This is a genomic window from Yeosuana marina (genome assembly GCF_011762485.1).
Classification (GTDB): domain Bacteria; phylum Bacteroidota; class Bacteroidia; order Flavobacteriales; family Flavobacteriaceae; genus Yeosuana; species Yeosuana marina.
On record NZ_JAAKGI010000037.1, the window covers coordinates 124418 to 239760 of the forward strand.

Genomic DNA, 115343 nt, shown 5'->3' on the forward strand with positions numbered 1-115343 from the left:
CATCGGCAGATACGAGCATCGGATCTTCGCCACCAAATGTGAGCCAGAAATAGGACGCTGCGGCTGCGTTTACAAATCGAAGTCTCACACGTTCGCCAGGCTGAAAATCTGGGTAATCCTGTGAAGCACTACCATTGATAAAAAACTTGTCAAAATAATTATCTGAAATTGCCATATCAGGCATACGCTGCCAAGCCATCTTTAACTTGGCACCTACCGCACCTTGTGCAATTAATTTATCAAGACTTTGAACCTGTCCTTTTTTAATCAAGTACCATTCGTTACCACGTTTTAGATTTTTAAGTTGGGATTTAGGGCTTTCATCTATCCAATCTGATAGTACAAACACTAAATCCTTATCATATTCTAAATCAGTTTCTTTTGGGTTGATTTGGATGGAACCATATACACCACGTTGCTCTTGCAGACCAGTATGCGAGTGATACCAATACGTTCCAGATTGTTTTAATGCAAATTTGTACTGTTGGGTTTCGCCGGGATTAATAGGTGGCGTCGTTAGGTATGGAACACCATCATAGAAATTTGGTAGAATTAAACCGTGCCAATGGACTGATGTTTCCACATCCATATTATTAGTCACATTTATAATGGCAAACTCGCCTTCATTGAACTCAAGATTGGGTCCAGGTATGCCGCCATTAATGGTCATCGCCTTAACATCCTTACCCGTAAAGTTTACGGTTTTATAATCTATGGTTAGGTCATAAACACGTTCTGGCCAGTTGTCAACATTTTCTTCAGTCTCGTTCGCTACCAATTGAGCTTTTGCACCAAAAGCGATGAGCATCGTTAGAAGTAATGTGATTTTATATTTCATAGTATTTAATTTTATTATGATAAAATTACCGCTGTAAATCAACAGCTTGTGTCATAATTATGGTTGTTATCTACATAATTTTGTCCAAGGAATTCCTAAAATTTTTCTGTTGGGATTTATAAGCTGTCAGGCTCATTCCCGTCTGATTTTTAAACTGACCGCTCAAATGATTGATATGGCTATAACCCAGAAGTTGTCCCATTTCAGTAAAATTGAGTTCCTTGCCTTGAATCAATTCTTTAACCTTTTCAATTTTCAATTTGATGAAATACTTTTCAATGGTAATTCCTTCAGTAAAAGAGAATACCTTACTGATTTTTGAGTATTCTTGGCCCAATGCACCTGCTAAATGCACGGATAATTTCTCATTGAGTTCTAAAGGCAATTCTTGCAATGCCTTTATCAGTTCTACCTTTACCTGCTCTGTGAGTTTTTCTTCGGTACTGCCAATAAGGGAAAAACCATTACTCTCAAGCAGTTTTTTTAATTTTTTGATTTCATCGTCGCTCTCGATATCGAGTCGCATACGGCCCAATTCGATTTGTAACAATTCGATATTTTGATTATCCAGTCCATCCTTTAAGACCTTGATACATCTATCACAAACCATATTTTTTATGTAAAAATCCTTGACCATAATTAGTTAATTAAATAGTTAATAATGGCCGATTGCACATAGTACCCTTTTACCGACTCAATTTGATTCATTTGAAATTTTAACTGCAATTCCTGAATGTCCAGCACATCATTAAAGTCGATGGTGCCTGTTTCATAATTTTTGACCAGAATTTCTTCGGCATCTTGGGCTTGTTTCAGGTTACGGGCTTGTGTGTTATAGGCGATGCGTGCTTGGTTGCGTTGCGATTGAGCTTTCGCGAAAGCAGATTCCAATACATTTAATCGCTGTTCCCGTTGGGTTTCAATTTCCTGCTGTCTCAATTCATTTTGTCTTGAAATAGATTTGTAACGGTTGTTGAAAATGGGAATGGAAACAGACACCATAGGCATCAAAACATCTTTCCCATTATCGCTGAAGTTGATGTCGCTACGTTCAGTTACAGGCAAGTAATCCACACCAAAACCAATCATAGGCAAGCTCTCACGCTGGTTGAGCAGTTCAGATTGTGCTACCGATTCGTAAAGCTTGTAGTATTTGAGCAGTTCAGGATTGAGCGTTAGCGCTTCATTGTCATAAAATGGGGCTTCTTTCGGAATTTCCATTTCTGGAATTACGTCAACAGTCATCATTGAATCACGATTTAGCAAGTTGTTGAAAGCCGTTTGTTCTGCCGTGAATTCTTCTTCCAGTACTTCCTTTTGTTGCTGTAATTCATTTTGCCGTATCTGAAGTCGCAATACATCTACGGCGCTCGCTTTGCCTACTTCTACAGATGTGAGTGCAAGTCGCTCATAGGTTTCAAGTAGCTGTATGTTTTCATCCAGTACGGCTTGTTTGGCACGTATCCCATACAATCGGTAATAGGTTTGTGCGACCGAAAGTGCGAGTTTGCGTTTTGCAATCGTGATTTCCACATATTCGGCATCTGCCATTGCTGTTGCGTAATTTTCACGAGCCGTGATAGTGCCGAACCACGGCAACATTTGTTTGACGCCCATTCGTGCACGCTGTGCGCCCACTCTGGTTTCAGGCTCGCTCACAAAATAGCCGGCACTTACTTCGGTATTGGGAATCCAGTTGGCTTCGTTTACCTTTTCTTCGGCGATGTTGTATCGCAATTTAAAAGCTTGAATTTCTGGATTGTTGGCTTCGGCTTCCTGAATGTAAGATTGTAATTGTTGCGCCTGCCCGCCGATTCCGACAAGAAGTAACACTAAAAACAAGAATGCGTTCAGGCGGGCTTTCGCACTTCGTCTTCGCTCAGTATGAACTTCAGCAGTAACAAATAAGAACACGAGTATATATTTCAATTTTTTCATCTGTTTGCTCTTTTAAGTTGGTATTCCTTTTTCCAGCTGTATAGGACTGGCAGTAGGAAATAGGACGTTACGTCGATTATCATTCCGCCAAAAATGGGAATCGCCATCGGTATCATTATATCGCTTCCCTTTCCTGTGGATGTGAGTACTGGTAGTAGTGCCAAAACTGTGGTTACGGTTGTCATCAAACACGGACGGATGCGTTTTCCAGCCGCTTCCAAAGTGGCGAGCCTTATACCTTTTTGAGAATCTGGGTCATTGCTTTTGAAGGATTGGTCTAAATAGGTGGCCATTACCACACCATCATCCGTTGCTATACCGAAAAGGGCAATAAAACCAACCCAAACGGCCACACTTAAATTGATGGTTTTCATATTGAATAAGTCCCGTAAGTTCTCGCCAAAAAAGCTGAAATTGAAAAACCAATCTTGCCCGTACAGCCATATCATTATGAAGCCACCTGCAAAGGCTACGGCGATGGCGGTAAATACCATAAGCGATGTGGAAACCGACCTGAATTGGAAATATAAAATCAAGAAAATAACCAGTAAACAGAGTGGTACGACTACCGACAAAGTTTTTTCTGCTCGCAACTGATTTTCATAAGTTCCCGTAAAACGATAGCTAATACCTTGTGGTACGACCAGCGTACCATCGTCAATATTTTCTTGGATTAAGGCTTGGGCATTTTCCACCACATCTACTTCTGCAAAGCCATCGAGTTTATCAAACAGCACATAGCCAATTAGAAAAGTATCTTCACTCTTGATGACTTGTGGTCCTTGTTCGTATCGAATTTCAACCAATTCACCCAAAGGTACAGGACTTCCTTTCTCAACGGGAACATAAATCTTACGCAAGTCGTCTGGATTTGCTCGTAATTCTCTTGGATAGCGAACCCGCACGGCATAACGCTCACGACCTTCCACAGTTTGCGTGAGTGGCATACCGCCAACCGCCACTTGAAGGATTTCCTGCACATCCATTATGGATATTCCGTAACGTGCCAATTGGTCTCGCTTAATATCGATGAGCAAGTATGGTTTGCCCACGATTCGGTCTGCAAACACGGCTTGTTCTTTAACACCTTCGGCTTGTTTTAGGATGTCTTCCAGTTGTAATCCAAAGTTTTCTATCGACTTTAAATCGGGTCCTTTTACCTTGATGCCCATAGGTGCTCGCATTCCCGTTTGTAGCATTACCAATCGGGTTTCGATGGGTTGCAACTTGGGTGCCGATGTCACGCCTGGTAATTTGGTCACTCGTACAATCTCGTTCCAAATATCATCTGGACTATTGATGTCTGGTCGCCAGTTTCGGTAGTATTCGCCATCTTCATCTTCAATCAAATCATTGCGTGTAGCAGTAGTCTTGAGCGAAGCTTTTTCATAGTTGGCATCTTCATCTATCTCATTATTTGGGTTGATGATGAATTTATTGTTCTTCAGCACAAACAATCCATCTTCATTAACCTTATAGCGTTGTCGCTTGCCAGAGCTATTCCGCATATATTCAGATTTATACTGAATGACGTTTTCGTACATCGAGAGTGGTGCTGGGTCGAGTGCACTTTCTGTCCTTCCAGCTTTTCCCACTACGGTTTCAATTTCAGGAATACTTGCCACGGCCATATCGAGCTGTTGCAACACACGCTTGTTTTCTTCAACACCTGCGTGTGGTAAGGATGTAGGCATCAACAGGAACGAGCCTTCATTGAGTGCTGGCATAAACTCTTTGCCCGTATTTCGCATTATTAGAATACCGAGCGTGAGCACCGTAGCCGGAACGATTAAGAATAGATATCGGTTTTGAAGTGCCCATTGCAAAATACGCTCGTAGTATATCCTGAAAATTGAGAATACACCGAGCAGTCCAAAACAGATAATGGAAACAAATATCAGGTTCATCACGATGCTTCGGTCAAAGCCCAACGGTCGCCAGTAGTTCGCGAGCAAGAATACGATGGCAACCGATGAAATGATAATGTCGATTAGGTTTTTACGCTTTCGCGAAAGCGTACCACGCATCTTTAATAATGATGTGATGGCAAAGGCGATAAGAATAAGTCCCAGCCAATAGCCGTAAACGATAGCGAGAATCCCCGATAAAACAAGTGCACCACTAATGGCATACTGGGTGCGTTCCCGCACGCTCGTTTTGCGAAACAGGAATGCCGCAATGGGTGGAATGATAAACAGCGCAATGATAAGGGATGCCGTGAGTGCCATTGTTTTAGTAAATGCAAGCGGGCGGAACAGTTTTCCTTCTGCACCAATCATCGTGAACACGGGCAGGAAACTGATTATTGTTGTTAAAACTGCGGTTAGGATAGCACCAGAAACTTCGGCAGTTGCGTTGTAGATGATTTCGTTTGTGGTGTACTCGGTACCGTTTTCATTGAGGCGTAACTTTTCATCTTCCAAGTGTCGTATCATATTTTCGGCGAGTATGACGCCCACGTCCACCATTGTACCGATGGCAATGGCGATACCTGAAAGGGCAACGATGTTTGCATCTACATTAAAGAGCTTCATCGTGATAAAAACCATCAAAACGGCTACGGGCAATAATCCTGAAATAAGTATGGATGCACGTAGGTTGAACACCATTATGATAATGACCAAAATGGTAATCAAGATTTCCAAAGTCAGGGCTTCGTTTAGCGTGTCCAGCGTTTCTTGAATGAGTTCGGTACGGTCGTAAAATGGAACGATGGTTACTTGTGAAGTGCGACCATCTGCCAAGGTTTTTGTGGGAAGACCAGAGCTGATTTCGGCAATTTGTGCCTTCACATTATTGATAACTTCCAACGGGTTTGCACCATAGCGAGCGACGACTACACCGCCCACAACTTCGGCACCTTCCTTATCGAGAATGCCACGTCGGGTAGCTGGTCCCAAATGAACGTTTGCCACATCTTTGATGCGGATGGAAGTGAAATTTTCAGAATCTACAACAGCACTCTCAATGTCTGTGATAGACTTTACGTAACCCAATCCGCGCACGAGATATTCGGCTTGATTGATTTCGAGCGTTTGTGCGCCTATATCTTGATTGCTTTGCTTTACGGCTTTGACCACATCGCCCATACTTACATTGTACTGGCGCATTTTTTCTGGGTCGATATCCACTTGATATTCCTGTACATAACCACCTATGGAAGCCACTTCAGAAACACCACTTGCAGAGGATAGCCCGTACTTCACATAGTAATCCTGAATACTACGCAATTCCTGTAAATCCCAACCGCCAGTCACGTTTCCGTCTTTATCACGACCTTCCAACGTGTACCAAAATATCTGTCCTAAACCTGTGGCATCTGGACCTAAAGATGGGTTGACACCATCGGGCAAAAGGTTTGCTGGTAGTGAGTTCAGTTTTTCCAGTATGCGACTGCGTGACCAGTAGAACTCGATGTCCTCTTCAAAAATGATATAGATGCTGGAAAACCCAAACATAGACGAACTACGAATGGTTTTCACGCCCGGAATACCGAGAAGGGAAGTGGTAAGCGGATATGTAATTTGGTCTTCAATATCTTGTGGCGAGCGACCTTGCCACTTGGTAAAAACAATCTGTTGGTTCTCGCCAATATCAGGTATGGCATCTACGGCAACTGGGTCTGTAGGCAAAAAGCCAGTTTCCCAATTAAAAGGCGCATTGACCACACCCCAACCCACAAATAGGGCGAGCAGTAGAACGGCAACAAGTTTGTTTTCTATGAGAAATTTAATGCTCTTATTCAGCATAGCATTTGATTATTAGATAATTGGAATTGCGTGTTGCATAAAATGGCAAACACGAGTTTTAGCCCACTACAGCGTAGCTGTTGGGCTTCATTCTGAAAATCTAACAAATCAAATTAAGAAAGTCTGGTGCAGCACTTGCACATCCCGTTTGACAAAGGGTCGCGGGTAATCTTCAAAAGGAACTTCTTTAGATTCGGTTCCTTCAAAAAGGTTTATATAAGAATAGGTAAAAGCAGCGATGAATGTTTGCTGCTCGAATGAAAGGGTGTCAAATGAAATTTTGAGGTCATCCTTGCCTTCCTTGACAATTTGCTGGTCAGAACAACACGATTTTTCAGTCATTTTAGGATTCTCACAACTTTTAACGGGTTGCGCTTTTTCCATTCCGCAACCTTCAGCTTTTGAGAATAAACTGAAATCTACCAAGTTATCCCCACAATAGTGCATATCCACGGTAAATGACATTGTAGAGAACATCACTACAAAAGCCATCGAAATGGATAATATTTTATGGAAAACTTGTTTCATTGTTGCAAAATTACAAAATTTTAACAGTTTTTATTGGGATTAACACAAATTTAATTTGTTTAAAATGTTCACAGAAGCATTTATTTCCAATGTCCAGTTGCAATTAAAAGTCTTTTCATTTTTATGAGATGACCCTCATCTTTAAAATGTTGATGGTTCAGCATCTTCTTAAGTTGACCAATGGTTTCTTTTGAAGTTAATCCTGTCTTTTCACAAAGTTGATGAAACTTTTGAAATTCTTCTAACTTGAATTTTGCCTTCTCAACAAATTGTTCGCCATTTTCAGATTCCTCATAACTTGATTGAATTTCGAAATGTTTTTCTATTGTTCCCGGTTTTCCAATTATCAGTTTTTCAGCGTTACTTTGAACAATTCCATTTGTAGTAAAAACATAGTCCCTGTCGTGAACCATTCTATTAATTCTGGTTTGACCATCAGCAATGTTGTTTGGGAAGATTTCCAAATAATATTGAGTATCCAAGGGTAAAGTTATTACAGAGTCAGGATTAAAGAGGCCCTCGAATCGCGTTGATTTTATGCCACGTATAGAAACTGGATTATCACAGGTAATCAATGGTGCATTTTTATCATTGATTCGGTGGACGTTTATTGTACAGTCATATTTGAAGTCCACAAATTCTTTCCATTTTTCCAAATGTTGCACTAAGAATTTTACCCTGTTTCGTTCTTTAAATTCGTGTCTAACTTTATCAATATCCTTTATATTGAACTCGTGCCTTTCTTCTTCAAACGTAAATTTCACATCGCCATTCTCGTCAGCGTACAAAAGCATTCTATCTAAAATTTGGTCTGTAAAGGCATTTTGATGATTAAGAAATCTTGGTGTTCTAAAATAAAGAGAAAGACAGACGTATAATACCTGTCTCTTTTGCTCAGGGGTCAATACCTTCACACTCTCATCGACAAGTAATTTGTATATTTTAGGGAATTCTGAATCTACGTGTTCGGCATAATGATGTTCTAAATCGTACTTCCTATCAACTTCAGCATTCGGTATAGTGTAAAGATTTTTTTTGAAGCAGATACTTTTGGTGCTAATTTTTTCAAGTAGCAAATCGTCTTCAAGTCTATAAGCATCTACTAAATAGTTTCCCTTTTTGGCTTCGACACCAAAATTTTTTAGGTAGGAACGTGGTATGTAGTGTTGTTTGATGGGTTCGTTTTTTGCCATATCGTAAATATCTAATTGTATAGTCCAGGAATATAAGTCTTCGGTGTGAGAAATGGAATTGACAATCTCGCCTGTACGGTTTGATTAAAACTGAAATTTTTAAAATCTGTTATTTCGTAAAAATCGTTTCGAGTTGGTTCAGAATTTAAAGCATAGACAACACCAAACGGCGGGAAAGTGATTTCGCCAAGATGATGATATCCTTTTTCTGTTCTTGCCATTCCCCAACCATTTCTTACTTGTTTTGTAACGGTGTGGTACATAAAAATTCTTAAGCCAACTGGCAAGTCCTTTGAATCTTTATCTAAAATGAAATTCGCAAGACCCTCTAAATTTAAAAGTTGGTCGCTTGTATCTATGGCCATAAACATTGCTAAAATCTGTTTAAGAATATTTAAGGGCTGTATGGCATATTCAAAGGTTATAATTTTTGATGCCCAAATTCTGTTGATCAACGCCATCATTCCTATATAAGCGAACTTCTTGTAGCTGTCCCCATAGTAACTACCCGTAAGATTATTACAAGATTTGCATAAATAATAACCGCCAGCACCTTGATTACTACGAATTTTTTTACCGTACAGATAACTTTTTTTATCGTGAAGATGAACTGACTTTTGAAACAATACAGGATTAGAATTAAAGGCACTTTGTGGCGGAACGTGCTCAAACGTTAGTTTGCCGTAATTACCGCAGATTCTGCATATTCCTTCTTTTTTCAACTAATACTTAACGATTAAGGTTTTTAATTTTTTCAGTTAATTCTTTGTTCTGAAATCTTTCTTTAGCTTCACGTTCAATTCTTAATCCCAAGCCTTTTGTTTGGTTGATATGGTTTGAAGTAAGTTGATTGACATAGGCATAGATTATTCCAACGTCCTTATTCATTTTTGTGTTCCAGTCGAAATTATAAAGTTCTTTCAATTCTTCTGTCGGTGTAGTTCTGAATACGAAATTAGGGTTTTTATAGTGTCTGCCATCGTCCAGCAATATGACCATAAGAAAGACCCGGCTAAACCCTATCTTAACGTAGCCATCTACTTGCTTTGTTCCCTTTTTCTGAACGCTTGTAATCTTGTTGATTTTTGGCGATTGATTTTCTAAAGATTCTGATTTTACTATTTTACATTCTATACCAATTGCATTGTTTTCGTCACCTTCTTTGTAAAGAAGGATGTCAATATCGCCAGGTTTCTTTTTAGGCTCTGTTATTGGTTCTTTCACGCCACTATGATGGATGACAGAGGATGTTGAAAATAGATTTTTGAAAAGCATATGTTTAAAATCGGTATTGCTCATTAACCAATTAATTACATCGTCTTCATTTTCAAAAGTTCTGGTCACACTTGCATCTGGTTCGGGGTTATTTACAAAAAATGAAATTTTTGATGCACCCGTTATAGGTTGCCTATCTGAAATAACAAATTGTGTAACCTCGTATTCAGTTGGTGGTTCTTTTTGAAAGAAGGCCTTAATTGTCTTTTTAAATCTCGCCAGTATTTTCATAGATTAAAATGGCAATATTTGGTCAGTAAATTGTTTAAAGATATCGCTGGCAATTGCTTTGTCAAAAGCCTTGGCAGTTACTAAATCATAAAGCTTGGTCTTCAATAATTGCCCGAAAGATTTCTTACTGAGTTTGGGAATATCATCTCGTAGCTCATCAAATTCATCAAAGATGATTTGCTGACCAATTCCCAATTTTTCGACTTCTGTTAGGACACCTTTTATAAGTTCTTTCAACTCTTCATCAGAACTACTAATTTTCGTGTAGTCTGTTACTCGCGCTTTTCTTGCCTGCTCTATGGTATACTTGCCTTCCAGCTTCAGCTTAGCGTTAACTTCCCGACCATTCATTGAATCAATTAAACCTTGATTTTCAAGCATCCTTCCATAGTCCCAATCTTCGCCGTGATTCAATTTTACACCATTACCTTCAAGAATCCATTTGATGGAATGGTATTTTCCATCTTTATAGAGGTCGTAAAGTTTTGAAAGGATAAGGTCGAGCACACCTTCGGTGTCCAGATTTTGACGTTCGTTTAAATTAATTTCATCTGGTCGGACAATAGCATCAGAAATGAATAGCATTTTTAGATAGTAGTCAAGACCATTAATTTCATCCTTAAGGGCTTGAATTATGTTTTTAATCCTTTGGTCAACACCTAATTTGAAGCCAGTATTATAACCTCGCTTAGCTTTGAATTCATATCTAAAGTTTGTGTGTTCAGGTTCAAAGGAAGTTTTTACGTAGTCAATTACTTCGCTTTCCCAATGTTGCTTTTCTTCCTTTAGGCTTTCAAAATCTTCTTCAGTTCTTGAAGATTTATATTTATCAATCAGAGCTTCACCTTCAACCTCGTATTCTTCAATTTTATTTTGGAAATCTATCCATTTGACCTTTAAAACCATACACCTAAAATATTAGCTCGTAAAGGTATAAGAATGAAAATCTAAAATGTTAAAATTATTAAGGAAGATGTTCACAGCGGGCCAACTTTTATCTAAAAATTGACCACGCTATCCAATGCATCATCTGCATCTTTATGGATGAAGTTGGCTTGATAGTTAATGGTAGTTTTAAGGTCTGTATGGCGATACAGCTTTTGAAGCATTAGAGGATGAATATTATCTGCGGCAATATTACCAAAAGAATGACGGGCAATATGCATCGTTACTTTTTTCTGAATACCTGCTCTTTTTGCAATTTTCTTTAAATGGTCATTAAACTTTTTATTTGCCACTTTCTTCTTTCTATAAATATCCTTAGCATCCGATAAATCGGCTTTCTTCATTTCGGGAAAAACAAAATCATCATCATTTCTTCTTTCAGAAACATATTGCAGTAAGATTTTTTCCACTTGTGCAGGTATTTTCAAAGACAGTAATTTTGAATTCTTACCCATTCTATAATGCAACCTGCCATCATAAATTTTAGACCACCTTGTAAATAGAACGTCCGATACGCGCATTCCAGCAAAATAGAAACTAAACAGCCAAACATTCATCGAATGTCTTTCCATATCGGTAAGCTCAGAAACAGAAGCAAGGGCTTGTATTTCCTTTCCTGTAAGTCCTGTTTTGGTGGTTTCAGGAAACTTGATTTTAAATTTGCCAGTCCCAAACGGGTATATTTCTTTGCTTACCACTTTATCCTTGATTGCTCGATTGAAAAGTAATCGAATCAAGACCATAACATTCATAGCTGTAGTTTCAGAAAGAGAACAAGTGCCTTTAAGGTAGATTTTAAATTTTTTAATGAAGCGTTCATCTATTTCTTGAAAAGTGAGATACCTCGCTTTGCAATATTTCTCAATATAACTGAGCCAAGCAGAATCTGTAGAATGGCGATTAATCTTTTTTTCTGCTTCAAGAGCTTCAAGATGTTCGTCCGCAAAATCAAAGAAAGTGAGTTTGGAAGTTGGCTTGTAAATTTCCTTTTTAATTTGGCGTGCGGTTGCATCCTTATTATTGGTCTGTAAAACAATCAAACCTTTTCTCGCTTCTGAAAGTCTTGAAGTCAAGAGGTTGTTTAGACTTTCAGCGTTTGGATGTGATTTCTTGACCTTGAGGTTTTTTGTGTCCCAATCTTCTAACTCAATATAGTGACCTATATGTTTGTAAGTGGAACGACGGTCTTTGGTTATCCTAACGGCAAGTGGGTATAGACCCTTTGCGTTGGGCTTTTTACGAAGTATTATTTTTGCGCTTGTTGACATAGTGAACCTGTTTAGAGTACGAAAGCCAAATCAGGTACAACATTTGTCAAAAATTCACTTTAAAGATACGACTTTATTGGAACTCTTGGGTACAACATAGGTACAACAAATGTTGAAATTAACTGATATTAAATGACTTTAAATAAAATGATAAAAGACATAAATCATTGAAAATGAGGTAATTTATGTTTTATTGGTGCAAGATATACCAGACTTAGGATCTAGTGCCGCGAGGTGTGGGAGTTCGAGTCTCCCCGCCCGCACTCATAAAGGTTAAGCTTCTTGGAAACAAGAAGCTTTTTTTATTTATGAGATATTAAAATAATATGTCTTTTTTTACCCTTCGCTAAAAAGAGATATCACAGCAGAAATAGCAATACAAAAACTAGTTTGTACTTCTTGGCTGGTAAAATAGCAAACAAATTAGAAAATACTGCTGTTTTTTAGGTTTCTACTTCATCTTACTTTTGCTTCATTCAATGATTAAATAAATAAGTATGAAAAATATAAAATTTAATGGAAATATTTGGCAAACATATCACTCACTTTGGTTAGATATGTACCAATATGATTCAAAAGGCAGATATAAATTAGACTTGGTATTAAATAACACATATGTTACCCAAATGAACGTGTCTGAAATCAATTTAAAGATAACGAAAATTACTGCTTTTGATGCTAATGAAAAAGAGCACGTCGTCGTGGACTTTAAAGAATCAAGATTAATGAAAATTAAAGGCATATTTCAAGGGTATTCTATAAAATCTCAAAGTATTCCATCTTTAGGAAATGGGTCATACAAAACGTTGCGCTTTTATATTAATGATTCGGAAAGTAGCTTTGTTTGTAATGACAAAAATACAAAGTCAATATTTGGAAATAAATTTCTTGATTTTGAAATAAAAAATGGACTAAACATTACAGGCAATGAAGCGCCTGAAGCACTATTGAGATTTGATTTAGTGCCGTTTGAAAGATTTAATTATTTGAAGTCGGTAACAGATTTATTCAAAAAATCTCAATCTTTAACGGGAAAACTAGCCAATAGGTTAGGGATATTTTAAGACGTTTAATTTTGATTGGAAGTCTTTATTTTCCAACATTAAAACAATAAAAAAAAGCCAAGGATTTATACTTGGCTTTTTTTTATTGTTAAATTTTAATTAGTCTTAAATTGGAATACTTCTGATTCAGACGTATTATTTTGTCCGTCGGTCGTTAATACTCTCCAATAATACGTGTTTCCAGAAGTGACATTTACAGACATATTTGTTGCAGTTGTTGTTCCTTGGTTATTAGTTGGCGGATTAGCTGTTCCAAAAACAACATCGTAATTTACAATATCATTATCAACATCACTTCCTTTCCATTGTAAAGTTACACTGGTTGTGGAAGCTGATAACCCTGTTCCCATTTCTGGGCTTACTAATTCAGCAGGGAACGGCGCATAAGATGAAACAGCTTCTCCTGCGTTATAAAATTTCCAAGTCGCACTCTGAGCAGTTTTTGTTCCAGAATTTTTAGAAATTACATACCATGAATAGGGTGTACTTCTTAAAAGCGTTACACTAAGTTGAGAGGTAGAACTAGTATAATTCGTGGTTGTTTGAGTGTCTAAATTTTTTAAATATAATTGATAAGATTCTGCATTGGTAGCATCATTCCAATCAAAAATAACATCACTTTCCGAGCTTGTTGCGTTAGTTCCTTCAGTACATTCTGAATTCTCGTTTGGAAAAATTAAAGTAGCAACTCCTGGTGGGTCTATAATGACTGGGTCTGGACCTGGATTTGGGTCATCACCGCCTCCGCCACTGCAATTAGTAAAGCAAGGAAGATAAATGGTGAAAACAACTAAGTATATAAATAATTTTTTCATTAGTTCTTTATGATTTTAAAACTTCTAAGATCATTATTAGTAGTTACATTTAAAATGTAGATTCCTTTTGAAAAACTAGAAGCATCAATTTTTACATTATTATCAGTAGTATTTTCGGTATAAATTTGATTACCTAACATAGAATATACGGTTATCGTAGATAATTCAGAATTTAAATTACCCAAATAAATATTTATAATATTATCAGTAATAGGATTCGGAAATAGTTTCACATCCTCACCATAAAAGATGGTTTCTTTATAAAGTCCTTGACATATTTTATCGCCTTCAACACTAATTGTATTAGTTCCTTTACTTAATTGCAACTCAATATTTGATTGAGATGTTTCGGTGGTAACCCCGTTTAATGTGACCTTATAAAGAGTGCTTCCACTCATATCAAGCGAAACAGAATTTTTGGTATTACTAACTTTTGAAAGCACGGCGATATCTTCAGGTTGAGAAATAGATACATTAAAGCATTGCTTATAGTTTGATTGTCCATCAACAGTGATGCAAACATCATAGTCACCAGCTTCTAAATTATCGGCTGTATAATTTGTTGTAAATGTGTTAGTTTGATTAATTCCATTACCAATAATCGTAGCTGTATAATTTAGGTTTTGTGCGGCGGCAATAGAAATACTACCATTGTTACTGCTACGACATGTTTCTCCAGTTACCTGCAAAGAGAAATTAGTTGTTGGCAGTGTAAATACCTCACAACCGTTCACGTCTACCGTAGCGCCTAACGGCGTATTACTACACGTATCATTAACATTTAAAACACCATCACTATCTAAATCATCAGGGTTTATATATGGATTATTTCCATAAACTTTAAATTCTCCAGGAGCTAATTCTATAACAGAGGATGTGCTTGATACGTCATACGGTGTATTTTTGTTCAGTAAATTATACCAAGTTCCAGTTTCTTGAAAAACAGGATTTATATTTTGAGTCGTTAAACCAAAATTTCCAATAATAGTAACATATTTAATCTCGTTTCCAGTAGCACTAGGCAGATTTAAGTGAATGGTTTTTAGTCCAGTTGTACTGCTAGCATCTATAGTGAAATCGGTAGTTTTAAAAGCGGGAACTTTGTGTTTTAAATCTATTAGTTTTGACCATGTATTGTATATGGCCATTCTGTTAGGATCATCAAGATATTCCCAGCGGATAGGTTTGTTACCTGTTCTTCCATTAAAATTAATATCGACTTCGTAACCTAGTTCTCCAAATTGCCAAATCATTTTTGGACCTGGAACTGTAAAGAAAAAGGCACCAGCAGTTTCCATGCGTTCTAAAGCTGTATTTAAATCTTTAACATTATAATCACCACTACTTTTACCTTCGGTTAAATTTCTATACATAACGCGTTGCTCGTCATGGCTTTCCATATACGACACCGCTGACGGACCGTCAAATCCTTTAGCGGCATAGGATACATTAGAAAAGTTGGATGCTCCATTTACATGATTTCCAATAGTTGCTTCACTATAAGGTGGATCTAATCGATTCCATAGCATAATACCTTTACCTTCATTTGCTCTGTAATCTGCCCATTGTTTTTCTTCGGTGATGCCTCCTAAATGCTCAAAAATTACATAAAAATTTGGGTCGACATCCCATTGGTAATCTGCATAAAGTTTTAAAACATCAACGCGATCTTGTTGGTAACTATCTGTACAACCTCCGTCTGAAGAGGAACAATTTTGAGTGAAACCTTTGGTTAAATCCCATCTAAAGCCATCAATTTTAAATTCACTAATCCAATACTGAGTTGTCCTTTTTACATAATCTCTTGTTGCTTGTTTACTATGGTTAAAATCATTGTAAACACTATAAGCATGTGTGGCTGTTTGATTGAAGAAAGGACTGTCTGCCGAAGCTTGCCCATTATAACCTCCATTGTCAGTATTCCATAATCTGTAATAAGGATTTTGTCCTGATGCATGATTATAAACGACATCCATTATTACGGCGATACCTTTGCTATGGCACTCATCAATTAACTGCTTAAAAGCATTTGTTGTACCGTAATATTTATCTAATGCCATATGGAAAGCTGGATTATAACCCCAACTTAAGTTTCCATCGAATTCGTTTACTGGCATTAATTCTATGGCGTTTACTCCAAGAGATTCAATGTAATCTAATCGAGCTTTAACTGCATCAAAACTATGGAGTTCATCAAAATCACGAACTAAAAGCTCATAAATAACTAAGTCGGTTTTTTCAGGCCGGGTAAAATTTGTAGTCTGCCAATTATAGTCAGGATCGCCTGTTCTTAATAGTGTGACATCATACGTGGTTTGTCCACTTGGATATGCTGGTAAATTGGGATACGTTGTACTATCTAAATATTGATCTTCTGTAGGGTCTAAAATAACTGTTGAGTACGGATCTGCAACTTTAATAGTAGAGTCTACCAAATATTGATACATATGATTGAATTGAGGTGTTAACCCGGTTAACTCAATCCAAAATCGGTCTCTGGCTGTATCATGATTCATTAAGTAATTAGCATCCTCTTGCCAATTATTAAAATCGCCTATAACATGAACCGTTTGTTTTCCTGGAGCATATAAGACTAAGGTTGCTTTTGTATTGTCATTAGGATCTAGATTTATTCCATCGAGCATTCCATCGGGTACTGGAAATTGTGAAGGAAGTCTAGCCGAAAATGTTTTACTTAATACTTGGTTGCCGTCATTGGCTTCCAATATAAATTCTGTATCTTCAGTAACTGTAAAATCGTAGCTATAGCTAGTTGTTCCTGTTGCAGAATTGACTTCGATTCCATTCGCTTTTAGCGAGAAATCTGAGGTAAATATTGTTGATGCAGAAATATTGATTTGTGTACCAGAATCTACAATAACGGGGTTTTCTGTTGGAGATGTTAGTGTAAGTTGGTTAATTTCTAAATCCGTTAAGATGTCTTGCGATTTTTTATCACCATCACCATTTTTGGCTTTTACTAAGAAACCAATTCTCCCTATACCAGTTCTTGCATAAAATGTTGAAGGCACGAATGATATACTGTAGGTGTCTGACCCACTATTATATGTCAATTTGTTGGCTTCGTTAGAACTAGTCCAACTTCCATTAGTAGGGCAATCTATTCCATTTCCAAAGCTTAAATCGTAAGACCAAGCCCAAAGATATAAGGCGTTGTCAGTTACTCCCCAAGCAGCCTCATCGATACTAGTTCCATCAAATGTAACGGTAATAGTTTCGTTTTCAGTAAACGTTGGAGGACTAATAGTATACGTGATAGTTTGCTGTTGAGCAAAGCACCAATTGGTTGTTATTAAAAGAATAAGTAATATTTTTTTCATAGCATAAAATTTCTTTAAAAAGCAAAAAGGGGTTGCATAACTTTACACGACCCCTTTTTTAAACTAAAATATTAACATAAACTATTTTATCTTTTACCTAAATAATATTTAGGGCCATCAACGTCGTTAAAATCAATTGAAATAACATAGTTTCCAGCAGTTACAGCAATATTATTGTCAGCATCTCTGTCTAAAATATTATCAAGATTTGCATCACCATAATCACCGTCCCAAGTATTGTTAGGTCTGAATTTAATTTCACCATCTATAAGTGTAACATTTTCAGCGTACCAAACTCCAGGTTGAATTTCTGTTAAGGCAGCATCTGATACTTTTACATCTGGAGTATTTGCATCACCATCATGATCCCAAGTAGCATCTCCCCAATTGTTATAACCAGATCCAACAATTCCCCAGACGGTAGCCTCTTCTATGGTATAAGAATTATCCTTTAGGTCTAAAGTGACTAAGTAGTGACCTTCTGTAACGGGAATGTTATTATCGGGATCAGTGTCTAAAATACCATCAAGATTAGCATCTCCCAAATCTCCAGACCAGGTATTTAAAGGTCTGAATTTTATGAAGCCATCAAAAAGTTTTACACTAGCTTTGAATGTATCTGTAGTGTAATCATAATAAAGTTTAGCATCTAATCCACCAGAACCCCAATTATTAAACCCAGAACCCACAATTCCCCAAGAAAATGGTTCAATGGTATACGACATATCATTTGTGTCAATCGTAATTTTATAATCTCCAGCAGTAACCGGAATATTATTATCTGGATCTGCATCTAATACGCCATCAAGATTGGCATCTCCTAAATCACCTCCCCATGCATTATTCTCACGAAATTTAATTTCTCCATCAAGTAAATTAACATATGAAACTATGACACCTGGTGTACTTGTTGTGTAAAAAGGAGCATCTTTTGGCGCAGGATTTGTACTACTGTCGGCCCAGTTGTTGTACCCAGAACCAACAACACCCCAGCTAGAGATGGCAAAGCCAGTACCACCAGTACTTTGTTCTGGTAAATACAATGTTAATGCTTGAATTGAAGAATATACTTCTAAAGCATCTGTTCCGACAGAGGCTTTTAATCTGAAAGAAACTACGCCAGTATCTGGTGCTTCTGTATTAGGGTCATTATCTAAACCTAGTTCAGTTGCATAACTTAGTAATTGACCTATGGTAACAGCTAATTCGTTGCCATTGGTTTCACCAATAGTTTCAGCATCTGTAAAATCTCCGGTAATTGATTTTTCGAGTTTATAATTTACCAAGGTTGGCACACCATAATCAGCACTAGTCCAAGTGAAACGTTCACCTAAATTGCTTGACGTCGCTGGAGTTAGTACATATGATTCAAGAAAAGAATTTGTAAAACTTATTCCTGAAGAAGGTTCTTTAGCCGTAAACTTGAAATCATCATCTTGCGTACAAGAGGAGAAAGTAATAACGGCTAGCATTAATAGTCCTAAAATTTTTATATGTTTCATTTTATTTAGTTTTTAGTTTAGTATCCTGGATTTTGTTGTAAGTTAGAGTTTGCTTCTAGAGCAGTAAGTGGAATTGGAAATAATCTATAGGTATCTGGTATTGAAGTACCATCTAATGAGTTTCCTTTCCAAGGCCATAAGTAACTTCCACCTGTGAATTTTCCAAATCTAATTAGATCGGTACGTCTTTGGCCTTCAAAATTTAATTCTCTTCCACGCTCATCAATCATAAAATCTAATGTTAAAGCAGATTGTGTAATGGTGCTCGCATGAGACCGTGTTCTAACATCATTTACATATTGCGTTGCGGTACCCATGTCTGTTCCAGCAGCGCCTCTTACAGCACATTCAGCATAAATTAAATAGGCATCTGCTAATCGGAAAAGAGGGAAGTCAGTTCCTGAAAATGATGTTGGGCTTGATGGTGAATTAAAATTAGAATTTCTGAATTTAATAGAAGGATATCCATCAGTCCATTTTTTATAATCTGTCATTTCATAACTGTGACCTTCGGTCCAGAAAAGTTTAGCTCTATCATCAGTTGATGTATCTAAATCTCCAAATAATCCGTACCATGCTTTGGTTGATCTATGTCCTCCCCAACCTTCAGCAGCTCCATAATCTGATAACGTCATGGTGTCAGCACTAAGACTACCATTTACGATGTAGGTCGTGTTTCCGTAACTTTGACTGTTAACAGCATCAGCAATTAAAGGAAATATGATTTCGGGTGAACTGTCATTATCACCAGAGAAGATAGCTACAAAATTAGGATCTAACTGATATCCACCGTCATCAATAACTTTTTTAATATAAGTTGCTGCATCGTCATATCTGGGTGTTCCTGTGTATACTTCAGCGTTTAAATAAAGTTTAGCTAATAACATTTGGGCTACAGCTTTATTAGCTTGACCGTATCCATTAGTTTGTGGTAAAAGATCAATACTTGCTAATAATTCTGATTCAACATAATTAAACAATTCTGTTCTGCTTGCTTCTGGTAATGATTCAGTGGTACCAAAATTATCTTCGGTGGCTAATACACCTTTTCCGAAAACGTCAATTAAGTAATAGTAAGCTAAGGATCTGATGAAACGAACTTCACCGATAACCTGATCTTTACCTTCTACGTCAACGTTTCCTAAAACAGATAACAAGTTGTTACATTGTGGAATGGTGTAATAAATTCTATTATATAAATATTTAAAGAACTTATTATTTTCATCCCAATCAGATGTTGTTGTTAATTGGTCTAAACCATCATCACCCCATCTGTTTTTCATTGCATCTGCCGTAAAATCTTCAAGGTTTATAATTCCTCGTAAGAATGGAGATTCTCCTGGATCATCACTAACGTCTGAACTTCCTGGGCCATTTGGTCCAGATAACGCAAACGATGCGTAAAGTCGAGAGACGATACCTGCTACAGCTTGCGGGTCTTTGGCTAAAAGTTCATCCAAAGTAAGCTCTACTTTTGGATTTGTATCTAGTTCGTTGGTGCATCCTGTAAAAGAAAGCACTGTCATAACTAGAAATATATAAACTATTTTTTTCATAATTATTTTTTTAAAAGTCTAAATTAATACCCACTGTGTAAACCGTAGGTCTTGGGTAAAAATTATTATCTATAGCATTAAAATTTTCTGGATCCTGTCCGCTGTAATTAGTAAATATAAACGGATTGTTAACAGCTCCATAAATACGTAATGTGGTATCTTTCAAAACGTTTTCAATTCGGCATCCCAAAACAATATTTTCACATCTTAGGAATGATGCATCTTCAAGAAAATAATCTGAGAAAGGCACGTTTCCTATAACATTTTGAAATACAGGGTTAGCCGCTCCAGAATAAAAATCTAATACATTACTTAGACTGTTAGAGTTAACAGGAATAGCTTTATCTATCCAGCCTGAGGTTAGTCGTCTTGAGTTATAAACCAAACCACCTACTTGACCTCTTAAGCTAGTACTTAAATCCCAGTTTTTATAATTAACAGTCATACCAAAACCGTAAGTCCAATTAGGACGCATTGTTTTATAATATCTATCGTCATTAGTTATTTGATTATCACCGTTAGTATCAACAAAACCATTGAATATTGGATCGCCATTGGTATCATATACCTGTTTGAAAACCCAAGCAGAGTAAGGTTGATAGCCTACGGCATGATAACCAATAAGTACACCAGTACCAGTTGGTATTCCAGATTCATCGGCTGTAATTCTTGACGTACCTTTTAAATCGGTAACTTCTGTTCTGTTATAGCCCACATTTGAATTAAACTCAATATTTAAGTTGTCTGTTTTTATTGGGTTTAGATTTAAGTTAACTTCAAATCCTTTGCTTTCTGTAGACCCTACATTTTTTATAAAGGTATCAGATAATCCTTGTCCTGGAGGTAAAGGAGTATTAGCTAACAAGTCATTTGTGTCCTTCATGTAAAAATCTACGGAACCGCTAATAAAGCTGTGATTAAAGAAGTCAAAATCTAAACCAATATTTGAAGTGGTTGTTTTTTCCCAAGTTAAATCTGGATTAAAGGCATTTGCTGAATATAAAGAAACTCCTGGTAAATATTGACTAGAACTAGAGCCAGCAATGAATAATGGGGCAGATGGATAATATCCTACTTGACTAGTAATATCTTGTTGACCAGTTTTACCATAACCAATACGAAGCTTTAAATCGTTTACAAAATCAACATCTTTTAAAAATGATTCTTCTTTTACTTTCCAGGCAAGGGCACCGGCAGGAAAATAACCCCATCGATTTACCTTAGTAAATAATGAAGATCCATCAGCTCTAACAGATAATGTAATTAAATATTTATCTAAGATATTAATGTTTGAACGTCCAAAAAAGGATTGTAGGTTTAAAACCGTATAATATCTGTTATTTGGATTGTCAGGGTTTGGATCAATTTCCCTAATATTAGTTTCTGTATTGTAACGATAAATAACTTTGTTTCCATCATTCTTAAAATTTTGATACGAGTAACCACCTTGAATTTCAAAACGTTTTACAATACCTTCTAGCTCCTTAGCATATACTAAATAGCCATCCATTGTTGTATTGGTCAATGTCTGGTTTTCTTTATAATTTACACCTGGATTGAAAAAGTAATTTGAGTTTTCATCAAAATTATTATTGTCGTTTTTATAGGTGCTTAAGGAATTGTCAGAGTAGGTTTCTCTAATTTTAGATTTTGAAGCTTCTAGACCTAAGTTAACAACGGCTCTTAATTCAGGTAAAAAATGCATTTTATAGTCAAATTCTATGTTACCTAGAAATTTATAAACGTTTTCTGGTCGTTGTCTTTGTTCCAATATAGCTAAAGGATTCGATTGTCCATCAATAACGTAGGTTGATGGTGTGTCGCTATTTGAACTCTCTTGAAATCTTATGGGTTGATAATAATTTCCAAATCGATTGTCTGCTGCACTATTATACACAGGTTTTGTGGGATCCATATTAACAGCACCACCTAAAGCGCCACCTTCATCAATGGCATTCTTTTCAGAATATAATCCTTTTGCATTAAAATCAATTTTTAAATGATCGTCAAGAAGCATCGGTGTTGCTTTAACAGACATGCTATAACGCTCATAATCATTAGTTTTTACGATACCCTCATTTTTGGTATAGCCTAATGACCCTCTAAACGGTATTTTACCAAAAAGGTTGGCACGAGCACTAAAATTACTATTAGATGATATGGACGTTCTGTAAATAGCATCTTGCCAATCTGTATTATAAATAGCCCTGCCATTAATTATTTGGGAAACTGGCTCATTAGTTTGAACACTATTAATAGGAACGCCTAAGTAACCTACAAAATCTGGATGGTAATCTTGAATAAAATTAACAAACTGATTACCAGTCATTAAATCTATTTTATCACTTACATTACTTACGGAAACATCTGATGAAAAATTATATTTCACATCTCCAGATGTTCCTTTTTTAGTTGTAATAATAATAACTCCATTGGAAGCTCTAGAACCATAGATGGCAGTTGCCGAAGCATCTTTTAAAACACTGAAACTTTCAATGTCATTTGGATTGATTAATGATAAAGGGTTTCCTACACCTGCTGGATTCGTGTTATCGATAGGAATTCCGTCAATAACAATTAATGGACTGTTGTTAGCATTTAAAGACGAACCACCTCTAATACGAATATTTGGAGCAGAATCTGGTTGACCTCCATTAGATGTTATTCTAACGCCAGCTAACTTTCCAGTTAGTAATTGATCGGCCGAAAGCACCGCTCCTTTATTAAAATCTTTAGAGGAAATAACATCTACAGATCCTGTTAAATCTTCTTTTTTAACACTACCATAACCAATAATAACTACCTCGTCTAGTTGGGCAGTATTTTCTACAAGTTGAATGTTTAATGTGGATTGCCCTGTATAGGTTATTTCTACAGGATTATAACCTACATAGGAGAACACAATAACATCTCCGTTGTTTACATTAATTTGATAGTTCCCATCAAAATCCGTCGCCGTTCCAGTAGCAGTTCCTTTAATAAGGATATTTACTCCTGGAAGCGGTATTGAAGTTGATTGTTCTGTTACAGTTCCTTTAAGAGTCGTTTGTCCAAAAATACAAATTGGAGCAAAGAATAAGAGAAACAGTAAGCTGTTTACAGTTGTTTTCATACAATACTTTGAATTAGTGTAATAATTAGTTTGTTATATTTTCACTTCTCGGGTTAAAACAACGTAAATTTAAAGTAAACTTTTAACAAAAAATTATCATTTCCTCAACGAAAACGTTTGCATGTTGACAACTTTTACGGAATTCGTAACGGAAACGTTTGCGTGTTGAGAACTTTGTGGTTTTTTATGTAACTAGGGAGAAAAAGTATTAAATTAGCTTTAAAATAAGATTTCAATAAATTACATTAATAGGTTTATAAATTATGAAACGAAAAGTAACCTTAAAGCAAATAGCCAAAGAACTAGATGTTTCAATATCAACAGTTTCAAGAGCGCTAAGCAACAGCAAAGAAATAGGAGAGGAAACACGACAGAAAATTCAAGCATTTGCTAAGTTCTATAATTATAAACCTAACAATATTGCGTTAAGTTTAAAAAACAGGAAAACAAAAACAATAGGTATTTTGATACCTGAAATTGTACATCACTTTTTTTCAACGGTTATTAGAGGAATTGAAATTGTTGCCAATAAAAGAGGTTATAATGTTATTATTGGGTTATCAAATGAGTCTTTTAGTAAAGAGGTTATCAATATGGAAATGCTTGCCAATGGAAGTATAGACGGCTTTATTTTGTCTATTTCTAAAGAAACCTTATTAAAACAGGATTATCATCATTTTAAAGAAACCATTAGTCAAGGTATCCCCATAGTTATGTTTGACAGGGTAGTTAATGAAGTGGATTGCGATAAAGTTATTGTTGATGATTTTAAAGGCTCTGTAAATGCGGTTAAAAAATTAATATCAACTGGCTGTAAAAACATAGCATTAATAACAACAATGGATTATGTGAGTGTTGGCAAATTAAGAACACAGGGGTATTTGCGTGCGTTACAAGAAAGTCATATGAATCCTAAGGCCAGTTTAATTTTAAAATTAGATGATAGTTTGGCACTTGAAGAACATTTAGATATTCTAGAAAATGAAATTGAACAGTTTTTTAATAGTAATACTAAAATTGATGGGGTGTTTGCGGTTAATGAATTGTATGCAGTCACAGCTATGAAAGTAGCCAGAAAATTAAATTTTAATATTCCTGAAGATATTCAAGTTATTGGTTTTACAGATGGTGTCTTATCCAAACATGCAAGACCAAGTTTAACAACTGTAAGTCAACATGGACAAAAAATGGGGGAGCAAGCTGCTCATTTATTGATTGATAGATTAGAACTTGATGATGACGATGAGTCAGATACGTATATTGATGAAAATGAGATAGATAGTGATTTTAAAACCGTGGTTATAGAAACAGGGTTAATAGAAAGGGATTCAACTAAATAAATTTTTTTAGTTGGTCGAATTAATTTATTTTATATCTTTGACCCATATCGAAACTTATATTTTCACTTCTCACCAAAAAGTTTTGATAAGTAATATGCTTATCAAATAGTAATCATTTTAACTTACTATTTATGGAAAAGCGTAGACTGAGTTTCTGGGAAATATGGAACATGAGTTTTGGTTTCTTAGGAATTCAAATGGGTTTTGCCCTACAAAATGCCAATGCTAGTCGCATATTGCAAATTTTTGGAGCCGATGTTGATGAGCTATCATGGTTTTGGATAATAGCACCCTTAATGGGACTTATCGTTCAGCCCATAATAGGTCATTATAGTGACAAAACTTGGGGACGCTTTGGACGACGTAAGCCTTACTTTTTAACAGGCGCCTTATTGGCATCTATTGGCTTAATTTTAATGCCGCAAGCAGATATTTTTATTGCATTTTTGCCAGCTCTTTGGGTTGGTGCTGGAATGCTTATGATTATGGATGCATCTTTCAATATCGCCATGGAGCCTTTTCGGGCTTTGGTAGGTGATAATCTTAGAACCGATCAACGTACTTTAGGCTTTAGTGTTCAAACGGCACTTATTGGCTTTGGAGCTGTTGTAGGGTCTTGGTTGCCATACGTTTTAACAAATTGGTTTGGAGTGTCCAATAGAACTGCAGAAGGCGAAGTTCCCTTTAATTTAATCTTATCTTTCATTATAGGGGCGGTTATTTTAATCATATCAATTTTAGTAACCGTATTATCGACTAAGGAATATTCACCAGAAGAATTAGAACATTTTGAAGTTGCTAAGTCCGATTCTGAAATTATTTCAATGGATGAAGAAGTAAAGGAATCTAGTTTATTAGACATTTTTGATGATTTTAGAAAGATGCCGGTTACTATGCGCCAGTTAAGTTGGGTGCAGTTCTTTTCATGGTTTGGGCTTTTTGGTATGTGGGTTTTTGCAACACCAGCCATTGCACAACATATCTATGGATTGTCGTATACAGACAGTAGTAGTGCAACCTATCAAGATGCAGGAGATTGGATAGGAGTTCTTTTTGGAGTTTATAATTTAATATCAGCATTTTATGCCTTTGCATTGCCATACATTGCAAAAAAAATAGGAAGAAAACGAACTCATGCACTTTCATTAATTATTGGTGGTTTAGGACTATTATCTATTTACATTATGCCAGATAAAAATTGGCTTATTGTTTCTATGATTGGAGTAGGAATTGCTTGGGCGAGTATTCTAGCCATGCCTTATGCTATTTTAGCAGGTTCTATTTCTCCAAAAAAGATGGGGGTTTACATGGGAATTTTTAATTTTTTCATTGTGATACCTCAAATTATTAATGCATTAATTGGTGGACCATTGGTTAAATATGCTTATGATAATCATGCAATTTTCGCTTTAATGTTAAGTGGTGTTAGTTTTTTAATAGCAGCAGCGTTGGTGTATAAAGTGAAAGATGTAGATGATGTAATACAATCATAAATGATGAACAAAAAAGGATTTATATTCGATTTGGACGGCGTAATTGTAGATACAGCAAAGTATCACTTTTTAGCATGGAAAAAATTGGCCAATAGTATTGGTGTAGATTTTACCGAAATCCAAAACGAACAACTTAAAGGTGTTAGTCGTATTGAATCGCTTCAGAAAATTTTAAAATGGGGCAACAAAACCCTTTCAGAGGCAGAATTTAATCGGTTAATGTCAATGAAGAATGAAGATTATCTGAGCTATATTGATAAAATGAATAGGTCAGAAATCTTGCCAGATGTTACAAAAATATTAGATTTTTTAATAGAAAATAATCAACCAATTGCCTTAGGGTCAGCAAGTAAAAATGCACCAGAAATTCTTAATAAAGTAAACTTATTTAATCAGTTTAATGCTATTGTAGACGGTAATGCTGTTACAAAAGCAAAACCTGACCCAGAAGTATTTTTAAAGGCTGCCGAAGCGATTCAAATTAAACCAGAAGATTGTATTGTTTTTGAAGATTCTGTCGCCGGAATTCAAGCAGCCAATGCGGCTAATATGATTTCTGTTGGAATTGGAGAGAAACAGGTTCTTTTTGAAGCTGATTATATTTTTAAAGATTTTACCCAGATAAGCACACATTTCATAACAAAACTTATCGAAAAATAAAAAAAATAAAAAACCAAAGAAATAAGACAATTAGAAAGTAAATCAAGCTACGAATTACACTAATGAAGCTGCTTGGTGTCTATTGTCTAAAATTGAAAGAATATGAATCAAGATTATATTAAACCAGATAATTGGTCCATCATAGAAGAAGGCTTTGATATTAATAAAGTAAAATCTTCAGAGAGTTTATTCAGTATTGGTAATGGAGCTATGGGGCAGCGTGCTAATTTCGAAGAGCATTACTCAGGACCAACATTTCAAGGAAGTTATATTGCAGGTGTTTATTACCCCGATAAGACTCGAGTTGGTTGGTGGAAAAACGGCTATCCGGAATATTTTGCAAAAGTATTGAATGCACCTAATTGGATAGGAATTAATGTAACTGTCAATGGAGAAGCATTAGACTTATTTACGTGTGTAAAAGTAGAAAACTTTCGCAGAGAACTTAATATGCAGGAAGGTTGGTTGTCGAGAAGTTTTAAAGCTACGTTGCAAAACCGTACAGAAATACAAGTAGAAACCAAACGATTTCTGAGTTTGGATGTCGATGAGGTCGGTGCTATTGAATATAACGTTACTCCTTTAAACAATGATGCAGACATAAATTTCACACCCTATTTAGATAGTGGTATTACCAATGAAGACTCTAATTGGGATGATAAATTTTGGGATGTTTTGAGTGTGTATTATGAAAATAATCATGCTTGCATATTGTCTCGTACCATGAAAACTCATTTTTATGTGTGTACATCAATGAGAACATTGGTGTCATTAAATGGTACTGTTTTAAATCAAAAAAATAAAGTAAAGGAGACTGCTAACTATATTGAATTTCAATATGAAAATAAAATAAGTAGAGGAGATACCTTAACGCTTACAAAATTTGGTGGTTACACGGTTGATAGAAATCACGATAAAAACGAATTGATATCGGTAGCCAAAGGAACACTTGACGGTATTATCAAAAAGGGGTTTAATGCGCTTCTGGACATGCAAAAAGCAGCTTGGGCTAAAATTTGGGAGATGGCAGATATTACTATTCAAGGCGATGTGAAAGCACAACAAGGAATACGTTTTAATATTTTTCAGTTAAATCAAACCTATTTGGGTAAAGACGCTCGATTAAATATTGGTCCAAAAGGATTTACCGGAGAAAAATATGGAGGAAGTACGTATTGGGATACTGAGGCCTATTGTATACCATTTTATTTAGCCACCAAAAATCAAAAGGTAGCAAGAAATTTATTGAAATACCGTTATCACCACCTTGATAAAGCTATTGAAAATGCTGAAAAATTAGGATTTACCAATGGAGCCGCTTTATATCCAATGGTGACCATGAATGGTGAAGAGTGTCACAATGAATGGGAAATTACCTTTGAAGAAATTCACCGTAATGGAGCTATAGCATATGCAATATTCAATTATCATCGTTTTACCTCAGATTATAGTTATATTCCTGAAAAAGGATTAGAGGTTTTAATAGGTATTGCTCGCTTTTGGCATCAACGCGCTACTTTTTCAGAAGCTAGAAAAAAGTATGTTATTCTTGGTGTAACAGGACCAAATGAATACGAAAATAACGTAAACAATAATTTCTATACCAATTATATAGCCAAGTGGTGTATTAACTATGCTGTTGAAAATATAGATATTGTTGAAAAAGACTATCCTTCAGATTTTACAAGAATCATGAACAAGGTGAAGCTTTCTAAAGCTGAAATAACACAATGGAAAGCGGTGGCAGACGAAATGTATTTCCCTTATTCAGAAGAGAAACAAGTGTATTTACAACAAGATGGCTTTTTGGATAAAGAATTAATTGCAGCGGAAAACCTTGATGCATCACAACGACCTATCAATCAAAAATGGTCTTGGGATCGGATTTTGCGTTCTCCATATATTAAACAAGCAGATACGCTTCAAGGGTTTTACTTTTTCGAAGATGATTTTACCACGGAAGAATTAGAGCGTCATTTTGATTTCTATGAGCCATTTACGGTTCATGAAAGCTCGTTATCTCCATGTGTTCACAGTATTCAAGCAGCTAAATTAAACCGAATGGAGCAGGCGTATACCTTTTACCTGCGCACCTCACGCCTAGATTTAGATGATTACAATCATGAAGTGCATGAAGGGTTGCATATAACAAGTATGGCAGGAACCTGGATGAGTATTGTAGAAGGTTTCGGTGGTATGCGCGTTAAAAATAATAGGCTGTCGTTTAATCCTAAAATACCAAAACAATGGGAAACTTACTCTTTTAAAATTAATTTCAGAAATCAAATTTTAAAAGTTAATGTGTGTCAAAACGAAATTCATTTTGAGTTAGAAGGAACGTCTGCTTTAGATATTATGGTTCATGATAAATTGGTTTCAATACGTCCTCATAGTTTAGTTACGGTGTAGTTTATAAAATTTAAAAAAATGAAGAATTTCTTTTATATCGTTTCAATTTTTGTCATTACCTTTTGTTGGTCTTGTAAAAATAAGTCTTTAGAAAAACCAATAGAACATATGACTTCAGAACCTATTGTTGAACACCATGATATTCAAAGATTAGAACCTTCTAATTGGTGGATTGGATTTAAGAATTCAAAACTTGAATTATTGGTACATGAAGATGATATTTCAAAGGCAACTCCTGAAATATCTTATAACGGTGTTTCTATTGAAAAGGTAAGTAAAGGAACCAGTCCAAATTATTTGTTTATAGATTTAAACATTTCAGAATCTACAAAGCCAGGAAAATTCAATATTGTTTTCAAATTTGAAAATGGCGAACAAAAAATTCAAACTTACGAGCTAAAATCAAGAACAAAGTCAGCTGAAGATTATATAGGTTTTAATAGTAGTGATGCTATTTATTTAATTACGCCAGATCGTTTTGCAAATGGTGACACGTCTAATGATGTGAATTTAAATTTAGAAGAAACAACAATTAACAAACAGGATGATTATGCAAGACATGGCGGTGACATTAAAGGAATTATTAATCATTTAGACTATATAGATGATATGGGCTTTACGGCCATTTGGCCTTGCCCATTGTTAACCAATGACATGCCTAGGACATCTTACCATGGTTATGCTATGACTGATTTTTATCAAGTTGATCCACGTTTTGGAACCCTTTCAGAATATAAGGAACTTGCCGATAAAGCCAGAGAAAAGGGTATAAAATTAATTATGGATCAGGTGGTTAATCATTGCGGAAGTGAGCATTGGTGGATGAAAGATTTACCGTTTTCTGATTGGGTAAATCAGCAAAAATCGTTTGAGAATCATACACAATTAAAAAATTCCAATCATAGACGAACAAGTAATCAAGACTTGTATGCTTCAGAAAAAGATAAGCATGAAATGAGTGATGGGTGGTTTGTACCGGCAATGCCAGATTTAAATCAAAAAAACCCACATATGGCAACCTATTTAATACAAAATAGTATTTGGTGGGTTGAAACATTGGGTCTTGGTGGTATTAGGCAAGATACTTATCCGTATTCAGATAAAACATTTTTGTCTCATTGGGCTGGCGCAATAATGACTGAATATCCCAATTTCAGTATTGTAGGCGAAGAGTGGAGCTATAATCCTTTAATTGTTGGGTATTGGCAAAAGGGTATGAATAACAAAGATGGGTATGAATCTAATTTGAGATCACCTATGGATTTCCCCATGCAACGAAATATAGTCAATGGCTTAAATGAAAACGAACAATGGGATAGAGGATTTGTAAAAATGTATGAAGGTTTGGCTAATGATTTCCATTATGCAAAACCTGAAGATTTTATGATTTTTGCTGACAATCATGATATGAGTAGAATATTTACCCAGCTGCATGAAGATGCTGTGAAGACAAAAATGGCGTTAGCTTACGTTTTCACAGTTCCAAGAATTACACAGTTTTATTATGGTACCGAAATATTAATGAGTGACTCGGCACAACCAGGCGATCACGGTTTAATCAGGTCAGATTTCCCTGGTGGATGGGAAGGAGATGCCGTTAATGCCTTTACAGGAGAAGGGTTAACAGACGCTCAAAAAGACATGCAATTGTTTGTAAAAAAACTGGTTAATTATAGAAAACACAGTAATGCGATTCACGAAGGTAAAACCATTCATTTTGCTCCTGAAAATGGGGTATATGTTTTGTTTAGAGTGTTAGATGATGAGATTGTAATAAACATTTTAAATAAAAACAAGCAAGAAACAACTCTTGATTTAAGCAGATTTGAAGAAATAGGACTCAAAGGAAAATCGGTTAAAAATATAATTACTGATGAGGTTTTTAAATGGGGAGATACTTTAGAATTAAAACAAGAAGGGGCTCTTTTATTAACTACAAAGCTTAAATAAAAGATAATAGGAATGTTGAAAGGATTGTTGTTTTTATTCTCTTTTTTAATGGTGTTAAAGTCATTGGCACAAGTGACCTTTATAGTTAATGAATTTCCCGAAAAAACATTAGAAACTAATTCGGTATATCTATCTGGTAATTTTGAAGGCTGGTCTGGAGGACAAGAAGCCTATAAACTGAAGCACGAAAAGAAAGTGTTTAGTATTACAATTCCTGAATATAAAGAAGCAATTAATTTTAAATTCACATTAGGTAATTGGGATACCGTAGAGTGTAATAAAGATGGAAGCGCTATTGAAAACAGAAATTATGTTTTCAATAAGCCCAACGACACCGTGTATGTTGCTATTTCAAATTGGACTTCGCCTAGAGATCAAAACAAATTGAAAGTTTCTACAGCTGCAAAAAATGTATATGTTTTTTCTGAAAACTTTAAAATTCCACAATTAAATAGAACCAGAAAAATATCTATTTATTTACCACCAAATTATAACGAGACAGAAGACAACTATCCTGTTTTGTACATGTTGGATGGACAAAATATGTTTGATACAGCTACCTCTTATTCTGGAGAATGGGAGGTAGATGAACAACTTAATACGTTATACAATCAAACAGGAAAAAGTTTTATTGTTGTAGCTATTAATCATGGAAATGAAAAACGAATAAATGAATATTCGGTTTGGGATAATGAAAAATATGGAATAGGTGAGGGAGAGGCGTTTCTAGACTTTCTTGTTAACACCTTAAAACCCCAAGTAGATAAACTTTGCCGGACAAAACCTGATAGTGCAAATACAGCTATTATAGGATCTTCGGTGGGTGGTTTGTTTTCACATTATGCAGCAATAAAAAGACCAGATGTGTTTGGTAAAGCCGCTGTTTTTTCTCCTTCTTTTTGGTATGCGAATGAATGTTTTTCATTCACGAAAACGCATGTTAAAAACGCCTGTAATTCTAAGCTTTACTATTTGGCTGGTGATAGTGAGAGCGAAGCAATGGTAGAAAACATAAATGAAATGATAGCTTTAATGAAGAATCAAAATTTTCCAGAAGATAATATAATGGAAAAGATTGTTCTTAACGGAAAACACAATGAATCACTTTGGAGATCAGGGTTTACAGATGCGATGTGTTGGTTGTTTTCCGAAAAAAATAAAACAAAATGAAGATTTTTAAAGTTGTAATAATATTTCTCTTTTTTGGAGGGCATTTACTGTCACAAAACACTCATAGGTTATTTAAAGAGGCGACGGAAAAAGGAAATCATTTAGAAATAAAGGTGTCTGACGGAACCTATCACATTGAATTTTACAATCCGCAAATTATTGAAACCAGTTTTATTCCTACAGGAGAAACATTCAATCCAAAATCGCATGCTGTTGTTTTAAAACCAAAAATGGTAAAAACAGAGTTAACAGATACCAATAATTATGTTGTCTATAAAACGGAAGGAATTTCACTTTCAATTCAAAAACAACCCTTTCAAATAGCTTATTCTTATAAAGGGAAGCCTATTATTTCAGAAAAGGCAGGTTATGTAAAAAATGACAGTTTAGAAACCATTCAATTCAATCTTACCAAAGACGAGGTTTTATATGGAGGAGGAGCACGAGCTTTAGGAATGAATAGGCGTGGTTACCGTTTGCAGTTGTATAATAGAGCGCATTATGGGTATGAAACCCATTCAGAACTCATGAACTTCACCTTGCCAATTGTGATGTCTTCTAAAGAATATATGATTCATTTTGATAATGCTCCTATTGGTTTTTTAGATTTAGATAGCAAGAAGGATAACACACTTAGTTACGAAACTATTTCGGGACGTAAAACCTATCAAGTTATTGTAGGAGACTCATGGTTAGACCTTATAAATAATTACACAGATTTAACAGGAAAACAACCCATGCCAGCGCGGTGGGTTTTAGGTAATTTCTCAAGTCGGTTTGGGTATCATTCACAGAAAGAGGTAGAAGCAACTATTGCTAAATTTAAAGAGGAAAATATTCCTGTTGATGCTGTTATTCTGGATTTATATTGGTTTGGAAAAGAGGTAAAAGGAACCATGGGTAATCTTCAAGTTTATAAGGATTCTTTTCCTGATTTTGAAGGTATGGTATCACGTTTAAAAAGTAAAGGGGTAAAGACAGTATTGATAACAGAGCCTTTTGTTTTAACAACATCAAAGCGCTGGCAAGAGGCTGTAGAAGAGGATGTGTTAGCAAAGGATTCTCTTGGTAACCCTGCTAGGTATGATTTCTTTTTTGGGAATACAGGCTTGATCGACATCTACAAACCAAAAGCAGAACAGTGGTTTTGGAATATTTATAAAGGATTAGCTAATAAAGGTGTAGAAGGCATTTGGGGTGACTTAGGAGAACCCGAACTACATCCGTCGTGGTTAAAACATGCTACAGGGACAGCCGATGAAGTTCATAACATTTACGGAATGGATTGGGCACGTTTGGTTTATGAAGGTTATCAGCGAGATTTTCCAAATAAGCGACCATTTATTTTAATGCGCGCCGGGTATTCCGGTTCTCAGCGATATGGACTCATTCCATGGTCTGGCGATGTGAATAGAACCTGGGGAGGCTTACAATCTCAACCCGAAATTGCGCTTCAAATGGGTATGCAAGGACTGGCTTATATGCATTCTGATTTGGGAGGATTTGCAGGTGCCAATTTAGATGACAACTTGTATACACGTTGGTTGCAGTACGGTGTTTTTCAACCTATTTATAGACCACATGCACAAGAAGATGTACCAAGCGAACCTGTTTTTAGAAGTGAAAAAGCAAAAGCGCTCGCCAAACAATCCATAGAATTACGTTACAAGTTATTGCCCTATAATTACAATCTTGTTTTTCAAAATAATCAAACAGGAGCACCATTAATGCGCCCCTTGTTTTTTGAAGAACCAAACAATGATTCTCTTAAAACTAAGGCGTCAGAATATTTATGGGGACACGATTTTTTGGTGTCACCTATTTTAAAAGATAGCGTCTACACAAAACAAGTTTACTTTCCTAAAAACAATAACTGGTTTGATTTTTACACAGATGAACTCGTTGAAGGCGGACAAACCAAGAATGTTAAAACTAACGAAAATTCTATTCCTACTTTTGTAAGGGGAGGAGCATTTGTACTTATGGCAAAACCTATGCAAAGTACCAAAGCATATAATGGTAATGATTTAGAACTGCACTATTATAATGACACTTCAATAGTTGAAAGTGAACGTCAGTTTTATAATGATGATGGAAAAACATCAAAAGCTTTTGAAAAAGGACAGTATGAGTTGTTAGAATTTGAATTTGAATCTGAAAAAAAACAGGTTGAGTTTGAATTTGAATCTGAAATAGGTGAAAATTATTCTCCTTCAATCAAACACATTGAACTCATTGTTCATAATTTTAAAAAGGAGCCAAAACGAATAAAAGTAGAGGGCAAACGTGTTGAAATTAAATGGAGTAAGGATAATAAAACACTAGTTGTACCTATAACATGGAATACAAAGAATGAGTTAGAAATTAAAATAAAAATTTAAAAATTAGTACGATGATTAAAACCTATAGAAATTTGTCACTATTAATTTTAGTACTATGTTTTGCTTGTAAAAAACCTATGAAAACGGATATTGAACCCATAAAGAAAACCAACGAAAACCTACATAAACAAGTCGTTTACCAAGTGTTTACACGTCTGTTTGGAAACACGTATTTAACCAATAAACCGTGGGGAACCATTGAAGAAAACGGTGTGGGTAAGTTTAGTGATTTTACAGATAAAGCGTTAAAGGAAATCAAGGATTTAGGCGTTACTTATATTTGGTATACAGGTATTCCTCATCATGATGTCATAACAGATTATACAAAATATGGTATTTCAAATGACGACCCAGATGTTGTAAAAGGTAGAGCAGGGTCGCCATATGCGGTAAAAGATTATTATAATGTAGACCCTGATTTGGCTGAAAATCCCGAAAACAGATTAGAAGAATTCAAGGCACTTATTGAAAGAACTCATAAAGCAGGATTAAAAGTAATCATAGACATTGTTCCTAATCATGTTGCTAGAAATTATCATAGTTTATCAAAGCCTGAAGGTGTTGAAGATTTTGGAGCAAAGGATGATACAACTGTTGTTTATAACGTGAACAATAACTTTTATTACAACCCAGGAGAAGCATTTAAAGTTCCAAATTGGCGAGATGGTTATAAACCGTTAGGGGGAGAACATAACCAATTACTGGATGGTAAGTTTAAGGAAAGTCCAGCGAAATGGACAGGTAACGGATCTCGTGCATCGCAACCAGATATGAATGATTGGTACGAAACAGTAAAAATAAATTATGGTATATCACCAGAAGGTCATAAAGACTTTAATGAATTACCGGAAGGTTTTGAAAATGAAAATTACACTAAACATTTTAAATTTTGGCAGGACAAAACGGTTCCAGATTCATGGATTAAATTTAAGGATATTGCTTTGTATTGGTTGGATTTTGGTGTAGATGGTTTTAGATATGATATGGCAGAAATGGTGCCTGTAGAATTTTGGAGTTATATGAATTCAAACATCAAAATGAAAAATAGTGATGCTTTTTTATTAGCCGAAGTTTATAATCCTAGTCTCTACAGAGATTACATTAAAAAAGGAAAAATGGATTATCTATACGACAAGGTGCAACTTTACGATACCATAAAGCACATCATGCAAGGTCATGGCAGTACCGACTATATTCCTAAAATTCAGGAAGATTTAAAGGATATTGAACATCATATGCTTCATTTTTTAGAAAATCATGATGAACAACGCATAGCAAGCCCTGAGTTTGCAGGAAATCCCAAAAAAGGACAGCCAGCCATGGTTGTTTCAGCCACAATAAGTACCTCACCAACAATGATTTATTTTGGACAGGAATTAGGCGAACCCGGAGCCGAAGATGCTGGATTTGGAAAGCCTTCAAGAACCTCTATTTATGATTATATAGGAGTGCCACATGTGCAACGTTGGGTTAATAACAAACAATTTGATGGTGGAAATTCTTTAGAAGAAGAGAAAACGCTTAGAGATTTCTACAAACGCTTACTGAATATTACCATAAAAAGTTCGGCATTAGCTGAAAACTATGAGGATATTCATCACTATAATAGGCAACATACAGAATGGTATAACGACCAAGTGTTATCATTTGTACGTTGGAGCGATACCGAAAAATTAATTATAGTTTCAAACTTTAATCCTGATAATACTTACGGTTTCGAGTTGCAATTACCTCAAGATATAATAAGTAAATGGGGTTTAAATGATGGAGATTACCAGGTAAAAGACCAATTATATAATCAATATCAGTCTACCTTAAAGGTTCATAATCATCATGCTACTATGCGAATAGATATAAAACCTTTAGAATCATTTATTCTTAAAATCAATTAAATTATGCATAAATTTTTAGTTCTACTATTGGCTGTTTTAACGATGTTCAGTTGTAAGTCAAACGATGAGAATAATGAGCGTGATGCAAAAAAGGAAGTGCCATTTGTTTGGAATGGTGCAAATCTATACTTTTTGTTAGTAGATAGATTCAATAATGGAGACACTTCAAACGATATTAATTTTAATAGAACAAAAACAACAGGAAAATTAAGAGGATTTGAAGGGGGCGATATTAAAGGAATAACGAAAAAAATAGACGAAGGCTACTTTACTGATTTAGGTGTAAATGCCATCTGGTTATCACCTGTTGTAGAACAAATTCATGGTGCAACAGATGAAGGGACAGGCGTTACTTATGCATATCATGGCTATTGGGCAAAGGATTGGACGGCACTAGACCCTAATTTTGGAACCAAAGATGATTTAAAAACTTTGGTAGAGGCTGCCCATAAAAAAGGAATCAGAATCGTTCTTGATGCCGTGATTAATCATACAGGTCCTGTAACAGATGTAGACAAGGTTTATCCTAACGATTGGGTACGGACCGAAGATAAGTGTGATTATAAAGATTATGAAGGGACTGTAACGTGCAACTTAGTTGAAAATCTGCCAGATATAAAAACAGAGAGTAATGACAGTGTAGCACTACCTCCATTATTAGTTGAAAAGTGGAAAGCTGAAGGGCGTTATGATAAAGAAGTTGCAGAATTGGATGCCTTTTTTAAACGAACAGGCTACCCAAGAGCACCTCGTTTTTATATCATTAAATGGTTGACAGATTATATCAAAGAATTTGGGATTGATGGCTATAGAGCTGATACAGTTAAGCATACCGAACCCTATGTATGGCAAGAATTTAGAACCGAATGTGACTATGCTTTTTCTCAATGGAAAAAGAATAACCCTGATAAGGTTTTAGATGATAATCCGTTTTATTTAGTAGGAGAAGTATATAATTATAACATTAGCTCCGGACAGATTTTTGATTATGGTGATAAGCAAGTCAATTTCTTTGACCATAGTTTTCATAGTTTGATAAATTTTGAATTTAAATCAGATGCGAAAAATTCTTATGAAGCCACATTTTCTAAATATTCAAAACTATTAGATAATCAATTAAAAGGATTTGGCACATTAAATTATGTGACATCACATGATGATGCTAGTCCTTTTGATATTAAAAGAGAAAAGCCTTATGAAGCTATCACAAAATTATTGTTGACACCGGGTACTTCACAAATTTATTACGGAGATGAAACGGCTAGACCATTAATTATTGAAGGCACTGTGGGAGATGCTACACTTCGGTCTTTTATGAATTGGGATTCTATTCAAACCAATGAAGACACAAAAAATCTTTTGTTACATTCACAAAAATTGGGACGATTCAGGGCAAACCACCCAGCAATAGGAGCAGGGATTCATCAAATGATTACTCAAAAACCCTATGTTTTCTATAGAAGTTATTCTAAAGGAGCATACAATGATTTAATTGTTATTGGATTGGATTTACCAAAAGGAATAAAAACACTTGATGTGTCCAAAATATTCAAGGATGGTGAAATGTTGCACGACGCTTATTCAAATCAGAATGTAAACGTCAGTAAGGGTAATGCTGTGATTGATTCTGAATTCGATATTGTATTATTGGAGAAACAATAAATATCATATGGATTTATATTAATTGCCAATGTATTTTAATAGCTTTATAAATTCAAAAAATAAAGCAAAAAATGACATCAGTTCAAGATTTATTAGATCTTTTAATTCTAGAAAAAGTTGATGACACCCAGTTTATTGGGCATAGCAAAACCGTTGGAAATCAATATGTGTTTGGCGGTCAAGTTTTAGCACAAGCCATAAATGCTGCCTGCAGAACCATTCATAACGAGCGCATTTTACATTCTATGCACGCTTATTTTTTAGAAGCGGGGCAGTTGCATTTACCAATTGTATTTAATGTTAGTTTAGTAAGAGACGGAGGTAGTTTTTCGGTAAGGCGCGTAACGGCTCAGCAAAATGATACTACTATTTTTATTTTGTCGGCGTCATTTCATAAGAAGGAAGAGGGTTACAATCACCAAATAGAAATGAAAACTGATTTAAAACAACCGGAAGCTCTTCTAAGTTGGAACGATATTTTACATCAGTTTGGTGATTATTTACCAAAGCGACTTAAGACTTTTTTTGAAATTGAACGTCCGATTGAGTTTAAACCAACTGAAATTGTAAATCCATTAGAGAAAAAAGATTTACCGCCGTTTAGTAACGTTTGGTTTAAGTTGAAAGGTGATATTAAAAATTTAGATTTAGCTACTAAGCAGCAAGTATTAACCTATATTTCAGATTATAATATTTTGGTATCAGCACTTAATCCTCATGCCAGTGTGGCGCATTGGGGCAATACGCAAACAGCAAGTTTAGACCATTCGATGTGGTATTTTAGAGATTTTGATTTTGATGATTGGTTGCTGTTTTCCATGGAATCGCCAAATGCTTCAAATGCTAGAGGATTTGCAAGAGGTAATATATTTTCGAGAGATGGCAAGCTGGTCGCATCAGTGGCTCAGGAAGGATTAATGCGACCTTTAGACAAATAATATCTAACAAAGAGACATGCAGAAAATAGGTCACAGAGGCGCCAAAGCGTATGTTGCCGAAAACACCATTGCATCGATACAAAAAGCCTTAGATTTTGGTGTGGATTGTATCGAAATAGATGTGCATGTGTGTGCTTCGGGCGAGTTGGTGGTATTTCATGATTTTACTTTAAATAGGATGACCAACGGAACAGGAGAAATTGGTAAAAGGACACTTTCTGAGTTGAAAGCATTGCAAGTTGACAATCATTTCAAAATTCCAACTTTAGAAGAAGTTTTAGATGTTATTAATAAAACATGTTTGTTGAATATAGAGTTGAAAGGAAGATATACGGCTGAAAAAACAGTTGAGGTTATTGAAAGATATATCAACCAAAAAGATTGGAAATATAGCGACTTTTTAGTGTCTAGTTTTCAGCATCATGAGTTGGAAGATGTTTTTAAAATCAATAAAAAAATTCCGTTGGCAGTTTTAACAAAAGCAAGTATTTTTGAAGTCTTAGAATTTGCTGAAACCATAAACGCCGTTGCAATTCATCCTAATTTCGCATTGCTAACCAAAGAGAATGTAAAACGAGCGCAATCAAAAGGTTTTAAAGTTAATACGTGGACTGTGAATGATGATGAAACCATACTCCGAATGAAAGATTACGGCGTTGATGGTATAATTTCGGATTACCCAGATAGATTATGATTAAAAAAGATGTGATAATTGTTGGTGGCGGTGCAGCCGGTTTTTTTGCAGCTATTAATATTGCCGAACAAAATCCAAAATTAAGTGTCGCTATCTTAGAACGTGGAAAAGAAGGCTTGGGGAAAGTGAAAGTTTCTGGTGGTGGACGCTGTAATGTAACACATGCAGAATTCATGCCGCAGGAATTGGTGTTGAATTATCCACGTGGCGAAAAGGAATTGCTAGGGCCTTTTCATCAATTTATGACTGGTGATACCATTGAATGGTTTGAAAAACGAGGTATCGAGTTGAAAATTGAAGAAGACGGACGCATGTTTCCAGTGTCAAATTCATCGCAAACTATAATTAATTGTTTTCTTCAAGAAGCTAAAAAGCATAAGGTCGATATATATTATAATTATTCGGTAATATCTTTTAAAACGGATAATGAATTCTGGGAGATTGAAACATCAAAAGAAAATTTTATTACGGAGAAATTAGTTGTTGCCACAGGAAGTAATACAAAAATATGGAAGCTTTTAGAACATTTGGGGCATTCCATTTCGCCGCCGGTTCCTTCATTGTTTACATTTAATATTAAAGATGAACGGATAAAAGATATTCCTGGTGTTGTGGCTTCAAATGTTGAGATTAAAGTTATTGATACCGATTTATATTCCGAAGGGCCTTTACTAATCACACATTGGGGGATGAGTGCCCCTGCGATTTTAAAACTATCGGCTTTTGGTGCTTTAGAATTGGCCAAACGCAACTATAAATTTCAAATAGAAATTAATTTTATCAGAAAATCATTTGGGAATTGTTTAGATATTTTGAAGGTTTTAAAACAGGATTTAGCTAAAAAAACAGTTTATAAATCGGCACAGTTCGAAATGCCTAAACGACTTTGGCAGCAATTGATTTTAGCATCTCATATGGATATAGAAACGCGCTGGGCAGATATGAATAAAATGCAATTAGAAGCCTTAGCTAATCAATTAACAAAGGCGATTTTTTATGTGGATGGAAAGAGTACCTTTAAAGAAGAATTTGTAACGGCGGGTGGTATCGATTTAAAAGAGGTTAATTTTAAAACCTTTGAAAGTAAGCTGTATAAAAATCTTTATTTTGCTGGTGAAGTCTTGAATATTGATGCGGTAACTGGCGGATTTAATTTTCAAAATGCCTGGACGAGTGGGTTTATCGTCGCGAAACATATCTCAAAATAAAATGACAACATATATTGCATTACTTAGAGGAATTAATGTTAGTGGGCAAAAAAAAGTGCCCATGGCAGCATTAACCTCGGCAATGCAAGAACTGGGTTTGCTTAATGTGAAAACCTATATTAATAGTGGAAATGTGGTGTTTCAAACCGTAAAAACAAATCAGAATCAACTAGAAGAATTAATAAAGAACAAGTTGTTTTCTTATTTTGGTTTTGAAGTTTCGGTGTTAGTAAAAACTTGCAAACAATTAGATGTAATTTTATCTAAAGCACCATTTTCAGACGAAAAAACAGAGCAAAGCTATTTTACATTGCTTCATAAAAAGCCTGATAAAAGTTTAGTTGAAGCCCTTAAACATGTAACATATCATAATGAAGAATTTTACATCACTAACGAATGTGCTTATTTTTATAGTACAATTGGTTACGGAAGAGCCAAATGCAACAATAATTTTTTTGAAAGAAAATTAAAAGTAACTGCTACCACAAGAAACTATAAAACTATGGTAAAGTTATTATCTTTGTGCTCAGATTAGTTGTTATGACAGAACAAAATTTTATCCCAAAAGCATATTCCGAATCTATCGAAAAAGGACAATTTACATGGTCGTCGCCAAGTAATATTGCTCTTGTTAAATATTGGGGAAAAAAGGACAATCAAATTCCTCAAAACCCTTCAATTAGTTTTACGCTGGATAATTGTAAAACAACAACAACACTTCGTTTTTCTAAAAAAGAGAATCAGGATAATTTTTCATTTGATGTATTTCTAGATGGAGACAAAAAAGACGATTTTAAACCAAAAATTGAAACATTTTTCAAGCGTATTGAAGTCTATTTACCATTTTTAAAAGAGTATCATTTTACGATTGAAACCAGCAACACTTTTCCGCATAGTTCGGGTATTGCTTCGTCTGCTAGTGGTATGAGTGCTTTAGCCATGTGCTTGATGAGTGTTGAAAAACAATTAAGTAATGCTGTCGCTCCGAGCGAAGAGGAAGGGTCTTTTGAATCATATGATGATTATTTTAATAAAAAAGCGTCGTTCTTAGCACGTTTAGGTTCTGGAAGTGCTTGTCGAAGTATTGAAGGTGATTTAATTGTTTGGGGCGAACACAGAGAAATAAAAGGAAGTAGTGATCTTTTCGGAACAAAATATCCTTATAAAGTACATGAAAACTTTAAAAACTACCAAGACACGATTCTGTTAGTAGATAAAGGCGAAAAACAAGTAAGCAGTAGCGTTGGTCATAACCTAATGCATAATCATCCATTTGCAGAACAGCGTTTTACGCAAGCAAATGATAATCTGTCTAAATTAATAGATATTTTTAAATCTGGAGATATCTATGCGTTTATTGAGATTATAGAAAGTGAGGCCTTAACGCTTCATGCGATGATGATGACAAGCCTACCGTATTTTATTTTAATGAAGCCTAATACTTTGGAGATTATCAATAAAATATGGCTGTTCAGGCAACATACGGGGTTACCTGTTAGTTTTACATTAGATGCTGGTGCTAATGTCCATGTGTTATATCCTGAAAAAGATGCGGCTTCAGTTTTAGAATTCATTAAGAATGAATTAGTTGCATATTGCGAAAATGGACATTATATTTGCGACATAATTGGTTTTGGAGCAAAACAATTGTAACTTTATAAAGCCAATATCAAAATAAGTAATGAAAGGACCGCTTTTTTATTCGAAAATTTTACTCTTTGGAGAGTATGGAATCATTAAGGATTCCAAAGGATTGTCAATTCCTTATAGTTTTTACAATGGTGCTTTAAAAAAAGCAGATAACCCTTCTGAAAAAGCTATCCAATCAAACCAAAGTTTACAACGTTTTGTAACTTATTTACAAAGCATCAATTCAGAATTGGTAAGGTTTGATATCGAGCAACTTCAAAACGATGTTAACGACGGTATGTATTTTGATTCTTCCATTCCGCAAGGTTATGGAGTAGGAAGTAGTGGTGCTTTAGTAGCTGCTATTTATGATAAATATGCTTTTGACAAAATAACCGTTTTAGAAAACCTGACAAGAGAAAAACTTTTAAAGTTGAAGTCTATTTTTTCTGAAATGGAATCTTTTTTTCACGGCAAATCTTCTGGTTTAGATCCTTTAAATAGCTATTTAAGTATTCCTATTTTAATCAATTCAAAAGATAATATTGAAGCTACGGGTATTCCTTCTCAATCTACAGACGGTAAAGGTGCCGTGTTTTTAATAGACAGCGGTATTATTGGAGAAACAGCTCCAATGGTGAGTATCTTCATGGAAAACATGAAGCAAGAAGGGTTTCGTAATATGATTAAAAATCAGTTTATAAAACACACAGATGCTTGTGTTGATGATTTCTTAAAAGGCGATATTAAATCACTGTTTAAAAATACCAAACAATTATCAAAAGTTGTTTTAAATCATTTTAAACCAATGATTCCTATAGAGTTTCATGAGCTTTGGAAAAAGGGTCTTAAAACTAATGACTATTATTTGAAACTTTGTGGTTCAGGTGGTGGAGGCTATATCCTTGGTTTTACAGAGGATATTGAAAAGGCTAAACAAGCACTTAAAGATTATAAATTAGAAGTAGTTTATAATTTCTAATTTCCACAAGTACAAAATATCTTTCACAAGAGTCTTTTAATTATTTTTTATGTTTACAAGAAAGCAGAAACATATTCTAATTAAATTTTTTAGTATGTTTTCTGTAGTAAGAGGCTACAATATTTTAATTATTGTTGTAGCTCAATATCTAGCTTCAATATATATTTTAGCGCATGATAAACCCTTAAGACAAGTTCTTTTTGATCCTAATTTGTTTGTCATTGTTTTAGCATCAGCTGTTACTATTGCTGCGGGTTATATTGTTAATAATTTTTACGATTCTGAAAAGGATTTAATCAATAAACCCATAAAATCTAAACTAGATAGATTAGTAAATCAACATACCAAGTTGTCTTTTTATTTTGTTTTAAACTTTATAGCCGTTGTTTTGGCTAGTTATGTGTCTTTTAAAGCTGTACTATTCTTCTCTGTTTACATTTTTGGTATATGGTTTTATTCGCATAAATTAAAAAAACTACCTTTTATTGGAAACTTAACGTCTGCCATTTTAACTATCACCCCTTTTTTCGCTGTTTTTATTTATTACAAAAATTTTGAACACGTTATTTTTGTTCACGCTACGTTTTTGTTTTTAATTTTATCCATGCGAGAGCTTACTAAGGATTTAGAAAATATTAAGGGAGATTTAGCGCTAAATTACCAGACTATTCCTATTGTTTATGGAGAAAATGTATCAAAGATTATGTTAACTGTGTTATCGGTGTTAACCTTAATCCCAACGTTTCTCTTGTTGTTTAAATTTAAATTAGGGTATATGTATATATACTTCTATTTAAGTATTGTTTTATTGATTATTTTTTTAGTGCTTTTATGGAAATCTAAAACAAAAATTCATTATTTAATTCTTCATAATATTTTAAAATTCATCATTGTATTTGGGGTGTTTTGTATTCTGTTAATTGATGTAGATGTTGTATTAAACAGACTGTTTTAAGATTTTTAGCTGAAGTCATTAGTAAATGGTATTGAAAATCAATAAATCGTAATTTATAAAGTATCTTTGCACAAAATAAATAGAAATGAGTAGACATCAAGGAAGTAAAGGAAAAGGAAAAGGAAAAGTTTCAGGAAGAGGATCTAATAATAGTCGCTCAAAAAGTTATGCACGAGGTAATGCTCCTGTAAAGTCAAAAGCGGCTACATCTAAATCTTCAGGAAACAACAAATCACAATCATCTAATCCAGATGAAGTTAGATTGAATAAGTATATTGCTAATTCGGGTGTTTGTTCGCGCAGAGAAGCCGACACACATATAGCAACAGGGCTAGTTTCTGTAAACGGAAAAATAATTACAGAAATGGGTTATAAGGTTAAGATTGGTGATGAGGTTCGTTATGATGGAGCTAGAATAAACCCAGAGAAAAAAGCCTACGTTTTATTAAACAAACCCAAAGGATTTGCCACTACTACCAGTGAGGGTAAAGGAAGAACTGTGATGGATTTGGTAGCAAATGCTACGACATCGCGTATTAAACCGATAGGTCGTTTAGGTAGAAACTCTAAAGGATTATTATTATTCACCAATGATGAAGTGATAGCAGATAAGTTTACCAATTCCAAAAACGGAGTGACACGTTTATTTCAAATTGAATTAGATAAAAATTTAAAGCTAGAAGATTTAAAAAAAATCCAACAAGGGTTTAAGGTTGAAGGCAAGTTAATCGCCGTTGAAGAAATCAGTTATATTGATGGTGCTTCAAAAAAAGAAATTGGATTAAAAATAAAAAATACAGGCAATACGATTATCAGAACTATTTTTGATTATTTAAAATATGAAATTATTAGCCTAGATTGTGTTGCTATTGGTCATCTTACCAAAAAAGATATTCCTCGAGGACATTGGAAACATCTTACAGAACAAGAGTTAAATACGCTTAAAATGCTGTAGTTTAATTAGTTGTATTCTTTAAAAAAAAATAAAAAAAAAGCACAAAATTCAATTTTTTATATTTCATTTGTAATGCATTTAGCTGAACAGTTTTGAAATATGTTTCTATGTTCGGGCTTATGGACATTAGGAAGTTATGTTCAAAAGTAGTTTTTAGATTAAGCAACCGAATTTTAAAGCTAACTTCCACGTATACAATAACATCAAGCCAACATGCAAATGGTTTTGTGCCTACCACTTGCATCCAAAAGCAAATTTGATTTTCTCATTAATTATTGATTTTATAACTTGTAAGTGAAAAATTTTTGAGAAATTTATACCAGATAAAAAATAATGAATACTAAATACATTGACCTTATTAGCCAAACTTTTGATTTTCCGCAAGAAGAATTTAAGTTGGAGGATAAGAATCTTCAATTTCATGATATTGATTTAATGGAATTGGTTGAAACTTATGGGTCTCCATTAAAGTTTACGTACCTGCCTCAAATATCTAATAACATTAATAGAGCCAAAGGCTGGTTTGAAAAAGCTAAAAAAAATAATAAATATAAAGGAAAATACAATTACTGTTATTGCACCAAGAGTTCTCATTTTAAGCATGTTTTAAATGAAGCCCTAAAGAATGATATACATATTGAAACGTCTTCGGCTTTCGATATTGATATTGTCGAGAATTTAAAACGTGAAGGTAAAATTACCGATAAGACCTTTGTTATAAGCAATGGTTTTAAACGAGCCCAGTACGTAACAAATATTGCGCGTTTAATCAATAATGGCCATAAAAACTGCATTCCTATTATTGATAATTATGAAGAAATCGATCTATTATCAGAAGAAATTAAAGGGAAATTCAATATAGGGATTAGAATAGCTTCTGAAGAAGAACCAAAATTTGAATTTTATACCTCTAGGTTAGGAATAGGCTATAAAAACATCGTACCTTTTTACAACAAACAAGTACGTGATAATAAAAAAGTGAAGTTAAAAATGCTACACTTCTTTATTAATACCGGGATTAGAGACAATGCCTATTATTGGAATGAATTATCAAAATGTTTAAAGGTTTATACCAGTTTAAAACACATATGTCCATCACTGGACAGTTTAAACATTGGCGGTGGATTTCCTATAAAAAATTCGCTAGCTTTTGATTTTGATTATGAGTATATGGTAGATGAAATACTCAACCAGATAAAATTAGCTTGTGATGCAGAGGAAGTTCCTGTTCCGAATATATTCACAGAATTTGGTAGTTTTACAGTAGGTGAAAGTGGCGGAGCTATTTATGAAGTACTCTATCAAAAACAACAAAATGATCGTGAAAAATGGAATATGATTAACTCCTCGTTCATTACAACATTACCAGATACTTGGGCCATTAATAAACGTTTTGTAATGTTGCCAGTAAATAGATGGAATGATACGTACGAGCGAGTGCTTTTGGGAGGCTTAACATGCGATAGTGACGATTACTACAATAGTGAACAACATATGAATGCGATTTACCTACCAAAGTATAATAAAGAAAAACCTTTGTATATTGGCTTTTTTAATACGGGAGCGTATCAAGAAACGATTGGTGGATTTGGCGGTTTACAGCACTGTTTAATTCCGTCACCAAAGCATATCTTAATTGATAAGGATGAGGATGGAAACCTTACTCAGGAATTATTTAGTGAACAACAAAAAAGTGAAGACTTACTTAAAATTTTAGGTTATAATGATTAATAAAACGTATGCAGGAATTCCAGAGGAATTTTCTAAGTTAGAACAAGCAAAAATTGTGCTGATTCCTGTTCCTTATGGTGAGGCAAAGGATTCTGTAAAAGCATCTAAAAAAGGGCCAGAAGCTTTTTTACGAGCATCAGAGGACATAACACTTTACGATATTGAGACTGATACAGAAGTCTATCAACAAGGTGTTTATTTAGCTGATGCAGTTACCGAAGACTCATCGGCAGAAGCGATGGTTAATGCTGTGCACCAATCAGCTAAAAAATATATCAAAAAAAATAAGTTTGTTACGCTGGTTGGAGGAAATCATACCATATCTATTGGTGCCATTCGTGCTTTTAATGAATGTTTTAATAGTTTAACAGTGCTTCATGTAGATGCACATGCCAATTTGTTAAAAACTTATAAGGGGTCAGCATTGCATGAAAATTGCGCTCTTTATGAGGCTAGCCAAACAACCAATTTAATTCAAGTTGGCGTTCGTTCTATGAGTGCTATAGAAAAAACGGTTATAGATGAAGAGAAAATATATTTTGCTAATGAAATGGCTGTTGATGACACATGGATGGATTCAGCTATTGACCAAATGACAGATAATGTATATATTACGTTTGATTTGTCAGCAATAGATATTTCAATCATGACGTCTGTAGCAAGACCAGAACCAGGAGGATTATTTTGGTATGAAACGTTAGATTTTTTAAGCAAGTTGTTTAAAGAAAAAAATATTGTCGGACTTGATTTGGTAGGATTATGTCCTAATGAATTAAATGCATCGTCAGATTTTTTAATGGCAAGGCTTTATTATAAAATGTTAAGTTATAAGTTTGCAGATGAAAATGTGGATGATGATTATGATAATTCATACGAAGGCATAAACCAAAAAAATAATATTTCTAAATTTGATGATGATGACGAATACTAAAGGAGCAATTTCTAATTTTATTGAAAAGTACTACCTGCACTTTAATGCGGCAACTATTGTTGATGCAGCAAAAGCTTATGAAGAACAATTAAAGCAAGGCTCAAAAATGTTGGTGTCTCTAGCAGGAGCTATGAGTACAGCTGAATTAGGTAAGATTTTTGCCGAAATGATACGTCAAGATAAAGTTCAAATTATATCCTGTACAGGTGCCAATCTTGAGGAGGATATTATGAATTTGGTAGCACATTCGCATTATAAGCGTGTGCCTCACTATCGTGATTTAACACCACAAGAAGAGTGGGATTTACTAGAAAAGGGATTAAACAGAGTTACAGATACATGTATTCCAGAGGAAGAGGCCTTTAGACGATTACAAGAACATATCTATAAAATTTGGAAAGAGGCCGAAGAGAAAGGCGAACGCTATTTACCTCATGAATATATGTACAAAATGTTACTGTCCGGTGTTCTTGAGGAATATTATGAAATTGATTTAAAAGATTCTTGGATGTATGCAGCAGCAGAGAAAAATTTACCTATAATTGTGCCTGGATGGGAAGATAGTACTATGGGGAATATTTTCGCAAGCTATGTGCTTAAAGGAGAGCTTAAGGCAAGTACCATGAAATCAGGAATAGAATACATGACCTTTTTAGCTGATTGGTATACCGATAATTCAAAGAATGGTATTGGCTTTTTTCAAATAGGAGGAGGTATAGCAGGAGACTTTCCTATATGTGTAGTCCCAATGCTTTATCAAGATATGGAACGAACAGATACACCTTTTTGGAGTTATTTTTGCCAAATTAGTGATTCAACCACAAGTTACGGGTCTTATTCTGGTGCCGTACCAAATGAGAAAATAACTTGGGGAAAATTAGATATTAACACACCTAAATTTATTATAGAGAGTGATGCCACTATCGTAGCACCACTTATTTTTGCCTACCTATTAGATATGTAATTATGAATAAAAAAGACAACCGAAAAAGAGTCATAGTTGACTTTAAAAAATTAACACCAGAAATTTTAGGCCTTTTAGTAGAAAAGTATCCTGATGGTTATGATGAAGATGATATTATTTCATTCAGAAATGCTAAAAACGAACTAGTTGAAGCTGTCGAAGTTAATACTGAAGACACAAAGTACCTGATTAAAGTGAGTACTAAATTAGTTAAAACGATGGAAAATTATGATGAGGATGATTATGAAGATTTTGATAGTGATGATCCAGAAGCTGTACAAGATCCAGATATAGTAGCACCTGATGAGGATTCAGACGAAATTGATTTAGATTAAAAGATTAACAACATGATAGAAGCTGTTTTTATATCATACGAAGACGGTTATTTTAAGTTTTTATTCGAAACGGGAGAAGATATGGCTTTTGAAGAAGTCCACCCAAGAGCCTTAAAGCAATTTGATTTAAAAAATGATGAAAGCTTAATAGGTAAATCATTTAGGGTATCGTACATTGAAGTTGTAGATAGCTCAGATGAAGATTTAGTATTTTATAGAGTAGAAAGTTTAAAGCCACTTTAAAAACTTGAATATGGACACACCATTTCATATGTCGTTACCATGTATTAGCATAAAAGAAACGAAAAAATTTTATGTTGATAGTATTGGAGCCAGTTATGGTAGAAATACTCAAAACTGGATAGATATTAATTTGTTCGGACATCAAATTACATTTATAAAAGCTAAAAAGTTCAATTTTAATAGTCCTAATTATATTTTTGAAGGCAAAATATTACCATCATTTCATTTTGGTGTTATTGTAGATTTAGATACTTGGAATACAATATATTCAAAATACAACAGTTTGAAAGAAGATTTAGTAACAGAATCTACTTATTTAAAAGACCAATTAGGGGAACACATATCGTTTTTTGTTAAAGATCCTAATGGCTATATGTTAGAATTTAAGACATTCAAGGAATCAAAAGACATATTCAAAGCATAATAAAAATACACTCCCGCCACATGTAAAACTCTAAAAAGTTTTACTAAAAGCATTTTCAGACTTGAGGTGGCAAACTTCTGAAATAATACACAATTTCATTTTAATAGTTACAAGTAAAACAATAAATCTAATTTTCTAGAAGACTATTAGTCATTTGCATGCACTTGTAAATTTAATACATATAAAAATTATGAAAACAATTTATTTGTCAGTAGTTGCCTTATTTATAATACCTTTATTTTCATTCGCACCGTTAAAAACAAATAATACTAATATTGTTAATCAAGATCCAATTACGGTTGAAGCTGTATTTGATGGACATGAAGATTATGGTTATAATTTTATCGTAAATCAAGATAATCAAGATGAAGAGTATACGTTAACATTTCAAAAAATTAACAAAGAAGTTTCTTCAGAATTTGATTTGGAATCTGATGCTTTATTAGGAGCAAAATTTAAAATCACCTATACCACAGAAACCATAGTAACAAAAGATGCAGATGGTTATGAGGATGAAGACATCGTTAATACCATTACAAAACTTGAAAAATTATAAATAATATAGTCAATGTATTTTTAGGCTGCCATTTTTGGTGGCCTTTTTTATAAATACTTCCCAAATAAAAAAGCTATAAATGATGGTGTATTCTAAAGCAATTATCCATAGATTTTCTGTGTTATCTGAATTTGTATAAGCCAAATAACTTAATATGCCAACAAAACTCCAAATCAAGGGAAACCTATATCTAGTAAAAACACTTAAAATTAAAAGTGTTGCAATATACCATGGGTGTACAGTTGTGCTTGTAAAATAGTAAAATGATAACACCAATAGCATACTAGTAATTAGGCCTGGTAAGGTTTTATTTTTTCTAAATAGCGCTATAGCTATAACAACCAAAACAACTAATATAGGAATAATTTTTCCTATAATACTAATCTCATTATAACCGGTAACTAAATAGCCTATTGCTCTAGCTATGTAATATAAACTAGCATTAAATTCAAAATCTTGAAACCATAAGGCAACAGTTTTTGTGTAATTAATTATAAATTCTGAAGAATAAAAAGGTAAAAATAAAACTAAAGTTGTCAAACCAACAATGCTGTAAAAGTACATTAGTTTTGCTATTCCTTGTATTTTGTAATTATTACTCATAACTGCCTTGTTATTTTCATCAGGTCTAATAAATTTTGATGTTTTTTGTAAAGACTTAAAATGGTCACTAGGTTTTACAAACCACTTAAAAAGAAGAGGTAAAAAAATAAGAGGAATTAATTTTACTGAAATTGATAATGCTAAAATAATGGCAGAAAATTTCAATTTCCTAGATTGCAGTAAATATAAACTCCATACTAAAAAAAAAATCATAACTCCTTCAAAATGAAGGTTTCCAGTAAGTTCTATTATAACGAATGGATTAAGGATATACCAAAATATATTGTGAATAGGAATGTTAAGTTTTTCAAGAATTTTTTTTCCAAAATAAAACGTTCCCAAATCTGCTAAAATAATTATAATACGCATTACAATAGCAGAACCCAAAATACTCTTTCCTGCAAATAGTCCTGCAATTACAAAACAAAGCTGATTAACAGGTGGATAGTTGGTAAAGTGGCTACCATTTAAAATTCCCATGCCATTGTATAATTCTTGGGCTTGATATACTGGAAAAACACCTTTAGAGATAAACGATTCCGGAGTAAATAAATAAGGGTTAATCCCCTCTAAAATCATTCTGCCATCCCAAATAAAGCGATAAAAATCTTGAGATAGATTTGGAAGAGCAAAGAGAAAAATAAATCTTAACAAAAAAGATATAATAAACAAAAAGGTAATGGCGTTTTTGTTAGAAATTGTTAGTTTATAAAACAAATAAAATAGAGCTGCATACAGCATAATCAGCTTTATATAATCTGTCCTCACTAAACCATAGGCAAAGCTGATATAAAAGAGTATGCAAGAAAAAACCAAGAGTAGTGAAAATCTATGAAATTTTAAAAAATTGGTGTTTAAAAGCATATTTCAAATATAAGATTATTTGGTAAGATGCAAGCCTTAAAAAACTATTACGATATAGTTAATAACTAAATGAATTTTTCGATATTATATGATATCTGTCATAAATTAAAAAACAGTCCTGTTCTAATTTTGACATACATAAACAGACAAAATCAAACAAATATATAAGTTATGAATATTTCACACATTGAGCACTTAGGTATTGCCGTTGAAAATTTGGAGGAATCAATCAAGTATTATGAAGACGTTTTGGGAATGACCTGTTATTCCGTAGAAGAAGTGGCAGATCAAAAAGTTAAAACGGCCTTTTTTTTAGTAGGTAATACTAAAATTGAATTGTTGGAAAGCACGTCTCCAGATGGACCAATTGGTAAGTTTATTGCTAAAAAAGGTCAAGGAATTCATCATATAGCGTTTGCCGTAGATAATGCTACCAAAGCTTTAAAATTAGCCGAAGAACGAGGAGTCACATTGATTGATAAAGAATCAAGAAAAGGGGCAGAAGGCTTAGATATTGGGTTCTTGCATCCAAAATCTACATTAGGGGTTCTCACAGAACTTTGTTCAAAACCCGAATAATTTCAATTAATAAAATACATAAGTAAAAACATAAGAGTATGGCAAATCAAGATAAAATTAACGAGCTCATTGAAAAAAGAGCCAAAGCAAGATTGGGAGGCGGTGAAAAACGTATCGATTCTCAACATGCTAAAGGGAAATTAACGGCTCGTGAGCGAATAGATATCCTCTTAGATGATGATAGTTTTGAAGAGTTTGACATGTTTGTAACTCACAGAACTAAGTCTTTTGGATTAGACAAAGAAATATATTTATCAGATGGAGTTGTAACAGGACACGGAACTATTGACGGAAGAATTGTTTACATTTTTGCTCAAGATTTTACGGTTTTTGGTGGGTCACTTTCTGAGACCTATGCCTTAAAAATTTGTAAAATAATGGATATGGCTATGAAAATTGGTGTTCCTGTAATAGGACTGAATGATAGTGGTGGAGCTCGTATTCAAGAAGGTGTAAGATCGCTTGCTGGTTATGCTGAAATTTTTCAAAGAAATATTATGGCTTCCGGCGTTATTCCACAAATATCATCCATTTTAGGGCCATGTGCTGGTGGAGCGGTTTATTCACCAGCTTTGACAGATTTTACTATTATGACAGATCAAACAAGTTACATGTTTGTTACAGGTCCTAAGGTTGTACAATCTGTAACAGGAGAAGTTGTAACTCCCGAGCAATTAGGCGGAGCCACAATTCATTCTACGAAATCTGGAGTATCACACTTTTTAGCTGAAGATGATGAAGAAAACCTCATGCTGATTAGAAAAGTGTTAAGTTATTTGCCTTCAAATAATCTTGAGGATCCACCATTAATTTCAACTTCAGATCCTATAGATCGATTAGATGATATTTTGAATACCATTATTCCTGAAAATGCTAATCAGCCTTATGATATATTAGATGTTATTACAACCATAACAGATAATAGTGAGTTTTTAGAAGTGCATAGAAATTATGCAAAAAATATAGTAGTTGGTTTTGCTCGTTTCAATGGGCATTCGGTTGGTATTGTAGCTAACCAACCTAAGTACTATGCAGGAGTTTTAGATACCGAAGCTTCAAGAAAAGCTGCTAGATTTGTACGTTTTTGTGATGCATTTAATATTCCTATTATAACACTAGTTGATGTACCAGGTTTCTTGCCTGGAACAGGACAAGAATATGCTGGAATTATTTTACACGGTGCCAAACTATTATTTGCTTACGGTGAAGCAACCGTTCCTAAAGTAACAATCACACTTCGTAAATCTTATGGTGGAGCACATGATGTAATGAGCTGTAAACAACTTAGAGGAGACTTGAATTACGCATGGCCAACTGCAGAAATTGCTGTTATGGGAGCTAAAGGAGCAGTTGAAGTTTTAGAAGGCTCTAACATTCGTAAGATTGAAGATGCAGACGAAAAACAACATTATATTGAAGAAAAAGAAAATGAGTACACTACCAAGTTTGCAAATCCTTATGTGGCTGCTAAATATGGATTTATTGATGATGTAATTGAACCAAGAAATACACGATTTAGAATTATTAGAGCTTTAGAATTATTAGCTAATAAGAAAGAAGTAAATCCACCAAAAAAACACTCAAATATTCCATTATAATGACACATATATTATTATATACCGATAAGTTAAGTGAAGGCTATGTTATTCTATTTACTGGTTTAGTAATTGTTTTTAGCGGATTATTGCTGTTAACACTTTTTTTTAAGTTTGGATTACCATTTATGCTTTATATATACAAAATCATAACAAAAGGTCCAGATAAAAAGGTTGCAGAGATTTCTTCAAAAGTAAATGAAGAATTTACAGGAGAAGTTGCAGCAGCAATTTCCATGGCTATATACATGTACCTTGATGTAAAGCATGATAACGAAAATGCCATATTAACCATAAAACAAGCTCGTAAATTATATTCTCCATGGAGTTCTAAAATATACGGAGCCTATAATAAAAGATTGTAAAATCTTAAAGAAATATAAAAAATATGAAAAATTTCACATTCAAAATAAATGAAAACAATTACAGCGTTAAAATTGTTTCGCAAGAAAATAATACGATAGACTTGGAGGTTAACGGAACAAGTTATTCTGTAAAAATGAAAGAAGAAATAAAAACAAGAAAAACACCAACACTTGTTCGTAAACCATCTAAAGCAGCACCTGTAGAGCCGGTAAAAGTAAACCCAAGTTCTTCTGGAAAAGCAAAAGTTACTGCGCCAATACCAGGAGTTATATTATCTCTAAATGTAAAAGTAGGCGATACTATTAAAGAGAACGATTTGTTATTAGTTCTTGAGGCTATGAAAATGGAAAATAGTATCGTTGCAGAAAAATCGGGAGTCGTTACTGCAATTAATGTTACCGTAGGACAACAAGTTCTGCAAGGTGAAGTAATGATAGAATTAGAATAAAACTAGGTAATGTCATTTCAAGTAAAATAAGATCTTTTTTAAAGACTGTTAACTTTTTTATGCTTTGATTTGACCAAAACAGAAAAAAATGAAGAAAATAATATTAATATTTGGAGTTCTTTCACTACTCGTTTTTATAAGACCAGTTTTAGGATTTAACACTAATTCTACTAATTCAGAAGTGTCTGCACGGAGTTATGAGGACGATATTACTGTTGCAGAAGGATTTGTTTCGGAAGCTTTTAATGGGATTAAACAATTCTACCAATATACAGGTTTTGCAAATGCCGAATCTGGAAATATAATTATGATTTTAATAGGAATTATTTTTATCTACCTTGGTATTAAATTTGACTACGAACCGCTATTATTAATTCCAATAGGAACAGGTGTTATTCTTGGTAATATACCGTTTGTAGCAGGAAATCAAACAGGAATTTATGAAGCCGGATCGGTTTTAAATTACTTGTATTTTGGAGTGGTAAAAGGAATTTATCCACCACTTATATTTTTAGGTATTGGGGCAATGACTGATTTCTCCTCACTTATAGCTAACCCGAAACTTATGCTTCTTGGAGCGGCCGCTCAAATTGGTGTATTTGCAACCTTTTTAGGAGCGCTTTATTTAGGGTTTAACTTACCAGAAGCAGGTGCTATTGGTATTATCGGTGGAGCAGATGGGCCAACTGCCATATTTTTATCCTCAAAATTAGCAAATGGTATTAACGTGTTGGCAGATGGTACAACGGTTAAAAACTTAATAGGACCAATTGCGATTGCGGCTTATTCTTATATGGCTTTAGTGCCAGTGATTCAACCCCCAATAATGAAGTTGCTTACCACTAAAAAGGAACGATTAATAAGAATGAAACCACCAAGAGCAGTTTCTCAAAAAGAGAAAATGATCTTTCCTATTGTCGCTTTATTATTAACAACTTTTATTTCTCCTAGCGCATTACCTTTATTAGGAATGTTATTCTTTGGGAATTTACTAAAAGAATCTGGTAGAACCGAAAGACTTGCAGATACAGCGCGAACTAAATTAATAGATATAGTTACGATTCTCTTGGGGGTTACCGTTGGAGCATCAACTCAAGCTGATATTTTTATAACTAAAGATTCTATGCTGATATTTGCTTTAGGAGCCATATCATTTGTGATAGCAACAATGGGAGGCTTGTTGTTTGCGAAATTCATGAATTTATTCCTTAAAGGTGACGATAAATTAAACCCGCTTATTGGAGCTGCTGGTGTTTCCGCTGTTCCAGATAGTGCGAGGGTCGTACACACAGAAGGTCTTAAAGCCGATCCTCAGAACTATTTATTAATGCACGCGATGGCACCAAACGTAGCAGGAGTTATTGGATCTGCAATAGCAGCCGGTATTATACTAAGTTTCTTAGGATAAGATTGATTATTAATTAAAATGAAATCAGGTACAATTAAAATAGTTTTAAAATGAAAATTCCAAATGTAATGTCAGCTGCAGAAGCTGTCAAACTTATAAAATCTGGAAATAGAGTATTAATTCAAGGAGGTTCTGCAACACCTCAAACATTAATAAAAGCGATGGTAGCACGTGCTCCTGAACTTAAAAAGGTTGAAATCTGCCACTTACATACAGAAGGAGAATGTGGTTACGCAAATCCAGAGTTTAGAGAAAGTTTCCATACAAGTGCATTCTTTATTGGTGGAAATTTAAGAAAAATGGTGGGTAATACTGTTGACTATATTCCTATTTTTTTAAGTGATATTCCTAGCTTGTTTAGAGAAGGATATATGGATTTAGATGTGGTTTTAGTTAATGTGTCACCACCAGATAAACATGGGTTTTGTTCGTTAGGGGTCTCTGTAGATATTGTTATTTCAGCCATTGAGAATAGTAAAAAAGTCATAGCTCAAATAAACCCTAAAATGCCTCGTACGTTTGGTGATGCTTTAGTTCATTTAAATCAGTTTAGTGCCTGTGTTTTAGTAGATGAAGATATTCATGAAATGCAATTTGTTGCACCAACAGAACAAGAACAGGCTATTGGAAAAAATATTGCCAACATTATCGAAGATGGGGCCACACTTCAAATGGGTATTGGTGGTATTCCTAATGCGGTTTTAACATATTTAACTAATCATAAAAACTTAGGTGTTCATACCGAGATGTTTTCTGAAGGTATTGTTGATTTAGTTGAAAAAGGCATCGTTAATGGATCTCAGAAAAAAGTAAACCCTTATAAAATTATTTCTGGTTTCGCGATGGGAACACGACGTTTGTATGATTTTATGGATGACAATCCCGAAATAGAAATGCTTGATATAGCTTATGTAAATGATACGGCAATTATTCGTCAAAATCCAAAAGTAACCGCTATTAATTCTGCTATTGAAATTGATTTTACGGGTCAAGTTTGCGCAGATTCCATAGGAACAAGAATGTTTTCTGGTGTTGGTGGTCAAATGGATTTTATGCGTGGCGCAGCCTTATCAAAAGGAGGGAAACCAATTATTGCTATTACATCGACTACGCTAAAAGGAGTTTCTAAAATTGTGCCCGCTTTAAAACCTGGAGCAGGAGTAGTAACAACCAGAGCCCATGCAAGATATGTAGCCACTGAATATGGTGTCGCCGAATTATTTGGAAAAACATTAAAGCAACGAGCTGAAGCGTTAAGAGATGTGGCACATCCAGATCACAGAGAGGAATTAGATAAAGCGATTTTCGAACGTTTTGGAACTAACAGTGTAATGATTTAAATTTATAGTTTAAAAAAATATATGTAGTATGAGTACTAACAATAAAACACTTTTTTCAGAATTTGGTCCGGTTTCAAAGGAACAATGGATTGAGAAAGTGAATGTTGATTTAAAAGGTGCCGATTTTGATAAAAAGCTTGTTTGGAAGAATTTAAGCAAAATCGATATTCAACCTTTTTACAACACAGAAGACAAATTAAAGTATATTACTAATACTGGTCAAAATTCGCAAGCATTAATCAATTATAGAAATATAATTGTTGAGTCTGCCGAAAGCGCGAATAAACTCGCATTGAAAGCCGTTAAGGAAGGTATTACCGGACTTCTTTTTACAATATATAAAAACGTATTGGTAGATAAACTTTTAAGTGGTATTAATTTAAATGAAGTTGCCGTATCTTTTATTTTACAGAATAACGACTCTAGTTTTGCAAGTGACTTTTTCGATTTTGCAGAACAGAATTTAAATGATACTAAAAATCTTAAAGGATATTTCGATTTACAATTAATCTCAAATTATGTTACAAAAGGCAGAGTTGAAGATTCTCAATTTAATGCGCTATGTAATGTTGTAAAATTAGGCAAATCGTACCCAAATTTTAAAACCATCACTATTTCAGGTGCTAACTATTTAGATGCTGGTGCAAATCAGGTTCAAGAGGTAGCATATACTCTAAATTCTTTAGTTTATGTAATTGAACAATGTCTCGATAGAGATATTCATATAGAAACCATTTTTAATAATTTACATATTCAATTAGCTGTCGGTTCAGAATATTTTGTTGAAATTGGTAAGTTTAGAGCTTTCAACAGTGCATTAACTGCCTTAGGAAAAGAATATGGCGTTCCTGTAAAGCATATGTTAACGGCAAAAACATCAGTTTGGAGTAAATCTATAACCGATGCGCACACCAATTTATTACGCGCAACTACCGAAACTATGTCTGCTATTTTAGGAAATGTTGATGGCGTTTTAATTGATGCTTACGATAAAGAATTTAACAATCCATCAGATTTTTCAAGTAGAATAGCGGGTAATATCGCCACCATTTTAAAAGAAGAATCTTACTTCGGAAAAGTATCAAACCCAGTTGATGGGTCTTATTATATTGAAGATGTTAGTACTAAAATAGCCGAAAAAGCTTTAGAACTTTTCAAAGAAATTGAAGCTCAAGGTGGTTTTTATAAAGCGTTTGAAGCAGAAATAATTCAGCAACAAATAGCAGAGATTCGCCAAGAAAAAATAAAGCTAATTAGTCAACGACGATTACCAATGGTTGGCGTTAATAAATATCCTAACCTAATGGAAACGGTGTCTTCGGAAATTTTATCATCTGGAGCAGTTGAAAATTCTAAACTGTTAACACCAAGGCGCGCCTCTTTAGAAATTGAAGCTGTTAGAAAAGTAACAGAACAAATTGTTGAAAACACTAAAAAAAGACCAGTTATTGAATTGACAAGCTTTGGTAATTTAACGATGCGTAAAGCAAGAGCGGCTTTTTCTTATGACTTTTTAGGCGTTAGTGGTTTTTTAGTTTTAGCAGAGCAAAGTTATGCTGATGTTGAAAAGGCTGCCGAAAGTAGCGCTAATTCAGATTCAGATGTGGTTGTTATTTGTAGCTCCGATGATGATTACGATGCGAGTGCATTACGTTTTGTGCAAGTGTTTCGATCGTTAAACACAGAAAAAGTGCTTTTATTGGCAGGAAATCCTGTTAATTTGTTAGACGTATTAACAGCATCAGGTTTAGACGGATGTATTCATATGAAATCAGATGTAATTCAAACCATTTCAGGAGTTCAGAAAAAAGTTCAAAAAAACATTAAATCTTTAGAAGTATGAGACGGGATTTTTCAAATCTAACTTTAAATACAGTTAGTAAACAAGAGACAAGAAAGAGCACAGAGACACAAGATGTTTGGAACACACCAGAAGGAATTCCTGTAAAAAAACAGTTTTCTAAAGACGATATTAAAGATGCTGAACACTTACAGTTTGCGGCAGGATTGCCTCCTTTTACAAGAGGACCTTACAGCACAATGTATGTTACCAGACCTTGGACAATTCGTCAATATGCAGGGTTTTCAACAGCTGAAGAGTCCAATGCATTTTATAGAAGAAACTTAGCAGCCGGACAAAAGGGATTGTCTGTTGCTTTCGATTTAGCGACGCACCGTGGATACGATTCAGATCATCCGCGTGTAACTGGTGATGTTGGAAAAGCTGGTGTTGCCATCGATTCGATATTAGATATGGAAATTTTATTTGACCAAATTCCGTTAGATAAGATGTCGGTTTCTATGACCATGAACGGTGCGGTATTGCCTATTATGGCGTTTTATATTGCAGCTGCAAAAAAACAAGGTGTGTCTTTAGATCACTTAAGCGGAACCATTCAAAACGATATTTTAAAGGAGTTTATGGTGCGTAATACGTATATCTATCCACCATTACCATCGATGAAAATTATTGGGGATATTTTTGAATATACGACCAAATATATGCCGAAGTTTAACTCTATTTCTATTAGTGGTTACCACATGCAAGAAGCTGGTGCTACGGCCGATATTGAGTTAGCATACACGCTAGCAGATGGATTGGAATATATTAGAACAGGATTAGCTTCAGGATTAAAAATAGATGAATTTGCGCCAAGATTATCATTTTTCTGGGCAGTAGGTATGAATCATTTTATGGAAATTGCTAAAATGCGTGCAGCACGTATGTTGTGGGCAAAAATCATTAAACAATTCAATCCTAAAAATCCAAAATCGATGGCTTTGCGTACACATAGTCAAACGTCTGGATGGAGTTTAAGCGAGCAAGATCCTTTTAATAATGTCGCCAGAACATGTATTGAGGCGATGGCTGCTGGTTTAGGTGGCACGCAATCTTTGCATACTAATGCACTTGATGAAGCGATTGCACTTCCAACCGATTTTTCTGCGCGAATTGCACGTAACACCCAAATATATATCCAAGACGAAACGCAAATTACAAAAGCGGTCGATCCTTGGGCTGGTTCTTATTATGTAGAATATCTAACTCAGGAAATTGCTAAAAAAGCTTGGAAATTGATTGAGGAAGTTGAAGAACTTGGTGGTATGGCAAAAGCTATCGAAACTGGTGTTCCTAAAATGCGTATTGAAGAAGCATCGGCTAGAAAGCAAGCGCGTTTAGATTCTGGGCAAGATATTTTAGTTGGGGTTAATAAATTTAGAACCGACGAGAAATCAAATATAGAAATTCTTGAAGTTGATAATTCTGTGGTAAGATTATCACAAATCGAACGTTTAAAGAAATTAAGAGCGAATAGAAATCAAGATGTTGTCGATGCTAATTTAAAAGCATTATCTGATTGTGCCGAAACAGGAAAAGGTAATTTATTAGAATTAGCGGTTGAAGCTGCAGAAAATTTTGCAACTTTAGGAGAAATATCAGATGCTTTAGAAGTTCATTTTGGACGACATAAAGCAGATACTAAATTAATAAGTGGTGTGTATAGTAAAGAAGTAAATAACGATGATACATTTGCAAAAGCGCAAAAATTTGCTGATAAATTTGCAGAGATAGAAGGACGTCGTCCGCGTGTTATGATTGCAAAGATGGGTCAAGATGGGCACGATAGAGGCGCTAAAGTAGTGGCATCTAGTTTTGCCGATTTAGGATTTGATGTCGACATGGGACCATTATTTCAAACACCAGAAGAGGTTGCAAAACAAGCCATTGAAAACGATGTGCATTTTGTTGGAGCTTCTAGTTTGGCGGCCGGACATAAAACACTTATTCCGCAATTAATTGCGGAGTTAGAAAAACTAGGAAGACCAGATATTATGGTGTTTGCTGGTGGTGTAATTCCAGAGCAAGATTACAATTATTTATTAGAACGCAAAGTAGCGGCTATTTTCGGACCAGGAACAGTAATTTCTGAAGCAGCTATTTCTATAATGGAGAAATATTTAGAGCAAGAGTAATATATAACTTGTTTGATTTAAAAAAACCACTTGCGTTTTAAAACACAAGTGGTTTTTTTATTTTATACCATTATTTTTAAATTCTTTTCCATACGGTTTTGGCGGTCGCACAAACGGTGTTACTTCCTTTAACTTTTATGGTATGTTTAAAAGAATGTTTTTGACTGTCTTCGTTGGTCAATGATAAGACAGTATCCCCGTATTCGGCTTCGGCAATAAAACGACCATCTATTTGATGTAAATAGTAGTTATCTACAATGTCTTCTGGTATGGATTCAATGGTCCATTGTAAATACCTAATGTTGTTGACATGTTTATTCATATCTGTATCAAATCGGTTGACTTTGAATGTTTTTAGGTGATTTGCCGTGTCAATAGAATCAATTTTTTTCCGAATGTTTTTTTCAATGGATTCTTCGCTATAAGAGGACCACTGTTCTTTAATATCTGCAAAAATAGGAATTGGTTTTCGCCTTTCAATATCAAAGAAAAGCCATAAGCCTTTGGCGCGACCTATGATATTATGCTGTTCATCAAAAATAAGGTTTTCTCTATATCCTTTAATTGCAGAGTAGCTAGATAACCAGGTTCTAATAGTGATTTTTTCTTTATAATTTGGGTAACGATCCATTTGTAAAAAGCCAGAAACTAAAACCCAACCGACATTTTTGCTAAAAAGATCAAATAAACTATGATTTATAGAATAGCAATGGTCTGCTGCTGTTTCTTCCAATAACCCTAAAATAATTGTAGGCGTTGCTAAGCCTAATTTATTCATTTCAAAATATCGTAGCTCAAATTGTTTGTCAAAATAATTTTGAAACTTCATTTTTTATGATTTCAGAAAATATTAAATATCTTTCTTATTGAAAAGATGCTTTAAACTGCTTAATTATTTTTTGTGCTGCTTTTACGGGTGAAATTTTAGAAGAAATAATATCTTTCTTTAGAATAGAAAGTTCGTCAGAAATATCTTTAGAACCATAAAACATGTGTTTTAGTTCTTCATTAATATTATCATACATCCAGCGTATTTTTTGATGATTTCTGTTTTTTGTGAAGTAACCATTTTTGGTAACCAGTTCTTTATATTTTAAGACTTCATCCCAAACCGCATCAATGCCCGTGTTTTTTGTTGAAGAGGCCTTTGTAACTACCGGAGACCATCCAGATTCAGATTGCGGAAAAATATGTAATGCATTTTGGTATTGTAATCGTGCCATTTCACTCATACGAATATTATCACCATCGGCTTTATTGATAACCACCATATCGGCCATTTCCATAATGCCTTTTTTAATCCCTTGGAGTTCGTCACCAGCACCAGCGAGCATTAAGAGTAAAAAGAAATCGGTCATACCATGAACAGCGGTTTCCGATTGTCCAACGCCAACAGTTTCAATTAAAATAACATCGTATCCAGCGGCTTCACAAAGTAACATGCTTTCTGCTGTTTTATTGGCAACACCGCCAAGGGTTTCACCAGAAGCCGAAGGTCGGATATAAGCATTTTCTAAATTACTTAACTCTTCCATCCGGGTTTTATCACCTAAAATACTTCCTTTTGAACGTTGGCTACTTGGGTCTATCGATAAAATAGCGACTTTATGTCCTTGGTTAATAAGGTGTTTTCCAAAAGCTTCAATAAACGTACTTTTTCCAACACCAGGCACCCCCGTTATTCCTATACGTATAGAATTTCCAGAGGTAGGTAAAATAGCCTGAATAATATCTTTGGCGAGCAATTTATCACTTTCTAAATTACTTTCTATAATAGTTATTGCTCTGGATAAAATAACTCTATCGCCATTTAAAACACCGTCAATGTATGCTTGTGTAGTTAGCCTATTTTTTGGTTTGTATGCTTTCATTTTTAGAATAGAAAGTTAACCCTTTTTTATTGGTTAACTACCAAAACAAAGATACTCATATTGAAAAAAAGCACCATAAATAACGAGCCGTTTTTCTTTTATTCTTTGAAAAAAATAAAAAGAAATTAGTTTCTTAATCGACCCATTCTGCAATAAACAAATTGGTATCTCTTCCGCCTCCATTATGCCTATTTGATGAAAACGCTAAATATTTACCGTCGTTGGAAAACACAGGAAACGCATCAAAGGTTTCGCTATGAGTGATGCGTTCTAAATTTTTTCCGTCAAGGTCAATCATATATAAATTAAAAGGAAAACCTCTTTCGGATTCAAAATTTGATGAGAACAATATTTTTTTGCCCGATGGATGAAAAAACGGACTCCAATTGGCATTTCCTAAATTGGTTAATTGGCGTAAGTCTGTTCCATCCGCATTACAAATGTACAACTCCATTTCGGTAGGTTCTACCAATCCGTTGGCTAAAAGATCTTTGTATGCTTTTATCTCTTCATCGGTCTTTGGTCGTGAAGAACGAAAAATTAATTTGGTGCCATCTGGAGAGAAAAACGCACCCCCATCATAGCCTAATTCGTTGGTTATTTGCTTAACATCTGTGCCATCAATATTCATAGTGTAAAGTTCTAAATCGCCACTGCGCGTTGATGTGAAAACTATTTTGTCGCCTTTAGGCGATACAGTAGCTTCAGCGTCATATCCTGGTTCGTTGGTAAGCTGTCCTGTGATATTTCCGTCAAGATCTGCTACAAAAATGTCGAAAGAATCATAAACCGGCCACACATATTTCCCATTTTTTCTTAGCGGCACTTCAGGACAATTTTCATCTACTAAATGAGTAGACGCATATACAAAGTGTTTGTTATCGGGAAGGAAATATGCGCAGGTTGTTCGCCCTTTACCAGTACTAATCATTGGCGGTTTCGAGTCTTTAAAAGTCTCTCCAAAATTCATTAAAAACATTTGATCACAATTAAGACCCCAATTTTTATTGTTAGATTGAAATATTAATTGCTTGTCATTAAAACTCCAGTAAGCCTCCGCATTATCACCACCAAACGTGATTTGTTTTATAGATTTAAAGTGTTTCTCTTCTGGAAAAATTAACGTATCTTTTTTTGTTTCAATGGATGCTTCAGAAGTATTTGCCTCTTTAGAGGATTCTTTGTTTTTCACATCTTTACATGATAAAAAGCAGAAAAAAACTGATAAAATTATGACGATTTTCATTTTTTAAACTATTTTAGATAAAAATAAACAATCTTATCAATTGATTGATTTTTATTCATAATTTTTTATCAAACTTAAAAAATAGTAGGTACTATGAAATATCAGTTAACAAAAAAAGTGTATCAATATCATTCGTTTTTAAGGGTATTACATCTTACTGCTAAAACAATACAAATTAAACAGATGAAATCAATTTATATACTGTTGGCAATAGGTTTATTTATTTCATGTAAAAAAGAAAAGCCTGTTGAAGTAACTATGAAAGACGACGTTGTTTTGTTGGCTTCAGACAGTCTTCATGGAAGACAAACAGGTACATCTTATGAGATTTTAGCTGCTGATTATATTGCTAATAGATTTAAGAATTTAGGTTTAGAACCTAAAGGAGTTAAAGGTTATTTTCAAGAGTTTTCATTTAAAGATAAAAGTGATCCACATGGAAACGTGAATTATGTGAGTAAATCTGAAGATAGTACTACTACAGGAACGAATGTCATCGCATATTTAAATAATAATGCCGAGAACACTGTTGTTATTGGAGCTCATTATGATCATTTAGGAATGGGTATTGAAGGCTCTTTGTATAGAGGAGATACGCCGCAAATTCATAATGGCGCTGATGATAATGCTAGTGGTGTTGCCGCTATGCTTCATTTAGCGAAGCAACTAAAAACAATAAACACGAATAATAATTATTTGTTTATTGCCTTTTCAGGTGAAGAAATGGGGCTGTTGGGGTCTAATTATTTTGTAAAGAATCCAACAATTGATTTAAAGAAGGTCGATTATATGCTTAATATGGATATGGTGGGTAGGCTGAATGATGAGAAAGCAATAGCTGTTCATGGTGTGGGTACGTCACCGATTTTTAAACAAGTTCTTTTTTCTAACAAAGGAGATTTTAAAATTGCTGAACACGAATCTGGTGTGGGGCCAAGCGATCATACCTCATTTTATTTAATGGACATACCTGTTTTGCATTTTTTTACGGGTCAGCATGAAGATTACCATAAACCTTCTGATGATGCAGATAAGTTGAATTATGAAGGAATGGAAGAGATTACTCAATTTATATTGTCAATCATTACAGAATTAAATGATGATGGTAAAATAGCTTTTAGGAAAACAAAGAATGAAAGTCAGGAAGTGCCTGCTTTTAAAGTTACTTTAGGAGTTGTGCCTGATTATTTATTTAGTGGTAAAGGAATGCGAATTGATGGTGTTAGCGAAGATAAACCTGCTCAAAAAGCTGGAATGCAAAAAGGAGATATTGTGGTTAAAATGGGTGATTATGGGGTTGAAGACATGATGAGTTATATGAAATCACTTGGTAAATTTGAAAAAGGTAGTACCACTAAAGTAAGTGTAAAAAGAGGTGATGAGATACTCGTTTTAGATGTTACTTTTTAATAAGTACATTACACTTTAGAGAATACACTTTTAGTAAACACATATCCAAATCCTAAGAATAACATCAGGTGAAAAGGGAATAAACCAAAATCACCTCCTTGGTTGCCAACAACAAAAGCGCTGTACATACCAAAGGCAAAATAGAGGGTTAAAATACCTTCAAACAAGACATGTATAGAAAGTCCTTTTTTAATGTATTTATTATCTTTCCAACTATCTTTTAAGGAATTTATATTGAACTTTGGAGTACGTATAAATTCACTTTTTTTACCAAAATGACCTTCTAGAACAGCTATGGAATTATGTAATGAAAAGCCCATAGCAATCGAGAAAAAGGTAAAAAACATCCCTATATATTTAATGAAATTTTTCACGCCACTTCCATATATATTTTTGTACATAATCCAATAACAAATAAAGAATATAACAGTACTTATTACAAAAAAGCTCATCACATAAAAATAGGGTTTTAAATGAGCATATTCATTTTTAATATAGAGCATAGGTATACTCAAAACAGCAACGATAAGAACATTTAAAAACATGGTACTATTAAGTAAATGTAGGACGCCATGTACTTTAGTTTTAGTAGAAATGTTTTCATTCTTTAAAACACGCCAAAGCATTTTTCTAAAGTTTTCAGCACCACCTTTGTTCCATCTAAATTGTTGAGATCTTGCTGCGCTTATAATAACAGGAAGTTCGGCCGGCGTTTCAACGTCTTCAAGGTATTTGAATTTCCAGTTTTTAAGTTGCGCTCTATAGCTTAAATCAAGATCTTCCGTTAGTGTGTCACCTTCCCAGTTTCCAGCATCTAATATGCATGATTTTCTCCAAACACCAGCAGTACCATTAAAATTGATAAAATGACCTTTACTGTTTCGTCCAACTTGTTCTAAGGTAAAATGTGCATCCAAGGCAAAAGCTTGAATTTTTGTGAGTATGGAATAATTACGATTGATATGTCCCCATCGTGTTTGAACAACACCTATTTCTTCATTTTTGAAATATGGAATCGTTTTTTTAAGCCAATCTTTTTTAGGAAGAAAATCAGAATCAAAAATGGCTATAAATTCTCCTTTGGCAACTTTTAATCCTTCTTTTAGGGCGCCAGCTTTAAAGCCAGTTCTATCTGTTCTGGTTATTTGTTTAATGTCTAGACCGGTAAGTTTTAATTTTTCGATTTGGTCGAAAGTTGATTTTACTGTTTCATCGGTTGAATCATCTAAAACCTGAATTTCTAGTTTATCTTTAGGGTAATCAAGTAAGGCAATATTATCAAGTAAGCGTTCCATAACATACATTTCGTTATAAACGGGTAGCTGTATGGTTACAAACGGAATTTCATCTGGATTTGAAAAATCGAAAACCGCAGAATCATCAATATGTTTTTTGGACGCTAAATAATTAAATAATAAGTTAAGTTGAGCCAATGCATACAAAAATATGAGTAAAAGTGCAATGGTATAAATAACTATAGTAAGTGTAGCAAAAATCATTTTTTAATACTGTATTTAAAAATCCAACCTAAAATTTTAAAGCCTGCAAAGATACTACCTTTTAATGTTCCAGACACTTTTGAGACACCAATTCTTTGTTTATATTTTACAGGAACTTCAATATATGATAACTTTTGTTTTAAAGCTTTTAATTGCATTTCAACAGTCCATCCATAGGTTTTGTCTTCCATATGCAAATCTACTAACTTTTGATATTTTATAGCTCTAAATGGTCCTAAATCTGTAAAACGTGCACCATAAATAAGTTTCATCAAAAATGTTGCTAGCCAATTACCAAACACTTGTTGAGGTGTCATTGAATTAGATTCTCTTAATTGTTTTACACGAGCTCCAATAACCAAATCAATATTATCATTAATAATGGGTTGTACTAGTTTAGTAAGTTCTTCAGGATAATCGCTGTAATCACCATCTAAAAACACAATAATTTCTGGTTTTATTGATTGATTTGCTATGTAATCCATTCCTTTCAAACAGGCATAACCATAACCCTTTCTGGTTTCAGTTAATACGGTAGCACCAGCATTAGTGGCATTTTTTGCAGTATCATCATTAGAATTATTATTAACAACTATAATTTCGTTAACAATTTTTGGTATGTCATTTATAACATTTGCTATAGAATCTTCTTCATTATAAGCAGGAATGATGACTTTTATGATGGGCATAAAGTATTAACTAATAGGTTGCAAAAGTACAATACTTTTATGAATTTTTTAACGTTTTATTAAATCTATTAAGTCAACATCATTTCCTAGTAAAATATCACGGGAATTGATACGGTTTTTAAGGTTTCGGTTTTCCAATTTTAGTACGCCTCTTGGACAAACGGCACTACAAACGCCACAGCCAACACAGCTACTTCTTACAATATTTTCGCCTTTTTGAGCATAAACTCGAACATCAATTCCCATTTCACAGTAGGTAGAGCAGTTACCACAGGAAATGCATTGTCCACCATTAGTTGTAATTCTAAATTTTGAAAACAGTCTTTGTTGGAATCCTAAGATAGCAGCCATAGGACAACCAAAACGGCACCAAACTCTGTTTCCTAAAATAGGGTAGAAGCCTGTTCCTACAACACCTGAAAATATGGAACCAATATATAAGCCATAGGCTGAGCGGAGACTACTTGATTTTATGAGGAAGATTTTATCAGTTGTTCCAGTATAATGCATTATGAAAAGCGCTGCAATGATTATAAAATATCCAATAGCTCCATAACGCGCATCTTTTCCTAATTCTTGACGTTTGAATAACATAACGACGGCAAAAACTGAAGTTAAAAGTATACCAATACTTAAAAGAAACGCACTTCGTGTTAACCAAAATTTGTCGGGATCACTTCCTAAATAGGTATAAATCACAGAAATCGTCATAATCACAGAAAACACTAAAACGGTATGAATAAGCCAGCGTTCTAACTTCCACGCCGATAGTTTTTTGCTACTTAGTTGTCTAAAGGAATCACCTGCGGTTTCGGCTAAGGCACCACAGCCACAAACCCAAGAGCAATACCATCGTTTCCCGTATTTATAAGTTAAAATAGGGGACACCACAAAGACGGATAACACACCAAAAATTAATAAGGCTAAACCGAGCGTTCCTGATGATAAAAATCCATTTATAGACCAGCCATCAAAAAGATAATAGTTTAATGGCCACATGCTTTTTAAATCGTAGTAGGGTAAATTATAATGCGGACTTTCATTTAATCTAGCCATGAATTCCGGAATTAAAAAAGCAAAGCCTAGTTGAAAGAACATAACCGATACGGTTCGCAATTGCTGGTAGCGATTATGGCGATATTTTAATATGAATTTATAACCAAAAACAAGAATAGCTAAGGTGTAAAGTGTGCCATAAACAAACCATTGACTTGCAGGTCTTCCACTTAATAAAAGACTTAACGGATCAAAGAGGGCAATTAACCCTGTATTAGATGCGCCTTTGGATGCTAAGCCTAAATACTGTGGATAAAAATAAAGGACGATGTAAAATAAGGTTAAAATAATACCTATAGCCCAACCTAAAACGCCTCTTGACGATATAGATTTAAACCATACTCCATCATTTTTTATACCTTTCGATGTATTGAGATAAGCAGCATTTGAAAATATGAAAACTCCAATAAAAATGGAACCTAGAGCAACAGAAATCGTCAAACCTCTATTAGGAAAGGAGACATTAAAAAGAGCTAATACAAAAATAAAAAGACCTAAAACTCCAATAAAAACAGCAGTTTTTTGAGATACTGTAAGGTCTTGAGCATTTGGTTTAGCCAACGACATACTTTCTTCTAAGTTCTTATTCATCTTATACGTTTTGTAGTTGGTTTTTATAGGTTGCTAGAATATCGTTTTCAAAACGTTTGTAAAATTCGGGGTCGAAATTGGCATCGCTCAAATGATTTATAACAAAATCAATAGTACGCTTTTCTGTTAGCCATGTGTCAAAGGTTTCGTGTCGCATGCGTATTCCGAAGGTATTAATCCCTATAAATTCATGGGTAATGGTATTATATTCAATGGTTATGCATTTGGTGTTGTCTGCGTGTTTCCAATGAAAGTGCGCATGATTCTCCTTTGGTTTTGCAAATACCCAACCGTAGGTCTGGTATTCAATATCAAAAAACTTAGCAGAGTTAAACCAATGCCCAGGATTATAGGTCATCTTATTTCTACAGATGGTTTGAGCAATGACTTCTCCCATCATGCGTCCCGTATACCAAACGGCTTCAATGGGTTTTCTGTTTCCAATGGCTTCACGTTGCTCGGCACAATCACCAATTGCATATACATCAGGTATATTGGTTTCAAGATATCTGTTGACTAATACACCTCTGTTGGTTTCAATTTTAGAGGACGTAATAAATTCAATATTTGGTGACACACCAGCTGTAAGTCCAACTAAATTACAAGGAATTTCTTCACCCGTTTCTTTGATAATGATTGATTTTACGCGTCCGTTTTCATCAGAAATAATTTCTTTTAAATTTGATGATAAACGTAAATCAATGTGATGACTTTTAATATGTTCGTTAATCATAGTACTTTCACCTTCAGGCAAAACACCGTTCCAAAAGCTAGATTCTCTTACTAAAAAGGTAACAGGAATTTGTCTTGAACTCAACATTTCAGCAAGTTCAATACCAATTAAACCACCACCAATAATTACGGCGCGTTTACATAGCTTATTGTTTGGGGCAAGCTTTTCAAGATTTTCTAAATCTTGTTTATTGTACATACCCAAAACACCGTTTAAATCTTGTCCAGGCCAGCCAAACTTATTGGGTTTGCTGCCCGTTGCGATAATAAGTTTATCATAGTTTAAAGTGTTGCCATTTTCAAAGACAAGTGTTTTATGGTCGGTGTCTATGGTTTTTACAAAGCCATTTACAAGATCAATCTTATTTTTTTTCCAAAACCAATTTTCATAAGGTTGTGTGTGTTCAAATTTCATATGTCCCATATACACGTACATAAGGGCTGTACGCGAGAAAAAATAGTCTGATTCAGCAGAAATAATGGTAATTTGTTTGTTGGAAAGTTTTCTTATATACCTAGCGGCTGTCACACCCGAAATTCCATTTCCAATAATAACAACATGATCCATAACAATTTATATAATATATGGTTTTGTCGTAAGATTTGTTAAAACCTTAATAACATTCCATCAGTTTGTTTAAATTTAGATATTAATTTAAACTTATGAAGTTAATTTATGTATTTTGTTTAGTCGTATTGTTGAGCCGTTGCGCAATGATGCCTTCTGATCAAACAAAAATAAACGGTGTAAGTTATGTGGCTTCAAGGGATTTTATCTCAGAAAAGCATGTAAAACCATTGCTAAAAATTCATGCTAATTACGCATCTATTATGCCTTTTGGGTTTATACGAGATGTATCACATCCAGACATTCAATATAATTCAAAAAGGCAATGGTTTGGAGAAACAAAAGTAGGGGTGAAACAATATATTAAGGTTTTAAAAGATGAAAGAATTCATATTATGTTAAAACCTCAAATTTGGGTTTGGCGAGGCGAGTTTACAGGAGGTATTCAAATGAAAACGGAAGATGATTGGAAGATTTTAGAAGCATCATATAGCCAGTTTATTTTAGATTATGCTGAACTAGCTCGAGAAACTAACGTTGATATTTTTTGTATTGGAACAGAATTGGAGGGTTTTATTGAAGGACGACCTGATTATTGGAAACATTTAATTACTGAAATTCGGAAAATTTACAAAGGAAAGTTAACCTATGCAGCGAATTGGAATGAATATACAAAAACGCCTTTTTGGAATGATTTAGATTATATAGGAATTGATGGGTATTTCCCTGTAAGTAATTTAAAAACACCAACAGTCGCAGATTGTAAATTAGGATTAAAACCTTGGAAAAATGAAATAAAAAAGTATCATGACATATATAATAAACCTATTTTGTTTACAGAATTTGGTTATAGAAGTATGAACTTTACAGGAAAAGAACCATGGCGTTCTGATCGTGGAATTGATGAGGTAAACCTCGAAGCTCAAGCTAATGCTACTCAAGCTTTTTTTGAAACGTTTTGGTATGAAGACTGGGTGTCAGGTGGTTTTGTTTGGAAATGGTATCATGAACACGAACGTGCAGGTGGGCCTAATGACCCACGTTTTACACCACAAAACAAACCTACAGAAAAAATTATTCAGGATTTTTATTCAAAACATTAAGTAATATGCTTTTTATAGTATGAGTGCAATTCATTTGCATTAGCACCAAACCAATGTTTTAAGTGAATCATAAAAAAATGACACTGTAATTTCCAAACACCATGAGTTTCATATTTTCTTGCTGATGTTATGATGGACTTTTGAATCACTTTAAATTGATTTAAAGCGTATAATTTTTTTATAATTATATTGTCTTCGTAAATAATGTAACGTTCGTCAAATCCGCCAATATCTTGAAACAAAGATTTTTTTATAAATAAACTTTGGTCGCCTCCTCGGCAAATGTTCCAAGAGAATTTTGTAAACCATCCAGCAAGTTTTAGCCACCAATGATCACTCTTAAATTTCATTTTAAAACAGCCCGCATAATTGCCTTTCTCTACGGAATCTATAATTAGATTGTCAAAATTTTTTGGAGGAAACGAATCAGCATGTAAAAAATAGAGTATCTCGCCTTTGGCGTGTTTTGAACCAACATTCATTTGCTTGGCACGTCCTTTTTCCGAAGGAATTAAAATAACATTTTTAAAATTAGAAACGATGTCTTTCGAGGTGTCGGTGCTGCCACCATCAACCACAATAATGTCATGAATATTTTGAGCAGAACTAGATGCAATAAGATGATTGAGCAGTTTTTCTATTGTTTCGGCTTCATTAAATATGGGAATGATGATGGATATTTTAGTCATTTAAATCCCAATTGTAGTCTTTGAATTTGATTTTAGCATCATTTGAAATTTGAATGTCTGAGTAAACATTTAAAAAGTCAATGAGTGAACCATGTTTTGTAAAATCAGAACCAAACCATTTAAATATTTTTGATAATTCTAAGTTGCTTGTTGAGATAGAGTTTTTAGTAGTGTCATTTAAAAAATCTTTTGTAGCTTGCGTTAGTTGATCTTCTAAATTTTTAGCAGTATATGCTTTGTTCAATAATTTCGGACAAGAAACGGAGGCGCAAACAATAGCGAAATGAATTCTGGGTTTGTCCATTTTTCTTAGGATATTGTGCTCAATCTCATCTAGATTGTATTTGATATCAACGGATTTCCAGAGACGTTGTTGCCACGGATTTTTGATATCTTTAATGCTTTTTACGGGATAATTACGTAAAATTAAATCAATGGTTAACGCATTATAGGCATTAATCCAATAGGCTAGCTTTTCTTCTTTTGGAAGGGATTCAAACGCTTTATTTTTATGCATCAAACTTAAAACATAAATGTAATCCAGCAATTTTTTGTGTTCTGATTTAAACGATTTATAATTAACATGTCCATTGCTAGAAACATGTTTTTGCAATAATTCATCCCACAATTCATGAGGTTCTAAAAACCTTTTTTTAAGTATTTGGTTGAAACCATTGGTAGTAACGATCGAATCATTATGAGTTTGAAAAGTTTTAATAGTATCTGTATTTTGACTATATGATGCGCTACTTAAAAGAAATATAAAACAAACAATAGTCAATATTTTCATGATTCTTTATTTAGGTAAATCGAATTAATAATTCATCTCTAAAGCATATTAACAACAACCGCCACCATCGTAATGATAGGTGGATTTACTAATAAAAATATCTTCTCTTTTTAGTGAGGTTAATGCTCCTGCTGTTTTATCACAAACGGCTAATGGTTGATTTTTAATTAATACATGTCCGGCTTTGTCGTCAAAATAATCGTCTTCTCCATAATAAATAGCTGCTTTTCCTGTAAATATACAAGGGCCATCATTTGGCATAGGGTCTTTTATAGCCGCTACTTCAATAGATTCTATATAAATTAAGTCGTCAGTTGGGTAGTGTTTCGGATCAAGAATTCTGTAAGGTTTTCTTGCTCTAATTTCAATAGTGCCAAAACCAGCATCGGTTAAAGCTTTTACGTACTCAGCAATTGATAAGCTTCCACTAAGGCATAAAGCCCGAAGTCGCTCATCGTTTCTTAGCGCATCATTCATGGGTTGTTCGCAGGTTGGGTCGCTCATAACTAATTTTCCGTGAGGTTTTAATACGCGATACATTTCTGCAATGGCTTGTTTTAAATCATCAGCTTTAAAAATGTTAAACAAACAGTTTTGTGCGGCAACATCAATGCTGTTATCTTCAACAGGAAGACGCATCGCATCGCCTTTTTTTAACTCGACAAAATCAGATTTAAACCATGGATTTAGGGCTTCTGCTTCCTTAAAATTTTTACGCGACGCTTCTAACATTTCATCAACCACATCGATACCAACAACACCATTTTTTTGACGATTAAAATACGCAAACTGTAATAATTCCATACCACCTCCAACACCAACGTAGAGCATTTTAGGATTGTTGGTTAAATCTCTTGCATGAACCGTGCTGCCACAGCCATAATTCATTTCCTGCATGATTTTAGGAATTTTTAAACCTGGCAATTCCCAAATAGGGTTTGTGGTACAGCATAGTCCAACATCTGGTGTTAAAGCTGCATCTTTATATACGTTATGGGTGGTTTCTAAATAGCTCATTTTTTTAGATATTAGATTGCTTCGCTGTTAGATAATAGATTTTAGGTTTTGTTTTATTTTGAAGAATCAATCATGAAACTCCTTTATTTTTGATTGTCTTGGGAGACATTCGAAAGATTTTGAATGAGGCTATAATGTTTTAATTAATTCTTTAAAAAGCGTAATCATATGCGGCTCTGCTTTCCCTGCCATAGCTAGTAATTCAGAAATAACAACGGGTTTTAAGTTGTTTGGGTCGCATTCATCTGTTAAAACTGACACGGCTGCTGCTTTTAATTTTAGGTGATTAGCGACGATAATTTCAGGAACCGTACTCATGCCAACGGCATCGGCTCCTATAGTTTTTAACATTCTGTATTCTGCACGTGTTTCTAGCTGAGGTCCAACCACACTTGCATAAACACCCTCGTGTAACGTAATTTTATGGTCTTTAGCTATTTGCTTAAATGTTGAATTTATAGCATCATTGTAGGGTGCACTCATATCTGTAAAACGTTCTCCTAAGTGCTCTACACCGTTAAAAGCTAGTGGCGAACTTCCTTGCAAATTAATATGATCTTCAATGAGCATGAGTTCTCCCTTTTTAAAATTCAGATTAATGGCACCAGCTGCATTTGATACTAAAAGCGTATGGATACCTAACTTTTCCATAATACGAACCGGATAGGTGACATCTTGTAGCGAGTACCCTTCATAGATATGAAAGCGGCCTTGCATGATAATTACTTTTTTGCCTTCTAAATTTCCGTAGATAAGTTTGCCTTTATGAAATTCGACGGTTGCTGTTGGGAAATTCGGAATATGGTTATAGCTCACTTCGTGCAGGATGTCAATTTCATCAACAAGTTGTCCTAAACCTGTTCCTAATATGATGCCGATTTCTGGTTTATCAAAACCTTTTGAAATAAGGTAATTGGTAGTTTCAGTTATATACTTAATCATTTTGTTTGGTAAAATTTATTGAATTCTTTATAAGGTTTAATGTCTTCAAAGCTATCTATATCGTTTAACTCTTCAAGTAACCTAAAGGAACTATTTTGAATATCATTTAAGGTGTTTTCTAATACAGTAGAAGAGCCCCAATCTTTATTTTTAAAGATTTCTGAATGGACACTTTTCATTCCTAACAGGTAATACCCACCATCTTTTGCCGGACCAACAACAAAATCATTAGTATTTAATAGTTGAAATGCATCATGAATATGTTCGGTTGTGAGATCTAATAAATCACTTCCAATAATGATGATTTTTTCATAGCCCAATTGAAATAATTCTGAAAACGCATTTTCCATGCGAGCTCCTAAATCATAACCATATTGTAGTTTTTTTCTAAACACTTCAGAATTCCACACATCTTCTTTTTTTATGTTTTCTGAATAAAACACATAGCGGTCTGCTTTTACTGTTTTAGAAATTTCAGCAGTATGTTCAAGTAAAAACTTATAAATTTCTAAAGCTGCTTCATTTCCGATAGTTTTTGCTAATCGAGTTTTGCATTTACCTAGTTCTGGGTTTCTGGTAAAAATAATAAGCGCATTTTTTGAGGTTGGAAAATAAAAATTAGTTGCTAAATCATTATCAGAATCAGAATCTTTTGTGCTTAATAATCCCATTTTTAATATACTTTAATTCCACTTTTTAACCATTTACTCCATTCTTTTGAAAACACATGAACTTTATCAGTTTCTGTATTTGTAGAATCAAAAACTGGAAAATGGTTGTTTTTCCATTCAAATATACCGCCATAGAGATTAAAAACATGAGCGTATCCAGCTTTTTTTAGTTTAAAACCAATAGTTTCAGACCTGATGCCAATAGAGCAATACACAACAATAGTTTTGTTTTTATTAGGAAGTTTTTTAATAACAGAATCAACAGAAAAATTAGTATAACCAACATAAACAGCATTTTTTAAATGGCTTGTCTGGTATTCTTCTTTTTCTCTTGCGTCTAAAATAATAGCTTTGGTTTTAGGCATAGCTAATTCTTGAACTGATGTATAAGGTATGTTTTTAGTATTATACTTTTTAAGTAATTCTGGAAGCGATTCTTGAGCAAAACTGGAAACTGCAACAAAACAACAAAGTATAACCAACAACTTTTTCATAATTAAGCGACACTTCCTTGGCAGCTACTTCCTGCACCAGCAGTACAACCGTAACAATGTTGAGAAATAACGATGTCTCGATTAAAAAGTAAGTCTTCGTTATAGTCTGATATGTGTTTAACCGCACTATTTACAGGTAGTTCCAGCATTTGATTAAAATCGCAATCATATAAATAACCATCCCAACTTACCGATAAGGTGTTGGTACACATTACGTTTTTAACGGCAGCGGGATTGTAGGCTTCTACTAATGAGTACATATAGTCCTCATAATTATCAGAGGCAATTAAATAGTCTAAAAAGCGACTGATAGGTAGATTTGTTATAGCGAATAAATTATGGAATTGAATATTAAAATCTTCTAATAACGCTTTTTTGAAATCTCTTTCTAAAGATGTCTGACTGCTAGGTAAAAATGCCCCAGATGGATTGTAAACCAAATCTAAACGGAGATTACTGTCTGGCATTCCGTAGCCAATGGCATTGAGTTCTTTTAAGGCTTCAATAGATTGATTAAAAACACCAGAACCTCGTTGCTTATCTGTTTTACCGCGTGTCCAATGTGGCATGGAAGAAACCACGTGAACATTATGAGATTTAAAAAACTCTGGTAGATCTGCAAACCTTTTGTTGGCCTTAATAATGGTTAGATTAGAGCGAACAATAAAATCTTTGATGCCTACTTTGGACGCTTCATCTACAAACCAACGAAAATTAGGATTCATTTCTGGAGCACCTCCTGTTAAATCTAGCGTATGTGCGCCCGTTTTTTTTATGACTTCTAAACATTGAAGCATTGTTTCTTTAGTCATGATTTCTTTTCTGTCCGGGCCTGCATCCACATGACAATGTTGACATACTTGATTGCACATGTAGCCAACGTTTATTTGAAGAACTTCTAAGGTTTTTGCTTTTAATGGAAACTGATTAGTTTCAGCAATTTTTTCTGAGAATTTAGGTAAATCGCCACTTTGAAAAATACCGTTTGATAAAATTTCAAGCTGCCGTTTACTATTTGCTAATTCGCTTTCGCGTTTGTGTAAAGATGTTGTTGCCAATACTAAAAATGCTTTGAGATATGTATAATAAGACGTTTAAATTTTTAAAACTTACATTTCAAGTTTGTTAACTTTATTCATCATTTGTACACCATGAACTAGTGATGCACCTCCACGAATAGCCGCAGCCACATGAAGAGCTTCCATCATTTCCTCTTTGGTAATGCCACGTTGTAGGCCATCACCAGTGTAAGCATCAATACAATAAGGACATTGAATAGTATGCGCAACAGCTAATGCTATCAAAGATTTTTCGCGTTCAGACAAAGCACCTTCTTCAAACACTTTTCCGTAATAATCAAAGAATTTTTTACCTAATTCTTCATTCCAATCAGATATTTTTCCAAATTTTTTTAAGTCGGCTGGATCGTAGTATGTTTTTTGCATTAGATTGTATTTTTCAATAAAGATATGAATCTAATTCCATAAGTCGTGCAGGTAAATAAAACTTACAAAACATATTGAAGTTAAAATTGCTAAACTTCCTCTTTGAGTTTATCAATTTCAGTTTCTATAAATTGCATATTTGAAATATCAATATCTATATGCCTTAAAGCGGCTTCCATAGTGCTAAAAACCTCGTAATTTAAATTTGTAAAATTGTCGTTGAGTCTATAGAGAGTAGCGCTAGTAACTTGATTAGGATTTGAGGTTAACAGTGCCATGTTTTTTTTTGTATCATTAAGAATGTCTTGTACCCAATTGCCATAACGTTGAAGCTCATTTGGAGTCATTTTTACATCAGCAAGTCTTAAATCTATAATAACATTATATTCAGGATTATATTTACTATCATTAATGATAGTTTGTTTCAATTTTTTTATTCCTTCAAATGTTAAATCATTTTGGTGGAATTGTATAATTAAATTTAGATTACTTATAATTAAATATTTATAAAAACCTGACATTACGTGATAATTGAGTTGGCTCTTCAAGATACGTAAAAATTAGCGTGATATCAATTTTTTCAGGATTAATATATCTACTAGTTTTAATAAATTTAATTACTGTTAAATTAACTAGTTTTGGTAGTAAGTTTTTTTAATTATTTATTTTAGTTGTAAATAGTGTCATATTTCTTAAGATAATGAGATTTAATATAAAATTTGCTTTATTCTTTCTAGTGTTTTTATCGTTAAAGGTAGAAGCGCAATACACGCCTTTTTTTCAAAATTTTTCACTATCAGAATATAATGCTGGCAATCAAAACTGGGGTGTTTCTAGGGCAGACAATGGTAAGCTTTATGTCGCAAATAATAATGGATTATTAGAGTATGACGGTTTAAAATGGAATTTTATCCAACTGCCAAACAAAACAACTATTAGATCTGTTTTGGCCTATAAGGGTTTAATATACACAGGGTCTTATGAAGAATTTGGTTATTGGAAAGAAAACTCGAAAGGCGTATTGGTTTACACATCTTTAATAAACTTGGTAAAAGAAAATATTTCACCTAATGAAGAAATTTGGCAAATTCTACCCTATAAAGACGGCATAGTTTTTAGGTCATTTCAAAATATTTATCTCTATAAATTTAAAGGAAATATTACAAAGATTGAACCTCAATCTACCGTATTATCATGCAGTGTAGTTGATGGCAGGCTATATGTGGCTACACTGAACCACGGTATTTTTGAGCTTCAAAACAATACCTTAGTATTAAAAATAATGGATAAAGTACTTGAAAACACTAAGGTTTTATCAATTACTAATTATAAAGGAAAATTACTATTAGCTACGTCATTAAAAGGCTGCTATGTTGTTGAAAAGAACAAAACAATTACACCGTTACAATTTGAAATTAATACACTAATAAAACAACATTTACTCAATTGTTTTTCTGTATTAAATAATGGCAATATGGTTTTTGGAACCATTAAAGACGGTGTTTATGTTACAGATAGTAATGGGAAGGTTATTTTTCATATAAATAAAGAAAATGGATTAATAAATAATACCATTTTAAGTCAGTGTTTAGATAAGGAGAACAAACTTTGGTTAGGGTTAGATAACGGAATTGCATTTGTTGATTTAAATGGACATAATTATTTTTATAAAGATGTATCTGGAAGGCTGGGAGCTGTTTATGATGTTATAAAATTTAACAATGTAATATATTTAGGTAGTAACACGGGATTATTCTATTTAGACAAAGACAATAAATTACAATTTATTAAAGGTTCTCAAGGGCAAGTTTGGTATTTAAAAGAGATTGATGGTGATCTTTTTTGTGGACATAACGAAGGAACATTTTTGGTAAAAGACTATAAGCTTAACTTAATATCTCCTGTAACTGGTGGTTGGGATATTAAAAAAGTTCCTGATTTATCTGATACGTATATTCAAAGTACTTATGCCGGCTTAGTAAGATTTACAAAAGAAAATAATAGTTGGGATGCTAAGTATTTAGAAGGAACTACCATGCCAATTAGATCGTTAGTGTTTCAAGATAAAAACACGGCTTGGGCAGCTCATGCGTACAAAGGATTGTATAAAATTAAATTTAATGATACTTGTGATTCAATTGTTAACATATCCGATTATGTTAAAAAGGGCATTAAATCAGATTATAATGTACGGGTTTATAAAATTAAAAACGACATCTGTTTAAAGACAAATAACGAATGGCTAAAATATGATCCGTTTACTGATAGTATTATACCTCATAAATTTTTAAATGATAATTTAGGGAAAGACTCCTATATTATTTCTGAAGACAACATGGATATTTTGGCATTTAAAAACAGTCAAGATATTATTACGTTTAAATCATTCACCAATGAAAACAAGAATTTTTCATTATTAAGAAACTTTTTTGCAAATAGACTCATAGTTGGAAATGAAAGAATCTCTAAGATTTCTGATTCAACTTATGCCTTAAATTTAAATGATGGTTTTATGATTATTGATGCTAGGTTTAAACCAAAATCTAAGTTATTAAGTCCTATCATAGAATCAATTCAGGTCGATGATAAATTAATAGACATTAATAAAAATGTTGCAGTAGTTATTGATTTAAATAATAGAGTGGCTATCAGTGTTGCTTCTCCAAAATCAAGCAATCATTTTTTTGAATATGCCATAGCAGAGCAAGATTCAACGAAGTGGACTCAGTTAGATAAAAACAAATTAGAATTAGCAAATTTAAAGGATGGAATGTATTCTGTTTTGTTTAGAACCAATAATAATTTCGAAGTACCCTCGCCATCAACCAAAATAAAACTCAAAGTATTACCGCCATGGTATAAAGATACTTTAGGATTCGTTTTATATTCAAGTTTAGCGATTCTTATTTTAGTTCTGGTATACATATTTAACCAAAGAAAAACTAAAAGAGAACAACGGTTATTAAAAATAAAATATGCTAAGGAACAACAAGAGATTTTAAGGCAAAAGACATTAGATAATGAAAAACGAATTGTTCAATTAAAAAATGAAGCGCTACAGAATGAAGTTAAATTAAAAAGTAAGCAATTGGCTAATACAGCCATGGCTTTGGTTAAAAAAAATGAAACGTTACAAGATATTAAAAAAGAATTATCAATAAATAAAAGCAGTTTTGATAATCAATATTCTTTTAAAAAGATTCTAAAAAAAGTTGATAGCTCTATTGCTCATAAAGATGAATGGAAGGTTTTTGAATACAATTTTAATCAGGTACATGAAGATTTTTTCAAGATTCTTAAAGGAAAACATCCTATTCTAACTTCAAAAGATTTAAGAGTTTGCGCCTACATCAAAATGAACTTATCTAATAAAGAAATTGCGCCTTTAATGAATGTATCTGTAAGAGGCTTAGAAACACATAGATATAGATTGAAAAAGAAACTAAATCTAGAAAGTGATATTTCTGTAGTCGATTATCTGATGAATCTTGAATAAAGCACATTTAAAAATACGCTATTCTTAATTTTTTTTACGTCATTACTACGTCATATAACGTTTTCTTATTGAATTTTACTCACTTTTATTGGGATTTATCATACGTCATTTGTAGTTTTTACTCATAAACTAGTTAATGACGTATTTAAAGTGTAAATGCTTTTTACTTATAAACTTAAATTCCTTTTACCTTGTACTCAACTAAATTAATACTAACATATATATGAAAACAAAAATTATTTTATTCTTATTCTTTCTCATTTCTGTTAGTGGCTTCGCCCAAAATATAACAGTTTCGGGAACAGTTACTGGATCGGAAGATAATATGCCTATACCAGGTGTTAATATTCTAGTAAAAGGAACAATTAGAGGAGTAAGTACCGATTTTGACGGTAATTACTCTATACAAGTTAGTCAGGGGGAAATCCTTGAATTTAGTTCCATCGGACTAAAAACAAAAACAATTACGGTAGGTGACCAGACTATAATTAATGTCGTGCTTGATACCGATATTGAGTCTTTGAGTGAAGTTGTTGTTGTGGGATATGGAACAGCAAAAAAGAGAGATCTTACTGGTTCAATTGTTAGGGTTGACGGCGATATAGTTGCAGACAAACCCAATGCAAATCCAATCGCTTCTTTACAGGGTAGAGTAGCTGGTTTATCGGTAGTTAATTCTGGACAGCCTGGACAAGAGCCAGATATTCGTATTAGGGGTACAGTAAGTAGGAATCAAACCAAACCTTTATATGTAGTTGATGGAATTTTTAGTGAGGATATTAGCTATATAAACCCAAATGACATTGAGTCTATTGAGTTGTTAAAAGATCCGTCATCTTTGGCCATATTTGGTGTAAGGGGAGCTAATGGTGTTATACTAGTTACCACTAAGAAAGCAAAGGAAGGAAAACTAAATATTGTTTTTTCGGCTTCAACCGGATTTAAAAATATTACTGGGAAACCTGACTTGGCAGATGCAGATTTGTTTAAAACCTTATATAATGAACGATTGGTTAATGACGGCGCAGCTCCTTATGGTTTCTATAACCTTTTTAATGGGAATACAAATTGGATTGACCAAATCACAAATAATGGTGCAACAGTCCAAAACACCAATTTAAGTATTCAAAGCGGTAATGAATCAAATAGAATAAGCATTGGTTTAGGATATATAGAAGAAGAAGGGATTATCCAAAATGAAAAATTACAAAAAGTAACTTTTAATATCAATGATGAAGTTAATATTTCAAAAAATTTAAAAGTAGGAATAGGTATTAACGGCGTAAAATCTAAATTACCAAATCTTGGTAATTATTCGTCTGCTTTAAATGCCACACCCATCGTAAGTCCTTTTAATTCAGATGGTATTTATAACCAATTACCTACTGCAATTGGTGGAGCCCAAATAGGAAATCCGCTGCTCGTTGTAAACGAAAGATTGCCTAAAAATATTAATGATTCATACCGATTTGTCGGTAACATTTTTGCGGAGTTGAAATTTTTAAATGATTTCACTTTTAGAGCTGCATACTCTGGAAACTATAATGTTAGAAAAGGAAGAGGGTATTCTCCTCTTACACCTGTGTATGTTGCAGAAAGTGATGAAATCGCTAATTATTCAGGACAAATTTTAACAAGTGTATCACAATACAACGAAACCAAACAAGATTTTCAACAAGATTACTTGTTAACCTATACTAAAAAATTTGGAGATCATGGTATTACTGCGTTAGTGGGTTACACGACGTTTCAAGAATATCTAGAAAATATTAATGGCTCTGTAAGACAATTAGCAGGAGGAGATCCAATTCCAAACGATCCAAGATTTTGGTATTTAAATGTGTTCCCGTTTGGAGACCAAGATACAAGAGTCTCAAATTCAGAACAATGGGATAGAGCTACGACTTCTGGTTTATTCCGTGTTTTATATAACTACAAGAATAAATACATCTTAAACGGTTCATTTAGAAGAGATGCTTCTTCTGAATTACCAAAAGCAACCAGAGGTCAAAATTTTTGGTCATTAGGTGCAGCTTGGGAACTAAGTAAGGAACAATTCATGGATAATAGTTCAATAAATTACTTAAAAATCAAGGGGTCTTATGGAGAATTAGGAAACCAATATAACGCGGTACACTATCCATATTTACCTAATTATCAATTAGGCGCTTCTGCGGTATTAGGAAACCCTCAAAGTGTTATTCCTGCGTATGTTTTGGCATATAGAAATACAGATAATTTAAAATGGGAAACCATTACTTCTTATGAAGCAGGTTTTGAGATGGCTACTTTTGATAACAGATTAAAATTTGAAGCTACCTATTATAATAAATTAACAAAAGATTTATTGGTATTTGTTTCAAGTGGAAGTGATCAGTTTTATACAAATGCTGGTGAAATCGAAAACAAAGGTTTTGAATTTACATCGTCTTGGAATGATAACATAGGGTCTGATTTTCAATATTCAATAAGTGGAAATTTATCAACTATTAAAAATACAGTAAACTCAGTATTTGAACCTGGTTTTGAAGTTTTTTCAGGACCAACTCGTACACGCGCAGGCGATCCAATTGGTTCGTTTTACGGGTATGTAGTTGATGGGCTTTATCAATCAAATTTAGATATTCAAGCGTCTCCACCAAGTACATTAGGCGCTTATGTTCCGGGAGATTTTAAATATAAAGATGTTAATGGTGACGGCGAAATAACTCCTGATGACAGAACGGTAATAGGAAACCCAACTCCTGATTTTACTTATGGTATAAGTACAAATCTTTCATATAAAAACTTTTCTTTAGATATAGACATACAAGGTGTTTACGGAAATGAAGTCTGGAGAAATTGGGGTAACGGAAGTACGTTTGCTCAATTTAATTACAGAGCAGTTAGAGAAAATAGATGGATTGGTGCAGGGACATCAAACTGGGAACCCAGATTAACTGAAGCTTCTGGTTATAACAAGCTTAATTCCACTTACAATGTAGAGGATGGAAGTTATGTAAGAATCAGAAATATCCAATTGGCTTATAATTTTAAACCAAAGAGTATAAAAGGTATTGATTTTACTAACATGAGATTGTACATCAACGCACAAAACTTATATACTTGGAAACATAATTCTGGGTTTACTCCAGAAGCAGGTGGATCTCCAATTGAGTTTAGTATTGATAATGGAGGATATCCTTTACCAATGGTTACTAGCTTAGGTTTTAGCGTGTCATTTTAATAAAATTTAAAAACTCATAATTATGAATAACATAATAAAAGAAATATTATTTAATATAAAGTATGTACTAGGTACATTCATTGTATTATTCTCTATTACTTCATGTAATAATGATTTATTAGACACTAAACCACTAGGCGTTGCCACAGTAGGAGATTTAACAACCGGTGGTTTTGAAGCAGATGCATTTGGATTATATGGGCAACTAAGAAATTCAGGTGTTTCAAACTGGACACGCTATTGGTTTCAAAGTATTCGTTCAGATGATGCCCAAAAAGGTAGTTCGGCAGGCGATCAAGCTCAAGCTGGAGCAGATTTTGATGAGTTTGGTTATTCCAATGATAGTTTCCTTAATAACGATAATTGGAATGAACATTACAAAGTTATTAATGCTTGTAACGATTTAATAGACGCCATCGACGTGTCTGGATTAACCGATTCAGGAACTATAGTAAATATGGCAGAAGCTAGAATGATAAGAGGCTTTCTTTATTTTGATTTAAGAAGAGATTATGGCGAAGTTCCTATAATTGATCAAAAAGTAATAGAAGTCACCGATGGCATTAAGCCAAAATCTTCGGTTGTAGATGTTGATGCTTTTATAGAGGCAGATTTAATATTCGCAAGCGAAAATTTACCTGTAACATGGGTATCTAATTTTGATGGCAGGGCTACCAAAGGATTTGCAGATGCCTTATTGGCAAAACTTTATTTATACCAAGCTTCAGAGTCCAATTCGCAAGAAAAATACACAGCTTCTTTGACTAAAAGTGAAGAAGTTATCAATTCAGGAGTTTATACACTAGTGCCTTCATATAAAACGTTATTCAGTCTTGAAGGCAACAATTCTACTGAATCTATCTTCGAAGTACAGCAACTGGTCACAGAATCAGGGCAAACATTCAGTAATAATTATTATGTATCTCAAGGAGTGAGAGGAACCGGTGCGTGGGACTTAGGTTGGGGCTTTAATGTGCCTACACAAACTTTAGTGGATGCATATGAAACAGGAGACCCTAGAAAAAATGAGACTATTTTAGTGTCAGGAGAAGATGATGGCGGTTATGGTAGTGGAATTTTACCTGGAACGCCTCCGTTAGATCAATTATATTGGAACAAAAAGGCTTATACAGAAGCGGCAACTAGAACTAAATTAAGTCAAAGACAGAATAACTGGGAAAACATAAAGATTATTAGATATGCCGATGTGCTTTTAATGGCCGCCGAAGCAGCATTTAAAACAGGAAATTCAGCACTTGCTGCAGACTATTTAAATGAAGTAAGAGCTAGAGCACGAGGTGGGGCAAATGTACTTCCAGATATAACTAGTGTTACATTAGATGTTATAAAACATGAACGAAGGATAGAATTGGCTATGGAAGGCGAGCGTTTTTATGATGTAGTTCGTTGGGGCGATGGACCTGCTGTTTTAGGAAGTTTAGGTTTTCTACCAAAACATGAGTGGTATCCAATACCACAAGCAGCTATAGATCAATCACAGGGTGTGTTGATACAAAATCCAAATTATTAATTATAATTTAAAACATGTAGTTATGAAAAAACGAATTCAGTTAAATATAAAAATGATATATGTAGTTATAATTACATTAATCATAACGAGTTGTCAAAATCTAGACACACCAGCTTTTTCAGAGTATGAAATTGATCCATCTGTAGTTCAGATTATTTCACCAACAGAAGGAGCAGTTATTAAAGTTTTTGATGAACCCTCTTCATTAGACATAGAATTTAAAGTTGATGATGATAATTTAGTGAGTAAAGTTACAATTGCTTTGGATGGCACAGAGATAGCTGATTTTAGCGATTTTAGTAATCCAAGACATATTTCTGAAACATATACTTTCGACGGTTTAGTTATTGGAGATCACACCGTAGTAGTAACGTCTACAGATGTTAATGGAAAATCTACTATGGCTGAAGCAAATTTCAGTAAACAAGCACCTTATACACCACTATTTGATGGAGAATCATTATATATGCCATTTGATGGAGACTACAGAGATTTAATAGGATTTAAAATAGCAGATCAAGTAGGAACTCCAGGTTTTCTTGGAACTGGTTTTGCTAGTGCAAATGCCTATAAAGGTGCAGCAGATTCTTATATAGAATTCCCAGCCGATGGCTTATTGAGCAATGAGTTTAGTGCTGCTTTTTGGTATAAAGTGGATGCAAATCCAGATAGAGCAGGTATTTTGGTTATTGGAAATGACACTCCCGAAAATAGAAACCAAGGCTTTAGATTATTTAGAGAAGGTAGTGCTACAGAGCAACGCATTAAATTGAATGTTGGAACTGGTGCTGCAGAAAGCTGGAATGATGGTGGAATTATTGATGTAGAGGCGGGACAATGGGTTAATATTGTGGTAACTGTTTCTGATACTCAAACTAAAATTTATTTTAATGGCGTAGAAGTTAATTCAGCAGATTTGGCAGCTCCAATTGATTGGACTGGATGTGATAACATATCAATCGGATCAGGAGCTCCTACCTTTAGTTATTGGAATCATAAATCAGACTATAGTGGCATCGACGAGTTAAGGTTATTCAATAAAGCTTTGTCACAAAGTGATATTCAAATCATGCTAAATTCTTTTAATCCATATACTCCTCAATACGCTGGAGAATCTTTCTACATGCCTTTTGATCGTGGTTATATAGATTTAATTGCAGGTAGAGCCGCAAGCGTTGTTGGATCACCAGAGATTACCGATCAATCTTATAAGGGTGATGGTGCCTACTTAGGTGCAACAGATGCTTATTTAACCTATCCAGCTGAAGGCTTATTAACGGACCAATTTAGTACGACGTTTTGGTATAAAGTAAGTGGAAACCCTGATAGAGCAGGTATTTTGGTTGTAGGTAATGATACACCTGAAAATAGAAATCAAGGATTTAGGCTGTTTAGAGAAGGAAGCGGAACCGAACAACGGGTTAAATTGAATATTGGAACAGGTGGCGGAGAAAGTTGGAATGATGGAGGTGTTATTGATGCTACCGCTGGTGAATGGGTTCAAGTTGCTGTTACCGTTTCAGATACGCAAACTAAAATTTATTTTGATGGTATTGAAGTAAATTCAGCAGATTTAACTGCTCCAATTGATTGGACAGGATGTGATACGTTTACAATTGCTTCAGGTGTCCCTACATTCTCTTATTGGAATCATTTATCAGACAGCAGTGTTATAGATGAATTACGATTTTATAATAAAGCATTATCACCAGAAGAAGTTATTCAAATTGTAGGCGGATCATACACGCCACCATATTTTGGAGCAACTTTGTATATGCCTTTTGACGGAACCAATGTTGATAAAGTAACAAATACCACTGCTACAGTTGTAGGAACTCCCGATTTTGCTGGAGAAAGCGCAGTAGGAACTGATGCCTATGCTGGTGCTTCAGATTCCTATTTAACTGTTCCAACAGATAATTTATTAGGAAATCAATTTAGTGCAGCTTTTTGGTATAAGGTAAATGCAGATCCAGATAGAGCAGGAATTTTAACCGTTGGCCCTCCAATGAATGGAGCTGATAATGATTTAAGTTCAGGATTTAGACTATTCAGAGAAGGAAGTGCTACTGAACAACGTATAAAATTGCATGTTGGAACAGATGCTGGTGATGTTTGGAATGATGGAGATGTATTAGATCCTACAGCGGGAGATTGGGTGCATATCGCATTTACAGTTTCAGACACCGAAACTAAAATTTATTTTAATGGCGTTGCGGTTGCCAATACGGGAGATATGACAGATAAACAGGTAAGCTGGGCAGGTTGTGATATTTTATCAATTGGTTCTGGTGCACCTAGATTTATAGCATGGGGTCATTTATCAGATTCGAGCTTTATAGATGATTTGCACGTGTTTGACAGAGCTTTAACAACAGACGAAATTCTGCAAATTATGAACAAGTAAAAAAAAACTAAAACTTTAAAAACTTAATAATTTTTAAAGTTTTAGTTAATATGTTTGTTTGAGTTAGTGTTTTTTTATTTGAATTTAGCTGCATTTCGAATGCAGCTAAATTTCTAAAAACCCTTTTTAAATGACTTTTTTTAAAGTAAAAATAATTTCTTTTTTTTGCATCATAATCTTATTATTTAATTGTAATAGCAAGAAAAATAAGGCTATTTCAAAAATAAAAAATCATTCAGATGTTAATATTGAAAACTCCTTATTAGATACCATTCAAAAACAAACCATCAACTATTTTTGGGAAGGAGCAGAACCTAATTCTGGGATGGCAAGAGAACGTGTGCATATGGATAATGTCTATCCAACCTCTCCTAAAAACACAATAACAACTGGTGGAAGTGGCTTTGGGTTAATGGCGATTTTAGTTGGTGTTGAAAGAGGATTTATTCCACGAGATGAAGCTCTCGATAGATATCTAAAAATAGTTGATTTTTTAGAAAAGGCAGACAGATTTCACGGTGCTTGGCCTCATTGGATAAATGGTGAAACCGGCAAGGTTGTTCCTTTTAGCAAAAAAGACAATGGTGGCGATTTAGTTGAAACCGCATTTTTGGTTCAAGGACTTCTAACGGTCTCTGAATATTTTAAAGATGGTGATACTGAAAAAGAACAAGAACTCGTTTCTAAAATAGATAAGCTTTGGAAAGGCGTAGAATGGGATTGGTATACAAAAGGTGAAAATGTATTGTATTGGCATTGGTCTCCCGAATATAATTGGGACATGAACTTTAAAGTTGGTGGGTATAACGAGTGTTTAATTATGTACGTTTTGGCAGCAGCATCCCCAACACATCCAATTTCAAAAGCGGTTTATGAAAAAGGGTGGGCAAGAAACGGAGCCATTGTTTCTAAGGATTCTTTATATGGAGAGGCTCTTGTTTTAGATTACTACGAAGGAGATGATGCTCCCGTAGGGCCTTTATTCTGGGCACATTATTCGTATTTAGGATTAAATCCTAAAGGTTTAAAAGATCAATATGCAGACTATTGGAAATTAACCCAGAATCAAGCAAAAATTCATTATAAATACGCTATAGATAATCCTAAACATTTTAAAGGTTATGGCGATAGTCTTTGGGGTTTAACTTCAAGTTATTCCATAAAAGGGTATGCGGGTCACAGACCAGGCAATGATCTTGGTGTTATTTCACCAACAGCTGCGCTTTCATCATTTCCATATACCCCGAAAGAAAGTATGAAAATGCTTGAAAATCTCTATAAAAACCATGATTCACTTATTGGTAAATACGGGCCTTACGATGCATTTAGCATACAAGATCATTGGTTTTTACCAAGATATTTAGCGATAGACCAAGGGCCTATTCCTGTCATGATTGAAAATTATAGAACGGGTTTATTGTGGAATTTATTTATGAAAAATAAGGATGTCCTTAATGGGTTAAATAAATTAGGATTTACGATTGATTCTCAAAATTAAAATAGCAATTCATGTTTAAATTTTATGTAGCCATATTTCTAGTAATAACTTTTTTTTCATGTGGTTCAGATACTGATCCAGTATCTAATGAACCTGAAAAAGTTACGCTAACAGATACAGAGATAATGGATTTAACTCAAAAGGAAACATTCAAATATTTTTGGGATTTTGCGAATTCAAGTTCAGGAGCAGCCAAAGAACGGTATCATCCTAACGATCCAACATTAAATCAAAATGTAGTTACTACAGGTGGAACGGGTTTTGGTTTAATGGCTATATTAGTAGGTATTGAACGAGGCTATGTGACTAAAGCTGAGGGAACAGCCAGATTAAACAAAATTTTATCATTTCTTGAAAATGCTGATCGATTTCATGGGGCGTGGCCGCATTGGATGGATGGAGGCAATGGGAATGTCATTCCGTTTAGCACAAAAGATAATGGAGGCGATTTAGTTGAAACGGCTTTCTTAGCTCAAGGATTAATATGTGTAAAAGAATATTTTAAAAACGGTTCAACTGATGAAAAAGCACTTTCAAATCTTGCTGACGCCCTATGGAAAGGTATCGAATGGAATTGGTATACGCAAAATCAAAATGCCTTGTACTGGCACTGGAGCCCAAATTACGGATTTGACATAAACATGAAGCTAAGCGGATATAACGAAACACTGATTGCGTATGTGTTAGCGGCAGCATCACCTGATTATGCCATAACGAAACCAGTTTACGAAGAAGGTTGGGCAAATAACGGCACTATTGTTTCATCTAGCTCTCAATACGGAATTCCTTTGGTTTTAAATCATGCTGGAGGTTCAGATTTTGGTGGACCTTTGTTTTTTAGTCAGTATTCGTTTTTAGGATTGAATCCTAAAAACTTATCAGATCAATATGCTAATTATTGGAACCTTGTTGTAAATCACACAAAAATTAACCGTCTATATTGTATTTCAAATCCTAAAAACTATACTGATTATGGTGCCGATTGCTGGGGTTTAACAGCGAGTTATTCACGAAATTCAGATGGATCAATAGGCTATTCAGCACATAGTCCTTCAAACGATTTAGGCGTAATTTCTCCTACAGCGGCTATAAGTTCTATTGCTTACACGCCTTCAGAATCTTTAGATGTTATGCATTTTCTCTATCAAAAAAAGGACAAATTATTAGGAGTTGCAGGCTTTTATGATGCCTTTAGTCCACAATTTAATTATTGGGTTGCCGAAGCCTATTTGGCAATTGATCAGGGACCTGAAATTATTATGATCGAGAACTACAGAACTGGATTGTTATGGAATTTATTTATGCAAAATGAGGATGTTAAAAACGGATTAAATATATTAGGGTTTAATTATTAATAGGTTTAAAAATGAAAAATAAAATAGTATTAATGCTATTAGTTTTTGTTGGCTTTTCGAGTGTTTTAAGAGCACAAGATGAAGATGCTTATTTAAAAAAAATAGTTGTTAATAATGGGGATACATTAAAATACAGGATATTATTACCAAAAGATTTTTCTGAAAATAAACAATATCCAGTAGTGTTATTTCTTCACGGAGCGGGAGAACGAGGTAATGATAATAAATCACAGCTAATTCATGGGAAATCATTATTTGCTAATGAAGCTGTTAGAGATTCGTTTCCAGCTATAGTTGTCTTTCCGCAATGTCCTAAAGAAGATTATTGGGCGAATGTAAAACGAGATTATTCAAAAAAAGGAATTGAAAAATTCAAATATAAACGTATGGGAAAGCCAACAAAATCGATGAAACTTGTCATTGATTTTATGGATGATTTTATCAATAATCCTTACGTTAAAAAAGATCAGGTTTACGTTGGCGGACTTTCAATGGGGGGCATGGGCACATTTGAGATATTAAAACGAAGACCCGATATGTTTGCGGCAGCCTTTCCCATTTGTGGCGGAGGCCATCCAAAAGCAACAAAAAAATATGCTGATAAAGTAGCACTTTGGGTTTTTCAAGGCGGAAAGGATGATGTTGTAATTCCGTATTTCGCTTTAAGGATGGTGACAGCACTTCAAAAAAGAGGCGCAGACGTTAGGTTAACCTATTTCGAGCATGACAATCACAATAGCTGGGATTCTGCCTTTGCCGAACCGGAGTTATTACCATGGCTTTTTTCAAAATCAAAAAAATAGAGATGAGTAAATTATTTAACATTAAATATGCTTTTTTAAGCATTACAGTATTACTAATTGTAGCATGTAATTCAAATCAAAAGAAATCAGATACGCTTTCAAGTGATAATCCTTTTGAAGAAAAAGTAGATTCGATATTGAGTTTAATGACGGTTGATGAAAAAATTGGGCAACTTAATCTTCCTGTTTCTGGAGATATTACAACTGGGCAAGCACAAAGCTCTGATATCGCAAAAAAAATAGAAGAAGGATTAGTAGGTGGCTTATTCAATATTAAATCGGCAGAGAAGATTAAAGAAGTACAAAAAATAGCTATTGAAAAAAGCCGATTGAAAATCCCTTTACTCTTTGGTATGGATGTGATTCATGGCTACCAAACAACATTTCCAATTCCATTGGGCTTATCAAGCTCGTGGGATATGAAACTTATAAAACAAACCGCACAGATGGCTGCAAAAGAAGCCACAGCCGATGGTATTAACTGGACGTTTTCACCAATGGTAGATATATCTAGAGATCCTCGTTGGGGTCGCGTTTCCGAAGGTTCGGGAGAAGATCCTTTTTTAGGAAGCGAAATAGCTAAAGCCATGGTAGAGGGGTATCAAGGTGACGATCTAACCAAGAACAACACCATGTTGGCATGCGTAAAACATTTTGCGCTATATGGCGCTCCTGAAGCAGGTAGAGATTATAATACGGTTGACATGAGTAGAATACGCATGTACAACGAGTATTTACCACCCTACAAAGCCGCTGTCGATGCAGGCGTGGGTTCTGTGATGGCATCATTTAACGAGATTGATGGTATTCCAGCAACAGGTAATAAATGGTTGCTAACCGACTTGCTAAGAGATGATTGGGGTTTTAATGGATTTGTTGTGACGGATTACACAGGACTTTATGAAATGATACCTCATGGTATGGGAGATAAATACCAAGTTGCTGAGTTAGCTTTAAAAGCGGGCGTAGACATGGATATGGCAGGCGATTCACCAGCAATTCCTGCTGCTTTTGTTAAAACCTTGAAACAATCTCTTGAAGAAGGGAAAATATCTATGAGTGACCTTGATACTGCTGTAAAACGCATGTTAACGGCGAAATACCGATTAGGTTTATTTGATGATCCTTATAAATATTGCGACCTGAATAGATCTAAAACAGAGGTGTTTACCCCTGAAAACAGAACGTTTGCTAGAAAAGTAGCTACTGAATCGATGGTGCTTCTTAAAAATGAAAACAATCTTTTGCCGTTAAAAAAATCAGGAACCATTGGAGTTATAGGCCCCTTGGCAAACACCGCCGTAAATATGGCTGGAACATGGAGTGTGGCTACCAAACAAAATCTATCGATCCCTTTATTGGAAGGGTTAAAAACAGTAGCCGGTGAAGATGTAAAGGTGTTATACGCCAAAGGAAGTAACGTCGATTATGATTTGGAATACGAAAAACGGGTGACGATGTTTGGTAAAGATATTCCGCGTGATGGCAGAACAGATAAACAATTGTTAGATGAAGCCTTATCAGTCGCTTCAAAATCTGATGTTATTGTCGCAGCTATTGGTGAAACTGCGGAAATGAGTGGCGAATGCAGTAGCGTGACTAATCTTCAAATTCCACAACTTCAAAAAGATTTATTAAATGCACTTTTAAAAACAGGAAAACCGGTGGTTTTAGTTTTATTCACTGGAAGACCTTTGGCCATTACTGAAGAAAATGAAAAGGTTCCAGCAATATTAAATGTTTGGTTTTCGGGTAGTGAAGCAGGGTTAGCAATTTCTGATGTGCTTTTTGGAGATGTAAACCCTTCAGGAAAATTGACAGCTACCTTTCCGCGAAATGTAGGGCAAGTGCCTATTTATTACAATCATAAAAATACAGGACGCCCTTTGGGAAATAATGACGGTAAATTCGAAAAATTCAAATCAAATTATATTGATGTTCGTAATGAACCATTGTACCCGTTTGGTTATGGATTAAGCTATACGGATTTTACTTATAACAACTTGAAATTGAGTTCAAATCAACTCAATCCAAATAGTTCTATTGAAGTTTCTGTCAATGTCACTAATTCTGGTAATTACGACGGAAAAGAAGTTGTTCAACTATACATAAGAGACCTTGTAGGTTCTGTAACAAGGCCTGTAAAAGAGCTTAAAGGATTTCAGAAAGTTGACATTAAAAATGGAGATACTAAAACCATTACGTTTCAATTATCTGTTGAAGATTTAAAATTTTATAATTCTAATCTAGATTTTGTTGCGGAACCTGGAGAGTTTGAGGTGTTTGTTGGAACAAATTCTAATGCAACACTAAAAGATACCTTTGAGTTAGTTAAGTGATATTGGAATTCTGAAGGATGCCCTCAAAAAACTATAAATCATGAAATACGTATTTACTTGCTTAATAACCGTATTGTTTTTCTTTTCTTGTAATAAAGAAAAGAAAAATAACGAAGCGCAAATTGCAACGCTTTCAGAGACCAAAAAATCGTTTAAAACCTATTGTAATCCCATCGATATAGATTATTCTTATATGTCACATTACAGAGCCAAAAACAAGGTGTCTTATCGATCTGGTGCAGACCCTGCTGTGGTGAATTTTAAAGGAAAATATTTTATGTTTGTTACACGTTCTCATGGCTATTGGATGTCTGATGATATGAGTAATTGGACTTTTATAAAACCTCAAAGCTGGTATTTTAATGGGTGTAATGCACCTGCTGCAGTGGTTAAAGATGGAAAAATATTAGTCTATGGTGACCCTTCCGGAAGCGGTGCTGTTATTGAAACTGATAATCCCGAACTAGGAGATTGGAAAACCAATTACGCAGTTTTAGATATTCCCGGTGGCATTCAAGATCCCGATTTATTTGTAGATGACGATGGTAAAGTATATTTATATGAGGAGTCTTCAAATTTGTGGCCAATTCGCGTGGTAGAATTAGATGCTGATAATTATTATATTCCGAAAGGAGATGAAAAAGATTTGTTTACGCTTCACCCAGATGCACATGGTTGGGAGCGTTTTGGTCAAAATCATAGGTCTGATTTAGCGCCTTACATTGAAGGTCCGTGGATGGTGAAACACGATAGTATTTATTATTTGGAGTATGGAGCACCTGGCACGCAATGGAATGTATATGCTGATGGTGTTTATACGAGTAAAAGTCCGTTAGGGCCTTTTGAATATGCGCCTTACAACCCTATTTCTTATAAACCCGGCGGATTTTTAAAAGGGGCTGGACATGGCAGCACGGTTAAAGATAATAACGGAAAATATTGGCATTATTCAACGATGGCGATATCTGTAAATTATAAATTTGAACGTCGTATTGGTATGTACCCAGCAGGATTTGAAGACAACGGACAAATGTATGTTAATACGGCCTATGGCGATTATCCACATTATTTACCAGACACCAAAGTTGACGAACATAAAGAACGATTTACAGGCTGGATGTTACTATCTTATAACAAGCCGGTAAAAACAAATTCTCCATTAGTAAAAAAAGATATTAATGTGGTAGATGAAAGCGAATCTGGCTTCATGCAAAAACAAATTAAAGAGTTTGATATTTCTAAAATTAATGATGAGGAAATTCGCTCGTATTGGGTGTCACAGTCTAATAACGATTCTATTTATGTTGAAATTGATTTAGAACGTAAAATGAATGTAAAAGCTATTCAAATAAACTTTCAAGATTTTAATAGTGACATTTTTGGTAGACCAGATAATTTAAGGCAACAGTTTGTGATTCAATCTTCTTTAGATGGAAAATCATGGAACACCATTGTAGATTATTCTGAAAACAAAAAAGATATGCCTCATGCTTATGTAGAGTTAAAAGACGCTGTAGATGCTAGGTATATTCGGTACAATCATGTGTATTGTACTAATAATTATTTATCAATTTCAGAATTTAGAGTATTCGGAAACGGGTATGGAGATGTTCCACACAAACCATTCAATTTAAAAATCACAAGACAAGCAGACAAACGCAATGCTGATTTAGCATGGGATAAAGATGAAAATGCCACTGGATATGTAGTGTATTGGGGTATTGCAAAAGATAAATTAAACTTATCGGTATTAATGTATGACAATCCAAATTATGAATTGAGAGCATTAAACAACAATCAATCATACTATATGCAAGTAGAATCCTTTAATGAAAATGGTATTTCAGAAAAAAGTAATATTATTTTTGTTGAATAAAACCAATTTAAAATGAAGTCTTTCTTAACAGTAATTTGTTTCTTTTTCTTGATGAATATAAAAGCTCAAGACGTCTCAGTTATGACGTATAATATTAAACTGGATTATCCAAAGGAAGGGGAGAATAGCTGGATCAACAGAAAACCATTTTTTATCAATCAATTAAAATTCTATAATCCAGATATTTTGGGTGTTCAAGAAGCGCTTCCTAATCAAATGAAAGATATGGATAGCTTATTAACCGATTATAATTTTGTTGGTGTTGGAAGAGATGATGGCAAGGATAAAGGCGAGTATTCGGCTATTTTTTATAATCACGAAACCTTTAAAGTTTTAAAATCATCAACATTTTGGTTGTCCGACACACCAGAACAAGTCTCTATGGGTTGGGATGCGGTATGTAACAGAGTTTGTACATATGCCTTACTACAAAATAAAAAAACGAATGAGAGGCTTTTGGTATTTAATACCCATTTTGATCATGTTGGTTTAGAGGCACGGAAAAATAGTGCGCTTTTAATTATTAAAAAAATAAAGGAAATCAATACAAATAACCTTCCCGTAGTTCTTATGGGTGATTTTAATATGGAAGAATCTCATGAAAGTATTCAGTACATTAAAACATATTTAAAAGACTCTCAAGAAATTTCTAAAGTTGTATTTGGTCCAACAGGAACATTCAATGGTTTTAATTTTAACGAACCTGTTACCAGACGAATCGATTTTATTTTTGTTAGTCCTAAAATAGAGGTTGATAAATACGGTATTCTAAGTGATAATAAGGATTGTAAATATCCATCAGATCATTTACCTGTTTATGTAGAGTTGAAAATATAGGCTACGTTTTAGTAATATTCTTAAAAACAAAAAATCCCGTAAACATTAAAGTTTCGGGATTTTTTTGTGGTACCTCCAGGAATCGAACCAGGGACACAAGGATTTTCAGTCCTTTGCTCTACCAACTGAGCTAAGGTACCTCACTAAAGCGGATGCAAATATATATTCATTTTTATTATCCGCCAAAAGAAAATTATAAAAAATGGTTTTGTAAATTTACAACTTTCAATAATGTAATGAATTTAATAATTGATGTTGGAAATACTTTTGTGAAACTTGCTGTCTTTGAGGGAGATAATATAGTTTGCAAAAAAAGTATTGAGCTTAAGTTTATTTTAAAACATATTGATTTATTGAAAAAAGAATATAAATCAATCAAAAAAGCGATTATTTCATCTGTTGGTAAACTAAAAACAGCGGATGTCGATTATATTAAGAAGTCTTTTGATTTAGTTCATTTAGATTCAGAAACCAAGTTACCATTTATAAATTGTTACGAAACACCTAAAACACTAGGGCTAGATAGAATAGCTTTAGTGTGTGCTGCTATTCAACAATTTCCAAAAAGTAACGTTCTTGTTATTGATGCGGGTACATGCATTACCTATGATTTTGTTACAAGTAATAACAACTATTTGGGAGGAGCAATTTCGCCAGGTATGAGGATGCGGTATCAGTCACTGCATAGTTTTACAGCAAATTTACCAATGTTAGAGTCAGAAATTCCAAAAAGTATTGTTGGCAACTCTACAAATAACTCTATACATTCTGGAGTTATTTTTGGTATTCTTAACGAAATAGACGGAGTTATTTGTCAATATAAAGAAAAATATAAAGATTTAACAGTTATTTTAACAGGCGGGGACGCTAATTTCTTGTCTAAACAATTAAAAAGTAGCATATTTGCCAACTCTAATTTCCTTTTAGAGGGATTAAATTATATTATACAAATTAATTCAAACGAATGATAAAAAAACTTGTAATAGTTTTTATTGCTTTTTTCGCAATTCAAAGTTACGCTCAACAAGGTACAGCTTCACCTTATTCTTTTTACGGTATTGGAAGTCTTAAATTTAAAGGCACAGTTGAAAATAGAAGTATGGGAGGATTAAGTATTTACACAGATAGTATTCATGTAAATTTAAGAAATCCAGCATCGTACGCAACTCCAAATCTTAGCTCATTTGGAGGGGAAAGCAGGCCTGTAAAATTTACGGTAGGAGGAAGCCATTCAAGTTTAAATCTTAAAAGTAGCTCAAGTAGCGACAAAGCTACGTCAACATCATTTGATTATATTGCACTTTCAATACCTATGGGCAAATTTGGTTTTGGTTTTGGGTTAATGCCTTATACTTCTGTAGGTTACAAATTGGAAAGTGTTAATAGTGATGGAGATCTTTTAAACAGATTTCGTGGTCAAGGAGGTCTTAACAAGGTCTATTTAGGTATGGGGTATATGCTTACTAAAGATTTAAGTATTGGTGTTGATGCAAGTTATAATTTTGGAAACATTACAAATAGTACCGTTGAATATATTTATGATTCAGAAGGTGTACCTCTGTTATACAATTCAAGAGAGAATAATAGGTCAGATTTAAGTGGTTTAAATGTGAATTTTGGATTAACATACAAAAAACTGTTAAAGGATAAATATGAGTTTGTTACAGGAATTACGTATACTCCAAAAAGTAATTTAACTTCAAATAACACACGCTCATTTTCAACAATAACAACAGGTGCTTCAGGGCAAGAATTTGTGTTAAATACTGTAGAAACTGATCTCAATGCAGTTGGATTGCAGCAAACAGATTTAACCTTACCCTCCAAATTTTCAATAGGAGTGGGTATAGGAAAACCAAGAAAATGGTTTGTTGGTTCAGAATATACGGCTCAACAAACCAGTAAATTTTTTAATCCGCTTTATAGTAGCACTACAACAAATTACGAAGACGCTAGCACTATTTCGTTGGGAGGATTTTATATTCCACAATATAATTCGTTTACAAGTTACTTTAAACGAGTGGTTTACAGGGCAGGTTTGCACTTTGAAAAAACAGGTTTAATCATAAATAATGAGTCAATTAAAGAGTTTGGCATGTCTTTTGGATTAGGATTACCTGTAGGGGATATATTCTCAAATGCAAATTTAGGCGTAGAAATTGGAAAACGTGGAACAACTAGTAGTAATTTAATCCAAGAGAATTTCATTAATTTCCAATTAAGTTTATCTTTGAACGATAGATGGTTCCAAAAACGAAAATATGACTAACAACGTAAATTTTTTATTATGAAAACGAAAATTACTTTATTACTAACATTATTTTTTGTTGGCATGGTGTCTTTTGCCCAGCAAGATGAAGAATGTATGACGAAGCTATCCATATTCCATGAATATGTAAAAGCGAAAAACTTTGATGCTGCATATCAGCCATGGATGGATGTTAGAAAAAAATGTCCAAAATTTAATAATGCCATCTATATTGACGGAGAGAAAATTTTAGAGTATAAAATTGAAAACTCTTCTGGAGCTGAAAAAATTGCATTTATTGAAGATTTGATAAAAGAGTGGAAAGAGCGTGAGGAAAATTTTCCAAGCAAAACGCCAAAAGGAGAGTATGCTGCTCAAGCTTGTCAGTTAATGTACGATAATAGAGAGCTTTTAGGGAAATCTGATTCAGACTTGTATGCTTGTTTTGATGCCGCTTATAATCTAGATAAAGAAACGTTTACAAGTCCAAAAAGTTTATATACCTATTTCTCTTTAATGGTTGATTTGTATGATGCTAAGCAAAAACCAGCTGCAGATTTATTTAATAAATATGATGACGTTGTTGAGAAAGTTGAAGTAGAAGTAAAAAATTATTCTGAAAAGCTTAATGAACTTCTTGCCAAAGAAGAAGCAGGAACTGCGCTTACAAGTAAAGAAGAAAGATATAAAAAATATTACGAAAGTTACTTAAATGCTTATGATCAAATTTCTGGAAGTATTGACCAAAAATTAGGAGATAGAGCGAACTGTGAAAATTTAATACCACTGTACCAAAAAGGATTTGAAGAAAATAAAGCAAATGCAGTTTGGTTACAAAGAGCGGCAGGAAAAATGTCTGAAAAAGATTGTACAGATGATCCATTGTTCTTTAAATTAGTAAATGCATACCATGCGTTAAGTCCGTCTGCGAGTTCAGCATATTACTTAGGAATCTTAAAAGATAAAGAAGGCAAATCAAACGAAGCTATCGCTTTTTATGAAGAAGCCATTAAATTAGAAACAGATAACTTTAAAAAAGCAAAACTTAATAATAGAATAGGTTTAAAGTTAAAAGCTAAAGGTAACTATGGAAGAGCTAGAAGTTTCTTTAGAGAAGCGCTTAGATTAAACCCTTCAGATGGTCATCCTCATTTGTCAATAGCAGCTATGTATGCAGCTAGCGCCAATAGTTGTGGTGATACTAACTTTAATAAAAGAGCTGTTTTCTGGTTAGCTGCAGATGAAGCAAGAAAAGCAGCAAGCCAAGATCCAACTTTAAGAAAGGCAGCTTCGCAAACAGCAGAAAATTATTTAGCAAAAGCACCAACTAAATCAGATATATTTAGTGAAAATAATGGCGGACAAGTAATTAAAATTGGTTGTTGGATTGGGGCTTCTGTTACAGTGCCTAAAATTTAAATGCCAAGTATAAAAACACATAACAAACTATTTATGGTCACAGCATTTGCTGTGACCATGTTTTTTTCATGTAAAAACAATTTAAATGACATTCAGAAAATTGGTATTTCTGAAAATGAGCCTTTTGGAGTTTCAGAGAATATCAATTTTAAATATACCGATTCTGGTATAATGAAAGCGAATCTGTTAAGTCCTAAAATGCTGGATTATTCTAATAGAGAATTTTCATTTAAAGAATTTCCTGATGGTATTGATTTAGATATTTACGATGATGACAATAATAAAAGTAAAGTATTAGCTGATTATGCTATTATTTATGATGCGACTGGGCTTGTAGATTTACAAGGACACGTTGTTATTGCAACACATACTAAGGATACCTTATTTGCAGAACAATTATATTATGACCAAAACAAAGAATGGTTGTTTACGAATAAACCAGTAACTTTTAGAACAGGAACAGATTTAATAAACGGTAATGGCTTTGATTCTGATACCAAGTTTACAAATGCTGAAGTGTTGGAAATAGATGGTGTTATAACGCTTAAAGAATAATACGTAAACAATAAAATAACCTCACAACTTTTTTAAGTATCTTTGTATTTAATTTTAGATTTAAAAATTTTCTATGAAGCTTGCTAAGTTTTTTCAATACGCGTATTTAACTTTTGCAGCCTTATTTTTGTATGATGTTTTTAACAAATATATTACACAAGGTGATATTGCTTATGTCTCTTTATTGTTTGCTGCGTTAGCTGTTTTTATGTTTTTTTTCAGACGAAAATTCAGAAAGAAGTATGAAAATAAAGATAATTCAAAATAAATGAGTTTTTATGTTATTATCATAATTGTTTCATTAATTCTATCTGCTTTTTTCTCAGGCATGGAGATTGCCTATGTATCTTCAAACAAAATACATATCGAAATAGAAAAAAAGCAAGAAGGGTTTTTAGCTAAAGTGCTAACCAAGCTTACAGCAAAACCTTCAAAATATATTGCCACGATGCTTATTGGTAATAATATAGCATTGGTTATTTATGGGTTTTTTATGGGTGATGTGTTAGTGCAATGGTTTCAATCTTTGTTGCCAGTCAATTCAACGTTTGTAACCTATTTGCTTACAGATTTAAGCTTGTTAACCCAAACTATTATATCAACACTTATTATTTTAATTACGGCTGAATTTCTGCCTAAAGTATTTTTTCAAGTTTATTCAAACACGTTATTAAAAGTATTGGCTATTCCAGCATACTTTTTTTATTTGATTTTTACATTTATAGCAGATTTTGTTATTTGGATTTCAGATATGATATTAAGACAATTTTTTAAAACTGAAGGAGATCAAATACAATTAGCATTTACCAAAGTTGAATTGGGTAATTATATTAGTGAGCAAATGGAATCTGTAGAAGCTCATGAGAATGTTGATTCAGAAATTCAAATTTTTCAAAATGCATTAGAATTTTCCGAGGTAAAAGCTCGAGAAGTGATGGTTCCTAGAACAGAAATTATAGCTGTAGAACTCAATAATTCTATTAAAACGTTAAACGCCTTGTTTACAGAGTCTGGTTGTACTAAAATTATAGTTTATAATGACACCATTGATGATATTTTAGGATATGTTCACTCCTTTGAGTTATTTAAAAAACCTAAGGATATAAAATCTATTATTCTTCCTGTTGAATTTGTACCTGAAACGGTTTTAATTAAAGACGTACTAAATGTGCTCATTAAAAAGCGTAAAAGTATTGCTGTTGTTTTAGATGAATACGGCGGAACGTCTGGTATTATGACAGTTGAAGACATTGTAGAAGAATTATTTGGCGAAATAGAAGATGAACACGATACCATTGATTTAATTGAGGAACGATTAGATAACGATAATTTTAAGTTTTCAGCTCGTTTAGAAGTCGATTATATTAATGAAACCTATAAAATTAATTTGCCTGAAGGAGAAAATTATGAAACATTGGGAGGGCTAATTGTAAATCATACAGAGGAGATTCCTATGCAAAATGATGTGGTTGTTATTGATATGTTTCAGTTCACAATTTTAGAAGTTTCAAACACTAAAATTGATATGGTAGAACTAAAGCTTTTAAAAGAAGATTAAATTAGCCTAGTTAATGTAATTAAAGCATCTTTCTACTTTTATTATTAAATAGAAAATGGTATTTTCGCGCACAATATTTTTGATACTATAAAAAATAACAAACTTAACAAGATAATGACCCGTAAAAAGGTTTTATAATAATTTAACTTACAAATGGCAATTTTAAATAAAATAAGACAGCGTTCTCTTTTTCTAATAATAATTATAGCTCTTGCACTATTCTCTTTTGTTTTAGGCGGTTTAATTAAAAACGGAAATTCACTTTCGGCTAAAGACCAAAACACGGTAGGAACAGTTAATGGTAAGGAAATTACTAGAACAGCTTTTTTAGAAAAGGTGGAAGTGGCACAAAAACAAGCGGGTGCTAGCGCAACCAATACTCAAATAATGAATAGAGTTTGGGATCAAGAAGTTAGACAAGCGGTGTTGCAAACTCAATTTGATGAACTTGGAATTTCTGTAGAGAAGGATCAAATGCGAGACTTATTGAAAAAAGCATTAGCTACAACCCCTCAGTTTTTAAATGAAGCTGGTTTGTTTGATGAGAATAAGTTAAATGAATACATTATAAACTTAAAAGAAACATCGCCTCAAGCGTATCAAGATTGGATTAATTATGAAGAATCATTAGCCGAAAATGCCTTACAACAAAATTATTTTAATTTAGTTAAAGCAGGATTAACCGGCACACTTGAAGAAGGTAAATTCGAGCATCAGTTAGAAGGAAATAAAGTTGATATTAAATTTGTTCAAATTCCATTCTCATCAATTGCAGATAGTACAATTACTGTAACCAAATCAGATATTTCAAGTTATATTGATAAACATAAAAAACAATATCAAGTTGATGCTTCAAGAGATATCAATTATGTAGAGTTTAAAGAAACAGCTACTGTTGAAGATGAGAACGACATTAAAGCATCTTTAACAAATCTTTTAAAAGATCAAGAGGTTTATAACGAGACCACTAAAGCAACAGATACCATAACTGGATTCTTAAAAACAAAAAATAACGAAGACTTTGTTAATTCAAATTCAGATATAAAATTTGATAGTCGTTTTCTGTTTAAATCTTCAATTCCTAAAGCGGTTTCTGATAGTATTTTTAACTTAAGCGTTGGTGAGGTTTATGGACCATACAAAGACAATGGATATTTTAAAATTTCTAAGTTAGTAGCGGTAAAACAAGTTCCAGATTCAGCAAAAGTAAGACACATCCTAATTCCATTTGTTGGAGCAAGAGCTGCTGCGCAAGATGTTACTAGAACAGATGCAGAAGCAAAACAATTAGCCGATAGTATCTTAGCAGTCGTGAAATCAAATAAATCAAAATTCCCTGACTTGGTAAAAGAATTTTCATCAGATCAAGGAAGCGTAGATAATGGAGGTCGATATGATTGGCATCCATACAATTCTATGGTTCCTGAGTTTAATGATTTTGAATTTGAAGGAAAGGTAGGAGATATAGGTGTGGTTAAAACAATTTTTGGTTATCACGTTATCGAGATTGAAGGTCAAAAAGATAAAGAAAAAGCAGTGCAGGTTGCGACTATAGCAAGAAAGATAGAGCCTTCACAAGCTACTATAGACAAAGTATTTAGAGATGCTTCTAATTTTGAGATTTCGTTAGAAAAGAAAGATTTTCAAGAATTAGCAAAAGAAAATAAATACACTGTTCGTCCAGTTAATGGTATTAAAGTGTTAGATGAGAATATACCAGGAATTGGAAATCAAAGACCTATTGTAAGATGGGCATTTGATGAAGAATCTGAAGTAGGAGACATCAAACGTTTCGATATTCCTTCAGGATATGCTATTGTTCAATTAGCTGCAAAACATAAAGAAGGTTTAATGAGTGTTGAAGAAGCAACTATAACAGCGATGCCTGCTATTCGAAAAGAAAAGAAAATTCAACTTATTAGAGATAGAGTTACTGCAAAAACTTTAGATGATTTGGCTGCAGCTGAAAAGACTACGGTTAGAACTGCCTCTGCAATTAATATGATGAACCCTACCATTTCGGGAGCAGGAAGAGAGCCTATGGTTGTTGGAGCTGCTTTTGGTTTGAAAGAAGGTGAAACATCAAAATTAATTGATGGCAATAATGGAGTTTATATGATCCAAGTTGAAAAAGTAACACCAGCTGTAAAATTAGATAACTATCAAGCATTTGCTAATCAAGTAGAAAAGAAGAAAATGAGTGTAGTTAACTCGAAACTTTATAATGCTTTAAAAGAAGCGGCTGATATAGAGGATAATAGAGTTAAAACAAAAATTGAGTAAAGAGAAATCTAGTATATTATAAAAAAGGCCTCGTAAAAACGAGGCTTTTTTATTAGTTTATTTTTTATAAAATCATCTCTTTGTAGGGAATTATTGTATGATAGCCTTTAGCTTCAAAATAGGGCTTAGGATGCTCTTTTGATGTAACCATAATAAAGTCTCCTCCCCAAGCTCCTAAACTTTTTATAGAGCCTTTGAAATCACTAAATAACAATTCTTTAATGGGTTTTTGTTTAATTGTTTTTGAAATAATTACTTCGTGACGCTCTATAAGTTCGTTAAATGTGGTTAACGATTTACAACTAATCATGTTTGATGTGATGTCGCTTATTTCTGAAATTAAGCTCTTAGATTGTCCTTGGTTTGATTTGTACATCGCGATACCATCCCGACTATTTTGCTTTTTATTAAGATATATATAGTATATGTGTTCTTTGAAAGACGGATTAAAATCAATCAATTTAACAAGAGGTTTGTCTTCAATTAATTGATAACTTATAGGTTGGTTATGTTGAGCGCAAGCAATATCATAACCACTACCACCAAATGTTTTATTTAGTAGGGTGAAGGCATTTATATGTGCCCATGAAGCAATGTTATTTATTAATGTGGATGATGTGCCTAATCCCCAGTTTTTTTCAAAATCTAAACGGGTTGTAATCTTGTAGCCAGAATTTGAATTTAGAAAATCAGGATTAAGTTGTTTGGCAGCACGTAATATTTGAATAAGTCTTTTAGAGGTTTCATCATTACTAGAAATTTGTGATGAATCTATTTTATCTAATTCAAATTCATTTTCAAACCAGACTAATCCACGATTATCAAAACTTGTCCAAATAAACTTTGGTTCACTAATCAATTCTACATGTAACCACTGTCCAAATTTTGTGGGAACAGCGAGTGATATGGCGCCATCAAGAACCACGTATTCACCTGAAAGTAATAATTTACCGTTACTATAATATTTTTCCACGTTTATTTGTTGGCTCTTAAGTTTTTTAATGCCTCTACAACTGCACTATGGCTAACTGTATGGGTTTTAAAATAGTCTATAATGGCTGACTTTTCATGATCATTGGCACCAAACTGATTAAGAATATTCATGAGATGCATTTTCATATGACCTTTTTGAATACCTGTAGTTGTAAGCGACCGTATCGCAGCAAAATTTTGAGCTAATCCAGCAACAGCAACAATTTGCATGAGTTCTTTTGCAGATGGATTATAAAGTAACTCCAAAGCTAATTTAACTAAAGGATGTAAACCAGTAAGTCCACCAACAGTGCCAAGAGCCAATGGAATTTCCATCCAGAACGTAAAGATGCCATTTTCAATCTTAGCATGGGTTAAGCTGCTGTATGTCCCGTTCTGTGAGGCATAAGCATGGATGCCAGCTTCAACTGCTCTAAAATCGTTCCCAGTAGCTAAAACAACAGCATCAATGCCATTCATAATACCTTTATTATGGGTGACGGCACGATAAGGTTCTACTTCAGCGATATTGACAGCTTGTATAAATTTTGAGGCGAACTCTTCAGCCGAAATTGTGTTGTCTTCATTTAAATCTTCAACCTTACAACTTACTTCGGCCCGGACTAGACAATCCGGTACATAGTTAGATAAGATACTCATCACTATCTGAATGTCCTTTTCTTCTTCAGAAAACGCATCAAAAATCAAGGCTTCACTTTTAAAAGTTTTGGCAAATTGCTCTAAGCACGAGTTTATAAAATTAGCCCCCATAGCATTAAGGGTTTCAAAAGAAGCATGCAATTGATAATAACCTTTAATGTCATTGGTTTTATCTCTTAATTCAATATCTAAAATGCCGCCGCCACGCTGTTCCATGTTTTTAGTAATGGGCTTCGCATCTTTAAAAAGCAGTGGTTTTAAATAGCTAAAAAAGGATTCCAACGTTTTTTTGTTGCCATGATACATAAAGTGTACCTGACCTATTTTTGTTGTTGAAATAACCTTGGTTTTAAATCCGCCTCTATCTAACCAAAATTTAGCTGATTTACTAGCTGCCGCCACCACAGAACTTTCCTCAATGGCCATGGGAATGGTATATAGTTTTCCGTTGATTAAAAAATTTGGAGCAACTCCTAATGGTAAATAATAATTTGAAATTGTATTTTCAATAAACTCATCATGTAGTTGTTGAATTTTTTCATCAATATGCCAGTATTGTTCTAAAATACGTTTAGCTTCGTCGGCATTAGAAAAATAGGTATTGACAATCCAATCTATTTTTTTTGATTTAGAAAGTTTGGAAAAACCTGATATTGATTCACTCATTAAATGGTCATTTTAAAAAACAAAGATACTATAAGTTGTTTTTAAATAAATCAAATGGGGTTTTATGTTAAAAACAAAATATATTTAACTGTTAATAATTAGTGTTTTTTGCGGTTTTTTTAGTAAACTTGGAAAGTTTTATTAAAACGGCAATGAAATATTGAAATTTGAAAGATTACTATAATGTCTTTTTAAAAATTAAAAAAATATAATTAGTCTCGATTGAAATTCCATACTAGATTATAAATCAGCGTATAACCTAAATTTAACTTATGACAAGCACCGCATTAAAACCACACCAAAAAGAACTTTGGGGTCATCCTATTGGATTATACATTTTATTTTTCACAGAAATGTGGGAGCGCTTTTCGTATTATGGAATGCGTGCAATACTCGTTATTTATATGATAGCTAAGGCATCAGATGAAAATGGACCAGGTTTAGGATGGACGAAAGTAGAAGCATTGCAATTGTACGGTTGGTATGTGATGTTAGTATATGTCATATCAATTCCAGGTGGTATTATAGCTGATAAAATGTTAGGGCAAAAAAAAACAGTATTACTTGGAGCCTTAATTTTGGTTGCAGGACATGGTACTTTAGCTATTGATGCGCCTTGGGCTTTTTTTACAGGATTAATATTAATAATACTTGGTGTTGGTTGCTTAAAACCAAATATTTCTACCATGGTTGGAGGCTTGTATAGAAAAGGAGATATACGACGAGATAAAGGATTTAGCATATTTTATATTGGTATTAACTTAGGTTCATTGTTAGCAACCTCATTGATAGGTTTAGTGGTTGCAGAATGGGGATGGCATGCTGGATTTGGAATGGCTGGGGTTGCTATGCTTTTTGGTCTTTTAGTTTATTTATATGGACAAAAATATATTGTTCATGTTGGTAATAAACCAACGCTACAAGAAAAAGAGGAAGATGTTTCGTTAGTTAAGATTTTTTATAAACTATTTAGCTCTCCTTTTCAATTAGGTGTTTTTATAATATTGTTGGGATTGTCTATTTATGCAGGTTTTACGTTTGACGGTGTTGACCATTGGGGATATGGGGCATTATTTATCTTTTTGTCATTCGTAGTCGGGATGTTAATGATGATTTATAAAAGCTTAGAAAGTCAGGTTCAAAAAGACCGTTTTTTAGTTTTGTTACTTTCCTTTTTTATAGTTATTGTATTTTGGGGTGCCTTCGAACAAGCTGGAGGGTTAATGAGTATTTATACCGAAACAAAAACAGATAGAATGTTATTTGGATACTTAATTCCAACACCAATGTTTCAAGGTTTGAATGCTGGGTTTATTCTATTATTTGCAGTGTGGGTTGCCAATATTTGGGCAAAACGAAAATTAAAAGGAAAAGAAGCATCATCACTTTTTAAAATGGCTGTTGGTACTATAATTATGGGACTTGGATTTGTGTTTATGATTTTTGCTGTTAGAGATTATGATGCCCATGGAAAATCTGCTATGATTTGGTTAGTGTTGGCCTATTTCTTTCACACTATTGGAGAGTTGAGTTCATCGCCAGTTTCATTATCATTTATTACAAAATTAGCTCCCGTAAAATACGCATCATTAATGATGGGTGTTTATTTTGCAGCGACAGGTCTCGGAGGAAAAGTTGCTGGAATTTTAGGTGAAAAATCAGCAGTTTTTGGAGATTATGCTATTTTTGCAGGAATTACAATTTTTACTGTAGCATTTGGCTTACTTGTAATTTCTATTTTAAAACCATTAAAGCGTTTAACCCATGGTGCTGAAGATGATGAGCATGAAATGCATGGTGAAAATGAAGGCTTCGAATTAGCAGAAAATTAATTATAATATTTTAAATAAATGAGTAGTACTATAAAATACAGGTTTGAAGGTTCAGAAATGAACAATAAATTACTAATGGGGCATCCATCAGGATTGTTTATTTTGTTTTTTACAGAAATGTGGGAACGTTTTTCTTATTATGGAATGCGGGCCATTTTAGTGCTATTTTTAACGTCTGCATTGATTGATGGTGGATGGGCTTGGTCCAGAGAGGATGCCTTAGGACTTTATGGAACCTATACCATGCTCGTTTATTTTTCACCTATTTTAGGAGGATTTTTAGCAGATAAATTTTTGGGTTATAGAAGAGCTGTAGCCATTGGTGCATTTATAATGACACTCGGACATGCGTCTATGGCTTTAGATACACCTTGGAGTTTGTATTTAGGGATAGGCTTTCTAGTTGCGGGTAATGGTTTGTTTAAGCCAAATATTACTTCAATTATTAACGGAGTTTATAAAAATGCCCAAGATAAAAAAGATGGTGCCTTTACTATCTTTTATATGGGCGTAAATGCAGGTGCCTTTTTAGGTATTTTACTTTGCGGTTATATTGGTGAAACTGTTGGCTGGCATTATGGTTTTGGTTTAGCAGGTGTCTTCATGTTTTTGGGGATGTTACAATTTTGGTTTGCACAAGGTATTTTTGGAAGAATAGGATTATCTCCTTCAAAAACAATAGAATTTGATGATGCTATTGAAAATCAGGGTAATAAGAATGAAGAGAAGGAAATAGAAGTTCCACATAAAATACAACGAGATCGCTATATTGTTGTTGCTATTTTAGCATTTTTTACTATTTTTTTCTGGGCGGCTTTTGAACAAGCAGGTGGATCCATGACGATTTTCGCAAACGACTATACTAACAGATTATTAGAAGGAAACTCCGCTAATATTTTTAGAGTAGCTAACACCTTACTAACGGTTGTGCCGTTACTCATAATAACTTACGTACTTTGGCAATTATTTTTAATTACATTTAGCAAATATGCGCTATCTAATATATTTTTAGGAACTAGTTTTGTTATTATTTGGGCCATTGTAATTTGGATGCTTAAAAATCAATTTGCCGAAGTTAAAACAGAAGTTCCAGCTTCATGGTTTTCAATTTTAAATTCATTTTATATTATCGCTTTTGCACCGTTAATTTCTAAAATATGGGAAAGTAAATATAATCCTCCTGCAACTGTAAAATTTGGAATAGGATTAATCTTATTAGGGTTTGGTTTTGCGGTATTAGCTTATGGGTCAACTGGAATTCCCCAAGGAGCTCAAACTGCTTCAGTTAGTATTGTTTGGTTAATACTCGCTTATTTATTGCATACTTTAGGAGAATTATCATTGTCTCCAGTAGGACTGTCTTATGTTAGTAAATTAGTGCCAGCGACTAAAATTGGTCTGATGTTTGGACTTTGGTATATTGCTGTAGGACTTGGTAATAAAGCAGCAGGAACAATGGGCGGATTGATTGATAAGATTACAGCAGCATATGATTTGACTACATTCTTTTTAATTTTTACAATTGTTCCGATAGTGGCAGGACTAATTGTAATAGCCTTAACTCCAATCATGAATAAATTAATGCACGGTGTCCGTTAATCGAAAAATAAGTTAAAAAATACTCAAAATGCTCCAATCTTGGAGCATTTTTTGTAAGTTCGGCATCAGTTTTGCAACAAATATGTCATGAAAAAAATATCACTTATATTAGTTTTAACTGTTTTAACATCAGTTACAAGTATTGCTCAAGAAATTAATTGGGTAAGTTTTGATGAAGCTTTAGCGCTTCAAAAGAAAACTCCAAAAAAAATTATGATGGATGTGCATACCAATTGGTGTGGGCCTTGTAAAATGCTTGATAAAAATACCTTTCATAATATAGACGTCGTTAATTATGTGAACAAAAATTATTACGCGGTTAAGTTTAATGGAGAAGGTAATGAAACCATCAACTACAAAGGTCAAACATTTGCAAACCCTAATTACAATCCAGAACTAGCCAACAAGCGTAATTCTGCGCATCAATTAGCGAGTTATCTTCAAATTAGCGCGTATCCAACTATTGTGTTTTTTGACGAAAATGGAGATGTTATTGCCCCTATACGTGGATATCAAAAACCAACGCAACTAGAGTTGTTTTTAAAGATGTTTAAGAATGATGAATATAAGACCTTGGATACACAAGAAAAATATGCCTTATATAGAGCCGAATTTAAACCTGAATTTAAAGAATAGTTGTCAGGTTGAGGCACTTCGATTGCAACAGCATACAGCATAAATCCAAGTCAAACCTAATTCAATAATCAATAATAAAACTGCCCTTTTCACTTGTCTGATGAAAATGGCAATTTGAAAACCTCTATTATAGGTTATAAAACACCTCAAAAAATCGAATTATTTTTAAAACTTTTTTGGAAGGATAATTATAAGCAAATGAAAAGTAAAGATGATTATGCCTATCACGTCGCTTTTGTTCCTCAATTTAAACAGCAAGAATTAAGGGCTATGTTGTGAATTGATTGTGGAATTTTTGTTCTAATTAAGTCATGGTTTATTTGCATTCTAATTGATTGACATCTGGAAGGAATAACTCCCAATACATGGGAATTCGTCCTTTGGTCAATTTAATCCATTCCTCTTCTTTTTCTGCCGTAGGTTCTTTATTATTCAAAAAATCTCTAAAAGAATCAACTTTAAAACTTACAAACAAGCTGTCCTTATCTATGCAATTACCAAAATATTTGATAATAGTATTTACACTCTCTTGATTATGTTCTCTAACATGATTTTCTCTTATGTCCTTTAATTTAAATACTTTGCCATATAATTCGCCGCGCTCAACAATATTATTTTTTTTATCTAAAATAACATACCATGTATTGCCGTAACTATAACTTTTATTAATATCTAGCGCAGAAGAAGTTGTATATTCAACATCATAATCACCTAAAATGTAATTTCTGTTTTTTGCTATTACTCTGTAAATTCTATGCTTTCCACTTTCAGTTTCACAAGGCAAATAAAGTGTATTTTCATCCACAATCTTAACTATCTCTTTTGGGTTTATTGACTTAAGTTTTTTCTTTGAATTTTTAAATGAATAATAGTCTATTTTAAACCTGTTATAAGTTATCCTTTCATTTGGAAAAATACGAATTTTTTCTCCTTTTTTTGTCAATATATAACTTTCTGTATTTGAAGTCGATCCTTCTTGACTATAACTAAATTTAGAGAAGATAATTAATAATATCAGTAAAATTTTCACTCTCATTTTATTTAATCTATGTTATTTTGTTAAACTAAAGAAAATATTTATTCATTTGTTGCTCAATCAAATTTACATAAAATTAAATTAAAACACTTTTAATATTTAATAAAGGCGCCCTTTTCACTTGTTGGATGAAAAGGGATTTTGGTTTTAAGACAGGTGGATTTCCATCGTTCAATATACGATTTGTAATTACTACCATCAGCAATAATGTATGATGGATGTATAGAGTCTATCAAACGTTTTAAATTAATTTTTGGCGAGTCTTTAAGGAGAATATAATCAGGTTTAAATGATTTTGTATTATAAACATTTAAACTATCAACGATTAGAAGCTTCTTTTTTCCTAAAATGTAAACTGAATGTAGTGTGTCTTTTTGGATGTTTTTAATGTGGTTTTTAACCACGTAATCTGCAACAATGCTTGTGTTTAAACGTGTAATACTATCTAAGTTATTAGCAACAATAATCGTGTTTTTATGAACCTGTCCTAACAGACTAAACCTGCTTTTGTGGAATACCAAAAATTGATTTTCAGGACTATTTAAAGTTGTATAAATGAATGCTATTTGAAACAGTATAACGCTAACGCATAGAGCGACGAGTCTTCTGTAGTTCTTTTCAAATAGAAATCTAACTAATGTGATAATGAGGATATAAGCCAGAATTACATATAAAAAACTAAAAGAGATATTTTTAAATATAAATTCTTCTTTATGAGCAATCCAAGCAATAATGCTATTCATTAAATCTATAACGCTTCCAAAAAAAGTTGCTAAAAATGTTGGTAGACTATGTAAAACTGCTAAAATAATAACGAGAATTCCAAGACCTAAAATAAAACCTAAAACGGGTATGATGATTAAATTTGACAGAAAGAACAATCCAGGAAACTGATGAAAATAGTATAAACTAATAGGGATTATTCCAAATTGAGCAGACAACGTAATGGTAAATGTGTGCCAATAGGTTCTAGTTAGCCAATATTTTGGTCGCCAAAGTTTATATAAAAAAGGATCAATACTTACAATAGCAAATACAGCCAAATAACTTAGCTGAAAACCTACATCAAACAAAAATAAAGGTTTAAACAGAAGTATAATAAGCATAGAGATTGCCAACGTATTGTAAATATTGGTTGGTCTTTTTAAGTGCATCCCAATAGTAACAATGCTAAACATAGTGACTGCTCTGGTAACTGATGCTGAAAGACCAGCGATAATAGCAAAACTCCATAAAATACTAATAACAAGTATCGTTTTTATAAAGAGTCCATACCGCAATCGTTCTAAAGTTTTAAAAACAGCGTTTAGAATAATTAAAATAATTCCAATATGGAGTCCAGATATAGCTAAAATATGGATAGCGCCAGCATTAGTATAGTTAGTATAAACATCTTCGCTTATGTTTTGTCGTTGTCCTAATAGCAAAGCATTGATTATTGCTAGTTCATCTGGTTTAAATGAATATGCTTTGAGGTTTTGATTAATATAGTCTCTTACCTTATTAGCAATTCCAAATAACGTTTGTTGATTAGATTTAAGTTTTAAAAGAGTGTTGTTAGTTATGAAAATTTGATGATAGATATAGTGTTTTTCTAAGTAGTTTTTATAGTTGAATTGACCGGGATTTAATGGAGGGATAACCTCTTTAAAAATAGATTTAG

Annotated in this window: 92 protein-coding genes and 1 tRNA gene (2 of these 93 running past the window's edge); 56 read left to right on the top strand and 37 right to left on the bottom strand. The window is 33.8% G+C overall.

Features of this window, described 5'->3' with window-relative positions; all coding sequences use genetic code 11:
- The 10 genes from G5V56_RS16290 to G5V56_RS16335 form a co-directional block, all read right to left on the bottom strand.
- A protein-coding gene (locus tag G5V56_RS16290) for a multicopper oxidase domain-containing protein (RefSeq protein ID WP_166967051.1) crosses the window boundary here: on the bottom strand, positions 1-838 show its 5' end (the start). 1592 nt of this gene lie to the left of the window's left edge; the window shows 838 of its 2430 coding nt (coding positions 1-838); it begins with the start codon at positions 836-838; the stop codon falls past the left edge of the window.
- A gap of 70 nt (positions 839-908) precedes the next feature.
- Positions 909-1475: a response regulator transcription factor gene (locus tag G5V56_RS16295; protein WP_166967053.1), complete on the bottom strand. Its 567-nt coding sequence runs from the start codon at positions 1473-1475 to the stop codon at positions 909-911.
- Between the two features lie 2 nt (positions 1476-1477).
- Positions 1478-2776, bottom strand: a complete 1299-nt coding sequence (locus G5V56_RS16300; RefSeq protein WP_240911378.1) for a TolC family protein — start codon at positions 2774-2776, stop codon at positions 1478-1480.
- Positions 2773-6525 carry an efflux RND transporter permease subunit gene (locus tag G5V56_RS16305; RefSeq protein ID WP_166967055.1) on the bottom strand — a complete coding sequence of 1251 codons (3753 nt, stop codon included), beginning with the start codon at positions 6523-6525 and terminating at the stop codon, positions 2773-2775. The genes G5V56_RS16300 and G5V56_RS16305 overlap by 4 nt, the downstream gene beginning before the upstream one ends.
- A 108-nt stretch (positions 6526-6633) precedes the next feature.
- On the bottom strand, positions 6634-7053 hold the full coding sequence (locus tag G5V56_RS16310; RefSeq protein ID WP_166967057.1) for an HYC_CC_PP family protein: 420 nt from the start codon (positions 7051-7053) through the stop codon (positions 6634-6636).
- A gap of 80 nt (positions 7054-7133) precedes the next feature.
- Positions 7134-8246, bottom strand: coding sequence for a DUF4238 domain-containing protein (locus tag G5V56_RS16315; protein WP_166967059.1), 1113 nt, complete (start codon positions 8244-8246; stop codon positions 7134-7136).
- A gap of 11 nt (positions 8247-8257) precedes the next feature.
- Complete coding sequence (locus tag G5V56_RS16320) at positions 8258-8968, bottom strand: hypothetical protein (protein ID WP_166967061.1); 711 nt, start codon at positions 8966-8968, stop codon at positions 8258-8260.
- Positions 8969-8975: 7 nt separating this feature from the next.
- Positions 8976-9752: a hypothetical protein gene (locus G5V56_RS16325; RefSeq protein ID WP_166967065.1), complete on the bottom strand. Its 777-nt coding sequence runs from the start codon at positions 9750-9752 to the stop codon at positions 8976-8978.
- Positions 9753-9755: 3 nt separating this feature from the next.
- Positions 9756-10658 (bottom strand): hypothetical protein, encoded by a 903-nt coding sequence (locus G5V56_RS16330; RefSeq protein ID WP_166967067.1) that lies wholly within the window; start codon positions 10656-10658, stop codon positions 9756-9758.
- 92 nt (positions 10659-10750) lie between these two features.
- Entirely contained in the window at positions 10751-11965 is a 1215-nt protein-coding gene (locus G5V56_RS16335) for a site-specific integrase (RefSeq protein WP_166967068.1), read from the bottom strand.
- 497 nt (positions 11966-12462) lie between these two features.
- Between G5V56_RS16335 and G5V56_RS16340 the strand changes: the two genes are divergently transcribed.
- Complete coding sequence (locus G5V56_RS16340) at positions 12463-13029, top strand: hypothetical protein (RefSeq protein WP_166967070.1); 567 nt, start codon at positions 12463-12465, stop codon at positions 13027-13029.
- Positions 13030-13124: 95 nt separating this feature from the next.
- On the opposite strand, the gene G5V56_RS16345 is transcribed toward G5V56_RS16340, so the two are convergent.
- The 5 genes from G5V56_RS16345 to G5V56_RS16365 form a co-directional block, all read right to left on the bottom strand.
- Entirely contained in the window at positions 13125-13844 is a 720-nt protein-coding gene (locus G5V56_RS16345; RefSeq protein ID WP_166967072.1) for a hypothetical protein, read from the bottom strand.
- Entirely contained in the window at positions 13844-17185 is a 3342-nt protein-coding gene (locus tag G5V56_RS16350) for an alpha-amylase family glycosyl hydrolase (protein ID WP_166967074.1), read from the bottom strand. The genes G5V56_RS16345 and G5V56_RS16350 overlap by 1 nt, the downstream gene beginning before the upstream one ends.
- 86 nt (positions 17186-17271) lie before the next feature.
- Complete coding sequence (locus G5V56_RS16355; RefSeq protein WP_166967076.1) at positions 17272-18687, bottom strand: SusE domain-containing protein; 1416 nt, start codon at positions 18685-18687, stop codon at positions 17272-17274.
- Positions 18688-18704: 17 nt separating this feature from the next.
- Positions 18705-20243: a RagB/SusD family nutrient uptake outer membrane protein gene (locus tag G5V56_RS16360; RefSeq protein ID WP_166967078.1), complete on the bottom strand. Its 1539-nt coding sequence runs from the start codon at positions 20241-20243 to the stop codon at positions 18705-18707.
- Between the two features lie 10 nt (positions 20244-20253).
- On the bottom strand, positions 20254-23355 hold the full coding sequence (locus tag G5V56_RS16365; protein WP_166967080.1) for a SusC/RagA family TonB-linked outer membrane protein: 3102 nt from the start codon (positions 23353-23355) through the stop codon (positions 20254-20256).
- Between the two features lie 263 nt (positions 23356-23618).
- Here G5V56_RS16365 and G5V56_RS16370 point away from each other — a divergent pair, with 263 nt between their 5' ends.
- The 24 genes from G5V56_RS16370 to G5V56_RS16485 all read left to right on the top strand — a co-directional run bounded on the left by G5V56_RS16370 (position 23619) and on the right by G5V56_RS16485 (position 50857).
- Entirely contained in the window at positions 23619-24695 is a 1077-nt protein-coding gene (locus tag G5V56_RS16370) for a LacI family DNA-binding transcriptional regulator (RefSeq protein WP_166967081.1), read from the top strand.
- Positions 24696-24826: 131 nt separating this feature from the next.
- Positions 24827-26188, top strand: a complete 1362-nt coding sequence (locus tag G5V56_RS16375; protein WP_166967083.1) for an MFS transporter — start codon at positions 24827-24829, stop codon at positions 26186-26188.
- A 3-nt stretch (positions 26189-26191) separates the two neighbouring features.
- Entirely contained in the window at positions 26192-26848 is a 657-nt protein-coding gene (gene pgmB, locus G5V56_RS16380) for a beta-phosphoglucomutase (protein ID WP_166967290.1), read from the top strand.
- 102 nt (positions 26849-26950) lie between these two features.
- On the top strand, positions 26951-29257 hold the full coding sequence (locus tag G5V56_RS16385) for a glycoside hydrolase family 65 protein (protein ID WP_166967085.1): 2307 nt from the start codon (positions 26951-26953) through the stop codon (positions 29255-29257).
- Positions 29258-29275: 18 nt separating this feature from the next.
- A complete protein-coding gene (locus G5V56_RS16390) occupies positions 29276-31207 on the top strand; it encodes a glycoside hydrolase family 13 protein (protein WP_166967087.1) in 1932 nt (643 codons plus the stop codon).
- Between the two features lie 12 nt (positions 31208-31219).
- Positions 31220-32377: an alpha/beta hydrolase gene (locus G5V56_RS16395; RefSeq protein ID WP_166967089.1), complete on the top strand. Its 1158-nt coding sequence runs from the start codon at positions 31220-31222 to the stop codon at positions 32375-32377.
- A complete protein-coding gene (locus tag G5V56_RS16400; RefSeq protein WP_166967091.1) occupies positions 32374-34758 on the top strand; it encodes a glycoside hydrolase family 31 protein in 2385 nt (794 codons plus the stop codon). Before G5V56_RS16395 ends, G5V56_RS16400 begins: the two co-directional genes overlap by 4 nt.
- Positions 34759-34835: 77 nt before the next feature.
- Positions 34836-36650: an alpha-amylase family glycosyl hydrolase gene (locus G5V56_RS16405; protein ID WP_240911386.1), complete on the top strand. Its 1815-nt coding sequence runs from the start codon at positions 34836-34838 to the stop codon at positions 36648-36650.
- Positions 36651-36653: 3 nt separating this feature from the next.
- The gene (locus G5V56_RS16410) at positions 36654-38312 is read left to right on the top strand and encodes an alpha-amylase family glycosyl hydrolase (RefSeq protein WP_166967095.1); all 1659 of its coding nucleotides are present in this window, start codon (positions 36654-36656) and stop codon (positions 38310-38312) included.
- Between the two features lie 71 nt (positions 38313-38383).
- A complete protein-coding gene (locus G5V56_RS16415) occupies positions 38384-39250 on the top strand; it encodes an acyl-CoA thioesterase (protein WP_166967097.1) in 867 nt (288 codons plus the stop codon).
- Positions 39251-39266: 16 nt separating this feature from the next.
- Positions 39267-39944: a glycerophosphodiester phosphodiesterase gene (locus G5V56_RS16420; RefSeq protein WP_166967099.1), complete on the top strand. Its 678-nt coding sequence runs from the start codon at positions 39267-39269 to the stop codon at positions 39942-39944.
- Positions 39941-41152 carry a BaiN/RdsA family NAD(P)/FAD-dependent oxidoreductase gene (locus tag G5V56_RS16425; RefSeq protein ID WP_166967101.1) on the top strand — a complete coding sequence of 404 codons (1212 nt, stop codon included), beginning with the start codon at positions 39941-39943 and terminating at the stop codon, positions 41150-41152. The genes G5V56_RS16420 and G5V56_RS16425 overlap by 4 nt, the downstream gene beginning before the upstream one ends.
- Before the next feature lies 1 nt (position 41153).
- A complete protein-coding gene (locus tag G5V56_RS16430) occupies positions 41154-41687 on the top strand; it encodes a DUF1697 domain-containing protein (protein ID WP_166967103.1) in 534 nt (177 codons plus the stop codon).
- 5 nt (positions 41688-41692) lie between these two features.
- Positions 41693-42805: a diphosphomevalonate/mevalonate 3,5-bisphosphate decarboxylase family protein gene (locus tag G5V56_RS16435; protein WP_166967105.1), complete on the top strand. Its 1113-nt coding sequence runs from the start codon at positions 41693-41695 to the stop codon at positions 42803-42805.
- Positions 42806-42833: 28 nt separating this feature from the next.
- Positions 42834-43763: a mevalonate kinase family protein gene (locus G5V56_RS16440; protein WP_166967106.1), complete on the top strand. Its 930-nt coding sequence runs from the start codon at positions 42834-42836 to the stop codon at positions 43761-43763.
- A gap of 49 nt (positions 43764-43812) precedes the next feature.
- Positions 43813-44718: a geranylgeranylglycerol-phosphate geranylgeranyltransferase gene (locus tag G5V56_RS16445; RefSeq protein ID WP_166967108.1), complete on the top strand. Its 906-nt coding sequence runs from the start codon at positions 43813-43815 to the stop codon at positions 44716-44718.
- Positions 44719-44803: 85 nt separating this feature from the next.
- Positions 44804-45673, top strand: a complete 870-nt coding sequence (locus tag G5V56_RS16450) for a pseudouridine synthase (protein ID WP_166967110.1) — start codon at positions 44804-44806, stop codon at positions 45671-45673.
- 333 nt (positions 45674-46006) lie between these two features.
- The gene (locus G5V56_RS16455; protein WP_166967112.1) at positions 46007-47404 is read left to right on the top strand and encodes a type III PLP-dependent enzyme domain-containing protein; all 1398 of its coding nucleotides are present in this window, start codon (positions 46007-46009) and stop codon (positions 47402-47404) included.
- A complete protein-coding gene (locus G5V56_RS16460; RefSeq protein ID WP_166967114.1) occupies positions 47397-48335 on the top strand; it encodes an arginase family protein in 939 nt (312 codons plus the stop codon). The genes G5V56_RS16455 and G5V56_RS16460 overlap by 8 nt, the downstream gene beginning before the upstream one ends.
- Positions 48322-49299, top strand: coding sequence for a deoxyhypusine synthase family protein (locus G5V56_RS16465; RefSeq protein WP_166967116.1), 978 nt, complete (start codon positions 48322-48324; stop codon positions 49297-49299). Before G5V56_RS16460 ends, G5V56_RS16465 begins: the two co-directional genes overlap by 14 nt.
- A gap of 2 nt (positions 49300-49301) precedes the next feature.
- The gene (locus tag G5V56_RS16470) at positions 49302-49634 is read left to right on the top strand and encodes a hypothetical protein (protein ID WP_166967118.1); all 333 of its coding nucleotides are present in this window, start codon (positions 49302-49304) and stop codon (positions 49632-49634) included.
- A gap of 12 nt (positions 49635-49646) precedes the next feature.
- Complete coding sequence (locus tag G5V56_RS16475) at positions 49647-49877, top strand: hypothetical protein (RefSeq protein WP_166967120.1); 231 nt, start codon at positions 49647-49649, stop codon at positions 49875-49877.
- Positions 49878-49887: 10 nt separating this feature from the next.
- On the top strand, positions 49888-50301 hold the full coding sequence (locus tag G5V56_RS16480; protein WP_166967122.1) for a VOC family protein: 414 nt from the start codon (positions 49888-49890) through the stop codon (positions 50299-50301).
- 190 nt (positions 50302-50491) lie between these two features.
- Entirely contained in the window at positions 50492-50857 is a 366-nt protein-coding gene (locus G5V56_RS16485) for a hypothetical protein (protein WP_166967124.1), read from the top strand.
- Positions 50858-50866: 9 nt separating this feature from the next.
- On the opposite strand, the gene G5V56_RS16490 is transcribed toward G5V56_RS16485, so the two are convergent.
- Positions 50867-52324 (bottom strand): mannosyltransferase, encoded by a 1458-nt coding sequence (locus G5V56_RS16490; protein WP_166967126.1) that lies wholly within the window; start codon positions 52322-52324, stop codon positions 50867-50869.
- A 171-nt stretch (positions 52325-52495) separates the two neighbouring features.
- Here G5V56_RS16490 and mce point away from each other — a divergent pair, with 171 nt between their 5' ends.
- The 8 genes from mce (at position 52496) to scpA (ending at position 62035) form a co-directional block, all read left to right on the top strand.
- Positions 52496-52903 carry a methylmalonyl-CoA epimerase gene (mce, locus tag G5V56_RS16495; RefSeq protein ID WP_166967128.1) on the top strand — a complete coding sequence of 136 codons (408 nt, stop codon included), beginning with the start codon at positions 52496-52498 and terminating at the stop codon, positions 52901-52903.
- Positions 52904-52941: 38 nt separating this feature from the next.
- The gene (locus G5V56_RS16500; RefSeq protein WP_166967132.1) at positions 52942-54501 is read left to right on the top strand and encodes an acyl-CoA carboxylase subunit beta; all 1560 of its coding nucleotides are present in this window, start codon (positions 52942-52944) and stop codon (positions 54499-54501) included.
- On the top strand, positions 54501-54863 hold the full coding sequence (locus tag G5V56_RS16505; RefSeq protein WP_166967136.1) for an OadG family transporter subunit: 363 nt from the start codon (positions 54501-54503) through the stop codon (positions 54861-54863). The genes G5V56_RS16500 and G5V56_RS16505 overlap by 1 nt, the downstream gene beginning before the upstream one ends.
- A gap of 23 nt (positions 54864-54886) precedes the next feature.
- A complete protein-coding gene (locus G5V56_RS16510; RefSeq protein WP_166967139.1) occupies positions 54887-55312 on the top strand; it encodes a biotin/lipoyl-containing protein in 426 nt (141 codons plus the stop codon).
- Between the two features lie 88 nt (positions 55313-55400).
- Positions 55401-56720: a sodium ion-translocating decarboxylase subunit beta gene (locus G5V56_RS16515; protein ID WP_166967142.1), complete on the top strand. Its 1320-nt coding sequence runs from the start codon at positions 55401-55403 to the stop codon at positions 56718-56720.
- A gap of 50 nt (positions 56721-56770) precedes the next feature.
- Complete coding sequence (locus G5V56_RS16520) at positions 56771-58060, top strand: acetyl-CoA hydrolase/transferase family protein (RefSeq protein WP_166967145.1); 1290 nt, start codon at positions 56771-56773, stop codon at positions 58058-58060.
- Between the two features lie 28 nt (positions 58061-58088).
- Positions 58089-59903, top strand: a complete 1815-nt coding sequence (locus G5V56_RS16525; protein ID WP_166967148.1) for a methylmalonyl-CoA mutase family protein — start codon at positions 58089-58091, stop codon at positions 59901-59903.
- Positions 59900-62035: a methylmalonyl-CoA mutase gene (gene scpA / locus G5V56_RS16530; RefSeq protein ID WP_166967157.1), complete on the top strand. Its 2136-nt coding sequence runs from the start codon at positions 59900-59902 to the stop codon at positions 62033-62035. Before G5V56_RS16525 ends, scpA begins: the two co-directional genes overlap by 4 nt.
- A 76-nt stretch (positions 62036-62111) precedes the next feature.
- On the opposite strand, the gene G5V56_RS16535 is transcribed toward scpA, so the two are convergent.
- From G5V56_RS16535 to G5V56_RS16545, 3 genes are all read right to left on the bottom strand, one after another.
- Positions 62112-62864: an acyl-[acyl-carrier-protein] thioesterase gene (locus tag G5V56_RS16535; protein ID WP_166967159.1), complete on the bottom strand. Its 753-nt coding sequence runs from the start codon at positions 62862-62864 to the stop codon at positions 62112-62114.
- 34 nt (positions 62865-62898) lie between these two features.
- Complete coding sequence (gene meaB, locus G5V56_RS16540) at positions 62899-63906, bottom strand: methylmalonyl Co-A mutase-associated GTPase MeaB (protein WP_166967161.1); 1008 nt, start codon at positions 63904-63906, stop codon at positions 62899-62901.
- A gap of 133 nt (positions 63907-64039) precedes the next feature.
- On the bottom strand, positions 64040-65152 hold the full coding sequence (locus G5V56_RS16545) for a TolB family protein (RefSeq protein WP_166967163.1): 1113 nt from the start codon (positions 65150-65152) through the stop codon (positions 64040-64042).
- Between the two features lie 183 nt (positions 65153-65335).
- On the opposite strand from G5V56_RS16545, the gene G5V56_RS16550 reads away from it, so the two are divergent.
- Positions 65336-66562: a M20/M25/M40 family metallo-hydrolase gene (locus G5V56_RS16550; protein ID WP_166967165.1), complete on the top strand. Its 1227-nt coding sequence runs from the start codon at positions 65336-65338 to the stop codon at positions 66560-66562.
- Between the two features lie 8 nt (positions 66563-66570).
- Here the strand turns inward: G5V56_RS16550 and G5V56_RS16555 are convergent, their stop codons facing one another.
- Genes G5V56_RS16555 through G5V56_RS16570 form a run of 4 tightly spaced genes read right to left on the bottom strand, consistent with a single transcriptional unit; the run spans position 66571 to position 71697 of the window.
- Complete coding sequence (locus tag G5V56_RS16555) at positions 66571-68061, bottom strand: cellulose synthase family protein (protein WP_166967166.1); 1491 nt, start codon at positions 68059-68061, stop codon at positions 66571-66573.
- A complete protein-coding gene (locus tag G5V56_RS16560) occupies positions 68058-68750 on the bottom strand; it encodes a glycosyltransferase family 2 protein (protein WP_166967168.1) in 693 nt (230 codons plus the stop codon). The genes G5V56_RS16555 and G5V56_RS16560 overlap by 4 nt, the downstream gene beginning before the upstream one ends.
- Before the next feature lie 48 nt (positions 68751-68798).
- Positions 68799-70397, bottom strand: coding sequence for a 4Fe-4S binding protein (locus G5V56_RS16565; RefSeq protein WP_166967171.1), 1599 nt, complete (start codon positions 70395-70397; stop codon positions 68799-68801).
- Between the two features lies 1 nt (position 70398).
- Entirely contained in the window at positions 70399-71697 is a 1299-nt protein-coding gene (locus G5V56_RS16570; protein WP_166967173.1) for an NAD(P)/FAD-dependent oxidoreductase, read from the bottom strand.
- A 95-nt stretch (positions 71698-71792) separates the two neighbouring features.
- On the opposite strand from G5V56_RS16570, the gene G5V56_RS16575 reads away from it, so the two are divergent.
- Positions 71793-72800 (top strand): glycoside hydrolase family 113, encoded by a 1008-nt coding sequence (locus tag G5V56_RS16575; RefSeq protein ID WP_166967175.1) that lies wholly within the window; start codon positions 71793-71795, stop codon positions 72798-72800.
- On the opposite strand, the gene G5V56_RS16580 is transcribed toward G5V56_RS16575, so the two are convergent.
- From G5V56_RS16580 to G5V56_RS16620, 9 genes are all read right to left on the bottom strand, one after another.
- A complete protein-coding gene (locus G5V56_RS16580) occupies positions 72797-73489 on the bottom strand; it encodes a TIGR04283 family arsenosugar biosynthesis glycosyltransferase (RefSeq protein WP_166967177.1) in 693 nt (230 codons plus the stop codon). The genes G5V56_RS16575 and G5V56_RS16580 overlap by 4 nt on opposite strands.
- Complete coding sequence (locus G5V56_RS16585) at positions 73482-74279, bottom strand: DUF547 domain-containing protein (RefSeq protein WP_166967179.1); 798 nt, start codon at positions 74277-74279, stop codon at positions 73482-73484. Before G5V56_RS16585 ends, G5V56_RS16580 begins: the two co-directional genes overlap by 8 nt.
- 48 nt (positions 74280-74327) lie before the next feature.
- Positions 74328-75296: an arsenosugar biosynthesis arsenite methyltransferase ArsM gene (gene arsM / locus G5V56_RS16590; protein WP_166967181.1), complete on the bottom strand. Its 969-nt coding sequence runs from the start codon at positions 75294-75296 to the stop codon at positions 74328-74330.
- 129 nt (positions 75297-75425) lie between these two features.
- Positions 75426-76238 (bottom strand): purine-nucleoside phosphorylase, encoded by an 813-nt coding sequence (locus tag G5V56_RS16595; RefSeq protein ID WP_166967183.1) that lies wholly within the window; start codon positions 76236-76238, stop codon positions 75426-75428.
- Complete coding sequence (locus tag G5V56_RS16600) at positions 76235-76909, bottom strand: TIGR04282 family arsenosugar biosynthesis glycosyltransferase (RefSeq protein WP_166967185.1); 675 nt, start codon at positions 76907-76909, stop codon at positions 76235-76237. The genes G5V56_RS16595 and G5V56_RS16600 overlap by 4 nt, the downstream gene beginning before the upstream one ends.
- Before the next feature lie 2 nt (positions 76910-76911).
- Entirely contained in the window at positions 76912-77403 is a 492-nt protein-coding gene (locus G5V56_RS16605; protein ID WP_166967187.1) for a rhodanese-like domain-containing protein, read from the bottom strand.
- Between the two features lie 2 nt (positions 77404-77405).
- Positions 77406-78461, bottom strand: coding sequence for an arsenosugar biosynthesis radical SAM (seleno)protein ArsS (gene arsS, locus G5V56_RS16610; RefSeq protein ID WP_166967189.1), 1056 nt, complete (start codon positions 78459-78461; stop codon positions 77406-77408).
- A gap of 51 nt (positions 78462-78512) precedes the next feature.
- The gene (locus G5V56_RS16615) at positions 78513-78848 is read right to left on the bottom strand and encodes an arsenosugar biosynthesis-associated peroxidase-like protein (RefSeq protein WP_166967191.1); all 336 of its coding nucleotides are present in this window, start codon (positions 78846-78848) and stop codon (positions 78513-78515) included.
- An 89-nt stretch (positions 78849-78937) separates the two neighbouring features.
- Complete coding sequence (locus tag G5V56_RS16620) at positions 78938-79276, bottom strand: hypothetical protein (protein WP_166967193.1); 339 nt, start codon at positions 79274-79276, stop codon at positions 78938-78940.
- A 272-nt stretch (positions 79277-79548) separates the two neighbouring features.
- Here G5V56_RS16620 and G5V56_RS16625 point away from each other — a divergent pair, with 272 nt between their 5' ends.
- From G5V56_RS16625 to G5V56_RS16670, 10 genes are all read left to right on the top strand, one after another.
- A complete protein-coding gene (locus tag G5V56_RS16625) occupies positions 79549-82344 on the top strand; it encodes a helix-turn-helix and ligand-binding sensor domain-containing protein (protein WP_166967195.1) in 2796 nt (931 codons plus the stop codon).
- Between the two features lie 223 nt (positions 82345-82567).
- Positions 82568-85570 (top strand): SusC/RagA family TonB-linked outer membrane protein, encoded by a 3003-nt coding sequence (locus tag G5V56_RS16630; RefSeq protein ID WP_166967197.1) that lies wholly within the window; start codon positions 82568-82570, stop codon positions 85568-85570.
- A gap of 22 nt (positions 85571-85592) precedes the next feature.
- Entirely contained in the window at positions 85593-87101 is a 1509-nt protein-coding gene (locus G5V56_RS16635) for a RagB/SusD family nutrient uptake outer membrane protein (protein WP_166967199.1), read from the top strand.
- A 22-nt stretch (positions 87102-87123) separates the two neighbouring features.
- Positions 87124-89508: a LamG-like jellyroll fold domain-containing protein gene (locus G5V56_RS16640; RefSeq protein ID WP_240911394.1), complete on the top strand. Its 2385-nt coding sequence runs from the start codon at positions 87124-87126 to the stop codon at positions 89506-89508.
- A 130-nt stretch (positions 89509-89638) separates the two neighbouring features.
- Entirely contained in the window at positions 89639-91006 is a 1368-nt protein-coding gene (locus G5V56_RS16645; protein ID WP_166967201.1) for a glucoamylase family protein, read from the top strand.
- A gap of 11 nt (positions 91007-91017) precedes the next feature.
- A complete protein-coding gene (locus G5V56_RS16650; protein WP_166967203.1) occupies positions 91018-92361 on the top strand; it encodes a glucoamylase family protein in 1344 nt (447 codons plus the stop codon).
- A gap of 11 nt (positions 92362-92372) precedes the next feature.
- The gene (locus G5V56_RS16655) at positions 92373-93164 is read left to right on the top strand and encodes a carboxylesterase family protein (RefSeq protein ID WP_166967205.1); all 792 of its coding nucleotides are present in this window, start codon (positions 92373-92375) and stop codon (positions 93162-93164) included.
- Between the two features lie 2 nt (positions 93165-93166).
- Positions 93167-95503, top strand: a complete 2337-nt coding sequence (gene bglX, locus G5V56_RS16660) for a beta-glucosidase BglX (RefSeq protein ID WP_166967207.1) — start codon at positions 93167-93169, stop codon at positions 95501-95503.
- A 40-nt stretch (positions 95504-95543) separates the two neighbouring features.
- On the top strand, positions 95544-97379 hold the full coding sequence (locus G5V56_RS16665) for a family 43 glycosylhydrolase (RefSeq protein WP_166967209.1): 1836 nt from the start codon (positions 95544-95546) through the stop codon (positions 97377-97379).
- Positions 97380-97391: 12 nt separating this feature from the next.
- Positions 97392-98216 (top strand): endonuclease/exonuclease/phosphatase family protein, encoded by an 825-nt coding sequence (locus tag G5V56_RS16670; RefSeq protein WP_166967210.1) that lies wholly within the window; start codon positions 97392-97394, stop codon positions 98214-98216.
- Positions 98217-98283: 67 nt separating this feature from the next.
- On the opposite strand, the gene G5V56_RS16675 is transcribed toward G5V56_RS16670, so the two are convergent.
- A tRNA-Phe gene (locus G5V56_RS16675) sits at positions 98284-98356 on the bottom strand.
- Positions 98357-98452: 96 nt separating this feature from the next.
- On the opposite strand from G5V56_RS16675, the gene G5V56_RS16680 reads away from it, so the two are divergent.
- The 7 genes from G5V56_RS16680 (at position 98453) to G5V56_RS16710 (ending at position 106279) form a co-directional block, all read left to right on the top strand.
- Complete coding sequence (locus tag G5V56_RS16680) at positions 98453-99184, top strand: type III pantothenate kinase (RefSeq protein ID WP_166967212.1); 732 nt, start codon at positions 98453-98455, stop codon at positions 99182-99184.
- Complete coding sequence (locus tag G5V56_RS16685) at positions 99181-100485, top strand: hypothetical protein (protein ID WP_166967214.1); 1305 nt, start codon at positions 99181-99183, stop codon at positions 100483-100485. The genes G5V56_RS16680 and G5V56_RS16685 overlap by 4 nt, the downstream gene beginning before the upstream one ends.
- An 18-nt stretch (positions 100486-100503) precedes the next feature.
- Entirely contained in the window at positions 100504-101883 is a 1380-nt protein-coding gene (locus G5V56_RS16690; protein WP_166967216.1) for a tetratricopeptide repeat protein, read from the top strand.
- Positions 101884-102438 carry an LPS export ABC transporter periplasmic protein LptC gene (gene lptC / locus G5V56_RS16695; RefSeq protein WP_240911397.1) on the top strand — a complete coding sequence of 185 codons (555 nt, stop codon included), beginning with the start codon at positions 101884-101886 and terminating at the stop codon, positions 102436-102438.
- Between the two features lie 73 nt (positions 102439-102511).
- Positions 102512-102706, top strand: coding sequence for a hypothetical protein (locus G5V56_RS16700; protein WP_166967218.1), 195 nt, complete (start codon positions 102512-102514; stop codon positions 102704-102706).
- A complete protein-coding gene (locus tag G5V56_RS16705) occupies positions 102707-103996 on the top strand; it encodes a hemolysin family protein (RefSeq protein ID WP_166967220.1) in 1290 nt (429 codons plus the stop codon). It begins immediately after the preceding gene.
- Positions 103997-104149: 153 nt separating this feature from the next.
- Positions 104150-106279 carry a peptidylprolyl isomerase gene (locus G5V56_RS16710; protein WP_166967221.1) on the top strand — a complete coding sequence of 710 codons (2130 nt, stop codon included), beginning with the start codon at positions 104150-104152 and terminating at the stop codon, positions 106277-106279.
- A gap of 64 nt (positions 106280-106343) precedes the next feature.
- Here the strand turns inward: G5V56_RS16710 and G5V56_RS16715 are convergent, their stop codons facing one another.
- Both G5V56_RS16715 and G5V56_RS16720 read right to left on the bottom strand, forming a co-directional pair.
- A complete protein-coding gene (locus G5V56_RS16715; protein ID WP_166967223.1) occupies positions 106344-107252 on the bottom strand; it encodes a GYDIA family GHMP kinase in 909 nt (302 codons plus the stop codon).
- A gap of 2 nt (positions 107253-107254) precedes the next feature.
- Positions 107255-108577 carry a hydroxymethylglutaryl-CoA reductase, degradative gene (locus G5V56_RS16720; RefSeq protein ID WP_166967225.1) on the bottom strand — a complete coding sequence of 441 codons (1323 nt, stop codon included), beginning with the start codon at positions 108575-108577 and terminating at the stop codon, positions 107255-107257.
- 272 nt (positions 108578-108849) lie between these two features.
- On the opposite strand from G5V56_RS16720, the gene G5V56_RS16725 reads away from it, so the two are divergent.
- The 4 genes from G5V56_RS16725 to G5V56_RS16740 all read left to right on the top strand — a co-directional run bounded on the left by G5V56_RS16725 (position 108850) and on the right by G5V56_RS16740 (position 112923).
- Positions 108850-110409 carry a peptide MFS transporter gene (locus G5V56_RS16725; protein WP_166967227.1) on the top strand — a complete coding sequence of 520 codons (1560 nt, stop codon included), beginning with the start codon at positions 108850-108852 and terminating at the stop codon, positions 110407-110409.
- An 18-nt stretch (positions 110410-110427) separates the two neighbouring features.
- Positions 110428-112008: a peptide MFS transporter gene (locus tag G5V56_RS16730; protein WP_206285918.1), complete on the top strand. Its 1581-nt coding sequence runs from the start codon at positions 110428-110430 to the stop codon at positions 112006-112008.
- Between the two features lie 87 nt (positions 112009-112095).
- Positions 112096-112644 carry a thioredoxin family protein gene (locus G5V56_RS16735; protein WP_166967229.1) on the top strand — a complete coding sequence of 183 codons (549 nt, stop codon included), beginning with the start codon at positions 112096-112098 and terminating at the stop codon, positions 112642-112644.
- A gap of 93 nt (positions 112645-112737) precedes the next feature.
- Entirely contained in the window at positions 112738-112923 is a 186-nt protein-coding gene (locus G5V56_RS16740) for a hypothetical protein (protein ID WP_166967231.1), read from the top strand.
- Positions 112924-112960: 37 nt separating this feature from the next.
- Here the strand turns inward: G5V56_RS16740 and G5V56_RS16745 are convergent, their stop codons facing one another.
- Together G5V56_RS16745 and G5V56_RS16750 are read right to left on the bottom strand one after the other, a co-directional pair.
- Positions 112961-113680 carry a hypothetical protein gene (locus G5V56_RS16745; RefSeq protein WP_166967233.1) on the bottom strand — a complete coding sequence of 240 codons (720 nt, stop codon included), beginning with the start codon at positions 113678-113680 and terminating at the stop codon, positions 112961-112963.
- 92 nt (positions 113681-113772) lie between these two features.
- Positions 113773-115343, bottom strand: partial view of a ComEC/Rec2 family competence protein gene (locus G5V56_RS16750; RefSeq protein WP_166967235.1) — the 3' portion only. It continues 466 nt past the right edge of the window; the window shows 1571 of its 2037 coding nt (coding positions 467-2037); its start codon lies beyond the right edge, outside the window — the gene reads right to left on this strand; its stop codon occupies positions 113773-113775.

Bases quoted from the DNA above. Each gene is read 5' to 3' on its own strand.
- G5V56_RS16360 (WP_166967078.1), bottom strand. From the start codon at position 20,243: ATGAAAAAAATAGTTTATATATTTCTAGTTATGACAGTGCTTTCTTTT.
- G5V56_RS16415 (WP_166967097.1), top strand. From the start codon at position 38,384: ATGACATCAGTTCAAGATTTATTAGATCTTTTAATTCTAGAAAAAGTT.
- G5V56_RS16725 (WP_166967227.1), top strand. From the start codon at position 108,850: ATGACAAGCACCGCATTAAAACCACACCAAAAAGAACTTTGGGGTCAT.
- G5V56_RS16485 (WP_166967124.1), top strand. From the start codon at position 50,492: ATGAAAACAATTTATTTGTCAGTAGTTGCCTTATTTATAATACCTTTA.
- G5V56_RS16400 (WP_166967091.1), top strand. From the start codon at position 32,374: ATGAAGATTTTTAAAGTTGTAATAATATTTCTCTTTTTTGGAGGGCAT.
- G5V56_RS16630 (WP_166967197.1), top strand. From the start codon at position 82,568: ATGAAAACAAAAATTATTTTATTCTTATTCTTTCTCATTTCTGTTAGT.
- scpA (WP_166967157.1), top strand. From the start codon at position 59,900: ATGAGACGGGATTTTTCAAATCTAACTTTAAATACAGTTAGTAAACAA.
- G5V56_RS16490 (WP_166967126.1), bottom strand. From the start codon at position 52,324: ATGCTTTTAAACACCAATTTTTTAAAATTTCATAGATTTTCACTACTC.
- G5V56_RS16650 (WP_166967203.1), top strand. From the start codon at position 91,018: ATGTTTAAATTTTATGTAGCCATATTTCTAGTAATAACTTTTTTTTCA.
- G5V56_RS16305 (WP_166967055.1), bottom strand. From the start codon at position 6,525: ATGCTGAATAAGAGCATTAAATTTCTCATAGAAAACAAACTTGTTGCC.
- G5V56_RS16565 (WP_166967171.1), bottom strand. From the start codon at position 70,397: ATGAATAAGAACTTAGAAGAAAGTATGTCGTTGGCTAAACCAAATGCT.
- G5V56_RS16425 (WP_166967101.1), top strand. From the start codon at position 39,941: ATGATTAAAAAAGATGTGATAATTGTTGGTGGCGGTGCAGCCGGTTTT.
- G5V56_RS16375 (WP_166967083.1), top strand. From the start codon at position 24,827: ATGGAAAAGCGTAGACTGAGTTTCTGGGAAATATGGAACATGAGTTTT.
- lptC (WP_240911397.1), top strand. From the start codon at position 101,884: ATGCCAAGTATAAAAACACATAACAAACTATTTATGGTCACAGCATTT.
- G5V56_RS16295 (WP_166967053.1), bottom strand. From the start codon at position 1,475: ATGGTCAAGGATTTTTACATAAAAAATATGGTTTGTGATAGATGTATC.
- G5V56_RS16455 (WP_166967112.1), top strand. From the start codon at position 46,007: ATGAATACTAAATACATTGACCTTATTAGCCAAACTTTTGATTTTCCG.
- G5V56_RS16310 (WP_166967057.1), bottom strand. From the start codon at position 7,053: ATGAAACAAGTTTTCCATAAAATATTATCCATTTCGATGGCTTTTGTA.
- G5V56_RS16325 (WP_166967065.1), bottom strand. From the start codon at position 9,752: ATGAAAATACTGGCGAGATTTAAAAAGACAATTAAGGCCTTCTTTCAA.
- G5V56_RS16450 (WP_166967110.1), top strand. From the start codon at position 44,804: ATGAGTAGACATCAAGGAAGTAAAGGAAAAGGAAAAGGAAAAGTTTCA.
- G5V56_RS16420 (WP_166967099.1), top strand. From the start codon at position 39,267: ATGCAGAAAATAGGTCACAGAGGCGCCAAAGCGTATGTTGCCGAAAAC.
- G5V56_RS16510 (WP_166967139.1), top strand. From the start codon at position 54,887: ATGAAAAATTTCACATTCAAAATAAATGAAAACAATTACAGCGTTAAA.
- G5V56_RS16690 (WP_166967216.1), top strand. From the start codon at position 100,504: ATGAAAACGAAAATTACTTTATTACTAACATTATTTTTTGTTGGCATG.
- G5V56_RS16505 (WP_166967136.1), top strand. From the start codon at position 54,501: ATGACACATATATTATTATATACCGATAAGTTAAGTGAAGGCTATGTT.
- G5V56_RS16665 (WP_166967209.1), top strand. From the start codon at position 95,544: ATGAAATACGTATTTACTTGCTTAATAACCGTATTGTTTTTCTTTTCT.
- G5V56_RS16440 (WP_166967106.1), top strand. From the start codon at position 42,834: ATGAAAGGACCGCTTTTTTATTCGAAAATTTTACTCTTTGGAGAGTAT.
- meaB (WP_166967161.1), bottom strand. From the start codon at position 63,906: ATGAAAGCATACAAACCAAAAAATAGGCTAACTACACAAGCATACATT.
- G5V56_RS16575 (WP_166967175.1), top strand. From the start codon at position 71,793: ATGAAGTTAATTTATGTATTTTGTTTAGTCGTATTGTTGAGCCGTTGC.
- G5V56_RS16395 (WP_166967089.1), top strand. From the start codon at position 31,220: ATGTTGAAAGGATTGTTGTTTTTATTCTCTTTTTTAATGGTGTTAAAG.
- G5V56_RS16465 (WP_166967116.1), top strand. From the start codon at position 48,322: ATGACGAATACTAAAGGAGCAATTTCTAATTTTATTGAAAAGTACTAC.
- G5V56_RS16655 (WP_166967205.1), top strand. From the start codon at position 92,373: ATGAAAAATAAAATAGTATTAATGCTATTAGTTTTTGTTGGCTTTTCG.
- G5V56_RS16705 (WP_166967220.1), top strand. From the start codon at position 102,707: ATGAGTTTTTATGTTATTATCATAATTGTTTCATTAATTCTATCTGCT.
- G5V56_RS16500 (WP_166967132.1), top strand. From the start codon at position 52,942: ATGGCAAATCAAGATAAAATTAACGAGCTCATTGAAAAAAGAGCCAAA.
- G5V56_RS16685 (WP_166967214.1), top strand. From the start codon at position 99,181: ATGATAAAAAAACTTGTAATAGTTTTTATTGCTTTTTTCGCAATTCAA.
- G5V56_RS16470 (WP_166967118.1), top strand. From the start codon at position 49,302: ATGAATAAAAAAGACAACCGAAAAAGAGTCATAGTTGACTTTAAAAAA.
- bglX (WP_166967207.1), top strand. From the start codon at position 93,167: ATGAGTAAATTATTTAACATTAAATATGCTTTTTTAAGCATTACAGTA.
- G5V56_RS16340 (WP_166967070.1), top strand. From the start codon at position 12,463: ATGAAAAATATAAAATTTAATGGAAATATTTGGCAAACATATCACTCA.
- G5V56_RS16560 (WP_166967168.1), bottom strand. From the start codon at position 68,750: ATGCCCATCATAAAAGTCATCATTCCTGCTTATAATGAAGAAGATTCT.
- G5V56_RS16580 (WP_166967177.1), bottom strand. From the start codon at position 73,489: ATGACTAAAATATCCATCATCATTCCCATATTTAATGAAGCCGAAACA.
- G5V56_RS16405 (WP_240911386.1), top strand. From the start codon at position 34,836: ATGAAAACGGATATTGAACCCATAAAGAAAACCAACGAAAACCTACAT.
- G5V56_RS16480 (WP_166967122.1), top strand. From the start codon at position 49,888: ATGGACACACCATTTCATATGTCGTTACCATGTATTAGCATAAAAGAA.
- G5V56_RS16600 (WP_166967185.1), bottom strand. From the start codon at position 76,909: ATGGGATTATTAAGCACAAAAGATTCTGATTCTGATAATGATTTAGCA.
- G5V56_RS16545 (WP_166967163.1), bottom strand. From the start codon at position 65,152: ATGAAAATCGTCATAATTTTATCAGTTTTTTTCTGCTTTTTATCATGT.
- G5V56_RS16670 (WP_166967210.1), top strand. From the start codon at position 97,392: ATGAAGTCTTTCTTAACAGTAATTTGTTTCTTTTTCTTGATGAATATA.
- G5V56_RS16555 (WP_166967166.1), bottom strand. From the start codon at position 68,061: ATGATTTTTGCTACACTTACTATAGTTATTTATACCATTGCACTTTTA.
- G5V56_RS16315 (WP_166967059.1), bottom strand. From the start codon at position 8,246: ATGGCAAAAAACGAACCCATCAAACAACACTACATACCACGTTCCTAC.
- G5V56_RS16680 (WP_166967212.1), top strand. From the start codon at position 98,453: ATGAATTTAATAATTGATGTTGGAAATACTTTTGTGAAACTTGCTGTC.
- G5V56_RS16720 (WP_166967225.1), bottom strand. From the start codon at position 108,577: ATGAGTGAATCAATATCAGGTTTTTCCAAACTTTCTAAATCAAAAAAA.
- G5V56_RS16520 (WP_166967145.1), top strand. From the start codon at position 56,771: ATGAAAATTCCAAATGTAATGTCAGCTGCAGAAGCTGTCAAACTTATA.
- G5V56_RS16390 (WP_166967087.1), top strand. From the start codon at position 29,276: ATGAAGAATTTCTTTTATATCGTTTCAATTTTTGTCATTACCTTTTGT.
- G5V56_RS16430 (WP_166967103.1), top strand. From the start codon at position 41,154: ATGACAACATATATTGCATTACTTAGAGGAATTAATGTTAGTGGGCAA.
- G5V56_RS16410 (WP_166967095.1), top strand. From the start codon at position 36,654: ATGCATAAATTTTTAGTTCTACTATTGGCTGTTTTAACGATGTTCAGT.
- G5V56_RS16640 (WP_240911394.1), top strand. From the start codon at position 87,124: ATGAAAAAACGAATTCAGTTAAATATAAAAATGATATATGTAGTTATA.
- G5V56_RS16385 (WP_166967085.1), top strand. From the start codon at position 26,951: ATGAATCAAGATTATATTAAACCAGATAATTGGTCCATCATAGAAGAA.
- pgmB (WP_166967290.1), top strand. From the start codon at position 26,192: ATGAACAAAAAAGGATTTATATTCGATTTGGACGGCGTAATTGTAGAT.
- G5V56_RS16365 (WP_166967080.1), bottom strand. From the start codon at position 23,355: ATGAAAACAACTGTAAACAGCTTACTGTTTCTCTTATTCTTTGCTCCA.
- G5V56_RS16370 (WP_166967081.1), top strand. From the start codon at position 23,619: ATGAAACGAAAAGTAACCTTAAAGCAAATAGCCAAAGAACTAGATGTT.
- G5V56_RS16345 (WP_166967072.1), bottom strand. From the start codon at position 13,844: ATGAAAAAATTATTTATATACTTAGTTGTTTTCACCATTTATCTTCCT.
- G5V56_RS16355 (WP_166967076.1), bottom strand. From the start codon at position 18,687: ATGAAACATATAAAAATTTTAGGACTATTAATGCTAGCCGTTATTACT.
- G5V56_RS16615 (WP_166967191.1), bottom strand. From the start codon at position 78,848: ATGCAAAAAACATACTACGATCCAGCCGACTTAAAAAAATTTGGAAAA.
- G5V56_RS16515 (WP_166967142.1), top strand. From the start codon at position 55,401: ATGAAGAAAATAATATTAATATTTGGAGTTCTTTCACTACTCGTTTTT.
- G5V56_RS16435 (WP_166967105.1), top strand. From the start codon at position 41,693: ATGACAGAACAAAATTTTATCCCAAAAGCATATTCCGAATCTATCGAA.
- G5V56_RS16735 (WP_166967229.1), top strand. From the start codon at position 112,096: ATGAAAAAAATATCACTTATATTAGTTTTAACTGTTTTAACATCAGTT.
- G5V56_RS16330 (WP_166967067.1), bottom strand. From the start codon at position 10,658: ATGGTTTTAAAGGTCAAATGGATAGATTTCCAAAATAAAATTGAAGAA.
- G5V56_RS16745 (WP_166967233.1), bottom strand. From the start codon at position 113,680: ATGAGAGTGAAAATTTTACTGATATTATTAATTATCTTCTCTAAATTT.
- G5V56_RS16475 (WP_166967120.1), top strand. From the start codon at position 49,647: ATGATAGAAGCTGTTTTTATATCATACGAAGACGGTTATTTTAAGTTT.
- G5V56_RS16550 (WP_166967165.1), top strand. From the start codon at position 65,336: ATGAAATCAATTTATATACTGTTGGCAATAGGTTTATTTATTTCATGT.
- G5V56_RS16525 (WP_166967148.1), top strand. From the start codon at position 58,089: ATGAGTACTAACAATAAAACACTTTTTTCAGAATTTGGTCCGGTTTCA.
- G5V56_RS16350 (WP_166967074.1), bottom strand. From the start codon at position 17,185: ATGAAAAAAATATTACTTATTCTTTTAATAACAACCAATTGGTGCTTT.
- arsM (WP_166967181.1), bottom strand. From the start codon at position 75,296: ATGAGCTATTTAGAAACCACCCATAACGTATATAAAGATGCAGCTTTA.
- G5V56_RS16645 (WP_166967201.1), top strand. From the start codon at position 89,639: ATGACTTTTTTTAAAGTAAAAATAATTTCTTTTTTTTGCATCATAATC.
- mce (WP_166967128.1), top strand. From the start codon at position 52,496: ATGAATATTTCACACATTGAGCACTTAGGTATTGCCGTTGAAAATTTG.
- G5V56_RS16625 (WP_166967195.1), top strand. From the start codon at position 79,549: ATGAGATTTAATATAAAATTTGCTTTATTCTTTCTAGTGTTTTTATCG.
- G5V56_RS16335 (WP_166967068.1), bottom strand. From the start codon at position 11,965: ATGTCAACAAGCGCAAAAATAATACTTCGTAAAAAGCCCAACGCAAAG.
- G5V56_RS16710 (WP_166967221.1), top strand. From the start codon at position 104,150: ATGGCAATTTTAAATAAAATAAGACAGCGTTCTCTTTTTCTAATAATA.
- G5V56_RS16460 (WP_166967114.1), top strand. From the start codon at position 47,397: ATGATTAATAAAACGTATGCAGGAATTCCAGAGGAATTTTCTAAGTTA.
- G5V56_RS16570 (WP_166967173.1), bottom strand. From the start codon at position 71,697: ATGGATCATGTTGTTATTATTGGAAATGGAATTTCGGGTGTGACAGCC.
- G5V56_RS16605 (WP_166967187.1), bottom strand. From the start codon at position 77,403: ATGAAAAAGTTGTTGGTTATACTTTGTTGTTTTGTTGCAGTTTCCAGT.
- G5V56_RS16730 (WP_206285918.1), top strand. From the start codon at position 110,428: ATGAGTAGTACTATAAAATACAGGTTTGAAGGTTCAGAAATGAACAAT.
- G5V56_RS16445 (WP_166967108.1), top strand. From the start codon at position 43,813: ATGTTTACAAGAAAGCAGAAACATATTCTAATTAAATTTTTTAGTATG.
- G5V56_RS16585 (WP_166967179.1), bottom strand. From the start codon at position 74,279: ATGAAAATATTGACTATTGTTTGTTTTATATTTCTTTTAAGTAGCGCA.
- G5V56_RS16300 (WP_240911378.1), bottom strand. From the start codon at position 2,776: ATGAAAAAATTGAAATATATACTCGTGTTCTTATTTGTTACTGCTGAA.
- G5V56_RS16700 (WP_166967218.1), top strand. From the start codon at position 102,512: ATGAAGCTTGCTAAGTTTTTTCAATACGCGTATTTAACTTTTGCAGCC.
- G5V56_RS16635 (WP_166967199.1), top strand. From the start codon at position 85,593: ATGAATAACATAATAAAAGAAATATTATTTAATATAAAGTATGTACTA.
- G5V56_RS16535 (WP_166967159.1), bottom strand. From the start codon at position 62,864: ATGAAGTTTCAAAATTATTTTGACAAACAATTTGAGCTACGATATTTT.
- G5V56_RS16595 (WP_166967183.1), bottom strand. From the start codon at position 76,238: ATGATTAAGTATATAACTGAAACTACCAATTACCTTATTTCAAAAGGT.